The following is a 115343-nucleotide window of genomic DNA, read 5'->3' on the forward strand; positions in this document are numbered from 1 at the left end:
CTCCTACCTATCCTGTACATGTGGTACAAACACTCAATATCAAACTACAGTAAAGCTCCATGGGGTCTTTCCGTCCTGTCGCGGGTAACCTGCATCTTCACAGGTACTAAAATTTCACCGAGTCTCTCGTTGAGACAGTGCCCAAATCGTTACGCCTTTCGTGCGGGTCGGAACTTACCCGACAAGGAATTTCGCTACCTTAGGACCGTTATAGTTACGGCCGCCGTTTACTGGGGCTTCAATTCTGAGCTTCGCCGAAGCTAACCCATCCTCTTAACCTTCCAGCACCGGGCAGGCGTCAGCCCCTATACTTCATCTTACGATTTTGCAGAGACCTGTGTTTTTGATAAACAGTCGCTTGGGCCTATTCACTGCGGCTGACCGAAGTCAGCACCCCTTCTCCCGAAGTTACGGGGTCATTTTGCCGAGTTCCTTAACGAGAGTTCGCTCGCTCACCTTAGGATACTCTCCTCGACTACCTGTGTCGGTTTACGGTACGGGCAGTTGTTTTCTCACTAGAAGCTTTTCTTGGCAGTGTGACATCAGGAACTTCGCTACTATTATTTCGCTCCCCGTCACAACTTGTCCTTAAAGAGTAAAGCATTTAACTCTACTCAAGACTCATTGCTTGGACATGCACTTCCAATCGCATGCATTCCTTAGCCTACTGCGTCCCTCCATTGCTCAAACAAAAACAACTGGTACAGGAATATCAACCTGTTGTCCATCGCCTACGCCTATCGGCCTCGGCTTAGGTCCCGACTAACCCTGGGCGGACGAGCCTTCCCCAGGAAACCTTAGTCATACGGTGGACAGGATTCTCACCTGTCTTTCGCTACTCATACCGGCATTCTCACTTCTAAGCGCTCCAGCCGTCCTCACGATCGACCTTCAACGCCCTTAGAACGCTCTCCTACCACTACACCTAATGGTGTAGTCCACAGCTTCGGTAATATGTTTAGCCCCGGTACATTTTCGGCGCAGGGTCACTCGACTAGTGAGCTATTACGCACTCTTTAAATGGTGGCTGCTTCTAAGCCAACATCCTAGTTGTCTGTGCAACCCCACATCCTTTTCCACTTAACATATATTTTGGGACCTTAGCTGGTGGTCTGGGCTGTTTCCCTTTCGACTACGGATCTTATCACTCGCAGTCTGACTCCCGGATATAAATGAATGGCATTCGGAGTTTATCTGAATTCGGTAACCCGAGATGGGCCCCTAGTCCAAACAGTGCTCTACCTCCATCATTCTCAATTCCGAGGCTAGCCCTAAAGCTATTTCGGAGAGAACCAGCTATCTCCAAGTTCGTTTGGAATTTCTCCGCTACCCACACCTCATCCCCGCACTTTTCAACGTACGTGGGTTCGGTCCTCCAGTGCGTTTTACCGCACCTTCAACCTGGACATGGGTAGATCACATGGTTTCGGGTCTACGACTACATACTCATTCGCCCTATTCAGACTCGCTTTCGCTGCGGCTCCGTCTCTTCGACTTAACCTCGCATGCAATCGTAACTCGCCGGTTCATTCTACAAAAGGCACGCCATCACTCATTAACGAGCTTTGACTTGTTGTAGGCACACGGTTTCAGGATCTATTTCACTCCCCTTCCGGGGTGCTTTTCACCTTTCCCTCACGGTACTGGTTCACTATCGGTCACTAGGGAGTATTTAGCCTTGCGGGATGGTCCCCGCGGATTCCGACGGAATTTCTCGTGTTCCGCCGTACTCAGGATCCTCCTAGGTGTTGTCAGCATTTCGTCTACGGGGCTTTCACCCTCTTTAGCGGAATTTTCCAAATCCTTCAACTATACTAACAGACTACCATATTGGAGTCCTACAACCCCAACAAGCAAGCTTGTTGGTTTGGGCTCTTCCCGTTTCGCTCGCCGCTACTCAGGGAATCGAATTTTCTTTCTCTTCCTGCAGGTACTAAGATGTTTCAGTTCTCTGCGTCTACCTCTAATCAGCTATGTATTCACTGAAAAGTAATATCCTATAAAAGATATTGGGTTCCCCCATTCGGAAATCTCTGGATCATAGCTTACTTACAGCTCCCCAAAGCATATCGGTGTTAGTCCCGTCCTTCATCGGCTCCTAGTGCCAAGGCATCCACCGTGCGCCCTTATTCACTTAACCTTATCAACCTTACGGTTGGGTCTTGATCACTTCTTCTAGCGATAGAAGGTTAATCAATAAATAAGCAATTGAACTTATTAAAAAACTCATTCAACGCGGTGTTCTCGGTTTGTTTTGATTCTTTTTACTTCAATATCCAGTTTTCAATGAACGAATCTGATAGCAAAAGCTATCAATGGAGCCTAGCGGGATCGAACCGCTGACCTCCTGCGTGCAAAGCAGGCGCTCTCCCAGCTGAGCTAAGGCCCCGAACTTATTTGATTGAGAGTAGACCTCTCAAAACTGAACAAAGTAAAGACGAAATGTGTATTTCCGTAATATTCCTTAGAAAGGAGGTGATCCAGCCGCACCTTCCGATACGGCTACCTTGTTACGACTTCACCCCAATCATCTATCCCACCTTAGGCGGCTGGCTCCAAAAAGGTTACCTCACCGACTTCGGGTGTTACAAACTCTCGTGGTGTGACGGGCGGTGTGTACAAGGCCCGGGAACGTATTCACCGCGGCGTGCTGATCCGCGATTACTAGCGATTCCGGCTTCATGCAGGCGAGTTGCAGCCTGCAATCCGAACTGAGAGAAGCTTTAAGAGATTTGCATGACCTCGCGGTCTAGCGACTCGTTGTACTTCCCATTGTAGCACGTGTGTAGCCCAGGTCATAAGGGGCATGATGATTTGACGTCATCCCCACCTTCCTCCGGTTTGTCACCGGCAGTCTCGCTAGAGTGCCCAACTAAATGATGGCAACTAACAATAAGGGTTGCGCTCGTTGCGGGACTTAACCCAACATCTCACGACACGAGCTGACGACAACCATGCACCACCTGTCACTTTGTCCCCGAAGGGAAAGCTCTATCTCTAGAGTGGTCAAAGGATGTCAAGACCTGGTAAGGTTCTTCGCGTTGCTTCGAATTAAACCACATGCTCCACCGCTTGTGCGGGCCCCCGTCAATTCCTTTGAGTTTCAACCTTGCGGTCGTACTCCCCAGGCGGAGTGCTTAATGCGTTTGCTGCAGCACTGAAGGGCGGAAACCCTCCAACACTTAGCACTCATCGTTTACGGCGTGGACTACCAGGGTATCTAATCCTGTTTGCTCCCCACGCTTTCGAGCCTCAGCGTCAGTTACAGACCAGAGAGCCGCCTTCGCCACTGGTGTTCCTCCATATATCTACGCATTTCACCGCTACACATGGAATTCCACTCTCCTCTTCTGCACTCAAGTCTCCCAGTTTCCAATGACCCTCCCCGGTTGAGCCGGGGGCTTTCACATCAGACTTAAGAAACCGCCTGCGCTCGCTTTACGCCCAATAAATCCGGACAACGCTTGCCACCTACGTATTACCGCGGCTGCTGGCACGTAGTTAGCCGTGGCTTTCTGGTTAGATACCGTCAGGGGACGTTCAGTTACTAACGTCCTTGTTCTTCTCTAACAACAGAGTTTTACGATCCGAAAACCTTCTTCACTCACGCGGCGTTGCTCGGTCAGACTTTCGTCCATTGCCGAAGATTCCCTACTGCTGCCTCCCGTAGGAGTCTGGGCCGTGTCTCAGTCCCAGTGTGGCCGATCACCCTCTCAGGTCGGCTATGCATCGTGGCCTTGGTGAGCCGTTACCTCACCAACTAGCTAATGCACCGCGGGTCCATCCATCAGTGACACCCGAAAGCGCCTTTCACTCTTATGCCATGCGGCATAAACTGTTATGCGGTATTAGCACCTGTTTCCAAGTGTTATCCCCCTCTGATGGGTAGGTTACCCACGTGTTACTCACCCGTCCGCCACTCCTCTTTCCAAATGAGTGCAAGCACTCGGGAGGAAAGAAGCGTTCGACTTGCATGTATTAGGCACGCCGCCAGCGTTCGTCCTGAGCCAGGATCAAACTCTCATAATAAAAGTTAGAACAATCTTGCGATTGTTAAGCTCAATTTGTTTGCTAGCATATTGCTTGCTTGTTAAAAATGTTTGTTGTCTTGAATTGAATCAAGACGCCCTACACATTTGGTTCGTCTATTCTTTGTTCAGTTTTCAAAGGTCTACGTTACCTCGCAGCAACTTTTATATCATAACAAACTTTCGTTTGAATGTCAAGAACTTTTTTTAAAAAAGTTCTTTAAGTTGTTTTGCTCGGTTGTTGTTGTCTGTTGTGACAACTTCTATATCTTATCATCTCGCTTGTTATTTGTCAACAATTTTTTTGTTGTTTTTTCAAACTTTTTTCGAGAGATTTGAAATCAAGAATTGTTATTTAATTATTGATTTCTGAATCGCTCAGCTGTGTGACTCGCCTTGCGACATGTAATAATATATCAAGATTTTGATGTTTGGTCAACACTTTTTTTCAAAAAAATTAAAAGAAGTTTTCAATCTGTTTTCATTCTTTTCAATTATTTCGTTTTTAAACTTTTTAAATCCTAATTGTCTATCAAAACAGTTTAATTCCTTGCTAAAAATCGAACAATTTGAATCATATATTTGAAATAGTTCGATTAACTTTTTTACGTCCAACGTAAAAAAAGAAAGAATCTGTTCGATTATCGACAGATTCTTTCTTTTTTGTTTAAAACATTGGGACACCTTCAATATGATATTTTGACCAAATCGTTTTTAATTCTGCAGGTGCTACCCATGTATAGTCTTTATCCATTTCATTTTTAAGTGCTTGTTCATCCATCTCGAAGACAAACAGCGGAACATTTTCTTTATTGATATGCGCGTTAGTTAATTCTACTAAGCTAATTGAAGTAACGTCCAATTGAACCTCTTCTTTGAACCATTGTAGCATACTAGCTAAACCCGTCATCTCATCAGAAACTTTTGCCATCGCAAACTCAATCGCTTCACCTATTGGATGCATCAAAAATTTTTTACTACCATCGTTTAAGTTCAGTATGATTGTTCCAGCGACTTTTTTGTTAGACACGACATCCACCTCAATTAATTTTTAGATTCACTAACAAAAGAAATTGTAACACACTTTCTGAAAAAATACAGAATTATTTTTCAAGCAACTTATCCATTGCTTCATCAATCCATTCTGGAAGTTCTTTGTCTAAGGTTGCAAAGCCAATTTTTTTATTCTTATCCGTAAAATATTTTTTGCGTCGATGGTTCACTGAATGAACTTTGTCTTCAAGGGTCCGTAAAGATAAGCTAATCTTTTGAGAATATTCATCAACATCAATAACTTGAACGGTTACTTTTTGTCCAACGGTTAAGAGTCCATGGATATTTTTAGTAAAGCCAGCTTGTACTTCCGAAACATGAATCAGTCCTTGTGTTTCTTCGTCTAAAGAAACAAATGCGCCATATGGTTGAAGTCCGGTAATTGTGCCAGAAAGTACCATACCAATTTTGTACTTCATCAAATTTCCTCTTTTCATACGATAAATTTCTTTTTCCGTTTCTACTCATTTAAAATAATAGCATTTTTTCAACGTTTGTGCATTATTTCTTCCCTAGTTGTTAAAACAATTGTTTCATCTTTTAAGCAAAATCTACTATACTATAGGAAGTAAGACTTTATATAGAAGAAAAGGAGTTATCTTATGTTTAATTTTAATGAAACCATTGATCGTCGCCACACGAATTGTGTTAAATGGGACACCGTTGAAACGAGTTACCACGAAAAAGATTTACTACCTTTATGGGTTGCTGATATGGATTTCAAAGTACATCAGCCTATTCTTGATGCCTTGTCACAAGTTATTGAACAAGGCATTCTAGGATATGCAGTTGCACCTAATGAACTGTATCAAGCAATTCAAGATTGGCAACGGCAACACCATCAATTGATTGTTGAAAAAGAAGAAATTTTGTTTAATAGTGGCGTGGTTCCCAGTTTGGCCACAGCCGTTCAAGCGTATACAGTACCTGCGGATTCTGTCATGATTTGTGATCCAGTCTACCCCCCTTTTGCAGATGTGGTAAAACAAAATGAGCGTAGACTTGTGCGACATTCTTTACTAGAAGTTAACGGACATTATGAAGTTGATTTGGTTAAAATGGAACAACAGATAATCGAAGAAAAGGTGAAACTGTTACTTTTTTGTAATCCCCATAATCCTGGTGGGCGTGTTTGGACAAAAGAAGAATTGCTAGCTATTGGCCGTTTATGCCAAAAACACCAAGTAACTGTGGTTAGCGATGAAATTCATCAGGATTTGATTTTCAAACCGCATACCTTCACTTCCTTCACTGTCGCTGATGAAGCATTTAAGGAATTCACTGTTACCTTAACAGCGGCAACCAAAACCTTTAATTTAGCGGGGATTAAAAATTCAATGCTGTTCATTCCTAATGAAAAACTACGGCAATCTTTCGTATCTTTACAAGACAAAAATCATCAAGGCGGTATCAATACTTTTGGCTACGTTGGAACGGCAGCTGCCTATCAAACAGGGGAGGAATGGCTAACGGCATTACTTGATTATTTAAAAGAAAATATTGCTTTTGCCCTTTCTTTTTTCCGTGAAGAGCTGCCTAGCGTTCGTGTAATGGAGCCTGAAGGAACCTATCTTTTATGGTTAGACTTTAGTTCTTATTCGCTAACGGATCGGGAACTTCGCGATACCTTAATTCATAAGGGGAAAGTGGTTCTAAATCCAGGAATTAGTTTTGGTCCCCAAGGTTCTCAACACATGCGTTTAAACTTAGCTTGTTCAAAAGAAACTCTCGAAGAAGGCCTTTTACGTATCAAAAAAGCCTTTAATTAAAAACAGCTGTCCTAGTTTTTAGGACAGCTGTTTTTAATTCTTTCTTTTGCGTTTAGCTAAATAAACTCTGACGAACCAGATACCTGAAAATAGAAGTAAAATTTCTCCAATTATGATTGTATAAAATCCTGGTTCATGAACGATTCCTTGCTGATCTACATACGTAAAAAACGTTCCTATAAATGGGAGTATTACTGCAAACAAAGCCAAGGCCATTGGATATCTGTATTTTTCTAACAAATTTGCTTCCTCTCCTTCTATTCTTTAACTCAGTATCCTATAAAGACTTCATTAAAAGAAGAGATTTGGATGCTTTTAAAAAAAAGTTAGTCGTTTTAAGAAAAAAATAAAGAGTACCAACGAATTTGTCCCTCGTTGGTACTCTCTTTTTCAATTGGTTAAACTTATTCACCAATGATTTCAACTGTGTCCATCACGACGTCAAATGTTGGACGGTCTTGGGCATCCCGTTGGACTCCACCAATTTCATCCACTACATCCATACCATCAACAACATGACCAAAAACAGTATGACGGAAGTCTAACCAAGGTGTTCCGCCTTGTTTGTAAGCTTCAATAATTTCTTCTGGAAAACCAGCGTCTTCTAACTGACTCATCATTTGAGCTGGAACATTTTGATTAGTAACAACAAAGAATTGGCTGCCATTTGTGTTAGGACCAGCATTTGCCATTGACAATGCGCCGCGCAAATTGAAAACATCCCGAGAAAATTCATCCTCAAATGCTTCTCCATAAATACTTTCGCCGCCCATTCCTGTTCCGGTTGGGTCACCGCCTTGAATCATAAAATCAGGAATCACACGATGGAAAATAACGCCATCATAGTAGCCCTTTTTCGCTAATTCAACAAAATTTTTAACCGTTTTAGGCGCTTGTTCTGGGAATAATTGAACAGTGATGTCGCCTCGGTTTGTTTTAATGACCGCTTTTGGGCCTTTAGCATTTTCTAAATCTAATTGTGGAAATTGTGACATGAGAATGTCCTCCTAGATAATTATTTTATAGTTCCATCATATCGAAAAATGCTGAAAATTGCTATGATCTTTTTCCAATGATTAAAGAATACTTTGATTCGTTAGCCAAACTTGCTTTTTTCGAAAAGCCGTGCTATTTTGTGAAGTGTTCGCAAAACGATCAATAGTTGTCTCAACCCTAAATGAATTAGGAGGAATTTTCAAATGTCTGATGAAAAAGATATTTATGATTTAACGATTATCGGCGGCGGTCCTGTTGGATTATTTGCCGCTTTTTATGCGGGAATTCGTAAAGCAAAAACGAAAATCATTGATAGCCTGCCGCAATTAGGTGGTCAGCTAACAATGCTGTATCCCGAAAAATATATTTATGATATTCCTGGATTCCCTGCTATTAAAGCCGGTGAGTTAATTGCCAATTTGGAAAAACAGATGCAGCCATTTCAGCACGATGTTTGTTTGGAAGAAGAGGTCACACACCTTGCACAGGAAGCAGATGGACTTCTGCGCTTAGACACAACTAAAGGCACACATTATTCTAAAACGGTTATCTTTGCGATTGGTAACGGCGCTTTCCAACCTCGACGTTTAGCTATCGAAAATATTGAAGCCTTTGAAGGTGAGTCAATCCATTATTATGTGACTGACATGAAAAAATTCGCTGGCAAAAAAGTTGCGATTGCTGGTGGCGGCGATTCCGCAATTGATTGGGCTTTAATGCTAGAAAACGTTGCAGAAGAAGTATCTATTATCCATCGTCGCCCACAATTTCGCGGCCATGAACATAGCGTGGAACAACTGGAAAAATCTAGTGTTTCTATCAGAACTCCGTATATCATTAGTGATATTTTAAAGGAAAATAAAACGTTCACAGGCATCCAATTAACGGAGACAAAAGGTGACCAAACATTGGATCTCCCTCTGGATGATTTAATTATCAATTATGGCTTCACTTCTTCTTTAACACACCTCAAAGAATGGGGATTAGACGTTTCTAGAAATGCTATTAATGTTCATTCCGATATGTCAACTAACATTCCTGGTGTATACGCTGTAGGGGATATCTGTTCCTATGAGGGAAAAGTGAAATTAATCGCTACAGGATTTGGTGAGGCACCTACTGCCGTAAATAATGCTTTACATTACTTACGGCCCGATGCTCGACGTCAACCAGTTCATAGTACAAGTTTATTTGAAAACGGCGTACCTAAATAAGGTTAGCACTGGACTTTAGCAGTTTTTAAGCCAAGGACAAAAATCTAAATCGGATTTTTGTCCTTGGCTTTCTGCTTTACTGAAAAGCCTTTCTTTTTCTCTTTTAAATTTATTTTTGATACAATAAAAAGTGCTAGGAGGAAGAAAGATGAACCAACCAATTATTTATTTAAATGAAGTATTCAACGAAGAACAACTGGAACAAGTGAAAGCTGTGGCGCCCAATTATCTAGTTAAAACATCTACCGATCATTTATCCTCTGCTGAAGAAGAGGCAATCGAAATTATGTTAGGCTGGCATAAAGAAATTGGTCCGCGTTTATTAGCCTCTGAGACTAGTCACCTAAAATGGATTCAGCTCATTTCTGCTGGTGCTGATTATATGGATTTTGATAAATTAAGAGAAAAAGGCATTCTGTTGTCTAATGGTAGCGGAATCCATAGTGTTTCTATCTCAGAACATGTTTTAGGCGTTTTATTAGCACATACCCGCGGACTGCAAGAAAGTATCCAACAACAAATGCAACACACATGGAATCAAACAGCCCCTTTCTATCAACAACTTTCTGGGCAAAAAATGTTAATCGTAGGCACCGGGCAAATCGGACAACAATTAGCTAAATTTGCTAAAGGTTTAAATCTTCAAGTTTATGGCGTGAATACCTCTGGACATGTGACGGAAGGCTTCATTGAATGCTATTCACAGAAGAATATGAGTAAAATTATCCATGAAATGTCCATTGTTGTGAACATTCTTCCTTTGACTGAAACAACAAAACATTTATACAATCAGGCACTTTTTGAAAAAATGGCTCCTGAAACAATTTTCGTAAATGTTGGTCGAGGCGCCTCAGTAGCAACGAACGATTTGATAACTGCCTTAAACAATAAAACCATTGCTTTTGCTGCCTTAGATGTCTTTGAAGAAGAACCTCTTCCCGAAGATAGCCCTTTATGGGAGATGCAGAATGTTTTATTAACACCTCATATTTCTGGCATGACACCGAAGTTCAAATCAAAATTACTGGCGATTTTTATTCCAAACTTAAATCAATTTGTGACGGATCAGACCCTCGTCAAAAACCAAGTTTCCTTAAAAAAAGGCTATTAACTCAAAAAAGGCCTTCAACCATCTTTCAAGTAATTGCATGGTTGAAGGCTTTTTTTTGCTATTTTTTACCAGATAACCTTGAAGTTATCATTTGTCGACGCTTGAATGATTGGATGTTTTTTTAAATATTCTGCAATCAGTTCCGTCATATCAATTTGAATTTCTCGAATAATTTTTTCAGGTTGGAACATTTGATAGTTTCCGCCACCGACTGCTCGGTATTGATTTGTCACGATTTCCAAAACATCTTCTGCTTGCACTGCTTTGCCATGATAATTAAGTTTCGTCACTCTTTCACCAAACGGTTGTCTTAAATCAAGCGTATACTCAATGCCTTCATACATATCATAATTATAGTATTGTGGTTTTGGATCGACATATTTCGGGTTGAAAATTGGTTGGCCTTTTTCTAACACAAAATAAGTAGCGCTTTGTTCTAACGCTTCACGGAGGTCTTGTCCAGTGACACGCAATACAGCCAAGGTATTTGGATAAATGTAGTTGGTAATGATATCGCGCATCGTAATTTGGTTATTAAACCCTTTGCCTTCATTGTTAAAAAGTGCAGTCCCTGAAATATCCGTTCCGCTTGAAGCCATTTGGACGTTATTAATAAATTCTATATATGGATGTTCTTTGAGGCGTACGGCATTCGGATTTTGAATCGTCATATCCCCTTCCACATTTCCCACTGGTTGGTCAAGCCACTCTTCTACCTCTTCATGTAACGCTGTTGTCAAAGCTAAAATTTCTGCATCTGGTTGTTCGTTTCCAACAGGATGAATAGCTGCGTCACTTCCAATAACGCGATAGCCTTTAGCCATAGGTTCAATTTCTAAAGTAATTTCTCCAACGAAAGCTCCTCGAAAACCTGGTTGAATCACAGGTATTCCATTCAGTTTTGTAGCAATTTCTCGATGTTGGTGACCAGTGACTAAGGCATCAATCCCAGGAACTTTTTCCAATAAATCGTAGCCTTCATTTTCTCCTGTTAGTAATTCCGTGGGTTCCCCTGTTTCTAAATCTTTTTCAAAACCGCCATGGTAAGCGACAACAACTAGGTCCGCTTCTTCCCGCAGTTTTGGCACGTATTCTGCCGCTGTTTCAACGACACTTTTAAACGTTAAATCTTTGACTGTTGCCGGCTGTTCCCAATGAGGAATATATTGAGTCGTCACGCCAAGGATGGCTACTTTAACCCCTTGTTTTTCTATGATGACATACGGCTGACCGAAATAAGGTTGTCCATCTTTACCAAGAATATTGGCAGCTAAAACTGGCTGTTGATAACTGGCAATCGTTTCCTTTAAATAATCTAATCCGTAATTAAATTCGTGGTTACCTAAAATGCTAACATCATAATCCATTTGATTAATGATCTTAGTGATGGCTTCCACTGAATGTGTTTCTGCTTTTCTTACGTAATAACTAAGCGGCGAACCTTGAATAAAATCCCCATTTTCAATTTGAAAAACTGGTCCTTTGGCAGACGCACGTAACTTTTTCAGCATGGTTGCTGCTTTTGCGGTTCCAAAAGGCAAATCCATCTTTTTTTCACTATAACTTGTTGGCATAATGTACCCATGCATATCACTTGTTGCTAAAATTTTTATTTGCATTTTGTTTCTCTCCTTCTTCCGCCCAAAAGAACAGGAAGGTTAGAACACGAGCCATAACGACTCAGATCCCAACCTCCCACGTCTGTTTATTTATTGATTATTGGTTCCATGCTTGTTCAAATTGTGATGTTGCATCTTTCAATAATTTTTTCGTGTCTTTATTTGATGAAGCAAAAATACTTTCCATAATTGTCCGCATTTCATTATAGGCTGAATCAGCATTCTCTTCTACTGGGATAGCGAATAAATCTTTTACTGCGTTTTCAAGTTGTGCAGGTACTTTGGTTGTCTTAGAGTTTTTGTACTCATCACTGTGTAAAACAGATTCTAAAATTGGCATATAACCTGTTTGTTGTGCCCAGTACAATTGTGAATCAGGAGTAGCTAAGAATTTCATGAATTCAAATGCCGCTGTCCGTTGTTCTGGCGTAGCACTATCGAACATATAAATATCTGTTCCTTGTTGTAAGTTGATTTTTTCAGGACGTGGTGCAACACCGTATTCATAGCCACCAGCTTCAGCATCTTTTTGAACAAAACCAGCACCAGCAATACTACCGACAAACATTGCTACCTTTTTGTTTGCAAATGGGCCAGATAAATATTTATCTGAACCAGCTGTGCGGAAGTAACCTGCTTCGATACCATCACGGTAATAGTCCACGACTTCTTGTGAATCTTTGCTTGTTAAATCTAAGTCTTTATTAAAATCAACGCCTTTGTTTTTCATTCCAATTGCGTAATAGTTATTTAACGAGTCAAAACCAGCACCAACGACTTCTTTGTTGGATTTTTCGTAAATTGTTTTAGAAGCTTCTTTTAATTCCTCTAATGTTTTCGGTACTTCAACACCATATTCTTTCAACAAATCAGCATTATAGAATAACATTTCTGTCGATTTATTAAATGGAATGCCGTATTGTTTGCCGTCGATTTTGGCGCCGTCTAATAATACTTCACGAATTGGCTCTGCATCTTTCCAGCCGATTGTGTCATCATCCATATATGGTTTTAAGTCCACTAACATTTCATCTTGTGCAGCATTCCATAACCAGCCTGGGTACGCTTGCGTAATTGTTGGTAAATCTTTTGGTGAAGTTAAAGTCGAATTGATTTTGGCTTGTAAATCAGGGTAAGCAGATTGATTTTGTAATTCCACTTTAATTTTTGGATTTTCTTTCATGAAGTCTTTCGTTAATTTTGTTAACGCTTCTTCTTGAACCCCATTCATTGCATGCCAGAAAGTGATTGTCGTATCTTCCTTCACTTCTTTCACAATATCGTTTGATTCTTTGGCCCCATTACCGTTACCACAAGCCCCCAATGCGAAAATAGCTGCGGTTGCTAACACTGTTGTTGCTAGAGTTTTGAACTTCATTTTTTTCTCTCCCTTAAAAAAATTTATAAAACAATTTGCTCGCCACGTTCTGGCAATATTCTTTCACCATACGGGTTTTCCAGTTTTTCTGGTTTTAACGTATGGATTGGAACCAATACTTGAGGTTCAATCAATGCAATAATTTTATCCAGATCTTCTGGAATTGCATGTCCTGAACAAGCTAAACGGACAAAAGTAATGTCTTTTTTAGCCAACAAATCTAAAAACACGCGATACTGTGGATCAAAGTCCCCTAACGGTTGCGCATCACTGTGAATGTATAAACTACCTTCTTGGAGGTTGTCAAACTGGTTCACAACTTGCCACAAATAGTCTGTTTTGTCCTTTAGTAACGTGTCATACGGGATTTCTAACGCTGGATTCAATTCTGGTATTTTACCAGATTCAGCATAATAATAACGAACTTCTATTCCAAATACTTCAAGTAACAACGCAGCCATATTTGCTTCTAAAACGACTGTACGTGGTGACTTTTCAATAATCTTAGCAAAACGTTCCACGTTTGCTGGATAACCATTAAAGGTAATTTGTCGATTCGGGTTTTCTAGTTCTAAACGAACCAAGTGCTGAACAAGATCTTCTTCACTGACAACCGCTATTTGGGCTGGATCTGGTTCACGTTCTGGGAAGCTAATGCTTACGCCTTCCATCATTAATAATTCAGTATGTTTAGCTTTTTCACAAAAAGCTAAAGTCTCTTCACGATTATGGCCATGTAAGCGCAAATCACCTGTGTATGTGATGAAATGGTCAGGCGTGCGAATCAGTAATGCCGAAGCACCGTACGCATCATGATCAACAGGCACGATTTCCACTGAAATTTCGCCAACTTTAATCACATCGTTTTTATTAAGACCAATCATTTCTCGGGTAAAATTCTTTTCTTCAAACGGTGATGGAATCAAAAAATCACCTTTGCGATTTAAACTATTTAGAATCATCTTCGTTTCTTTTAATGTGTACAACGGAACAGCTGGGTCTAAATAATTAATCATGCGCGAATGATCTAAATGGGCATGAGATAAGAAAACAGCTGTGTGTTGATACTCTTTGTCTTCTGTACCATGATATTCATAACCTAAACGTGGATCATATAAGTCTTTTAATTCTGGCACTAAACGATTATTAATTAAGGTTTCAATGTGATCATCAGGCAAATCTAATTCTGGTCGAAATTCTGTACCAAAATCAAAGAAGATGTGGGCATCTTTATACGCCACTTCAATCACGGTTCCTCCAATTGTTAAAATGCCACTGTGAAAAGTCACAGTTGTTTTAGCCTTTGATTCCATTTTTTGCAACTCCTCTGATAATTTCTTTTCTGAAAATCAAGTAAATAATTAAAATTGGAATAACGGTTAATGTTGCAGCAGCCATTTGTAAATGTACGTCACTACCGCTCTCTGTCGCAAAGGCCGATAGTCCATTATTCAATAGACGGTATTTTTTCTCGTTCGTCACCAACAATGGCCACAAGAAAGAATTCCAACTAGAAATAAATGTTAAAATCCCTACTGTTACCAACGCTGGTTTTGACATTGGTACTAAAATACGCCAAATGTATTCTAAATCACTAGCGCCATCAATCTTGGCAGCCTTGTAAAAAGTATCAGGAATACCTTTTAAATAACCGTTTAAATAGTAAATATAAAAAATACTAGTTAAAAATGGAATAATTAAGGCGCTGTAAGTATTTAACAAACCTAATTGCGCAATCGTTTGATAATTGGTAAAAATAATAGATTCATACGGAACCATTAACAACGAAATCATCAAAGCAATGACCACATTTTTAAAACGGAACTTCAAACTCGTTAACGCGAATGAAGCTAACACGGCGGTGACTACCGTAGCAATCGTTGTAACACCTGAAACAAAGACTGTGTTTAAGAAATACCGAAGAAAGGGTGCTTTTTGAAAGACCTCTGTGTAGTTTTGCCATTGTGGTTGTTTCGGAAACATGGTTGGCGGCATGCTGGTCGCTTCAGAGTAACTCATTAAACCAGCTAAAATCATATAGACAAATGGAAATAACGTAATAACGGCTAAAATGCCTAAGAAAACAAATGCGATAATCGTTAAAACTTTTTTCATTGGCTTATTGCCCCACTTTCTTTAAGAGTTTATTTTGTAAGAAAGTGACCACTAAAATAATCACAAATAAAATCACTGTGGCGGCCATCGCAATTCCGGGACGCCCTGCAATGTGGAATTTGTCATAAATATAGTACACTGCGGTTGTGGCACTATTGGCAATCCCCGCACGACCACCGAATAAAGCATAAACTTGTGTATAAACTTTAAAGGCGCCAATTAAATTGACCGTTAATAAAAAGGCAATGGTCGGGACTAGCTGCGGAAACGTAATACGTCGGAAAATTTCGCCGTCTGAGGCACCAAACATTTTTGCAATTTTAAAATGTTCTTCATCAATATTTCTCAACCCAGCCAACAAAATAATAATATTAAATGCTAAACTCGTCCAAACCCCAAAAATAATCAATGTCGGCATACTCATTTGAACATTATCTAGCCAGTTGACAGAAGGAATGCCGAAAAAGCCTAAGACGTAATTGACAATTCCATAATCGCCATTAAAGAAGTAACGGAAGACAATCCCAATGGCAATCGTACTCGTTACATAAGGCATAAAGAAAATCGTTTCAAAGAAACTCTTATGTTTAACTTTTTCAAAGATAATCCAAGCAATTGCTAGGGAAATTATCAAGGCAATCGGTACCACAGCAAATGCATAGAGCGCTGTATTTTTTAACGCTTTATAGAAGATTGGATCATTCAATACACGTTGATAATTTTCTAAACCAGCGTAGCGTTGGTTAATTAAGGAACCTTTTTGGAAACTCATCCACAAAGAACGAAACAGTGGATAAACGCTAAACAGTAAAATGATTCCTAATGATGGCAGAAGGAAGAGCCATGCTTTTGGTTGATTTTCTGGATTGTATTTTTTCATTAGTAAACCCGGTCTCCCGCTTCGTTAAAGATAAATACTTTTTTATATGAAAAATCAAAAGATAAAGTGTCTCCTTCTTCAATCGCTTCTTCTACACTTACAATTGATTTCACTTGTTCATTTCCTAATGTAAATCGTAAAATACGTTCTCGACCAATCAATTCCACTAAATCTGTCGTTGTGGTAAAGAGACCTGTTTCAGCTGGTACCACATCTTCCGGACGAGAAGCAAACGTATATTTCCCATCAGTCATTGGCATTTTAAAGCGTGCTTGCTCAAAACGCTCAAGCGGAATTTCAAAACTTTTGTGGTACATTTTGCCGTCTTTCACTTCAACAGACAATAAATTAATAATTGGGTTACCTATGAACTGAGCAACAAATAAGTTATTTGGTTCTAAGTAAAGGTTTTGAGGTTCATCATTTTGTTGAATAACCCCTTCGTTTAATAAAATAATTTTATCACTGATTGATAGCGCTTCCTCTTGGTCGTGCGTTACAAAGATTGTTGTAATCCCTACTTCTTTCACCAAGCGGCGGATTTCTTCACGAATTTTCAAACGCAAACGTGCATCCAAGTTACTTAAAGGCTCATCTAATAATAAAACATCTGGTTTTTGAACTAACGCCCGGGTAATCGCAACACGCTGTTGTTGACCACCAGAAAGTGTGCCTGGCTTTTTATGGCTTAACTCTTCAATATTCGTTAGTTTCATATATTCTTCGGCAATAGCTTGTGCCTCTGCCTTGGGAACTTTCTTACTTCCTACCGACAAAGGAAACATTACGTTTTCTAGAACAGTCATATGTGGATATAAGGCATAGTTTTGAAAAACGAACCCGATGTTCCGATCTTTTGGTGCTGTTTTGACAACCGATTGCTGTCGAAACTGAATATCTCCATCACTTGGATGTAATAAACCTGCAATTAAGTTTAAAATTGTGGATTTCCCACACCCACTTGGTCCTAACAAACAAACCAAGTCCCCTTGCTCAATCGTAAAATTGACCGATTTTAACGCTTCAAACCCATTATCGAATACTTTTTTCAAGTCGATAACTTCTATCATGACCCAACCTCCAAAAAAACATTTAATAGCATACCTTTTGATTTTAACATTTATTTCTTGCAACCGCGAGAGCAAAGCTGCTTCATTAAGATAAAAATAGGTAAAGTTAATGTATTTTTTATGTAAAAAATGTTGTTTTTCTGAAAAGTCTATTCACACTTTTTTTAATGCACAACAAAAAAACAGAGAATTTTTCTCTGCTTTTTTGGTTATTTTTTAGAATCTTTTTCTGATTCCTTTACAATATAAATTGGTCGTTTTTTCGTTTCTAAGAAAATTTTGCCGATATATTTGCCAATAATTCCTAAACATAATAGTTGCAAACCACCTACAAAAAGTACAATACAAACCATTGAAGGCCAGCCGCTTGTTGGATCACCATTAACTAATGTTCGAAAGATAATCACTAACATTGCTAGTGCAGAACCAATACACGAAAAGGCGCCAACGTATGAAGCAATATTCAATGGTGTTTCTGAAAAATTGACAATCCCGTCAATTGAATAACTTAATAGACTCCAGAAAGACCAAGAGGTTTCTCCAGCAATTCGTTCTCGATTTTTAAATTCAATATATTCTGTTTTAAAGCCGACCCAACTAAAAATCCCTTTTGAGAAACGATTATACTCAGATAACTCTAAAATCGCATCGACCATTTGTCGGGTCATGACACGAAAGTCACGGGCACCATCCACCATTTCCGTCTCAGCAATCCGATTAATGAGTTTATAGAACATCCGTGCAAAAAAGCTACGAATGGGCGGTTCGCCGTCTCTTGTTATGCGTCGTGTGCCAACACAATCTAAATCTGTACTGGTTTCAATCATCTCAATCATTTGAGGTAATAACTCAGGCGGGTCTTGTAAATCAACGTCCATGACTGTCACTAAGTCACCTGTTGCTTCTTTTAAACCAGCGTATAAGCCCGCTTCTTTCCCAAAATTTCGTGAAAAAGAAAGATAACGGACCTTCTCTGGATGTTCGCGATAAAGCTGTCTTAAAACAGCTAACGTATTGTCTTTTGAGCCATCATTCACAAATATATATTCTACTGAATGAGACAGTTGCTGGCTAATTTTTTCTACTTCTTCAAAAAACAGCGGAATCGCTGCTTCCTCATTATAACAAGGGACAACAATTGATAACATTTTATTTCCTCCACACTTCAGTTAATTATCATTATACCATATAATAGCCTTATTAAATAACGATATCCAACTAAAATAACTTAAATAGAAAGAACCTGAGAAAAAATCCAAAACGATTTTTTCTCAGGCTGACTAGCGGTTAAACGAAAGCAACAGAAATAGTCCTACGCACTACTTCAGCCTCTTTTGTTTAGCACTAAAATTATTTTGTTAAATCTTCTTGGTTTGCTTCAAATTGATAACGCGGTTCATCATTCTTTTCATCATAATCAACAATCAAATCATACCCTTTAAAGAACCAATCATCTGTTTCTTCAATAAAATAGGTAATCCCATCTAGGTTCTCTTTAATCATTGGCTCATCTGGCGCTTCTACAGACATCGCAATGGAAAAACCATCATGAACAGGTGTTTTTCCGTAAATTTTTCCGAAAAAACGAATGCCTGTCTCAGGCTGAACCCCGGTTTCTTCTTTAAACCATTGTTGGGCTTTCGGTGTCACTTCTAATTTCATTCTTTGTTCCTCCTTCACATCTCTGTCGCCATTTATTGTAGCACAGCGCAGTGCTTTTAGAGAATAAAGTGCTTAGCCATTCATTTTTTCATCTAATAAATCGACATCTGCGGTATCACCGATAACTAATAAATTGTCGTTTTCTCGAACAATTTCAGAAGCATCTGGCGAAGCAATTACTTCTGTTTTCGAGCGGCGAATCGCTACCACAGTTAAACCAAATCGCTGACGGAAATTTAATTCTGCTAAGGTTTTATTGTAAAATTTAGGATTGGTGACCCGAACCTCAGCTAATGAAAATTCGCTAGATAATTCAATATAATCTAAAATATTGCGTGAAACAAGTTTATGGGCAATTCGAATACCCATATCTCGCTCTGGGTGAACGACCATGTCTGCCCCAATTTTATCTAAGACACGGGCATGATATTCATTGACTGCTTTGGCTAAGACATTGGGAACCCCCATCTCTTTAACCATTAATGTTACTAAAATACTCGCTTGAATATCTTCACCAATTGCCACCACTACGTGATCAAAATTCCGAATCCCTAAAGAACGCAACGTCATTTCATCTTGGGCGTTAGCCACCACTGCATGCGTTGCAATATTCATATATTCATTGACACGGTCTTCACTGCTGTCAATGGCCAAAACTTCTTGACCAGCTTCCACCAAAGTTTGGCATATGCTGCCGCCAAAACGTCCTAAACCAATAATTGCAAAATTTTGTTTCATTTCTTCTGACCGCTCCTGTCTGTTCGTTAAAATTAGTATAACAAATCCATAAATAAATTCCTAGAAGGATTTCCTAGAATTTATTTATGGATTTATCTGATATTTATTTGGCTAAACCATGTTGAAAAGCATAAATCGCCGCTTGGGTCCGATCATCCACATCTAGTTTTGCTAAAATGTTTGAAACATGTGTTTTAACTGTTTTCAAAGTGATAAAGAGTTCATCAGCTATTTCCTGATTACTTTTACCTTGTGCAATCAACATTAAAATTTCGTGTTCTCGGTTTGTCAAATCTTCGTGCAACACCGGCTCTTGTTTTTTTGTTAACCGTTCCATCATCTTATGCGTCACTTCAGGTTCCAACACACGCTCTCCGCGATAAGTCGCCCGAATTGCATCAGCAATCTCATGAGCTGTTGATGTTTTTAATAGGTAGCCTGCTGCACCAGCTTCAATCGCCGGATACACTTTTTCATCATCAATAAAACTCGTCACAATAATAATCTTGGCTTCTGGCCAATCTTTCAAGATCGCTTTTGTTGAATCAATGCCGTCCATTTCTTCCATTACCAAATCCATCAAAATAACATCTGGACGTAGTTCCAATGCTTTTTCATAGCCAATCTTACCATTTTCTGCTTCGCCTACGACTTCTATATCCTCTTGAATAGATAAATATGATGAAACGCCTAAACGGACCATTTCATGGTCATCCACTAACATTACTTTGATCACTTGCAGTTTCCTCCTTTATGACAGGAACTTTAATTTCAACGCTGGTTCCCTGCCCTTTAAAACTAATAATTTTAACTGTACCGCCCATGCCGACAACACGTTCTCGAATATTATTTAAGCCATAACTACCGGCTTTATTACTTTGTTCCTTCATATCAAAGCCGACACCATCATCAACAATACGCAATAACACGTTTTTATCGACTTGGTGTAAGTATACCTCTAATTCCTTTGCTTTGGCATGTCTTAAGGTATTTGAAAGTAACTCCTGCACAATTCGGAAAAGATGATCCTCAATGCTGCTATTTAAATGAACATCTTCAACATCCCAAATCAATTCAATTTTAATTTTTGTTTGTAGTTCTTTCAGTAATTGTTCAATACCTTTACGCAAACTTTTTCCTTCTAGACTGATAGGACGCAAGTGCAATAGTAGCGCGCGCATTTCCGATTGGGAGGCATTAATGATTTCTGCCACCATGGCTAGTTGTTTACGATATGGTTCCGGGGTTTCTGTTCGTTGTGCTTGTTCATTTAATGCAGACAACATCATCATGGCTGCAAAAAGTTGTTGACTGACTGAATCATGCAACTCCCGCGCCAAACGATGCCGCTCGTTCTCTAAAATTTCTTCTTTTGTTTGCCCATCCATTAATTGCGGTCGACTGTTTAATAATTGCAATTCTTTAGACATCTCTAATAATTTATTTTTAATCGACCAAATATCTTGTTCGACTTCGGTTAGATAATGGTCTTGATTTTCACTGGTCGTTGGTTTGTTTAAGACTGGACTTTCATAATTACCGTTGGCCAATAACCGAAGTTTTTCTTCAATCCGTCCATATTGCCCTTTTTGAACCAATGAAATCAGTAAAAAGGTCAATAAGCCTATTAGTAAGGATATGAGAACAATGTGCACAATTAGTGGTAGATAAAAGACTTTTCTCTGAAGAAGCTCTAATAGCCACCGGTTTTGTTTAATCGAATGAAAATATGAAAACAATGTAATTAAGATAACAATAAAGGTGCTAAGGGACGCATATAATGAAATCATGCGTCTTGAAATCCGATCGGTCATACACGGATCACCTCAACATCTCCTACTAAAGTGTTCGTCATAATTTTCAAACGACGAAGATTGGTATCATAATCATTGCTGTAAATTTTTAATGATTCGTTTTTCAATTGATATTTTTCTTCTTCAAAACGTACCGTTCCGTAAAAAGTTGAATGTTCTAACAAAATAGCTACACCTAACGGCACTAGAATTCGCGTGCGGCCAAAACCTTTACGAATAATAATAATATTGTCTTCTTTCGGTAGTAGCGTATTACCTAAATCAATAATGGTGTCCCCAGAGATTAAATCAATATTGATATCGTCCCATTCATAGATATTGTTACCAATGCGTTCGTTGGCAAACCAGCGGCGTTTAAATCGTTTGCCATTTTTAGGTTCTTTTGCCGCCGTCTCCACCATAATCATTTGTTTTTTACGCCAAGGTGCTCGCTCAGCTATATCCACGCCTGAAATCTCAAAGCCTTTTAAGCCGATAAAGAGTACGCCAAAAATCAACATAAACCAAACAGCCGTGCTGTTCATTGCACCAATGACAATAAAAACAACGCCGAGGACGAATTGAAAGTTGTTAAAATGTGTTTTAGATGCTTTCCTGGAAACGTAGGCCACAAGTAAAACGCCAATTGTTAATAAAACAGCTAATCCAGGATTATGTACAATTTGCCATAACGCCAGAATAAAAAGTAATGCTTCTGCGACGATAAAAAAGCGCCAAGGGTTATTCATAGATTTGCCTCCTCCCTCTGTCATTTATTTTACTCGTTTATTTTATTTAATCATAGTGGTTTGCGCCTCAGGTTACCATAGGACTTTAGCCCTAAATGTCCTAGATTGCGAAAGGACAGGCCTTGGAAGCTGCCTGCCCTACTCAATTATTTAGTTTGCTTCAACTTTTGTAATTTTAACTGTCATGTCGCCACCAGGTGTTGCAATAATCACTTGGTCGCCTAATTGTTTACCAATTAAGGCTTGCGCAATCGGTGAATCATTAGAAATTTTACCAGAAAATGGATCGGCTTCGGCACTTCCTACGATTGTGTATTCCTCTTCTTCTCCGTCAGGTAACTCTTGGAAAGTAACTGTTTTACCGATGGAAACTTCGTCTTGGTCCACGCCATCATTATCGATGATTTCTGCAAAACGAATCATATTTTCTAACGTTGTAATACGTCCTTCAACGAAAGCTTGTTCATCTTTAGCTGATTCATACTCTGAGTTCTCTGAAAGATCCCCAAAGCTACGAGCGATTTTAATACGCTCTACGATTTCTTTACGTTTAATTGTTTTTAATTCTTCTAGCTCTTGTTCTAATTTTTCTTTTCCTTCAAGAGTCATTGGATATACTTTTTCTACCATGTTAATTCTCCTTTTTCGCTTAACGATACGTAGTTCTTGGTTGGTTATTGAAAAAAATTCCGCTTTCAATCCACAAAAGAGTACCACGCTTTTTCTAAATTGTAAATATAATTATTGAATTTTTGTGATTTTGCTAAATTTTATTTATATAAATTTCTAGTTGCTACTCTTTCCCTCTGTTAAACAGATTACTTTTTGAGTATCTAAAAGCTTGGTGAATCATACAAAATTGATTCACCAAGCTCTTTTATGTTTTCATTTTATTCACTACTTGAATTATTGACATACTGATTTACTAATACTTGATGTTCTTCATATGTTTTTGAGAAGTAGACTTTTCCTGTAGAAATATCTGCTACAAAGTATAAATAGTCACTTGGTGTCGGATTCAAGACTGCTTTAATTGACTCCTCACTTGGGCTATCTAATGGTCCTGGTCCATAACCAGTATTTTTATACAAGTTATAAGACGAGTCCACTTCCAAGTCAGCATACGTTACAGTTTCTTTGTGTTCTCCTAGAGCATACAAAATAGAAATATCTGATTGGATCGGCATATCGGCAGCCAAGCGGTTAAAGAATACTTGCGCAATTTGTTTGCGGTCTGCTTCTTTGACTCCTTCTTTTTCAACCAATGAAGCTAACGTTAAGACTTGCTGATTGGTTAAATTCTTTGCATGAATTGTCGGCGTATATTGTTCCATTACTGTGTTCATTTTAGCAATCATTTGTTCGACAAATTCAGGAAGTGTTGCTTTTTTGTAGTAATCATAAGTTGCCGGGAATAAATACCCTTCTAAGCGATAACGAACCCCTTCTGCGGTTGCAGCACTTTCAAGTAAATCAGGATACTTAGCCTTCATTTGATTGAAGAAGTCTTCGTTTTTCATTAATGCAATGAAATCTGCTTTCTTGAAATCTGTATTTTTTTCAATAGCTTCGCCAATTTTATCTATATCGTAGCCTTCAGGAATCGTTACTTTGCCATCTGCAATTTTAGTTGGTTCTGGCGTGCCTCCTTCTTTTAGCATTTCACCAATTTCATCGAGTGTCATGCTTGGAGACATTTGATAATAGCCCGCTTGAAAATCTGTTAAGTTTTTAAATTTTACGTAGTAGTTAAAAACCATTCCGCTTTTAATGACGTTGCTTTCTTCTAAAACCGCAGCAATTTGCTTATTAGAAGATCCTTCTGGGATATGCACTTGAACAAGCTTCTTATTGTTCTTGTCTAGTGGCTGTAGCCCAGCATCTACATATTTATAAAAAGTAAACCCAAAGATTGCCATCATTAAAACTAATACAGAAACTACAATTAACACGATACGACCGACTAAACGATCTTCTTTTTTACGTGTTTGTTTTTTTGTATTTGTTGGCTTTTCGTCTGTTTCAATCGGGGTTGGCTCTTCGACTGTCTGTGTTGTCTTGTCTTTCCCACGTCTTCGAGCAGCTCTAGAACCTGCACGTGTTTGTGTTGTGCGGCTCGCTGTTTCTTGTGATTCATCAGATGAAGGTTGGGGAGACCTATCATTTTTTTCAGAGGAATCAGGTTGATCGCCATCATTTCTACCTTTTAAAGACCCAGTTACTTGATCTCTAAGCGAAGATTTGGGATCTTGGTTATTTTGGTTATCATTAGCCAAAACTAACCCTCCTTACTATTCTATCGTTTATGACTGAAACTATTATACATGAAACCTCTTTAAAATTAAATGTTTTTAATAAAAAGACCGTCATTCCCCGATAAAAAATTCATCATTGACAACGTTTAAAGCCTATGATGGCGCTTTTCTATTGAAACGATAATAAATCTTAAAATCCTCCTAAATTTATCGAAAATCCATTTTCTATTAAGAATTTTGTAGCAAAATAGCACCTAAGCCTTTAGGTGATTGTACTAGGAATGTCGCTCCCGCCTCTTGTAATTCTGTTTCTTCACCAAATCCATACAAGACACCTATACTATCTAAGCCATTTTGTTGAGCACCAAGAATGTCATGGTTGCGATCACCAACCATGATAATCGCTTCTTTGGTTGGGTCTAATTGAGCTTCCGTTAATGCATACTGAATCACATCTGCTTTTTTAGAACGATAACCGTCCATACTCGCTCCATAGATGCCTGTAAAATAACGATCTAAATCAAAATGAGTAATAATCTTTTTAGCAAATTCTTCTGGCTTGGAAGTCGCAATGTATAACTTTGCTCCCGCTTCCTTTAACCTTGTTAACACTTCTGGAATCCCTGGATACACATGGTTTTCAAGCATACCTTTTCTCTGATAATACGCTCGATAATGACCCACGGCTTGTTGCGCTGCTTCAGCTGAAGGCGCCATGTGCAAAAATGATTCATATAAAGGCGGCCCTATGAAAGAACGTAACGTCTCCTCGCTAGGAGCTGGCCAGCCTAATTGTTCTGTTGCGTATAAAATAGAACGCATAATGCCGCTACCAGAATCCGTAATTGTGCCATCTAAATCAAATAAAATCGTTTGATACATCTTCACTTCACTACTTTCTAGCATTTTTTGTCTAATTGATTCTTCAAAATAAGATACGCAAAAGAAGCACATTTTTCAGCGCTTCTCTGCCTTTTTATTTATTTTGCTGTAAACGTATCTGGTTTTTTATCTGATTGCTGCATTTCATAGGCAATGGCTTCAACGATTCGGCGGCTAGCTTGACCATCCCCATACGGATTTTGTGCATGCGCCATCGCGTGGTAAGCATCAGAATCAGTCAATAATGTTTTCGCCTCTTGATAGACTACTTGTTCGTCTGTACCAACCAATTTCAATGTTCCTGCCGCTACGCCTTCTGGACGTTCCGTTGTATCTCGTAAAACTAAAACTGGCACACCTAAGGAAGGAGCTTCTTCTTGCACACCGCCAGAATCAGTTAAAATTAAAGAACTTTTCGCTGCAAAATTTTGAAAATCTTTGACATCCAATGGTTCAATTAAATGCACACGAGCTAATTCACCTAAGTGTTCCGCTACTATTTCACGGACTTTGGGATTTTTGTGCATAGGGAAAATGACTTCAATTTCTGGATGTTCCATTACAAGTCGACGAACAGCTTTAAACACATTTGCCATTGGCAGGCCTAAATTTTCACGACGATGCATTGTAATTAGCACGATGCGTTGGTCTGTAGGGATTTTTTCCAATAAATCATTTTGATAGTGGGCATCAACGGTGTACGCCATCGCGTCAATTGCTGTATTGCCAGTCACATAAATATGTTCTTCTGGATGATTTTCTTTGATTAAATTGTCCTTACTTTGAGTGGTTGGGGCAAAATAAATATCAGTTAACACATCTACCAGTTGACGATTCATTTCTTCCGGAAACGGAGAATATTTTTGCCAGGTCCGCAATCCTGCTTCCACATGTCCCACTGGAATCTGTTGATAAAAAGCAGCCAATGCAGCCGCAAATGACGTGGTTGTATCGCCATGAACCAAGACAATATCCGGCTGTTCTGTCACAAGAACCTCAGTTAATAAATTCAAAACACGACTTGTAATATCTGTTAAGGTTTGCCCATCTTTCATGATATTTAAATCATGATTCGGTGTAATTTGAAAATCTTCTAACACTTGATCCAACATTTGGCGATGTTGCGCTGTTACGACTACTACAGAGTCAAATCCTTGACTTTGCTCTTCTAAAACTTTGATTAAGGGAGCCATTTTGATTGCTTCTGGCCGTGTTCCAAAAACCGTCATTACTTTAATTTTCTTCATCATTTTCCTCCTAATTCTATGTTAGTTTCGGGTATTTTTGTTGGCGAAATTCTTCTGCTCGTTGAATATAATGTAAGGCGTTCGTATGATTACTGGCTATTTCTGCTGCCGTTAACGGACGGATAACCTTCGCGGGTCGACCAAATGCTAAAACATTTGGCGGGATAATTTTGCCTTCTGTCACTAAAGAGCCCGCACCAATCAGGCTGTTTTCTCCAATAATAGCGTTATTTAGAATGGTTGAACCCATGCCAATCAAAGCACCATCACCGATTTTACAACCGTGTAACATGCATTGATGGCCCACCGTTACATACTTGCCTACAATTGTCGGGGCATCTTCATCAACATGAATAATCGTGCCATCTTGAATATTACTACCTTCACCAATGGTAATTGTGTTACTGTCACCTCTTAAGACCGACTGAAACCAAATATTACTATCCTTCGCTAGTTGTACGTTTCCATAGACATCTGCACTAGCAGCAATAAAATACTCTTTTTTCAAACTCTGTCACCTCTTTTCATTAAGTATAGACAAGAATTCCTCACTTTCATAGTAAAAAAGACAAGAAAAGAGCGTGGGACAAAAATCACTTTGGATTTTTGCTCCACGCTCAAAAACTGATAAACGGCGGGAACAAAAGCAACTCCTTCGGAAATAAGCCGGAATTCTCCAAAAATTACAGAACAATTTTCGGAAATTCCTTCTTATTTCTCGGAGTTAAACGCTTCTGTCCCGACCTCTTTTTATTCCTCATAGTCGCCTTCTTCAGCAAATTGACTATTGTATAGTTTTTCATAGAAGCCACCTTGTTCCAGCAACTCATGATGCGTACCTTTTTCAATGATTTCTCCTTGTTTCATAACAAGAATTAAATCAGCTTCACGAATAGTTGATAGGCGGTGGGCAATAACGAAACTCGTTCGTCCTTCCATAACACGATCCATTGCTTTTTGAATTAAGGCTTCCAAGCGTGTATCGACTGAACTAGTCGCCTCATCTAAAATCAAAATTTTTGGATCAGAAATTACCGCTCGGGCAATGGTCAACAATTGTTTTTGACCAAGGGAAACGTTATCTCCCTCAGAATTGATTTCCATTTCATACCCATCTGGCATTGTCCGAATGAAGTGATCCACATTGGCCGTTTTCGCTGCATCCACAACTTCATAATCCGTGGCATCCAACTTCCCAAAACGAATATTATCTGCAATGGTACCTTTATACAACCAAGCATCTTGCAATACCATTCCAAATACAGAACGGACATCACTACGGTTCATTTTTTTCGTGTCAATACCATCAATTTTAATGGCGCCTTCTGTTACATCATAAAAACGCATCAGTAAGTTGATTAAGGTTGTTTTCCCAGCGCCAGTTGGTCCCACAATCGCAACCATTTGGCCCGCATCAACTTTAAAGTTCAAATTACGAATTAACGGTTTTTCTGGGTCATAACTAAAGCTGACATTTTCAAATTCAACAGAGCCTAAAATAGGTTCTGGCAAAGGAACATCTTGTTCGTTAAGTTCTTCTTCTGGTTCATCTAGGATTTCAAAAATCCGCATGGTCGAAGCTGAAGCGCTTTGTAAAGCTGCAGACAACTGCGTAATATTCCCCATTGGTTGGCTAATTTGCCAAATATATTGAATAAACGCTTGTAATTGCCCCACTACGATCACACCAGCAACCACATAGTAACTACCAAGGACAGCTACCCCGATATAGGTCCCATAAGCAGTCATTTGAACCAATGGCAACATTAATCCTGAGATAAAGGATGCTTTGAAGCCAAAACCATTTAAACGGTGATTGACTTGTTTAAAACCTTCAAGAGTTTCTTTTTCCCGACCATATAGTTTTAAAACACTGAACCCAGTCATATTTTCTTGGACATAACCATTTAAGTCTCCTAAAGAATTTTGCATTCCTTGGAAATATTTCTGGGAGATTTTAACAATTGTTCTGGAAATAATCAGAGACAACGGAATCATAATCACTGAAAAAATCGCCATCAGCGGATTGATTAAGAACATCATCACTACCGCCATCACAATCCCTAAGACTGCCGAAACAATATTAATAAAACTTTGTTGCATCGCATTGCTGACAGCATCCACATCGTTCGTCACCCGTGACAAAATATTTCCTTGTTGGTTCTTATCAAAATAAGAAACTGGCAAACGATTGATTTTTTCTTCAATATCGCGACGTAAATCGCGCATGGATTGTTGAACGACATTCGTCATTAAAAAGCCTGACAAAAATTGTGCCACACAATAACCTGTTCCCACAACTAAAATCCAAATTAAACATTGGATTACATAATCAAAATTAATGGATTCGCCAGCCGCAATATTACGGCTAATTTCTGTCGTTGGTAATCCAGTCAAATAAGGCAACGCTGCATTAAAGGCAACGGTTAATATTGTAAATAAAATAACTAAATAAAACGTCACTCGGTACGGTTTAATATAGCGACCGATTCGTTTCATAGAAGAAAAGGCGTGTTTCATGCTAATTCCTCCTCTGACAATTGAGAAGCCGCAATATCATAGTAAATTGGACAAGTCTCAAGTAATTCACGATGTGTGCCAATTCCGACCACGTCGCCTTCGTTTAAAACAACAATGCGGTCCGCATGCATAATTGTTCCAACACGTTGTGCCACAATTAAAACAGTGGATTCTGTTGTTTCTTTTTTCAGACGCGCTCGTAAATTTGCATCTGTTTGATAATCTAACGCAGAAAAACTATCATCAAATATATAAATTTCCGGATTGCGAATAATCGCCCGTGCGATAGCTAAACGTTGTTTTTGACCACCAGAAAAGTTCGTGCCACCTTCTGAAAGAGGTTCATCATAGCCTTGCGGTTTTTGTGAAACAAATTCTGTAGCTTGAGCAATGTCAATTGCTCGTTCCATTTCTTCTAACGTCGCATCTTCCTTACCGTAGCGAAGATTATCAGCAATTGTACCAGTAAAAAGTAACGCTTTTTGTGGAATATAGCCAATCTTATTGCGTAATGCACTAAGTTTGTACTCTTTTACGTTCACTCCATCGATTAAAATTTCACCTTCTGATACATCATAAAACCGTGGAATCAATTGAATTAATGTTGATTTCCCACTACCTGTGCTCCCAATAAAGGCCACTGTTTCACCAGGTGACGCCTTAAAACTTACATTGCGGATGACTGGGCTTTCCGCATGTCCAGGATAGGCAAAGGTTACATTTTTAAACTCTAGATAGCCTTTAGTAGCTGTTTCTGTTACGCCTTCTTCTTCACGAATAGCTGGTTCCATGTCTAAGGCTTCTTGAATCCGCGAAGCCGAAACCGCAGCCCGCGGATACATCATAAAGACACTGGCAAATAACATAAACGAGAACAGCGCATGGAAAATATATTCAATAAAAGCTATTAAATTCCCAACTTCTAAATCCCCATGGCTGATTTGAACAGTCCCGCTCCAAATGATTAAGACCATCACAATATTAAATAAGAAAAAGAACCCTGGTTGGGCTGCTGCCATTAAACGAAACAAACTTTTTGAACTTTTAGTGTAAGTTTCATTGACTTTATTAAAACGAGATTCTTCAAATTTTTCATTAACAAATGCGCGTATTACCCGCAATCCAGAAAGATTTTCTCTTAAAATCCCGTTGATTCCATCTAAGTTCTTTTGTTGCTTTTTAGATAACGGTTCTGACAAACGAGCAATTCCGACAACTGCTAGCAGCAGAAAAGGCAAGGCACCTAAAACGTACATTCCTAACGACGGACTCGTTCGCATCACCATGTAAAGACTGGCAATAAACATCACTGGCGTCATAAAGCCAAGACGTAAAATATTTCCCATGAAGAGCATAATTTGGTATGCATCATTGGTAGTTCGCGTAATTAAGGAAGAAACCCCAATACTTTCATATTCACTGTGTGAGAAAGTTTGAATCTTTTCAAATAAATCATCACGAATATCACGAACAATGTTTGTTGTAATTCTGGCACCAAAGTACCCTAGCAAAATATTCATTGCAACGCCAATAATCGTAATTACAACCATCCAAATCCCTTGCTGATAAATATAGTCCATATCTCTAGGAATAATTCCTTTGTCAATCATTCGTGCTAAAATGGTCGGCAAGCCTAATTCAATCAAAATAAAACCAAACACACAAATAAAATCAGCGAAAAGTAATTTCTTATAACGCATTGTGTAACGCCACATTAACTTCAATTAATCATCTCCTTCTTATCTTACTTTAAATTTTCTAGTACTCCCACTGTATCAAAAAGAAATCGGTAATACAAGCTGTCTGGCTAGAAAAAACAGCCTTTCTCTTTCTATCCTTTCTCTTTTAGATTTTCTAAAAAATAGATAATTTTAATGATTTACTTATACGATTAAAATTGCTACTTCCTTTTGATTGTGCCATAATTGGGAAAAACTGAAAGGACCCTTTGAATGAAAAAATTATTCTTCATTTTTCTCGGTTCCTGTACGTTTGCTTTAGGCACGTTAGGAATCTTTTTGCCGCTTTTACCCACCACTGGTTTTTATTTATTAACGGCCTTTTTTTGGATGCGTAGTTCAGATAAACTTTATAACAAATTTTTAGCTTCTTCTTATTATCAAAAATATATCCAAGAAGCCTTCTTTGAGAAAAAAATTACTCGTAAAGGTAAATGGAAACTATTTATTTCCATGTTTCTTTTATTTGCCATTCCGTGTTTAATTGTCCGAAATACGTTGATGACTACGACTTTAGCGATTGTTTATTTAGCCCACGTGATCGGCTTAAGTTGGTATTGGCGTCCTAAAAAAAAGGCACTCGAACTTGATCAAGAATAAGGTGAAACAAGAAGTTTGTTTTTTTTAAAAGTCCAGTGAGTGTTTCTATACTTCCTTATCATTCTATGATAAAATAAGCTTAATTGTTGTTATTCACAACACACGGGACGGTTGAAAAAAGAACACATAAAATCAAATACCCAGAATGAAGCAAAGTCGAGGCTTCATTTCATCATTAACAGATGTTTTTGATGAGCATTCTTTTTTAGGTGATCAGCACCTCGTTTTGTTGTGTTTAATTTTCTGTCTTAAAATGAAAAAAACTATAAATTGCTACTATTAGTAGCTGAAGGAGAAATGAATCGATGATTTACAAAGTATACTATCAAGAAACAAAAATCAGAAACCCAAAAAGAGAAGACACAAAATCTCTTTACATGGAAGCCGATAGCGATGTAATCGTGCGCCAATTAGTTGAAGAAAATACCCCATACAATATTGAATACGTTCAATTATTAGACGAAAAACATCTTGCTTACGAGCAAGAACATGCGGACTTCACTCTAACGGAGTTTTAACATGAAAGTAAACATAAAAAATAACGAAACTGGCGTTTTTGCAATCGGTGGTTTAGGCGAAATTGGAAAAAACACATATGGGGTACAATTCCAAGATGAAATTATCATTATTGATGCTGGGATCAAATTCCCAGAAGATGATTTACTTGGGATTGACTACGTGATTCCAGATTATAGCTACATCGTTCAAAATTTGCATAAAGTCAAAGCACTCGTTATTACCCACGGTCACGAAGACCATATTGGTGGCGTTCCTTATCTTTTACGTCAAGCGAATATCCCAATCTATGCGGGACCACTAGCCTTGGCTTTAATTACCAACAAACTTGATGAACATGGTTTATTGCGAGAAGCGGAATTACACGAAATTAATGAAGATACGGTGATTCGTTTTAGAAAAACAGCGATTAGCTTTTTCCGGACGACTCACAGTATTCCTGATGCCTTGGGCGTTGTGGTTAAAACGCCTTCTGGTAACATTGTCGCAACAGGTGACTTTAAGTTTGACTTTACACCCGTTGGTGAGCCAGCCAACTTACACAGAATGGCGAAATTAGGTGAAGAAGGCGTCCTTTGTCTTCTTTCAGACAGTACCAATGCTGAAATACCCACCTTTACAAAATCCGAAAAAACAATTGGGACCTCTATTTTAAAAATCTTTGAAAAAATTGATGGTCGGATTATCTTTGCCAGTTTTGCTTCAAACATTTTCCGTTTACAACAAGCTGCTGATGCAGCCGTGAAAACCGGTCGCAAAATTGCTGTTTTTGGTCGTAGCATGGAAAATGCCATTGTCAATGGCGAACGCTTAGGCTACATCAAAGTGCCAAAAGGAACGTTTGTCGATGCGGCGGAACTGAATCAATTGCCAGCAAATGAAACAATGATTTTATGTACTGGCTCTCAAGGAGAACCTATGGCCGCGCTTAGTCGGATTGCTAACGGTACACACCGCCAAATTAGTATTCAACCAGGCGATACGGTTGTTTTCTCAAGTTCACCAATTCCTGGGAATACGACAAGCGTTAACCGTTTAATCAACTTATTATCTGAAGCCGGTGCAGAAGTTATCCACGGAAAAATCAATAATATCCATACTTCTGGTCACGGTGGACAAGAAGAGCAAAAATTAATGCTTCGTTTGATGAAGCCTAAATATTTCATGCCTGTTCATGGTGAATTTAGAATGTTAAAAATCCATGCTTCGCTCGCTCAAGATACAGGGGTTCCTGAAGAAAATTGCTTTATCATGGGCAACGGCGATGTCTTAGCTTTAACGGCTGATAGCGCACGTCCTGCTGGTCACTTCAACGCTAACGACGTGTACGTTGATGGAAATGGTGTCGGTGATATCGGGAATGTTGTTTTACGGGATCGTCGTATCTTATCTGAAGAAGGTTTAGTTTTAGCGGTAGCAACAGTTGATATTAAAAATAAAGAAATTATGGCTGGTCCAGACATTCTTTCCCGTGGTTTTGTCTACATGCGTGAGTCTGGTGATATGATTCATGAAGGCCAACGTCTTTTATTCAATGCTCTACGTGAAGCAATGAAAGATAAAAACTGTACCGAAGCAAAATTAGGCGAAGCCATGACGACCGCTTTACAGCCTTTCTTGTTTGAACAAACAGAACGTCATCCAATGATTCTGCCAATGATTATGACTGCCACAGTTAGTGATCAATAAAGCTCTCATTTAATAGAGAAGAAAAATGCTTGTCCATTTTTCTTCTCTATTTTTTCTAACAAAAAAACACCTAACATGCGTTAGGTGTTTTTGGATTATTTTTTATTAGTTTTTTTCTACGTTAACTGCTTGAGGGCCACGGTCTGAATCTTCAACATCAAAAGTCACTGCTTGACCTTCTTCTAAAGTTTTGAAACCATCACCTTGGATAGCTGAGAAGTGTACGAATACGTCGCTTCCGTCTTCGCGTGAGATAAACCCAAAACCTTTTTCTGCGTTAAACCATTTTACTGTTCCTTGTTCCATTCTTTTGTTCCTCCTCGTGCATTTGCACATAAATAGTCGTAACTTTGCTCGCTTCCAATAGAATATTTAAAAAAATTTAAAAAGTCTACATAATTCCAAACAAGATTACCCTTTCATTTTACACGTGATAAAATATTTTTGCAAGAATTGTCCTCATTCTGAAGCAAAAAAATTCTCTTCTCTCAAACTAATGTATCCGCTATCACCAACAATAATATGATCCAACAATTGAATCCCCATCATTTCGCCACATTCTTCCATTCGTTTGGTAAATTGAATATCTTGTGGAGACGGTGTCGGATTGCCAGATGGATGATTATGAGCTAATAGTATGCGAGCAGATGAATATTTAACCGCTTCCCGAAAAATTTCGCGTGGATGAGCAATACTTTGATTCAGTGATCCTTTGAAAATCGTTTTCTGTTGGATAATGTCATTCTTGGTATTCAAGTAAATACAAATTAAATGTTCTTGTTGCAGCCCCTTCATCTCTTGGAGTAATCGTTGAGCGACTTGTTGACTGGACGTAACTTTGCCAAATTTGATTTGACTACTTTGATAAATTCGACACCCTAATTCAATGGCCGCACGTAATTCAATGGCTTTCACTTGGCCAATGCCTTTAATAGCCATTAACTCGTTCAACGTGGCTTGCTGCAAATAAGAAAGTTGCTTAAACTGTTTTAACAGCGTTGCGGCAACAGTCATCACGTCTGCTTCTTTTGAGCCAGTACGTAACAGAATCGCCAACAACTCTTGATTCGATAATGCTTTTTCTCCTATCGCCAAGAGCCGTTCTCGTGGTAAACAATCACTCGGCATCTCACGAATAAACAGATCCGATACTTGCATAAAAAAACCTCCTTTGCTAGTCATTAATAAACTACGCAAAGGAGTGTTGTTTTTATTATTTTAAATAATGTGGCGCTTGATGTAAACTCTCCAAGACATGTAATGTTTTCTCTTGGATAACTTCAGTTGGTTGCAATAAATCAGGTACCATGATCACTGGAATGCCCGCACTATGAGCCGCACTTACCCCATGAAATGAGTCTTCGAAAATCAAGGTTTTCGGGGCTTCTGTTCCTAAAAGTTGACGTGCTTTTTGAAAAATTTCTGGGTCCGGTTTTGCTCGTTTAACGTCCTCTGCTGAAACAATTCCTACAAAACGATCCTGAATCCCAGCATGGCTTAATAACATTTCAATTGCTGGACGGACGTTACTTGAAGCAACCAATCGAGGAATTTTTTGATCATCTAAAAAGTCGAGAAATTCCACCACCCCTGGTTTTAAAGGGACGTTACCAGATCGAAACTCTTGCAGGGTATCATCATAAGAACGGCGGATAAATTCTTCCACTGTGTCATGACCATAGGATGCATAAATACGTCGGTAATTCTCTTGTACTTCTTCATCGGAAATCCCAACATAGTCTAAATAGACTTCTTTACTATATGGTAACCCCATTGCATCTGCTACTTTTTGAGTAGATGTATAGTAAATCAACTCCGTATCAAAAAGCAACCCATCCATATCAAAAATTACGCCATCAAATTTCTTCATCATTTCCTCCTATAGTTAAAAGTAATTCTCTTACTTGAGAAACAAAATATAATGAACCTGTTACTAATAATAAATCATCTGTCGACATTTTTTCTAAAATTTCGCCTAAGCCAAATTGCCATAAAGACACAATTTCTGTTAAATCGTCTTCATATTTTTCCATTTCTGTAAGTGCAATAGCTTTAGGGTAATCAAAGCTAGTTAAGTAAAGATGCGCATTCGGTACTTGCTTTAAGTCCTGAATCATCTCATCCACATCTTTAGTTGCTAAAGCTGAAAATAAAATATGAATCGTGTGTTGTGGAAACTCTTTGCGCAAGTTTTCAACTAAGCGTTTTACTGCATGATCATTGTGGGCGCCATCTAAAACAATCAACGGTTCATCACTAAGACGTTCCATTCGAGCTGGCCATTGCGCTTTAGCTAACCCTTGAGTAATGTCTCGTTCTTTAAACGGCACATGTTGTAGTTGGCAATACTTGTCAAATAATTGAATAGCTACCGCCGCGTTTTCTACTTGGTGACGCCCCAACAAGGGAACTTTAATCTTTGTCAGTTTGCCCATTTCTCCATAGAAATTAAATACTTCCCCCCATTGTGTATCAGGATGTAGATATTCCACTTGATACTCTTTGCCAAAACGAAAAATTGGACTCTGTTTTTCTTGTGCGACTTTTTCAATGACTGCTAGCGCATCAGCACAAATGTTGCCTGTTACTACTGGGACTTTTTCTTTAATAATACCCGCTTTTTGATAGGCAATTTCAGCAATTGTTTCACCTAAAATTTCTGTGTGATCCTTCCCAATTGTCGTAATTCCCGTCAATAATGGCTTCACGACATTGGTGCTATCAAGTAATCCACCTAAGCCAACTTCAACAACTGCGATATCCACTTGTTCATTCACGAAATAGTCCAAGGCCATTCCTGTCAATGTTTCGAATTCTGTAATTCCAGCCACTTCAGTGATCTGGTCTAATTCTTTAATGATTGGTTGATACTTTTCCACATAAGTAATCAATTGTTCGTCTGAAATTGGTTGACCATTTATCGCAATTCTTTCATTAAATGATTCAATATAAGGAGAGGTAAAGGTTCCGACTTTCAAGCCCATTTCTTCTAATAGACAGCGTAAATATGTCACGGTTGAGCCTTTACCATTGGTTCCTGCGATATGAATCGTTGGCACTTTGTTTTCTGGATGATCAATTTTTTCTAATAACGCATTAATCCGATCCAAACCAGGTCTTGAACCAAAGGGTAACCGGCTATGAATCCATTCAATGGCTTCTTCTATTGTTAATTGCATCTTGTCCAACTCCTTGTCTTCTTCTACATTATAACTAAGTTAGGTGACTTTTTCACTAATAACCAATTGAAACTTTTTCTTGAAAACTTTTTGCATTTTTCATAATTTTGCGTTATTAGCGGATACATTAATGAACTTATGGTAAACTAACATTCTGGATGGTTCATTCCAGCCAGCCAATTAAAAACTATTTTTAGAGCGTTCAACACGCTTATTCATGATTTTTTTATAAAGGTGGACTTATTTTGATGAAAAACAAATCGAAGCTTTTATGGTTAGGAAGTTTTTTCTTGCCGTTTTTACTTCTGTTGCTTGTATGGATGACATTACAACTTGCGCCTTTTGGTGACAACAACTTATTAGTTAGTGATTTAGGCACACAATACATGCCTTTCTTGAGTTTTTTAAAACGCTCTTTTCACGAGGGAATAACTACATTCTACTCTTTTTCCAATGAGATTGGTGAGTCGATTGTTCCTTTGGCAGCCTATTACTTACTGAGCCCTTTTAATGTGTTGGCTTTCTTTTTTCCTTATGAACAATTACCTATAGCAATTTTATGGATTATTACCTTAAAACTTGCCTTGATGGGCACTACGATGTTTAGCTATTTAAAATACACCTATCAAAAAGTTGATGGCACCACGTTACTTTTTTCAACGTCCTATAGTTTCTGTGGCTTTGTCACCGTCTATAGCCAAAACTTTATGTGGTTGGATGCACTGATTCTATTCCCGCTTATCTTATTGGGACTCCAACGTTTATGGGATCAACGCAAATGGGGCTTATACAGTATAACCCTGTTTTTAGCGATTGTGACGAATTACTACATGGGTTATATGATTTGTCTCTTTGCTGTTTTGTACAGTATCTATTGGTTCTTTAAAAAGAATACCCAAGCCCATGCTATTCGGCAATTTTTTAAACAAAGTCCGTTATTCATCCTCGTTTCTTTTTTAACAGGAACCGCAACTAGCTTTTTATTATTACCTGCAGCAGAAGGGATGCTCTATACAAAAAAAGCAGATTTTGATGTCTCGACGTTCTTTTTAACGCCTAAGTTCAACACTTCGTTCTTCTCGCAATTAGGCTTAGGTTCTATTAATTATGAGTTGCGTTTAGACCATTTACCAACCGTTTTTGCTGGATTATTTGTGACACTTCTCTGTGTTGCCTATTTTCAAACGAAACAAATTGCGTTAAAAGAAAGAATAGCTTCAGCAATTCTTTTATTCATTCTTTTTTTAAGCTTTTGGTTAGAAGCCTTTAATACTGTCTGGCACATGTTTCAAAGCCCAGCTGGTTTCCCTTACCGAAATGTCTTTATTTTTAGCTTTTTATTGATTGTCTTTGCCTATGAAGTTTGGCTTAAAAAAGTGACCATTCCTTGGACCGCACCTATTATTTTTAGTCTGCTGTTAGTCATTGGCTACGGATCTTTGTATTATGGTCCACAAAAGAATCTCTTAATTTCGATCAATTATTTATGGCTAAGTTTACTTTTTATTTGGTTGATTTTCTTTTGCTTGCGTTTAGCACACAAAAAGGCCTTAAAAAACTATGTAGTCGTTGCTTTATTCTTACTGGTCAGCACAGAATTAACAACGAATTTCTGGATTTCTTTTAAACATATGCCCTTTGGTAGCCAAGCAACATTTGCCCAAGATTACCGAAAACACAGCCAATTAATCGATGAAAAAATGGCCTCAGCACCAGAACTTTATCGCATGAAACAAGTCATTCCTTCCAAAGAAACAGGGTTCCGTGAAATCAATAACGGCTACAATAATCCTTTACTTTATGGCTATGCTGGCGTTTCTAGCTATACTTCGACTTTAACTGCCACTACCCAAGACACATTAAGTGCGCTAGGTTTATATCGAAAAAATGATCGCCGGATTGCCTATGTGGATAATTCACAACTAACCAATTTACTTTTAAATGTGAAATATGACTTTTTACCAATTGAAAAACCTACGAGTGAAAAATTGCTAAAAACAGTTGGTTCCACGAAAATCATGGAAAATGATGAAGCGATTGGTATGGGCTTTTTGGCGCCAACCGCATTAACCAAGTTAAAATTAGCAAAAAATAATCCTTTAGATGCCCAAGAAGAACTCCTGCAAACGCTCGTGCCGACGGATAAACCTTACTTTAAAACAGCTTCGTTGATAAATGAACCTCATCATACCAATGAAACAATTGAAGCAACCTTTAAAGTGAATAGCACTGGCGACTTGCATCTTTATATTCCGAATTTAAAATGGAAAAAAGTTACAAAATTGAAGGTAAACCAACAAGTTATCTCGACGCCGATTTATATTGCAACCAATCAACTGTTCAATTTAGGGCATTTTGAAAAAGGAACTACCGTGACCCTGTCACTAACTGCTGAACAAGTGGTTGATTTAACTAATTGGCAACTTCAAACTTTAGACCAAACAGCCTTTAATCGTGCGGTTGACAAATTACGCCAACAAGCTCTTCACGTGAATGCAACTAAAAAAGGCCATTTAAATGGCGCACTGAATGTACCTGGAAATGATACTCAGTTACTGTATACGTCCATTCCTTATGACCAAGATTGGCAAGTCAAATCGTCGCTACAAAAAGAACCCTTAAAAACACAACGCATTCTAGGTGGCTTTTTAGCTGTTGAAGTCCCAGCTGGCAAACAGCAGTTAACCTTTGCCTATCATCCAAGAATGATTTATCTCGGCACTGCCGTCAGCGGAACGATTTTACTGGGAACGGCTGGTTATCTTGGCTTTAAAAAATACCGTCGAAAACGTCAGGAGGCCACTCATGACTAATCAGAAAAAATTTTTAAATGGACTCATTCGGTGGTTACCCCTAGTTGGACTGGTGCTTTTCTTCGGCTTAATTTTATGGGGATATTCCAGAGGAATTTTTCATTCTGTTGCTTCCTTGCAAGCTTTTATTAAACAGTTTGGTAACTATGCGGTTCTGTGTTTCATTCTTTTACAAATCGTCCAAGTGATTATCCCTATTCTACCTGGAGGAATCTCTTCTGTTGCAGGAATGTTGATGTTTGGCAATTTGCAAGGACTTTTGTATAGCTATCTTGGGTTGATCATTGGTGAGTTTATTGGCTTTTTACTGGTTCGTTACTATGGACGTAGCTTTGTAAAAATAATCCTTTCACCCAATAAATACAAAAAATTTGAAGAGATTTTAGACAAAAATGAACACAATGTCAAAAAGCTCTTAATCTTTACTATGTTAGTCCCCTTCGCTCCAGATGATATTGTTTGTTTAGTGGCGGGAATTACAGATATATCTTTAAAGGAATTCATGAAAATTGTTCTTTTATTAAAATTCTGGTCTGTGGCTACTTACAGCTATTTAATGTTGTATTTGTTTCAATTATTTGGCAAATTATAACAAAAAGACAACAAAACCAACGTTTGGTTTTGTTGTCTTTTCTTTTTTAGATTGAACGTAATTGGGCAATCCGTTCTTTGACAGCCTCTTGTTTTTCAAGGTAGTCTTTTTCTTTTGCACGTTCTGCTTCCACGACCTCATCTGGTGCATTTGACACAAAACGTTCATTTGAAAGTTTGCCTTGCACACGTTTGACTTCTTTTGTCCATTTGTCTAATTCTTTTTCTAAGCGAGCAATTTCTTCCTCGATATTAATCAACCCAGCTAATGGTAGGAATAGTTCTGCGCCTGTTAATACAGCGGACATGGCTAATTCTGGCGCTTCTATTTCACGACTGATGACTAATTCCTCTGGGTTACAGAAGCGTTCTAAATAGCTAGTATTAGCTGTTAAAAATTCTTCTACTTCTGTATCATTTGTTTTAATTAACAAAGTAATTGGTTTAGAAAGTGGTGTATTCACTTCTGCTCGAATATTCCGAACCGAACGAATAACTTCTTTCAGAACTTCCATTCCTCGAGCTGCTGCTTCATCGTTAAATTCTTCATGAACAACTGGGTACTCTGCCACAACCAATGACTCACCTTGATGCGGAATTTTTTCCCAAATTTCTTCTGTTACAAACGGCATAATTGGATGCAATAAGCGTAAGATTTGATCCAATGTGTACACCAAGATGCTCCGTGTTGTTTGTTTAGCTGCTTCATTTTCTCCGTAAAGAATTTCTTTACTCATTTCAATATACCAATCACAGAAATCATCCCAGATGAAGTTGTATAATTGGCGACCTGCTTCACCGAATTCAAAGCGATCAAATAATTCTGTCACACGGGCGACTGTTTCGTTTAAGCGCGTTAAAATCCAACGATCAGCGACAGTCTTTTCACCACTAAAGTCAATATCTGCAGCAGTCATACCTTCTACATTCATGATAACGAAACGACTTGCATTCCAGATCTTATTGATAAAGTTCCAAGAAGCATCCATTTTTTCATAACTAAAACGAACATCTTGACCAGGTGCTGAACCATTTGATAAGAACCAACGTAACGCATCTGCGCCATATTTTTCGATGACATCCATTGGATCAATCCCATTCCCCAATGATTTACTCATTTTGCGTCCTTGCTCATCACGAATTAAGCCGTGAATTAAGACATTTTGGAAGGGACGTTCGCCTGTAAACTCTAAGCTTTGGAAAATCATACGACTTACCCAGAAGAAGATGATGTCATAGCCAGTAACTAATGTGCTTGTTGGGAAGTAACGTTGATAATCTTCGCTTGCTTCATCTGGCCAACCCATCGTTGAAAATGGCCATAAAGCAGAACTAAACCATGTATCTAAGACGTCACTATCTTGAACCCAATTTTCACTGTCGGCTGGCGCTTCCATCCCAACATACATCTCGCCCGTTTCTTTGTGATACCAAGCAGGAATTTGGTGGCCCCACCATAATTGTCGCGAAATAACCCAGTCATGTACATTTTCCATCCAACGTAAAAATGTTTGATTGAAGCGTGGTGGATAAAATTCAACAGCGTCTTCTGTTTCTTGATTTTTCATTGCTTTTTCAGCTAATGGTCCCATTTTTACAAACCATTGGGTCGATAAACGTGGTTCCACGACAACGCCTGTTCGTTCTGAATGGCCCACGCTGTGATTCATTGTTTCGATCTTAATTAAGCGACCTAATTCTTTCAAGTCAGAGACAATCGCTTTACGTGCAGCAAAACGATCCATTCCTTCGTATTTTCCAGCCAGTTCATTCATCGTGCCGTCTTCGTTCATAACATTTACTCGAGGTAAGTCATGACGATTACCGACTTCAAAGTCATTTGGATCATGGGCAGGTGTGATTTTTACAACCCCTGTTCCAAATTCCATATCTACATAGTCATCTGCAATAATTGGAATTTCTTTATCTACTAATGGCAAGACAACTGTCTTACCAATAAGTTCTTGATACCGTTCATCTTCTGGATGGACCGCAATCGCCGTATCTCCCAACATTGTTTCAGGACGCGTTGTCGCAATTTCAACAACGCCAGAACCATCTGATAATGGGTAGCTCATGTGGTAAAAAGCTCCTTCAATATCTTTATGGATTACTTCGATATCAGACAATGCTGTTTTCGCTTTCGGATCCCAGTTAATGATATATTCACCACGGTAAATCAAATCTTTCTCGTAAAGAGAGACAAACACTTTACGAACGGCCTCAGATAGCCCTTCATCTAAAGTAAAACGTTCACGGCTGTAATCTAAAGAAAGGCCCATTTTTGCCCACTGTTCACGAATGTGAGAAGCATATTCTTCTTTCCATTCCCACACTTGATCAACAAATTTTTCACGACCTAAGTCGTAACGTGAAATTCCTTGTTGTGCTAGTTTCTCTTCTACTTTTGCTTGCGTGGCAATTCCAGCATGGTCCATTCCTGGCAGCCATAACGTATCAAAGCCTTGCATTCTTTTTTGGCGGATAATCATATCTTGTAATGTTGTATCCCAAGCATGCCCTAAGTGTAGCTTCCCTGTTACATTAGGTGGTGGAATAACAATTGAATAGGGCTTCGCTTTTTTGTCGCCACTTGGTTTAAATAAATCTTGATCTAGCCATTTTTGATAACGGCCAGCTTCGATTTCTGTCGGTTGATATTTCGTTGGTAAGTTTTTTTCTTCTGACATTTTTTCCCCTTCTTTCTTAAAATACGCGATTTGGAGCGGTAATTATTTTACAAATGAGTTTTTTTTGGCTAAACACTAAAATACGCCCTAAAATACTTTCGTATTTTAGGGCGTAGATTCATCTTATTTACGCGGTACCACCTAAATTGCATTTGAATTGAATTCATTCAAATGCCACTCATTCGTGAGATAACGTTCACGAAACGAATCGTTCTACTAACGTACTGTGTTCAAACCATTGACTCACAAGCTACCTTCTCACTGGTTGTGTAAAAGTCTTGCACCTGAACGACTTTTTCTCTAAAACGACGCCAATGATACTCCTCTTGTTCGCTGTCTTTGCTTCATTCTACAATGAAGCGCAAGCAAAGTCAATTTGTAATCTAGAGGGATTACACTTTTTTTGCAGCTTCTAACGCTTGTTGATAATCGGGTTCCGACGAAACTTCTGAGACGATTTCTTCATAAACTAACGTTCCTTCTGGGTCAATCACAAAAATAGCACGTGCTAAACGGCCCATTTCTGGAATATACAAACCATAAGCTGCACCAAATGAGTCTTCAGTATCATGAAGCATTTCCATTTCGACACCCTCAGCGGCACACCAATTTGCTTGTTCTTCAACTGTGTTATTGGAAATCGTGATAATCTGAACACCGTCTAATTTCGCCGCTTCTTGATTGAAACGTTTCGTTTGCAGTGAACAAACACGTGTGTCGATATCAGGAACCACACTAATTAAAACCGTTTTACCTTTATAATCTGCCAAGTTGATTTCTTGGTTGTTTAAATTTTTCAAAGAAAAGACGGGGGCTTTTATGCCAACTTCGGGCTGTTCACCTGTCAATTCTAATACGTGCCCTTTTCTTGTAACATTCATTCTGAAATCCTCCTTTTCCACTTTCAATAATAAGTATAGTAGAGGATTTTTATGAAGACAATTTTATTGCTTTGGGCTATTTGCTAGTGAAAAAGTTTCATTAAAATAAATCAGTGTTTGCAGTTCCGTTGTTAAATCAATATACTGCACACTAACGTTGGCTGGCACACTGACACGGTCTGGCGCAAAATTTAAAATCGCAGTCACACCCGCTTGTACAATTTTGTCGATGGCTTTTTGAGCATGGTGACTTGGTACTGTAGAAATGGCTACCGTGACCCCTTCTTGTCGAACGAATGCTTCTAACTCAGACATATCATGAACTAATAATCCATTAATCGTGGTGCCAACTAAAGCTGAATCATTATCAAAAGCACAGACAATATTCAAATTCTCATTGCGTCTAAAATTATTTTTTAATAATGCCTTGCCTAAATTGCCACAACCAATCAGAGCAATTCTTTTTTCTTCTTGCGTATTTAAAATATTACTAAATACCTCAATTAAATACGGCACATCGTAACCATAACCGCTTCGGCCCAGTTCACCAACGTGGGAAAAATCACGCCGAATCGTTGCAGAAGGAATCTGGATCATTTCACTAAACTCTCGTGATTTAATGCGTTTAACACCAGAATCCCCTAACATTTTTAAATAACGTAAATAAACCGGCAAACGTTTTGCCGTTGCTTTAGGCATTTTTTTCTCCATCCTCTGTCCTCCTTGTTACCTACTTCACATATTCAGTTTATCACGGTTCCCCTCTCCGAGCAACTTGTTTGTGAAATAAGTACAAAATAAATACAGTGACGTCTAAGCGACCGTCACTGTATTTATTTCTTATAGGAAATCTGCAAATTCGTCTTCTTGTTTATCTTTCGCTGTTTCTGCTGAAATCTCTGTAATTTTGAGTCCTTCTAAGGCCCGAGCCATTAAACCTTCTAAGTCTAAGCGCGCTTCATAATCTTGCGCTTTATCCAAGCGAGGTCGTGTTTTCGGTTGCGGTGGCGCAAAAATTGTACAACAATCTTCGAAGGGTTGGATGGCTAATTCAAACGTGTCAATTTTTTCGGCAATTTCGATAATTTCTGTCTTATCCATTGAAACAACGGGTCGAATTATCGGTGTTGAAGTAACCTCATTAATTGCTACCATACTTTGAAGTGTTTGCGAAGCCACTTGTCCTAACGATTCACCATTAATAATGACTAAACCTTTCCGCATTTCACGAATTGCATCTGTTAAGCGTAACATTAAACGTCGTGTAATGGTCATTAAGTAGCCTTGGGGAACAACTCGTTTTATTTCTTCTTGAATTTCTGTAAAGGGCACTTCAATAAATTGAATAGTTCCTACATAAGGGACTAATTTTTCAGCTAAATCTTTAGCCTTTTGTAACGCTTGTTCACTTGTATAAGGTGGACTAGCAAAATGGACAGCTTCCACTTCCACGCCACGTTTCATAGCTAAATAACCAGCAACTGGTGAATCAATGCCTCCTGACAACATCAACATACCACGACCACTGGTGCCCACTGGCAATCCACCCGCACCGCGAATCGTTTCATAAGATAAATACGCCGCATCTTTACGAATTTCAATTCTTAAGTTGATATCAGGCTTTTTCATTTGTACTTGAATTTCCGGAATGGCTTCAATAACGGCCCCACCTAATTCTTGATTCAAGCCATTTGAATCAAGTTCAAATGAATGGTCCGAGCGTTTAGCAGTAATTTTGAACGTCTTACCTGGCGTATAAACTTCCCGAACAACCTCTTGAACCATTGCACGAATCGCTGGCATTTCTTTTTCAATACGAATACTTGGCGAAAAATTTTGAATCCCAAACACTTTACTTAGTTTCGGAATCACTTCTTCACTATCTTCCCCATTTAATAAAATATGCATTCTGTCTCGATCTGCATGGATTTTCAATGCTGGAAAATCAGCTAACGCACGTTTCACATTTTGTGCTAACTGCATGATAAACGTTTTACGATTTTTTCCTTTAGTTGATAATTCGCCATAGCGAACCATAATTTCTGTATACTTCACTCAATTAATTCCTCTCTGTTCCTGTATCTTCACAGGTCAATGTCTTTGCAAATTATACATCAAATAAGGGGCGTTTTTCTAGTGCTTAGTCGAAAAAAAATAGTTGATTCATAAGTTCATTGTCTTATGAATCAACTATTTGATAACTTTCTCTCTTGCTTATTGCGCATTCAGGATCCACATGAATCCGACAAAAACAAAGAACAAGCCATACATAATTGGCGAAACTTCTTTCCCACGTTTTGCCGCAATCATTGTAATTGGATAGAAGATAAAGCCTAAGGCAATCCCATCTGAAATGCTGTATGTCAATGGCATTCCTAACAAGATTAAGAAGGAAGGAATCGCAATTTCCATCTCGTTCCATTTAATTTTGCTTAAGGATTGTGCCATCAAAACACCAACAATAATCAACGCTGGTGCTGTAACTTGCGAAGTGACAACTGCTAACAAAGGAGAAAATAGCAAGCTGAAAATAAATAAAATCCCGGTTGTAATAGCTGTGATTCCTGAACGACCACCCACAGCAATCCCCGCAGATGATTCAACATATGCACCAACTGGCGATGTCCCTAGTAGAGAACCAGCTAACATCGCTGTTGAATCAGCGGCTAAAGCTTTCCCCACACGCGGCATTTTATTGTCCTTCATAAAACCTGCTTGATTGGCTAAGCCCACCAACGTACCAGCCGTATCAAAGAATGTTACTAATAGGAACGTTAAAACCACGACCCACATTTGAATCGTATTGATATCTTTCACATGTCCTAACGCCACTAAAAATGTTGGTTCTAAACTTGGCGCGCTTGAAATAATCTTATCAGGCATTGGAATAACCCCTGTCGCTAAACCAACAATCGTTGAAATCGCCATTCCAATAAAAATACCACCTGGTACTCGACGAACTAACAAAATTGCAGTTACGACTAAGCCGACAATGGTGACCCACGTTGAACCAACATTCAAAGGTCCTAAGCCAACAAGTGTCGCATCATTAGCCACAATTAAGCCACCTTGGCTTAAACCAAGAAAAGCAATAAACAACCCGATTCCACCTGAAATAGCAAATTTCAAGTCTGCAGGAATTGCATCAATAATTAGCTCGCGTAATTTAAAAATTGTAATTAAAATAAATATCAATGAAGCCACAAAAACGCCTGCTAATGTCGTTTGCCAAGGAATCCCCATACCAACAGAGACTGAATAAGCAAAGAATGCATTAATTCCTAAAGCTGGTGCTGTCGCAATCGGATATTTCGCCAACACACCCATTAAAATACAACCTAAGGCACTCGCTAAAGCGGTGGCAGTAAAAACAGCGCCTTCGTCCATGCCAGAAGCACCAAGTACGGTTGGATTAACGAACAAAATATACGCCATTGAGATAAATGTGGTGAAACCAGCTAACATTTCTCGTTTCATATTCGTATTCAATTGTTCAAGTTCAAAATATGAACTTATTTTTTCTTTCATGTTCCGTCCTCCTAAAATCTAAATATTTTACAATGTTCGTAAAATATTCAATTTATTAATGAAACAACGTGTTTAATCATATAATAAACCAACAAATAAGTAAATATCAAATTCTAAATTCTGTAAAAAACGAACAATCACGATTAAAAAAAGTATTCCTTTCTAGGAATACTTTTTAAATTAAATCGTTTGTGTGGTCGGGCGAACAACCATTTCACTGATTGACATACGATCTGGCGTGTCTATGGCAAAGACCACTGCTTGCGCAATGTCTTCCGCCTTTAAGCCCCAACTTAACTGTTCTAGATGTAACGTTTCAGCTACTACTCGATTAGAAATTGTTTGATAAAGTTCTGTTTGTACAGCACCTGGTGAAATAATCGTTGATTTAATGTTATTCTCTCTTTGTTCTTGTCGCAATCCTTCCATAATTGCTCGAACAGCAAACTTTGTTCCACAGTAGACAGCCGAATCTGGATAAACGACATGTCCTGCCACAGAATCAGTAGCAATAATCTGCCCTGATTTTTGTTCAACCATAATTGGAAGAACTGCCGCAATGCCATTTAAAACACCCATAATATTAATATCTAGCATTTGACGCCATTCTCCTTTTGGTGCTTCAATAAGAGGCGCCGTTGGCATAACTCCTGCATTGTTAAAAAGAACATCAATTCGTCCATATTTTTCCATTGTAAGCTTGATTACACGCTGAACTTCCTCTTCTTTCGTTACATCTGCTTGTTGCACGAGAATCGTTGCTTCAGGAAGTTCTTTTTTTATAGCAATTAAACGTTCTTGTCGACGTGCTGCAATGACTAACTTCGCTCCTTTTCTGGCAAGTAAACGGGCTGTTGCCTCACCGATGCCACTGGAAGCGCCCATGATAACAATAACTTTTTCTGATAATGATTTCATTATATTTCCTCCTTATCTTCCTGAATCCAACGAATAATTTTAGCTGGTGTTCCTGCAACAATAGCGTTAGCTGGCACATCTTTAGTTACAGTCGCATTAGCTGCTACGATAGCATTTTCACCAATCGTAATACCTGGTAAAACAGTGACACCCGCGCCTAACCACGCAAATTTTTTAATGGTAATTGGTGCTAGCAATACGCCTCGCCGTTTCATTGGCATTTCCGGATGATTGACACTTAAGAGATTAACGCGCGGACCAATTAAAACATTGTCTTCAATTATAATGCCCCCTAAATCAACAAACATAGCTGCCCGATTAATAAAAATATTTTTACCAAAATGTATATTGCGTCCAAAATCTGTATAAAAAGGCAATAAAATCGTAACGGTTTCGTCAATTTTGTCTTGGATAATCGTGGCAAGAAGATTCCTTACTTCATTATGTGTATAGGCTTGTTGATTTAATTCTATTAAATAGCGACTATTTTCCTCTTGAATCTGATGAATAAGTTGAAATAGTGGTTCATCTTTATCAATGCTACCTGTTGCAATTAGTTCTTGGAGATTTTTTGTAAGCATTCCTAATCGCCTCCTTTTGCTAAATTTATCGTAATACGTGACAACTCCTCTGTCTAATACTTATAATAAATAGATAAGTATGCGTTTTAGTTATAGGAGGGAAAGTAATGGAATTACGAGTGATTCACTATTTCTTAGCAGTGGTCCAAGAAAAAACGATTAGTGGCGCAGCCAAACAATTGCATGTATCACAACCAACATTATCTAAGCAATTAAAAGAATTAGAGGAAGAATTAGGCGTGACATTATTTATACGAGGAAATCGACAAATACAACTAACACCTGAAGGAGAATATTTAGCTAAACAAGGGCAAGATATTTTAAGCTTAGCGAATAAAACAGTCACCAACTTGTCGCAAAATGAATTCATTAATGGCGAAATCACGATTGGTGGCGGCGAAACAAAAGCTATGTCTTTTTTAGCGAATGCACTACAACAAATAACAAGCCAGCACTCAGCTGATATTCACCTTCATTTATACAGTGGGAATGCAGATGATGTAATAGAACGGCTAGACAAAGGATTATTAGATTTTGGTTTAATTATTGAGCCTGCACCTAAACAAAAATATAGCTATTTAACATTACCAGTTGTAGATACATGGGGCTTAATTACTGTAAAGGACCATCCCTTAGCCACTAAAAATGTTATTACTGCAGCCGATTTAAAAGAAGAACCTTTATTTATTTCTCGACAAGCACAAGTTCCGAGCCAACTCTCTGATTGGCTCGAAGCAAGTCTAGATCAGTTCCGAATCGTTGGGACCTACAACTTACTTTACAACGCTTCACTGATGGTAGAAGCTGGTCTAGGTAGCGCCCTAAGCATTGATGGTATTCTAGAAACAAAGCAAACAAATTTACGTTTTATCCCGCTATATCCTGCTTTAACAGCCAAAATTAGTTTAATTTGGCGCAAAAATACGGTTCTTTCCACAGCTGCTGCATTATTTTTAGAACAAATAAAAAAAAGTATTCAACGCCCTGAATAATAGGTCGTTGAATACTTTTTTAAATCATCACTGTGATCGTAGCTGCTGCCAAAATCAAAACTAAGCCGATAATCGTTACGGTCATTTCCTTGGCTGTTTTCTTTTGACCTAAGAACCAAATACCTGTCAACGTTGCAAGCACAACTGATGTTTGGGATAGAATAAAGCCAGTTGCCAAGCCGTTCATATCTGGCTGCGCTGAAATTAAATAAGTTAACGCTGCAAAGGCGAAGAAAAAGCCTGAAAAAATTTGTTTGTAAGAAACAGCTTCTATAAATGGGGATGTTTCCCCACCCTTAATAGTGACAACTGCTGAGTAAATAACTGCCACAATTACCATGCCTATTGCTTGTGGTAAAAAGGCATGCATGCCATCAATTGCCGTCGCTTGGGGTGCTGCAGAGTACGCCCAATAGCCGATTTCACCAACGGCTAATAGAAGAACTGCTTTTTTCATAATCCCAGCACTCTCAGCGGACTCCGTTTCCGACCAGACCGTCATTTTGGCACCAATCATGATTAACACTAAGGCAAATGCGCCTAACAATTTGGCTGTCGCACCTGGCCAGTTTCCTAAGAAAAAGACACCCCAGAGAGAAGCACCTAAAAGTTGAAACGCGGTCGTTACTGGCATGGCACGTGATGAACCAATCATCGTGAAGCATTTAAATGTAATGATTTGCGCACAGGCCCAACCGACACCAGATAAAATTGAAAAGAATAAATCCATGCCCGTTGGAAAAGTTAAACCATTAATCATTGAAAAAATAGCGGCAAAAATCAATGTTCCTAAACTGGTACCGAGAATTTGATTCACCGGACGTCCACCAATTTTTGAAGCAATTGTTGGAAAAAGCCCCCAACCTAGAAGCGGTCCTAAACCGATTAACAATGCAGTCGCATTCATCTCTATTTCCCCTCTCTCGTTTAAAAGACAACGTTACTTTCTAATAAAATATTTGCGTAAGGGGTCATTTCCCCTGTCCGAATAAATGCATGGCAGTTGTTTAATTCTTGTTTCATTTCTGTATGAGGAATAAAACTGATGGGAGTTTCTGGTAAACGAGTTTTAATTGCTGTCAACATATCAGGATTTTCTGTTTTAATTTCTTCTGCTAAATAAATTCGTTGAACTGCCAATTCCTCAAGAACATTGTTTAAAACTTCCATAAAACTAGGGACACCATTAGTAACTGCTAAATCAATTTTTTCTGTAGTTCGAGGCACTGGCATGCCCGCATCACCAATACTTAATTTATCAAAATGACCCATTTGTGCGATAACGCGGGAAATATCTGAATTAATAACTTTTGTTTTTTTCATGTCGCTCGCTCCTTTTTATTTGTCTGCCAATTCGTGTTGATAAGGAATCGAAGGTTGGGCTCCAAAACGTTGAACAGTCAGTGAGGATGCCTTGTTTCCATAACGAATAGCTTCTTCCAAATTGCTAAAGTCTTTCTCTAATATACTACTTAATGCGCCAATAAAAGTATCGCCAGCAGCCGTTGTATCAACCGCTTTCACTTTAAAAGCAGGCACAATACCACTTCGTCCATTGACGTCATAAAAGGCTCCTTTACTACCTACTGTAATAATTACTGCTTCAATCCCTAATTGATGAAGTGCTTCTGCGGCTTTACGCATACTCGCTTCATCTGTGATTTTAATGCCTGTTAAAATTTCGGTCTCTGTTTCATTTGGTACAATCATATCTGTCACGTTTAGTAATTCTTCAGGAACTTGTTCTAACGCAGGTGCGGGATTTAAAATCGTTTTGACGCCTGCTTTTTTAGCAATTTTAAACGCTGCAATCGTACTATCAATCGCACTTTCAAATTGGGCAATCACAAAATCACTTTTTTCAATAATTTCTTGATGTTCCTGTACTTGTTTTGGCGTAAAGGCGTTATTGGCTCCTGCGTAAATCATAATGCTATTTTCACCAGCGTTATCTACCATAATAAAGGCTTGGCCAGTAGCTGTTTTTTCTAAAGTGGTGACCCCAGTTAAATTAATTTCATCTTGACTCATTAAATCAGTCATCATAGCTCCAGCGCCATCATTTCCCACAGCACCAATAAAATATGTTTCTGCGCCTGAACGTTTCGCTGCAACTGCTTGGTTTGCTCCTTTACCACCACCTGCTGTAAAATGTTCAATGGCGTGAATTGTTTCGCCTGGTTTTGGCATTTCTTTGACTCTTAATGTTGTGTCTAAATTGATACTTCCGATAATTGTAACCGCGTTCATTTTCATCCACCTCAATAAAATTTATTTTTTCATTCTAATTAAAACGTTTTAGTAAAACGTTTTAATTCCACAACAAAAATATAGCACACCTTGAAAGCTATTTCAAGGGTGCTGTCGAAAATCGTTCAATCAGTTGGACAGGCAAGGTTTGCTCCTCCCAATCTTTTGCAGGCTGATGGATTCTTTCCAATAATAAAGTCGCCGTAGTTTTCCCCAATTGAAAAACAGGTTGAGCAATTGTTGTTAGCGGCGGCGAAACATACTCGCACATATCAACATTGTCATAACCAATAATGCTATAATCCTCAGGAATTTTTTTGCCTGCTTCTGCTAATCCTCGATATAAACCAAAAGCAATTTCATCATTGATAGCAAAAATTCCGGTGCTCTCTGTTTTTAAAATTTCGGGGACAGCTTGGTAGCCGCCAGTTTTTGATAATTCTGTTTCGATTAACTGGACCTTTTCCGTATAAACAGAACAAAAACCTTTTAAACGTTGCTGAATATTGACTGGCGCATGTGGCGGCATTACCACGATGACTTGTTCATGTCGTTGCTCTTGTAAATGCTTTGCTGCTAGTTGCCCACCTCTATAATCGTCTGTCAAAACAGCGTCGCTAAAGCCTTCTGCTTTTTTTTGGTCAAGTACAATAAACGGAATCTTTTTCGCACGTAGCGTTTCATTAATCGTTTGATTGGAAATTTCAGAACTTGCAATCACAAAGCCATCGACACTGCGACGAATCAACTCTGTTAAATATTCATGTTCTCTTGTAACATCTTGGTCCGCATTGCATAACATCAGTATAAAATTTTCTTTGTATAAAACACTTTCAATTCCTCGAATCAATTGCGCGAAAAATGGATTAGTAATATCAGGTACGATTACGCCAATCGTCTTACTTTTTTTCATCACCATACGTTGCGCAAAATAGTCGGGCTGATAGTTTAATCGCTCTTTTGCAGCCAATACTTTTTCGACCGTTTTCCCACTAAACCGTGCCCCATTCCCGTTTAAAATTTGTGAAACGGTAGTAATGGAGACACCTGAGTCATTGGCAACATCTTTAATTGTAACCTTTTTATTTGTCATCCTACTTCTCTCCTTGCCGTGAACGCGCCCATTCACCGGACCTCTTAATCTCATTTAATTTACTACAATCATTTACTTTACGCAACCACAAATAAATACGTACATTCGTTTAAACCGTCCTTTCATCCCTTCAACAAATTTCGTTGTTCTACTTTTAAAATGTTATACTGTAGAAAAAATGATTTACTTTTTGCTGAATGGAGGGCCTTAATTGAAAAAGAAATCGATTGGTTTGTTGTTAGCTAGCGCATATTTGTTTCACACACGTTCTCGTCAAAAATCCTTAAAAGCCTGTCTTTTTGAAGATTCTTTACGTCTTTCCCAAATTGCTCGCCTTGAACGAAATCCGAAAGTCACCAAGGCTTTTTATCATTGGCAACGATCATTAAATGAACAAGTAACTTTGCCAAAACATTTACGTCATCTTTTTCCTCTTCAAGAAATGACTCAATTTCCTACGATGTATCGCATGTCAAACTCCGTTATTGCACCTACCAAGAAAGCTGTACTGTACCTGCATGGTGGGGGCTTTACATTGAATCTCGCCTATAGCCAATTAGACTTTAGTTATAAACTAATTGAAGATCTCTCTTTTGCAACAGATTATTTTATCCCTGTATATCCATTAGCACCAAATAAGTCTTTTGCTGATATTTATAATCATTGCTATGCTGCTTATCAAGAAATTTTACAGCATTATGATCCCGAAGATGTTATTTTATTAGGTGATTCTGCTGGTGGCACATTGGTTTTAAACGTATTGCAGAATTTAGCCACCGATTTCCCTGAACGCTTACCCAAAGCTGCTGTTTTAATTTCTCCTTGGTTAGATGGACATTTAGACATTCCTGTTGCCAAAAGTTATCAAAAAAAGGACAAAATGATTGGCATGAACTATTTACAATTAATTGCCCAAGAGATTGACGACACGGCCAATCACGCCACACTTTCTTTAAATTGCTTGTCCTTTGATTATCAAAAATTTCCGCCACTTTTTTTCGTGGGCGGCACACATGAAGTTTTTTGCCCTTCCTATCACCAATTTTTAAAACAATTAGGGCCACGACCACAAGATACTTGCCGATTGGTGCCTGGCATGCAACACGTTTTCGCAATGAAACAGTACTTGCCAGAAGGACGACAAGCGCGGAAACAAATTGCACAATTTATCCAAGAACAACGGTAAAAGGCAAATGGGACAGAAGTCAAAACGACTTCTGTCCCACTTGCCTTTTTAGAACTAAACACTTAGTTTTCTTCGGCGACTTTTTTCTCCCGCATAGTCAAAACAGCGCTAGCCAAAAGAACAACCACTACAAAAGCAATGATTCCTCCTACTAAAAGACTCGGACCTGCCTCACCTAATTTGCCTAAAAATAGGCCTGGGATTAAATAATCCGTATCCGCAAACGTTGAGGATGCTAACTGTAGATCACCCAAGACTGGTAAAATGAATAACGGTAACCAACTAATTAATAAGCCATTAAACGCAGCCCCTAAAATCGCTCCCCGACGTCCCCCTGTGGAATTTCCAAAAACGCCTGCCGCGGCACCACAGAAAAAGTGCCCGACAACGCCTGGTATAATCACGGTGGTATTCAGACCAACCATCGCTAACATTGAAATAGTTCCCACAATAAAGCTCACAAAGAACCCAATCAAGACAGCATTTGGCGCATAAGGAAAGATAATGGGAACATCAAGTGCTGGTTTAGAATTAGGCACTAATTTTTTAGCAATTCCTTGGAAAGCTGGCACAATTTCTCCTAAAACCATCCGCACACCCTGTAAAACCACTACGAAACCAGCCGTAAAGGTTCCTGCTTGAATTAATGAAAAGATGATCGCATTTTCGCCATTGCTTAACTCATGCTCGACATAGCCTGTCCCAGCCAGCAAAGCCAAAATCACATAGACAATCGACATCAAAATCATAATTGAGATGGTTGAGTCTCTTAAAAAACCAAAACTTTTAGGAATTTTAATATCTTCCGTTGACTTTTCTTTATTCCCAAAGACTTTTCCAATAAAGCCACTTGCCGCATAACCAATATTCCCTGTATGCCCCATTGCTACTTTATCATTTCCAGTAATTTGTTTCATAAAGGGCTGACAAAGAGCAGGTGTCACTGTTAATAAAGTTCCTTCAAATAAACCACCTAAAAGAATCATTGGCAAACTAACGCTAAAACCGGCCCCCACTAAAATAACGGCTGTCAAACACGAAACGTACATCATCGCTTGACCTGTCAAAAAGATATATTTAAAACGTGTAAAACGCGCCAACAGAATATTAACAACCATGCCCACCAACATAATCAGAGCAGTTGGTGTCCCATATTGTTGCAAGGCAATCGCTACAACTGCTTCATTACTAGGCACCACGCCTTGTGTATTTAACGCGGTTTGGAACATCTCCGCAAAGGGCGTTAACGAGTTCGCTAATAGCCCTGCGCCACCAATTAAAACTAAAAAGCCGACGAATGTTTTCAACGTTCCTTGAACAACATCAGAAAATTTCTTTTTCTGTAAAACTAATCCCAACAAAGCAATTAATGAAACCAGAATCGCTGGCTGGCTAACAATTGAAACAAATAAATTCAATAAAGTTTCCATGTTTTTCCTCCTTCTTATTGATGTGCAATGCCATTGTCATCTAAAACTTTCAAGACTTTCTCCTTCGTTTCATCGTAATCAATAATCGCATTTAAAGGAATGATTTTTTCATCAGGAATTGACCCTAAAGCATCTTGCAATGTTTTTTCGACAAAGAAGTAATCAGCCATATCGCCACTGGCACTCCCGACATCTGTGTGATCAATTTGAAAATTATCTGTATCAACACCGACTTCCTCTAAAATTTGTTGGATATTCATTTGCACCATAAAACTTGTTCCTAAACCACTTTGACAAACTGTAAAAATCTTCATCTTATTTCTCTCCTTCTTGGATAATTGATAGTATTTCTGGGACGGTTTCAGCCGCCACTAAGCGATGTAATGATTCTTTTTTTGATAGAATTTTTGTCAGACTAGATAAGGCCCGTAAATGTGTTTCGTTATCTGAAGCAGCTAAACAAATAAAAAGGTGAATTTCATGCTTAGGATCTTCTAATAAATCGACACTTTTTTGGATTTTTAGTAATGACATGCCTAACTGATTAACGCCATCTTCTGGTCGCGCATGAGGCAATGCTACGTCTGGACAGATATGGATAAATGGCCCAAACGATTCGACTTTTTGAATCATCGCATCAATGTACTTTTCCGTAATACTGCCATTTTTTAATAACGGCTTGGCAGCTTCTGTAATTCCCGCTCGCCAGTCTGCAACTTCAGGCAGGACTTGGACTGTTTCTGTTGTTAATAATTCTGATAACATTGGACGCAGATCCTCCTCTTTTTCTAAAATTTTGTTCATTTTACGATGCAAGACACGATATAACTGCGCTTCTGTGACTCCTTTTTTTAAGGAAATGTAAGGTTTTAAGGCATCTAAAATATCTTTAACATCTGGCATGGAAATACCTGGCAATAGCCAATCTGATTGAACTTGGTGCATCAATTGATTTTTCTCCAAAGAGCTCATAATGGGCTTGGTAAGATAAACCTTTTTGGCTGTTTCAATAGGGACCGTTGAGAAAATGATGTCATAGCTTTTTTCAGATACATTCTCTATTTCCCTCACCGCATTCGTTTCTTTAAATTCAATCATTGGAAATAGCCGACGCAATTCCGATTGCAAAATCAACGAAGAACTGATGCCACTGGGACAAACAATTAGCGCTTTTAGCTTTTCTTGCCGTTGCTCATTTTTTTGGCCGAAAATTTCTCCACCAAATAATATGGTAAAAAAACCGATTTCCTCTGACGGGATTGACCGTTTCGTTAATTTTTCTAAAGGAGCTAACGCTTGTTCACAAAGATGATAAAGCGACCGATACGATTGTCGAATATCCTTGATTAAAACATTCGGCAAGTAAAAGCCATAGTTAATCCGAAAATAGGCAGGAACCAGATGATAATACACATTCATGAGCAATTCACGAGGCTGCTCAAATTGAACGACGGCCAATAATTCCATTTTCCGAATAATTTCACCAGAAATATCTAATAAAAACTCTAACTTCGTATCTCGCAATTCTCCTTGCAAAGCTGTCATTAAACAAATCGTGAAAAAAAGACTCTCAGTTTCTATATTCGCCACTGGCCCAACTAAATCACTTAAAATACGACGACTGACGGGATAAGCGCGTAAGGACTGAATTAACTGGTTCTCAGGCCAGACGACTGTTTTATATTTGCCTAATCTTTTTTGAGAGAAAGCAAGAAAGTAACTAATTTCATCCAATCTGCTGGGTACCAGTTGAAGCTGCGCTTCCTGGACGGCTAATTGAATGCCGTCACGTATTTTTGCGTATTGGCTCATTTGATGCTGACTGAGCCAGCAAAATAAAGCGAAGGTGCCCGACTTTTGTTGTAAGAGGCGGGCAAGCCAATTTTTCCCGAAACGACGAATCCGAAATTCATCTCCTTCTAGGTAAAACCCTCGTTTTCGTTCGTAGGATAAAGCAATGTTTTCAGTTGCTAGTTGGTGTCGTACTTTTTTGATGTCCGCTAAAATAGTGCCTTTCGAAACGTCTAAAAAATTTTGGTAATGATACACCGATAGTTCTTCGATTTCTGAATAAGTGAGCAAAAAAATAAGTGCTTGTCTTTCTGTTTCGCTATAAATCACTTGACGTTGTTGAAAAAGTTGTTTTCCCCATTCATTTGCGGAAAGGTTTGGAATGCTGACGGTATTCTGTTGAACTTCTCCGCCTATTGTCGAAAGTTGTGTCACTAATTCTCGTTGCGAAAGATCGGTTATTTGTTGAGCCAAAGAGAGCGCAATTTTTTGCCCTGCATACTCGTCAAGGAGATAACTTATTTTATAATTCACAGCTGTGTCCTCCTCCTGTAATCATCATATAATGATAGCGCTTTATTTTCTATCTAAGTTGGGTACAAATGTCTACTGTACTTTTTTGATAAATTGTACCGTTCTTTATTTTAAAGTTAACAAAAACCCGTTGCAAGTTTCTTAAAAACTTACAACGGGTTTTCTTTATGTTAATTGTGTTTGTAATGCGATATTCAGCAAAATAGCCACCGCCACCCAGCCGCCACACATCACCAGAAGCAGCCAACTAAACATTGATTGTTTTACTAAAGACTGCTTAGGCTTTGCCAGATGTACAAAATTCATGCTATTTACTAAGAACAGTAAAAATAAAGCAAAACAAAGGACGGCCAAGCCAGCACAAATCCAAATCCACATCGTAATCTCCATCTATATTCCTCCTTCTACAATTGACTCTGTTTATAAAAACAGCACATTATTTTTCCTTTTTCCTTTTTTTATTCAAATAATAGAAACTTGTTAGTACTACGAGTAAACATGCAATACCAAGGCTGTAAAGCCACGTGCTATTTCGTTCACCTGTCCTTGGTAATGACGTCTGTGCATTAGTCGGATTCGTTTTAGCAGTGGTTTTTCTGCTCACTTTGTCTTGTTGTTGTGACATTTTTTTATCTTTATCAGTGACTGGTTGCTCTGTTGGCTTAATGACACCTTCCGTTTTTAGTGGCTCTTTCCCTCCATAGAACGTTACACCGATATTCGTTTGCCCTACTTCTTCTGCAAAACTTTCAGAAGAAACAATTAGACTCGCAATGCCAACGGTTAAAAGTATTCCCAACGTCACCAGAAGTGACCCTTTACTTTTCATTGTCATCATAGCGTGCTCCTTGTCTATTTTTCAAGGCTGCCTGTTTTTCTTGTTGTAAATAGGCTTGTTGTTTCAGTGTTGCTTTCTGTTGCGTAAAACGCCAAATAGCTAGAATTAGACTCACAATTGTTGCAGCTAACAAGCCATAAAAAGCTTGATTCCACCAAGTCGGTAGGACCAATTTCACTACTGCTTCTTTATTTAATTTTTTGGCTTCTTGACTACTGATGGTAAATTCTTGCTTAAACGGCCACACTTGTTGTTCATCTTCTTTCAAGACCGCTTTTCCTTCAAAAATATAGGTTCCTGGACGAACATCTTCTTTCCCGAAATCTAAATGGAAGTTCATCGTCGAATTTGGCGCAAAACGAACACTTGGTAAAATCCGTTTGGCATATTCTTTCGTTTCGCCTTTTTTCGTTACTTTTCCTTCTAAACGTACTTCAGGAAAAATAGCGGATGTCGGATTCTGAATAACCGCTTGGACCGATTTATTTCCTAAAGCAATGGTCGGAACTAATTTAACTAATTGAAGAGTCTCTGCTAGATACATCGGTGTATCTTCTGACATTCGTAAAGCAATTGCTACATTAAATCCATATCGACTGGTTAAACCCGTTGATTTTCCTTTTTCTTCCTTTTCATCTTCTGCAAGCGAAGCATAAACACCACCCAAAACTAATCCTTGGAAACCATTCGCTGGAATTTCGACAGTCATTTTGGCTGTTACGGTTTTCTTAGCGGGAACTTTTACATGTTCCTCAGGTAATTTAATTAATGTTGTCAAGGGTACTTTTAAACTTGAATCTGGTTTTTTCTCGAAATCATTGTACACAATTAAACCATTGTCATTCGTCACAGCATTCGCCAAATTTAAATCAATCGTCAATTCTTCATCTGTTTTATTAATTAATGATAATTCGACTTCTTGTTTCTGTCCTGGTTTTACAATGAGATCGTAGTAGGATTGCGTATTTTTCGCTTGATTCTCAGGAATATTGGGTTTAACTGTAAATTTTGTATTCATGTTGTCATCCGCTTCTTCTGCTTGTACAGCAGAAGGGATGCTTAATGCCATCACACAAATAAAAACTGTGACGATTAGCCAGCGCATTGTCTTCATTATTTGTTCCTCCTATGTATCGAAAAGGAGCCGTGCACCACTGCGCAGCTCCTTTTCTAGTAATGCAGTATTCTCGTTAGTAACTTTTTATGGCGCAGCCACTAATGTCCAAGTTACGTTACCTGTATACGCACCATTTGTAATTTGTGAACTAGGTGTTGTAATGTTTAATTTTACATTTGATAATTCAGAATCCCATGTACCTTGACCTTTACCAACTGCTGCTGTAGCAATTGATACAGCTGCTCCACCTACTGGAATAGTTGTTCCAGCAAATTCAGGACTTCCTGGATCTGCTGCAAAGGCAGCTACATCACGTGAGTATGTTTTTGCTGTTTCATCGTATTTCGCTACTGCTCCTGTTTGTGCAAAGGTAATTGAGCCTTCTAAAGTAGCAGTGCCATTTTTCATTTCAGCAACGCCGGCAGTAACTGACCAACCCGCTTGTGTTCCACGAACATCCCCAACAGCATAACGTTTTGTTTGGGTACCTGTCGCATCTAACGAAATCGCTGATAAATCAGAACTAACTTCTGTCGAAGCAAATTTGAATTCTGTTGGAACATATAACAAATCAAAATTTGTATTCGAGCCTGGTTCTGGTTCTTGGGTGCTTCCATCATCTCCATCACCCGTACCGCCTGGTAATGAACCACTTGTCATCTCTACGTTTGCTGGTGTTGTACCAGTTGTTGTTGCATGTGCTGCTGCAGGAGCAATGCTTGCCCCTAAAATTGCCGTTCCTGCAAATAAAGTTACCAATGTTTTTTTCTTCATTTTACTCTCTCCTTTATATCTTGGTTAATTAATGAATAAAAAAGTGAAAAACTTTTCTATCTCAGTAGAACGTAAACTAAGTATAGCGAAAAAAAGACTGCTTGTGATTTCAAATTTTAAACACCTCATGCAAAAAAAATGAATTTACTATAACAGCAAGGTTCCAACGACTTTTTGTGTCTTTGAAAACGTAATTTTCAAAAAATATATTGTTTTTTTTCATATATAAAGTAGTAATTTTATAAAAAAACAGCGAGAAAACGTCAAAACATTAGTAACAAACACTAACATTTTGACGTTTTCTCGCATTTATTAAATCAAAATTTCCTCAATATTTTTAAAAAAAATAGTGAAAACTAAAATTATATCGTTTTCATAGACAAAACGTACATTTTTTCTTACGAAAATTGATAATCACTCGCTGACTATTCTCTAATCAACGCTTGCGTTGTACAACGGAAAGAACCACCTAACATTCTAGAAACATGGTAATCAATTGCCTCAACTTTGATACCTTTTGCTTCTATTTGAGGAATTAAGGTTGTAAACGATTGGTCCGTTATATACGTTTCTTCGTTAAGCGGTAGACCATTTGTCACTAAATACGCTGCTTCTTGCAAAGTAACGTGAATTTTTTCCCAGTTTGCTAATTGCGCAGGAAGTCCATCCAAAAAGGCCTCTTCACAAACAATCATCAAGCCTTCTCTCAACAAGCTTAACGCACAATCTAAGTGGAGAATATGCGGATGTAACCGAACCGGTACCACTTCATAACCAAAATGACCAATCATATTGGCTAACCACTGAATTCCTGCTAGGTTACTTGCCAAGCCGGAGTAGCCCACAAAAATTGTTTTTCCTAGAACTAAAACATCGCCGCCTTCAATAAAGGGACCTGCTTCACTTAAAGCCCCTTCAGAAATGTCAGGTTGTGGCGCAGCAAAATAATAGCCTTCTGCTTCTTGTGTCCACTGCTGAATAATCGGACGAATTGGTAAAATTTCTTGTCGACGGTGTTGGAATCTTAAGTTTCCTTCTATTAAGAGGTTGCCAATTGTAAAAAAGGGGTCTCGTGAAAAGAAGTTACTATATCCTACGCCCAATTCCTTGCCATGTTCTTTTTCATAGGTTGTCAATAAACGTGGACGAAATACTTCTACGCCATAAGATTCTAATACTCCTTGCATGACTTCTTTTTCTTTTTCCCAACGTACTTGTTGTTCTGGTGCAAAGTCTGCTAAATCGCGCCCTTCATTATTCTGTGTTAAACGGGCATTTTCCTCTGTTAAAAAAGTCGTATCCGCTTCATCAAATTTATCTGGTAAACAAAATTGCGATTGTGCTAAAACAACTGAACGTAACGGTGCAAATTCACTTTCAACATGCATTTTTTTCATTATTTGACCTCACTTTTATCTGGTTACCTTCATTATAACAGAGATAAAATTTTTATGCCTTTAATGAAGAAAAAGCAGAACGTATAGAAGTTCTGCTTTTTCTTTATTTTGTTATTTGCCAATACCTTTATCTTTAATCTCAGCTTTTTGCCCGGTGCCATCTACTAAGCCAAAAATAATCTTCGCTTGGTCTGTATTATCAATTTGTCCTGAAAAAGCTTCTGCTTGTGGGCCATAAGCATAGACATTTACATCTTCTCCTGTGTGTCCGCCAGTAGTCCAACCAGTATTCGAACGTTCATCAAAAATCTTTCTTAATGCCTGAGCGATTTTTTCAACATCTTTTGACTCCGCCACTGTTTTCACTGCTTTCAATTCAGCCTCACTTAATTGAAAATCAATATACTCAGTCACTGTTTTTTCCACATTACCATTTTTAATAATTTCTTCTGCCATGAAATCAGGCGTGCGTTTTGCCGCATGTAAAGGCTCCGTCAACCAGTTGTATTGATCGCCTTTACCTAAAGACAAACCACCAGTAGAATGATCTGCAGTTGTAACCACCAATGTTTCACCATCTTTTTTGGCAAAATCGATGGCCTTTTCAAACGCCGCTTCGAAGTCTTGCATTTCGCTCATCGCGCCAACAATATCATTGCTATGCCCGGCCCAATCAATTTGGCTACCTTCAACCATTAAAAAGAAGCCTTTTTCATTTTTATCTAACCGTTGAAGAGCCGCTTCTGTCATATCAGCTAATGAAGGGACTTCTTCCGTTCGGTCAATCATTTTAGGTAGCCCGCCTGGTGCAAACAAGCCTAAAATTTTGTCGTCTTGGTTCTCATTTAACGACTTTTTGTCTGTGACATGACCATAACCCGCTTGGGAAAATTCTTTGACTAAATCACGATCTTTCCGGGCAAATAATTCGGAGCCGCCGCCAAGTAACACATCGACTTTGTGTTGTCCGTCGATTTGATCATCAAAATAGTCATCGGCTATTTCTGCCATATTTTTGCGTGAAACATTATGTGCGCCATATGCAGCAGGGGTTGCATGTGTTATTTCAGATGTTGCTACAAGCCCCGTTGATTTCCCCACTTTTTTCGCACGTTCCAGCACTGTTTCTGTTTTGGACTTGTCATTATCGAGTGCAATAGCATTATTATAGGTTTTTACTCCGGCAGCCATCGCTGTCGCTGCGGAAGCTGAATCGGTGACATTCTCTTCTTCATCTTCTGGATAAGTGGCTTGCTGTCCGACCAAATAGGTATCAAAAGCTGTTTGGGGAACACGCTTGTCTGAGTGATTGGCTTTGAAATAGCGATAGCCCGTTGTATACGGATTCCCCATGCCATCTCCAATCATAAAAATAACATTTTTTACTGGTGCTTTTTCAGATTCAGTTGCCTTCGCTTCAGCAACCTCTGTTTGTTTTTCGCCGCTTTTTTGTTCAGATAAATTTGTACAACCCGCTAATGTTGTAAATGTTAATAAGGTAACCCCTAGCAAAGCTCTTTTCTTCATTTCCTTGTTTCCTCCTTCATATCTACCCATACATTGACTATAACAAGTCTTAGTTGATTTCTGATAAATAACAAGTAAACAAAGTGTTAAGTTGTTGTGTTGCTTCTGTTAAGTACCTTATTTGTCGCGTCTTGCTGCTCTTTTTTCGGCCTCTTTGCGTAATTGTTTCTGCGCTTTTTTTGAGCCGCGTTCAATATCTTTGAGTTTCTTTCGTTCATGGAAATCTGTAAATAAACTTTCTAAATCATAGTCTTGCGGATATAGATCTTGTGCTTTCGCTTGTAATTTCAACCGTCTTCGTGGTACATTTTCAATTTTATCATTCACAAATACTTGGATTTCTTGTTCACCCTCATCTGTAAAAACCAACCCAATTTGTTGTGTTTCTGTCAATAGGACACGATCACCTTTTTGATAACGGTGTGTTTCTTCTACAAACGTGGCAAAGGTCGTTTCTTTTGCTTTCAGGGGTTTAAATAGACTTCGATTAGTAGGGTATTCTTTCCGCTGAATATAATGAGCCGCCTTTTCAATGAGCTGTGGCTCCATCTTCATTTTACGTGCAATCCAAAGCGCCTGACTATCGCCAACTTCACCAATTTTCAATTGATATTTGGGCGTTAATGTTTCACGATCGAAGGCCATTGCGGCGGGCACAAAATCGTCATGCTCTTGGGCAAAACGTTTAATTTCACCATAATGGGTCGTTGCAACTACCAAGGCTCCTTTTTGATACATCGTTTCCATGATCGCAATCGCTAAGCCAGCTCCTTCGTTCGGCTCGGTGCCACTGCCAATTTCATCTAATAAAACAAGCGTGTGTCGCTTAACGTTACGCAACATTTCCGCAATATTTTTCATGTGCCCAGAAAAAGTGCTTAACGCATTTTCCAGATTTTGCTGATCACCAATATCGACAAAAATTTCATCTAATACTGGAATCTCTGTGCCCGCTTGTGCTGGAATTTGCAACCCAAATTGTGTCATGACAGTCAATAAGCCAACTGTTTTCAAGACAACCGTTTTACCACCAGCATTGGCACCTGTAATGACAAGTCCTCGATACTCTGCTCCTAAAGAAAACGTCAATGGTACTGCGTGTTCTAATAAAAGAGGGTGTTTTCCTTGAACAATGCGCAAGCGTTCTTCTTTGTTTACTTTTGGCGTAATCCCACCAATTTCGCGACTATACTTTCCTCGTGCAAAAATAATATCTAAGGTGGTCATTGTATCGACGGCTTGATCGACAAGTCGTTCTTGCTCATTAATTAACCCAGTTAGTTCCGCCAAAATTTGATATTCTTCCGCTGTTTCTTCCGCTTTTAAGAGTGTCAATTGTTCATTTAATTTACTAATTGCTACAGGTTCAATAAAGACCGTTTGTCCTTTATTGGATTGCTCAATGATTGTGCCTGAAACCTTATTTTTATAGCTAGCTTTGATTGGTACCGTGTAATGTTCCCCTTTTTTCACCATCATATTTTCTTGAATATACAGTTGATTATTTTTATTACGTAAAAATTTGGTGACTTTTGTTTCAATTTCTTGTTGGCATTCATTGATTTGACGCCGGATTTTCCGAAGTTGTCGAGAAGCATCGGTGGCAACTTTTTGATTATGGATTTTCGTGTAAATTTGTTCTTCAATTGCTCTGAAATCAGCTAAGTGCTGACTGTAACTAAATAGGCGTGGTGTTTGGTATTGATTTTTTTCAAAAAACTTCTGGATTCGCTGACTACTTCTTAAAAAGTCAGCGACCTCAATCAATTCGTTTGGTGTAAGGATTAAGCCTTTTTTCACTTGCTGAAGCAAGCGGGTAATTTGGCTCAAGCCCATGAAAGGGACGTGTTGTCCGCTATCAATAATCAAGCGGGCCTCGGTTGTTTCCGTTAAGCGGGACTGCACTGTTTCTAAACGTGTTGCAGGGACCATTTTCGCCAATCGTTCTTTACTATACTCGCCAATCGCACGTGTTTGAACTTCTTTAAGAATTGTTGTAAATTGTAATTTTTGAATGGTTTCATGATTCATTTGTTTTTTCTTCCTTTCTATCACGAAAAGAATACCTGGCGCCTTTAAATAAAAACCAGTTTCTATAGAAAAAAGAGGACAGCGTTCTACCGCTGTCCTCTTTATCATTGGATAAAGGTTACTAAAGAAACCTCTTCTAAAGGAGGTATTTAGTAAATGAGATGACTGACAGGTATCACTTTCTAAGCACACCAAATAAACCTTGCTTGGTTCACTGGTTATTCAACTTATCAATTAGATACCTACGACACTCACCAAAATACCCCACATTCATTTGTTGGTTTTTATTTATTCTCCACTTGAGAGTAGCAAATCTGGCGAAGAAAGTCAACTAAAGATTGGCCCTTTACTTATTCAATGTGTTTTTCATCATGGTTAGTAACGTTTTCACGTCTTCTGTTCTAGTGTCCCCTGTTTCTTGATCGATAATTGAGCTGTAAACATGAGGAATGATTTTTTTAACGCCGGCATCCACCGCAATTTGAACAATTTCTTCAAAGTTTTCTAAATCAATGCCCCCTGTTGGCTCTAAGTAAAAGTCATACTTGGCACAAGCTGCTGCTACTGCTTGGTATTCTTCTTTGTGAGCCAAGCCTTTCATCGGGAAATATTTAATGGAACTGCCTCCCATGTCTTTCAACAATTTGATGGCGGTTTCGATAGGTACTTCCGCCGCTGGCGCACCAGAGCTTAACGGACCTGTCGCAATGTTGACATAGCCAACTTTGCCTGTGGGTGAAACCAAGCCATTTATCACTGTTTCGTCTTGACGAAGTAAGGCCCGCGAAGCGCCGACACCTGTGAAGACTTGGTTCACGTGTTGCGGTTGTAGAACTTCTGATAAGCGAGCCACCATTTGACTTTGATTTGGATCACCAGCTCCTAAGCCGACAGATAAAGCGTTGTTGGTTGCTGCTTGGTATTTTTTCATGTCGTCAATAGCTGCTTCATCGGTTTCATAGTTTTTTGAAAGGACGCCTAACACAACATGCCCTTCTGCTGCTTCATAACAGGCTTGGGCATTTTCTACTGAATTGGCTAAGACGTTTAAACAAATGCGTTCTTCTAAATAATTAGGTTTTAATGACATGGCTTATTTCTCCTTTGTGTCCATAATTTCTTGTAATCGTTGCACGATTTTGTTCATTTCTTCTTGATTGACAGAACGAATGTCAAATTCAATGATGCCATTGTTGGCTTGATATTCTCGCGTATAAATGGCTGGACTTTCTGCTTTTAACGCTTGGATGACTTCCTTGGCGGTTTTTCTGCCGTCCACTTTGACACTGGCGCGATAAATGTCTCGTCCGGCGCCATCCTGGACGATTTTAGCGGTTAAATCTGACAGGTTGTTGATGGCTTCAACAAACGGTTTTAAGCGTTCTTGCATCGAAGCCCCTGATTCACTGCCATGTGCCAAGTATTCTTCCACTGCTTGCGTAAAGCCTAGGATATTGTCTTTGCCAATTTTCATTGCTCGACCAATGCCTTTGCCTTGTAGGCGCACCCAGTCAATGTATTCTTTTTTCCCGACCACTAAACCGGCACTTGGCCCTTCAATTGCTTTGGCGCCGCTGTAAATCACCAAATCAGCGCCTGCTTCAGTGTATTTGAAAAGATCTTCTTCTGCTGCCGCGTCAACAATTAGCGGCACCTTGTGGCGTTGCGCCACTTTGGCCGCTTCGGCCACCGTCAGCATACTTTTTTGCACAGTATGGTGGCTTTTGATGTATAGAATGGCCGCTGTTTTTTCAGAAATCATCATTTCCACGTGTTCTGGACTGCACATGTTGGCGTAGCCAGCTTCCACCACTTGGCCGCCACCTTGCGCTACCATAACTTCTACAGGCGTGCCGTAGTCCACGTTGTGCCCTTTAGGTAAAACAATCTCTCGCTGTTCAATTTTTTCTGTATAAGGATGATACGCGTGGTACAAGCTGCCTTTTCCAATCAAGGCAGCCACCGATTGGGCAATCCCCGCCGAAGCCGAGGAAACGATTTGGGCATCTTCTACCTTCAACAAGTTGGCTAAAAAGGCCCCTGTTTGCACACTAAGTTCACTCATTTCAAAGAAATGTTCGCCGCCGAATCGTTGAGCCGCGAGGACTGCCTCCGAAACTTTGGAGACACCTAGAATGGTCATTTTGCCAGAAGCATTAATGACTTCTTTTAAGTGGAATTTTTCGTAACTATTCATTATTTTCTCCTTTATAACAAACCAAAGAATGAAGTGACCAAACTAACTAAGACAATCGTGCCGATAATGATACCGTAACGTGGGCCTTTTTTTACCATGAAGAAATAAATAGCCATGACTGCTGCTAAAGGAAGTAACCCTTTCATAATTTGATCTAGGATATCTTGTAAAACAATCGTGGCACCGCCAGTAACTTTAAACGTCATCGGGCTAGCAATTTTAACATAACTCGCACTTAAAGCGCCCATCATCATCATTCCTAAAACATTTGCTGAATAAATGACTTGCTTAATTTTGCCGTCTTTTAACAAACTTAAGATTGAATTACGCCCTAATGTATAGGACTTATTTACTAACGTCCAACTGATGTATAACGTAATGACTGTGTACAGAACCAACGGACCGATACTTCCAATCACGTTACCTCCTTTAGCCATTGGAATAAAAATGGAAATGATTAACGGCATTAATGCTGCCCAAATAATCGAATCGCCAATCCCAGCCAGCGGACCCATCAGCCCAGTTTTAATCGATGTGATCGCCGTATCAGAGATCGCTGCGCCATTGGATTTTTCTTCCTCCATAGCAATTGCAATCCCTTGAATGGAAGCTCCTACTGTTCCTTCAGTATTAAAAAAATTCAAATGACGTTTCAGAGCTTCTCTTTGTTGTTCTTCATCGTCTGCGTAAAGTTTTTTAATTGCAGGAATCATCGATGCACAAAAAACTAAACTTTGAAGACGTTCATAAGAATTTGATAATTCACAGCCTAGTTGATAAATCCAAAAGGCTTTGGATAATTCTTTTTTAGTAATTTTTTTCTGTTCCAATTGTTGTTCATTTGCTTGTGTCATTTGTTCCATTATGCTGCCTCCTCACTCAATGCCTTGTTTCTAACTAAAAAGGCAATACAGATTCCTAAAATAGCGACGGCCATAACTTCTGCGCCAAAATATACTACTGCAACAAAACCAATTAAAAAATAAGGAATCAAATTTTTCTTGCCAATTACCATAATTGTTAAGGCGAAGCCTAACGCTGGTAAAATACCACCCATTACTTCAAAGCCGTGCATCAACCATGCTGGGATAACTTCTAAGACTTTATTCACCACGGATTGACCAAAAAAATTCGCCGCAAAAACCAAAGGAAAGCGAATTAAAAATCCCGCTAAAGCTGGATAAACAAACGCAGCTCGGTAAATCCCTCCATAATTTAACTCTTCTGCATATTTATCAGCCATATGCACCCACGTCGCATTGATGGTCCGCCGTAATTGATCCATAAAGACGCCTAACACACCAAAAGGAACAGCTAGTGCAACAGCCGCCTCGGCATTCATTCCCACACCTAAAGCAATTGGAATCGCAATTGCTGAAGCTAAAGCCGGATCACTAGGCACATTGCCGCCCGGTGTGGAGGTGACTCCTAGATAAACAAGTTGAATCCCCGCACCTACAACCATTGCTTCACTAAGTTTTCCTGTTGCTAAACCAGCCACCAACGCTGCACCTAATGGCTGAGACAGCATGCCTGAAAATGTGTACCCAAAACGCAAACGTGCAAACCAATAATAAAGTCCCATAATAATTGAAACACCTAAAACGCCCATATGATTCTCTCCTTTTTCTCTGATTATAGTGATTGATATTTTTCAATTAATTTTTGAATTGGTAGGGGATTTTCTTCGGGAATCGCTTGGAAGAAAACATGGATGCCCTTCGTTAAAAGTTCAGTCAAAATTGCAACATCTTCTTCAGATAAATTGATATTTTTTAAAACATTTTTCCGATTTGGTCCGCCACCTAAGCCACCAACTTGAATCTCCTCTTTAATAATTTCTTGGTCCACCATCGCTTTTAAGGTCGTTAAATCTGGCACTAAAAATAACACCTTTTTCTCTTCCTTTTCTTGCGATTTCCAATATTCTTTGGCACTTTCAATCCCTTTAATTACTACAGAAACCCCTGGAGGCGCCGCCATTAAATAAATACTTTGTAAAAATTCATCTTGCTCTAGTTCATCACTCACTACCAAAATTTCATTTGCACCTGATTGTTGTAACCATTTAGTCACTACTTGTCCATGGATTAAACGGCTATCGACTCTTGTTAATACGATTTTTGACATTCTGTTCACCTGTACTTTCTTATTTTGGAATTTCTAAAATTTGACAACTGTCTACTGCTGCTTGTTGAATCATCTCTGCATCTTGTAAACGAAATCCAGGACCACTTTGTTTCATGACGGATTCTAATAATAACGATGTGCATAATCCTGACACAATCAGGAGGTCATAATCTTTTGATAAACGTAATGCAACGTTACTAGGTGTGCCGCCTTTAACATCTGTTAAAATTAGCAACTGGTTGTGCCACGTTAATTGGTCAATTTTTTCTGTGACTCGTTCTAAATAATCCCCCAGTGAATCCTCTGCTTGTAATGCAACTTCATGTACATTTGTGACTTCTCCAACAATCATCTGGACGCTTTTGACTAATTCCAAGCCCCAACCATTGTGTGTTAAAAGTAAAATTGGTTCATTTTCCATAAACAAACTCCTTTGCTAATTAATCATTTTATTAAAAGCAATAAGTGTGCCAACTTTCATTTCCGTTTGAATTAAGCCTTTTCAAAGAGCAATTCATAAATATAGCGCACTTCCAAAGGTGGAATCAACAGATTATAGGACACTTCAAGCGGTCGAAACGCCATTTTTATGACAGATACTGCTTCTGGCAACTCTCGGTATGACACTTCATAAGCTGTCGGGTCATATTCTGGATTTAGCAATTGCCGTTCTAACATACAAGCACAATGAATGATAAAACGAAGTAAAATCTTTTCGTCACTTTTTATTTTAGTTTGTAAGCAAATATCTGAATAAATCTTAGCTAATTCGATCGAAATGGTTGTAGGATTCAAAACCGTTAGTAAGTCTGTAATAGCTTCGATTGATAATCCTTGAATATATTTAGCTGAAACTTTTTTTAGTAACTCTTGGTTTTGTTTTTCTTCTAAATGATGGCCTAATAATTCGAAAACTAGCTGAATGCCCCGCTTCGATAGTAAATCTTGTAAAGAAATAAACGGAATATCTGGCACTTCTGTCTTTACGGTGCCAATGATGCCAACGATTTTCTCTTCTTTCCGAACAAAAGAATGCAAGCGATCAATGTCTTCCACTTCTCTTTTCTCTAAAGTAATGATGCGTACATTCGTTAGTAATTCATTGGGAAAAGTTTTTAGTAACAACTGTTCAATTTTAATAGCAGTCCCCATGCCAGTTAGACAGGAAATAATGAGAACTTTTGCCTCGTTGAAGCGACCTTTACTGCAAATCAAGGCGCGATGATTTTTTTCTTTTAAGACTGGTAATAGATACTCAAACGCCGTCGATTCATAAATGACTTCTCGGGCCACTTCTAGCAATGTTAAGAGATTGATATTGCTAATTAGCAGCACTTCCATTTGAAACGTTTGACTGATAGCATTACCAAAGTAAACCAGGGAACCGATGTCCACCATTAAAATAATTTTTTTATACTGATTTTGCTTTACAATTGTACGGACTTTTTCTAATGTTTCTTCCACTGATTGATTAATCGGCATATCAACTGCACGCATGACCGTTGTTGAGAACAGAAGGTTGGTGTACTCAACCATGCTGCTGGCCGTTGCGGCACCATGTGCAACGACGATAACGCCACAGTTTTCTTCAACTGAGTGCGCTCTTTTTTTAGCTGTGACTTTACGAATAAATAGATCGAAAAAGAGGATTTCCGTATCAGCAAAAGAAATCCCAAACAACGTTTGTAAAAAGTCCACCATGGTCTTAGCAGCTTGATATTGGGTGACTTTGCCAGAATAGATATTTTTGGTATCTGAATAAAATGTTTCATTCATTTGTGCAGAATAAAAAACAGCAGAATAAAGGTGGACAATTAAAATATTCTGGAAATCCTCTGTCAATTTTTCTTGGATTAATTGTTCAAAAAAGACAATGGCTTCTTGAATTTTTGGCTGCAATGTTTCGTCAATGGCCTCTATGGCTAGCGGTTCTTGAGCAAAAATATCCATATCATAAAGTTGCTCGACTTTGTTTTGCATGATTGCTAGCGCATCCTCTGTCGAAAGAGTTAATTTTTTCAAATCCGCATATTCTTTCAATAGAAAATTATAAAAACGATCATTTTTCAGACTTTCTGATTTAAGTAACTCTTGACTGCTTAAATAAAAATGGTTGTATTGAATCGTGAGGCCATCGTTAGGTATCCACTCATTAAAAGCCAGCAGACTTTCTACATCAGGTTGCTCTTTGACTGTCCCCTCGTTTGCTTCAATGCAAATAGTTTCCGTTAATTGGTCGAACACTTCTAAATAGGCTTGTGCGCTCATAAATTGAATCGCCGCTTTCAATTCACCAACGTTGGCTTCAAAATGAGTAAACGTTAATTGTTTCAACGCCTCATAACGAATGTGGATATTCTTTTGAATCCGTTGACTTTCTTCTAAGAAAAAGGACAAAATCAATTGAATTTTTTCTTTCAAAGAGCGCTCGGCTAAAGCTGGAATGGCTAATGTCACAGGGATCCTTCTTAAAAACGTTTTCAAAAAATGTTGATTGACTGCTTCGGTTGTTGCAAAAATAAATTTTATCGATACATTTCTTTGTTTTTCGGCTTCGCCCATCCGTGTAAAATACCCTTTATCCAAAACTGTAAACAATTTTTCTTGGCCTTCGCTCGTTAATCGATGGACTTCATCTAAAAATAAAAAACCGCCATCTGCCAACTCCACTAAGCCTTTTTGGTCATTGACGGCACCAGTAAAACTGCCTTTTTTATAGCCAAACAGATGCGAAGTTAATAATTCTGGATTGTTGAAATATTCTGCACAATTAAAATAAATAAACGGGACTTCTTGGTTCATTTTAACTTGATAAAATTGGTGTAATTGTTCTGCAATTAAGGTTTTCCCCACCCCAGATTCTCCAGTAAGTAAAATATTCAAGCCGTTAGGCGGATATAAAATAGCGGCTTTCAACTTCTTGATGGCGTCTGCTAAGCTCCCATCAAAACCAATTACGTTCGCAAATGGATTCATTTTCAGTAGCTGCTTTTTCTTATGTATCTGTTCTGTCTGTTGATAAATGTCCTCTTGCAGCGAAGCGAGGGAATCGTAGCACGTGCTACTTTTAAAAAAAGGAAACTGTTCCTCTAAGTAGTCTTTATCAAAAAATAACACCGGTCTTGATTTAACTTTAACGACTTGGTCTTTTCTCACTAATTCTGAAAGCTCTTCACTAACAGCGGTTCGGGTATAGCCAGAGGTCTGACTTAATTGCGAAGCCGTTGCGGGCAACAAGGTTTCTTTGCTACTTGGATTTTGTACGTGAAACTGTTTTAACGCTTGATGAATATTATCAATTCTCATAGTCTTTTCCCCATTTCTTTTTTGATCCAAAAGTTAATTTATTATACATTAAAACGGAAGCGGTTTCTTATTTACCATAAAAAAAATCAAGTCTTTAACCAAAAGATTAAAGACTTGATTTTTATTCTCCGTATTGTACAAGTTGTGTATTTTCACAATGAAAGTCCAAGAAATCTTGGATTTTTTTACCATTGAAGTAGTTATCAATGACTCGCATAACCGCATTGTGGCAAACAAATAGGTAAGTTTCCTCTGAAGCCAAGGCTTCCTCAATCAGGGGATAAATTCGACCCGCGACATCTAGGACTGATTCCCCTTCTGGAAACGGCAAGGAAATCTCAGAACGATTTTCTTGGAAAGCCGTTGTTTCAATCGGTTCACCATCATAAATGCCAAAATTCATCTCAATTAAACGAGGTTCTGTTTCAGTCGTCAATTGATTTCGTTCCGCAATTTTACGTGCTGTTTCTTGCGCCCGTTTTAAAGGGGACGCCAGTAAACGGTCGATTTGAATTCCTTGTTTGGCAATTTTTTCAGCTACCAATTCCGCTTGTTGATAGCCTTTTTCGGTCAATTGCGCTTCCGCATGACCACAAATTCTACGGGCCACATTATAATCTGTTTCACCATGTCTCACTACGTACAGCATTTTTCCACCTCAGTTTTTTGTCTTGTGTCTATTTTATCTGAAATTTGGTCACAATAACACCCTATTTAGCGGTAACTTTCTGGTAATTTAAATTTACCTTCTTGCTCAAACTGTTCGCCTACTTGGAATAAGAGATCTTCACGTCCACGAGCAGCCAGCAATTGAATGCCTAAGGGTAACCCCGTTGCCGTAACATGTGTGGGCAAGCTGATGGCTGGTTGTCCTGTCAAGTTCGCTAGTTGAGTATACGGTGTTAGCTGTAAACTTTTATCAAAATAATCATAGATTAATTCAGCTAACTCTGCTTCTGTTAATTCTGCTGCTTGCTCCATTCGTTGACGAATGTGCTCACTTTGCAAATCTTCGTTAATTTTTGGTGCTGAAAAAGCCGTTGTTGGTGATAAAAACAGATCAAATTTTTGAAAAAGTTCTTCCATCGTTACTGCTGCTTGATCCCACAACTGTAATGAATGAACATAGGTGGCTGCTGGAATCTTTTGGCCAAATTGATGCATGGTCCATGAAAAAGGTTCGATTTCTTCTTTACGAATTGGGCGCCCGAGCCCCTGTTGAATGCTGTTCATCATTGCTGTAGTTTCTGCGCCGTTCATTTGATAATAGGAGCGAATCAGCGCTGCACCATCGACTGGATAAGGAATCTCAATGATTTCATGACCAGCGGCTGCCAGAAAATCAGCCGCTTGTTTCGCCGCTAGTGTTGCTTCTGGCGAAATCATTGAGCCGATAGGCGAAGCGGTACACAGAGCAATTTTTAGCCGTTGTTTTTTAGGGTGTGTTTGCCATTCTGCCAAGGGCGCTTGGTATGGGGCGCCACTGTGGCTACCACGTAGGCCATAAAATAACGCTTTGGTGTCTCTCATAGAAATAGTCAACGCAAAGTCAATCGAGGCACCTTGCCAGCCTCGCCAGCCTTCTGGGCCGACAGGCATGGAGCCACGGCTAGGTTTTAAGCCAATTAAGCCACTAAAAGAGGCGGGAATTCGGATGGAGCCACCGCCATCGCTAGCGCCGGCGATAGGAACAATCCCGCTAGCGACAACTGCGGCAGCGCCGCCACTGGAACCGCCTGGCGAATGTTCCAGGTTCCAAGGATTGCGGGCTGGCCCGTAAAGCGCAGGGTCCGTAATATTTTTAAAGCCAAACTCTGGAGCGTTGGTTTGTCCTAAAGGCATCAAGCCAATCGTTTCTGCTTGTTTGACAAAGTTAGAGGTCGTTGTTGCAGTACTATTTTTAAAAAGTTGCGAGCCGGCCGTTGCTGACCACCCCGCTTTTTCTTGGCCTAACATTTTCAAAGGAAATGGCAAACCAGCAAATAGTGTGTCCTGCTGTTTATTTTTTTGATAAGTTGCTTCTGCTTTTTGGCTGTCAAAGGTTACAAAGCCATTGATCTTTGGATTTAACTTTTGGACTTTTTTCTCAATATCCTTTAAGAGTTCTGTGTGACTTACTTTCTGTTCTTTTAATTGTTGTACCCAATATAGTCCGTCTTTCATACAGACCCACCTCCTATACTATTCAGTATTAGTATAGCATGGTTTTTAAGGGGCATCCTGTGATGGTGATTCTCATTCGTCAAGTGCTTCTCTAATTTAAGTAAATAATTCGCCAATGTAAGGAAGCAACTGCGGATGCAGTTTGTAGCCTTTATAACGTGTATTTTGGATACCTTGTTTTTTAAAGCCCCCTACTTGAATTTTTTTATTTAATTTTGTCAGCTGTTTGGTCATTTTTTTTCGATTATTGGCTGTTTCTTCTGTGTCATATATTAATTTACACAGGCGCTCCATTGGTAAGTGTTCTTTTGGCGTACTATACAAGACAGCCAGTAGTGCACGTTCTGCGGCTGTTAGCTTTATCCCCTCTACATCTAACTTTTCATCTTCTCGTTGGATGGGTTTATTTAATTCTGCCAAAAGGAGATTTTCTCTTAATGTATCCAAAGTCGCATCCAATCGTAACCAATTGAGAATGCCATATTGATAGCTAATGCTCAATTCTTCCGAGGTAGGAATGTCTTCCGAGCGAAGAAACAACGGCGTTTTAACTCTGGCTAATTCCTTTAGATATAAATATTGTTCTTTGCGAGGAATCGTTTCGCTGAGAATGATGGCATCAAATTTTCGATAAAACAAATGACTTTCCTTAATTTCACCAATCAGACACGTCGTACAAAAAACTTGGTGATCTAAATGCTGTAAGCGGTTTTGAAAAGCAGTTTCTGATAAAATATTTTTTGTGATGACCATTATTTTCATTCTTGATTCCTCCTTAATTCTTTTTTGGTTCAAAATTTTCTCAATTTTCGTGTTTTGTTTTGATATATTTAGTATACTGGAAATTTTTCGAATTAAAATTTAGAAATTTACAAGCAAATCAGTCATTAACAGTCATTCCTGTAATCCCCGATTTATAAAGGATTTCCAATAGTCTTATTTAAAAAATGTTTGTTATTTAATCCTCAACGTGCTATTTTTTTAATTTTTTTCTTTTTTATTTAGCTGACAAACGTCAAAAGGTTGGTATTAGCTACCAACCTTTTGACGTTTGTTAGCTACTTTCTCTTGAAATCTTTGGATTTTTTTCTACTTTCACTAAAAAAAACAGCCAAAAATGGCTGTTTCTTTGCTATTTATATTTATTTCATAATATCGATTAAGTCTTTTTTTGAAGCTGCCGAGGCAGGGAAATAGCTAAATACAACCCCGATAAAGACAGAAATCCCAATGGCTAATGAAACGGTCATTAAATCTGGTCGAACAGAAAACGGTAGTGCCATTGAGGCTAAGTAGGCAATAATCATTCCTAAAAGATAACCAGTAATTCCGCCGATTAAGGTCAAGGCAATCCCTTCTGTTAAGAATTGCTTTTTAATATCACTGGCTGTCCCGCCCAATGCACGTCGGATACCAATTTCCTTAATCCGTTCTGAGACCGAAATGTACATCATATTCATAACGCCGACCCCAGCAATTACCAGTGAAATAGCCGCAATTGCGGAAATAAACAAGGTTAAATTATTTAATAAAGAGCCCATTTCTTTGATGGTATCTTTAACATTATATTCTTGATACGTCCCGCTGTTTTTCATGGTTCCTTGTTGAGAGAGAGTTTTTATTGTTTCTTTCAATACTTGATCTGGTTGATAGCCAGGTGCTACTGTTAGCTTCAATGTAGATGTATCTTTTAGCTTGCCGAAATAATGTTCATAGGTCTTTTTGGGAAAATAAAGCAATGAGTCATCATTACCTGGACCAATGGCACCGCTGGTATTGGTTGTCACGCCAACAATGGTAAAAAGTTGCTCTTTATATGGGAAAGTTCGATTAACTGCTGCAGTTGGGTCTTGGTAGAGCTCTTTGGCAACCAGTTCATCCACCACCACTGTTTTATCCAGTTTTGCATTGTCTCCATCATTCAGTTGGCGTCCCGCCAACAATTCTTTGGTGGTTTTGTCGGCAAGTTCATAGGTTACAGAAAGATTTTTCGGTCCTGCTTGAAAATTCAGTGTACCTTTTTGGGCTCCATCAACTTCTCTTTGATCAAAATCAATTTTTTCTACGCCAGGAACCATGCGCACGACCCCTAAATCATTGTCGGTAAACATCGCTTGGTCACTAAACATATCCGAAGTGTTGTAAGCTGAAAAAGAAATCTTTTTCACGTTTTCTTTTTGTTTTTCAGCGGATAATTTATCGACCATGTCTTCTTTAAAGCCGTTACCGATAGCCACGATGGTAATCACCGAAGCGATCCCGATGACAATCCCTAGCATCGTTAACAAGCTGCGTCGCTTATTTTTCAAAATGGAACGGAAGGCGGTTTTCCAAATAATTGAACGTTTCATGTCAGCACCTCCTCTAAAATCTTTCCATCACGAACTTTAATCAAACGATTGCAGTATTCAATTGTTTCTTCATCATGTGTCACTAAAATAATGGTGACTCCTTCATTGTTTAATTGCTGAAAGAGCGTTAAAATTCCTTCCGATGTTTTACTATCTAAAGCCCCAGTTGGTTCATCTGCAATAATAAAACTTGGCCGATTGACAATCGCACGTGCAATGGCCACACGTTGTTGTTGTCCGCCCGAAAGTTGTTTTGGATGCTTCTTGCCTTTATCTGGCAAGCCGACTTTTGTCAGAACTTCGTGGACACGATCTTTGGCTTCTTTTGGGGTTAACCCACTATATAAAAGAGGCAATTCAATGTTTTCTTCAACTGTTAGTGTTTCAATTAAACTAAAATTCTGAAAGACAAAGCCGACTGCTTCATTTCTAATTCGGGATAGTTCCTTATCAGAGAAGTCGCCAATTTCACGGTCTTCAAATAAATACGTTCCTTCAAACTTTTTATCAATAAAGCCTAGCAAATTAATCAAAGTCGATTTCCCAGAACCAGAAGGACCCATAATCGCTAAAAATTCTCCAGCGTCTACTTGGAGGTTAATATCATCTAACACATGCAGTGTTTCTTCTTCGGAATAATAATATTTATGAATATGGGCTAGCTTAATCATTGGCAGCTACCTGAACATCTTGATTATCTTTTAATTCTTTATTGGGATTGGCAATCACTTGGTCTTTCCAGTTCAAGCCACTTTTGACAACTTTACGACCTAAATTTGTTTCTGTTTCAATCGGTGTTTTTTTCGCTTTGCCCGCTTTGTAAACATAGACAAATTCTTTTTCGCCTTCTTTTTGGATTGCTGCTGTCGGTATAATCATTTGCTTTTGCGGCACAGCGATGCTAGTAGACAAGCCTTCTGCCCAAGGAAAATCACCTTCTACTGTAAATTGATAACTCACTACTGGATTGCCTTCATTTTTAGCTATTGGGGTTTGCGCAATGGAAACAATTTTGCCTGGCGCTGATTTGCCTGAACCAACGGTCGTCACTGTTACTTCTTCCCCTGTCTGTAATTTATCGTAATCATACTCGGTTACTTTTCCTTGAATATTTTTCTTTTGTGTTGCAATTTTAATGACTGGTTTATCGGTACTACTCATGGCACTAGCATCAACAGTGACTTGGCCATCAATTGGTGCTGTAACGACTGTGTTGACTTTGCCACGTGTTTGTTCAAGCGTGTTTGCTGCTCCGACGGCATCACTGTTGGCTAATTGAAGGGCTTGGTTAGCTTGGGCGACTTCACTATTCGCAGCACTAACAGCTTCATTCAATTGCTGAATTTCCGCATTTAGTGTTTCTTTCTCTTCAGCCTCTTTTGCGGTGTTTAATTTTTGCTTGGCTGCAGCAACTTTGTTTAAGGCTTCATTGTATTTTTGAGTGGCTAAGTTAACGTTCTCTTGTGCTTGTTGGACTTGAAGATTGTTCCGATTAACGGCATTCGCTTGTTCTGTTTCTGTGGCTTGGATGTCTGAGTTATTGTACGTTAACAATGGACTATCTTTCTTGACTTCTTTACCATTTTCAACATTTATTTCGGCAATTTTTCCTAAAGAAGGATCAAAGAAAATATCCCGAGTATCTAGAAAACTCACTTGACCATCTAATTTTAATGAGGCCATTTCTGTAATGGTATACGTTGTGTATTCAGGTTCAACTTCTTTTGAAGAAAAAACTGTTTTTGCTCCGATAAATCCGACGACGACCACTGCGGCACCAATACCGAACCACACTTTTTTATTTCGCTTCTTCTGGCCTGACTTTTTCATTTATTTGTTCCTCCTTGATTTCTGTTGACGAGTTTGTCATTTTATTTAGTATATAATGAATAAAAAAACTGGTCCCTTCATCTTCCTATCATTCCTCTTACAGTTTTGACACATCTTTATTTAACAAAAAAACGTTTATCCTGTGTAAAAGGATAAACGTTTTTTGTTATTTTATTGTTCTAATTGACCCAACCAGCCAGATGTACCGCCTAGAACATTGGTTACTTGATACCCTTGTTGACTGAGAAACGCACACGCTTGTGCGGAGCGCGATCCCATTTGACAAATCAGATAATAGGGTTGGTTTTTATCTAATTGCTGATAATTTTCGGTTAAAGTACTTAAAGGTAAGTTGATGGCCTGAGGGACATGCCCCAGTTGATATTCCATTTCTTCTCGTACATCAATAATCGGTATTTTTTTTCGTTTTGCTTCCTGATAAAATTCAGGCATGCCAATCGTGTTATACATTTTCTAGTTCCTCCGGTTTTACCATTCTATATAGCGCAAAAGCACCATCTAAATTTTTGGCTGAGATGCCTGCTTGTTTTAGCATCCGTTCTGCAATATAACTACGCAAACCGCTGTGACAACTAACAATGTACTTCGTTGACTTGTCTAATTCCTCCAAACGTTCTCTTAACTCATTTAAAGGAATAGACACAGCATTTTTAAATTGACCATTGGCTCGTTCGGCGGGATTACGGACATCTAATAAAACAGCTCCATTAGCTAATTCGTTGGATAACTCATACCATTGAACGTTTTCACTCAATCCTTCTACAAGGTTCATCGCTGCATAGCCTAACATGTTCACAGGATCTTTCGCTGAACCAAACGGCGGCGCATAGGTAAACTCTAATTCAGGCAAATCAAAAATAGTTAACTGTCCTTTAATAGCGGTCGCAAGAATATCAATCCGCTTATCTACGCCCTTTGCCCCAATTCCTTGTGCGCCATAAATTTCCCCTGTCGTAGGATGGAAAACTAATTTTAACTGAAGATCTGTTGCGCCAGGATAATACCCCGCATGGTCTTTTCCACTGATATGCACAACAGCTGTTGTTAGTCCAGCAGCTTTAGCAGCCCGTTCGCTTAAACCAGTTGAAGCAGCGGTTAAATCAAAGACTCGCACAATGGCGGTCCCAATGCTTCCTTGATTTTTTCTCTCTAACCCAGCAATCACATCCGCTACTTGACGTCCTTGGCGATTGGCGGGAGAAGCTAAAGAAATCAGCGCATCTTCTTGAGTGATTTGTTGTTTCACTACAATAGCATCCCCAACCGCATAAATATCGGGTTGATTCGTTTGATAGTGTTCATCAACAACAATACCGCCACGTAAACCAGTTGCTACACCTGCTTCAACTGCTAAGGTATTTTCTGGTTGGACCCCCACCGACAAAATGGTTAAATCAGAAGCTAATGTTTGACCGTCTTCTAAGCGAATCACTTGCCCTTCTTCTTCAAAAGCAACCGCAGATTGTCCCGTAATTACTTGAACATTGTTTTTGCTTAATTCAGCTTTGACAAAAGCGGCCATTTCTTCGTCTAATGGCGGTAAAACATGGGGTGCTTTTTCCACGAGAGTGACTTCTAATCCGCGTTTTTGCAAGTTTTCTGCCATTTCCAAGCCAATGAAGCCTGCGCCAATCACGACGGCTCGTTTTGTTTCTGGTGTCAAGGCTGTCATAATTTGATCTAAATCAGGAACATTTCTTAATGAAAAAACATTTTTGGCTTCTGCCAATCCTGTAATTGGTGGCACAAAAGGTTTCGCCCCTGGTGATAAAATTAATTTGTCATAGTGTTCTGTTAAAATTTCTGTTTCATGTTTCACTGTGATCACTTTTTCTATTGGATCAATCGCCACGACTTCATGGTGAGGACGAACATCTAAATTAAACCGTGCCTTTAACGCTTCGGGTGTTTGAACAAGCAGTTGCTCTCTTTCTGCGATTTCGCCAGAAACGTAGTAAGGCAAACCACAGTTTGCAAATGAAACAAAAGGGCCTTTTTCCATGACAACAATTTCAGCATCTTCCATTAAGCGACGTAAACGTGTCGCTGCTGACATACCACCAGCCACGCCTCCGATAATTACAATTTTCATTTATTTTCCTCCTTTAATTTGACCAGACCATTGGGACATCCCGCCACGAACGTTAATCACGTGATAGTTTTTTCTCGCTAAAATTTTGGCCGCATTTTTGCTGCGCATGCCGGACTGGCAAATCACATAGACTTCGTTAGCGGATTTGTTGTAGGCGGGAATTTTGTTAAGTGGGACATTAATCGCTTGTGGAATATGCCCTGCGCGGTATTCGCTAGGTGTCCGGACATCTAATAACGTTATCTCTTTAGATAAACGTGACTGCAATTCCTTTGTTGAAATACTTGGCGTTTTTTTAAACAATTGAAATAACATCTTTTTCTCCTTCTCTTATATACCTTATGGGGTATATTTAACATGAAAAAGTTAGACTTGTCAACTGAAGAGATTTCTGCCATTTTTAGATTCAAAGAAAAGATAGTTGACAAAAATACCTCGTGTAGGTATATTTTAAACCAATCACTACTCTTAAGGAGGGGTAAAATGACTGAAGAAAAAAAGAAAGTGCTGAATCGTTTACGCCGCACAGAAGGACAAATTCGCGGGATTCAAAAAATGATTGATGAAGAAAAAGAATGTATCGATGTTATCACTCAGTTGAGTGCGGTCCGTTCTAGTATTGATCGCGTAATGGGGATGATTGTTGCGGAAAATTTAAAGCATTGCTTTGAAAATCCTGAAAAAGATCCTAAAGAACAAGAAGAGCGATTAGCACAAGCGATTAATATGATTGTCAAAAAGTAAAACAACGCAAACTTATTCAGCGAAAGATAAGTTTGCGTTGTTTTTTTATTTATTAGACGAATCTGCCCTGCGTTTTTTTAAATTGACAAGCATAAAAAGAATCGTGCCAATTAGTAAAATCACGACGGCGATATAAAAGCCCATGACTTTCGAACCCGTTGTGTCAGAAATTTTCCCAGTTAAAGCTGGGGCAATCACAGATGACATCATGCCGAAAAAGTTAAACACGCCCAAAGTAGTGCCAATTCCAATTTTTGGTGCATTTTCACCTAGCCAAGAAATAATAATCGGTTCTACAGCTAATTTTCCTAAGAACCCATACATAATTAAAGCAATTAATAACAACGTCGCATTACTTACTTGTACAGTTAACAAGAGCATAGCTGTTGCTAAAAATTCTAAAACAACGATGAATTGAACTTTTTTATGCATGTACTTATCCGCCAACCGACTAAAAAATAACGCTCCTGGAATAGAGGCAAATGCGACCAGCGAAGAGGACAATCCAATTGCCGCTCCTTGGAAACCACGTTCGGTACTTAAAAAATTAGGTAACCAAGTCACAATCATATAATATGCATAACAAGTGCCAAAATATAAAATATACGCAAATAGCATATGTGGCGCAAACAGTTTTTTAAAGGGCACTTTTTCTTTTACCGCTCCGTTATCTTTTTCATCAACAACGGTTGGCTGAATCAAGGCCATGTCTTCTTTATGATTACGAATAATCACTTGAAAAGCCACTAACATACAAATAATCATAAAGGCGGAAATGTACATCATCACTTGCCAAGGTAATCCTTTTTGGGCAACTAAATAACTAGATAAAATCATCCCTAAACCTGAACCAACTGCTGAACCACTGTTGACAATAGCTGTTGCAAAACTTTTTTTGGCTTGAGGAATGTTTTGCGACGTCAACGAGTAAGCTGAGCCATAGAAAGAACCACATCCTAAGCCTGCCAATAAGCTACCTAAGTAAATTGTTCCAATCGTTTGGGCTTGGGCAATCAGTAATGCTGCCAGCGCAAACAAGATAAAGCCTGGAATTAATACACGTTTTTTCCCAATTTTGTCTACCAAGAAGCCTGCAGGAATCTGCATGACTACGTAACCGAGAAAATAAAAGCTAGAAATGGACCCTAGGGCCGTATCGGAAGCGTTACCATTTAGAGACGCGCGAATTTGTGGATAAACGGGAGAAAGCGCGGAACGATAAATCCAGATTGTTACCCAGCCCATACATAGTAAAATAACGATTTTTTTCCAATAAGCCAACGAACTTTTTGTCTTGTCTGTCATTTTCTTTTCCTCCACCAATCATTTTTTTGGTTAACGTTTCACAAGGAACAAAAGCACTACGCTTTTTTACGTAGTGACCTTTGTCCTACCTTCTTTTTTAGTTTAAATACTCAGCCAATGCATGAGTACTACCGCTACCGCCTTCAAATTGATAACCTTGGTGTTTCAATACAGTCTCAAAGGCACTTAAGAAATGCAACACATTGTCTTCCCGACTGCTGTAACCCATATTACCGACCCGCCAAATTTTTCCTTTTAAATCACCGAAGGAAGAGGCAATTTCAACTTTAAAATGATCCAGTAATAAGCTTCGCACTTTTTCACCATCAATTCCTTCTGGAATGACCACAGGAATGACTGTTGGTGTTTTTGTGTCTAACTTCCCGAAAATTTCTAAGCCCATTTTTTGCAGACTTTCAACTAAAATACGATCGTTTTTCCGATGGCGTGCGTAGACATTTTCCATGCCTTCTTGAAGTAACAAGCGCAGCCCTTCATGTAGCCCATAAATCATTGTAGTCGCTTCTGTATGATGATTTAAGCGCTCTGGTCCCCAATATTTTTCTAATTGCGATAAATCCAAGTAGTTACTTTGAATGAACCGTTCATTCCGCGCATCCGCGCCAAGCCCTAACTCTTTTTGGTAACGGCCCGCCAGATAATCGGCTACACGTTGGTTGTAGGTAATTAAAGAAAGGCCTGAAGGTACGCTGACACATTTTTGAGTGCCTGCTACCGCAATATCAATCTTCCAATCATCGACCTTTGTTTCAACACCGCCGTAAGTCGCCACCATATCTACTACGAAGAAAATTTCATTTTCCCGACAAAAGGCGCCAATTTGATCCAGTGGTTGCATTTGTGCATTCGCCGTTTCGCCATGGACCATCGCAACAATTTTTGGTTGATGTTCTTTAATCGCTTCAATCACCGTTGTTTGTTCAAACGGTGCGAGCCAGTCCTTTTCTAAATAAATGACTTCGGCCCGGGCGCGTTCGCAAATTTCACCTAATAAATAAGCAAACCGGCCATACGCAGGCACAAGCACTTTGTCGCCTGGCTCAATCAACGCAAATAACCCCGCTTCCAAGCCTGAACGTGACGTGCCATCAATGGCAAAGGCTTGTTGATTCTTTGTGGCAAAAGGTACTTTAATCATTTCCCGAACTTCATCCATAATTTGTAGAAATTCTGGATCAAATTGCCCTAAAATTGGTTGACCCATTTGACGAAGTACCGATGGATGGGCTTCGACTGGTCCCGGCGTCATGATTGTTCGCCGTACAAAATTTGGTTGTTGATACATAGTAATCCCTCACTTCATTTTTAATTCTTCTCTTTTATTATCTTTGGAAAAACCCAGAAATTCATTGTTCAATTTGCACTATTTTGACTTTGTTTTTTAGACATATTCAATAACTATCTTTTGTACTCCTTTTTATTCTTCGATATACTATAAAAAAGGAGGTTGTTGTGATGAAAATATTAGCTGAGGTCTTGGCTTTACCAAGATTTTCTGACTTACAATTATTATCGTCTCACTCAAACTTAACACAGCCCTTGGAAAGTGTAGAAATCACGGAAACACCTGATGTGGCTGATTTTATCCCTAAAAATGTCATGATTTTAACAACGGCAATGATTTATAAAGATGATCAAGAAAAATTGAAACCTTTTATTGACTCGCTAAAACAAGCAGAGTGTACGGCTTTAGGAATCAAAGTTGGGCGGTTCCTTGACGAAATTTCACCAGAAATTGTTGCCTATGCCAGTGCCGTTGATTTGCCCCTGATTAAAATTCCTAGCACACAGCCACTAGGCGGGTTGTTGCATGAAATTGTAGGCTATCTTCGTGATAGCAAAACCGAACAGATGTCTGTAGCATTTGACATACAAAAGCGTTTTTCAACATTATTAATGCAAGATGTTGATGCTACGCGCTTCATCGCTGAATTTGCGAAAATTTTAAATGCGCCAATTATTTTATTAAGTCCTTGGCAACAGGTGATTGCCCACTCGAATTATTTTTATGGCAATCAAAAATCGGCGGAGTTTTTCATCGAACAATTATCAAAAGACCACTTTCAACAATTGGCACAAGAAAAGAAAATCTTTCGTTTACAGGATGAGCGACAAGAAAACATTCAAGTAGCTGGCTTTCCAATTCGTGTGAACGATTATTTTCCCTATTATCTATTGGTCTTATCTCCTGAACAGATTCCTTATCCTATTTCTGAATTTGCCATTGATCAGGCCATTTTAGTTTTGACTTTTATGTTATTTAAAAACCAGAAAATTGCTGAATCTTTTGAGCATCTCAAAACAGACTTTTTGGACCGCTTGCTTGATACACATCAAGAAGCGCTGAGTAAACATCAAAATTGGTTGGAACTTTGGAAAAATTATCGTTTAATCAACAGTGATTATTATCAATTAGCGATTGTCTACGGCGTGACTAAACCAGAAAATGAAACCCATATTCGTTATCAGCAAGCGGAAGGGCAACTAATTTTCCAATGGCTCAAAGAACAATTGCCGGAAATCCTGCCAGATGTCGCCTTGTTTAAATTAAAAAATCAAAATAAAAGTATCTTGATTTTTCAATCTAAAAAAAATGACCATTTGATGATTTTGCAAAACCTCGCTGAACGTTTGCAACAGGCTTTGCCTATTACCATTCGCTTTGCTTTAGGCAATGCTTATGAAAACCTAGAAGATTTGCCTAATTCTTATATTGAAGCTTCCTCGACATTAGAGGCTTCTTTACACGCTCAAAAACCAGCGACTGTGCAATTGTTCCATCCCAAAGGCCTAGCTGGACTTTTTGAAAAGATTGGCACTGAAGATGTTGAATACTTTTGCCAGCAACAATTGAAAGAGTTGGCCTATCCGACGGAACCGACGTTACAAGAATTACGAAAAACCTTGAAAGTTTTTTTAGATTTCAATTGCGAAATTACTAAAACGGCCAACGCTCTTTACCTACACAGAAACACCATTAAATATCGCATGAATCAATGTGAAAAATTATTAGGCACCTCTATCCAAGAGCCTGAGACGAGTTTACTCTTACGGGTAGCGCTAGAACTTTCAGGAAAATAATTAACAGGAAAATAGCCGAATAAAAGTAACGTCTACCAAGAAGAAGGACTCTACCGTTCACCACTGCGTGTTCAAATCCTATTGTTCCGAGGTCATTACTTTACATTCGGCTTTTCTTTATAATTCTGGTTCACGATTGGCATCTTTGGAATAAACGTACATTAGCGGTTCTTCACGGCCAACCGCATAGGCTGCTTGTGGCACATAGGCACTCATGAAAATATAGTCCCCTTTTTCCACTGGATACCATTCGTTGTCCAAATTGTACATCCCTTGGCCACTAATTAAATACGCGCCATGCTCTTGGACATGCGTTTCAATATAGGCATGACTAGCACCTGGTTCAAAAGATAAGATATGCATATTCATATCAAAGTCAAACTCTTTCGGCAATAAACTCCATAGTAAAACGTCTGTCATTCCTTCATATTCTTCTGGTTGTTGGTCATGAATTGACCCAACCACTTTATAAGGTTGATGGCCTGCCAACGGCTGATAGCGTTTTTTATATAAGAAAACTTCCGTGTCCGCTTCCTGTGCATTCGCTAAATACATTTTCATTTCAGGCGTAAAGTAGGCGTAGCCCCCTGCTTCAAGTTCATGAGTTTCTTGACCATCTGAAACACGCAAACGACCGTCAATGACATAAACCAACGTTTGAATCCCGTCGCCACCAAAACCAGTTGTTTGTTGACCATTTTTATGAAACGTAGCAATGTAATCCACAAATGTCGCACCTAATTTAGGCGATCCCAAAATGGAAATATCGACATTTTCAAAACCAGGTACTGCATTTTGCACCAAACCATCATGGGGAATAATGGCGTAATTGTCTTTTTTTATCACAGCTCTTGATGTTAACAATTCTTTTTGGTAACCAACTCGATTATTTTTATAACCCATCACAATTCTTCCTTTTCTATCTTATTTATACGCTAATTCATATAAGGTATCTGCTAAAAGCTTGACACCTTCAACCAAATCTGGAAATGCCGTTGCTTCTGCAGGATTATGACTAATCCCACCAATACTTGGCACAAATATCATCGCTGTCGGGTAATGAGGCGCAATAATTTGCGAATCATGCCCAGCGCCACTATGCATCATACGATACTGATACTTGCCTTCTTTGGCTTTTTGTTCAATAACTTCTACAATTGCTTGATTCATCGGTACAGGGGCTTCATCCATCCAGCGGTCAATCGCAATCGTTAAGCCTAATTCTTGAGCAATTGTCTTCATCCGTTCTTCTAATTCACCTGTAAAATGTCGTAAAAAAGCAGCGTCGGTATGACGGCAGTCAATTGTAAATTCCACTTCTCCAGGCACCACGTTGACTGTATTGGGTTTCGGAATGACTTTGCCGAATGTTAAAACTAACGGATCCCCAATTTCGTTCGCACGATCAATGGCTTCTGCACAAATTTTAGCAAAGCCGTACACCGCATCATGACGGTAACTCATTGGCGTAGTGCCTGCATGATTGGCTTGCCCTTTTAAGTTAACCGTATAGCGACGTTGCCCTACAATACTATGAACAACACCGACTTGGAGCTTTTCGTTCTCTAAAATATTGCCTTGTTCAATATGAATTTCGACAAATGCTTCAATGTCCTCACGTCTTGTTTGCTCCTGCCGAAAATCAAAGCCTTGGCGATGCATCTCATCAACAAACTTTTTGCCTTCGTTGTCAGAGATATCGACTACTTCTTCACGTTTGGCTTCACCAACGACATTTTTGCTTCCCCAGAAAACCGTTGGAAAACGACTCCCTTCTTCTTCAGCCATGGAAAGCACTTCTAAAGAACGCCGTGGTTTCCCATATTTGTCTAATAAATATTGAACAGCTGTCATGGAAGCAATAACACCATATTGACCATCTAAGGTCCCACCATTAACTACTGTGTCGATATGTGACCCAGTTAAAATCGTTTCCTGAGGAAATTCCGTTCCTGCCACTCGACAAAACAGATTCCCGACTTCGTCAAATTGCGTTTCCAGTCCAAACGCCTCAGTTTGACTTTGCACATACTTTTGTGCTGCCAACCACGAATCTGTATAAAGTAAGCGTGTCATCCCTCCTGCAGGATCACTCCCAATTGCTGACAACTCTTCGATTCTTTGTTTTAAAACTTTTTCCAAGTCCATCACAAAACCTCCTGACTGATTACACTCTGATTGTAAACGTTTCCCTAGTCATCTTCATTGTACTTATCAAACAAAATTAAGCCTTTTTTTGTGCAAAACAACCAACGAACATCCTCTAACTCGTGGACAGAGGCGCTAATTCAATCACGCTTCTGTCCTTTTTCATTTCTAAAATAGGTGTTTAATTTTTGATAAATACGCCGTTAAACGCCTCGGTTACCCCAGTTTCTTGTGCGTAAATTGTTTCGCCTCTTAAAATTGTTTGAATCACTTGGGCCCCAATTTCACGACCAATGTAAGGACTAATTTTATTTCGATATTCTAAATCTTCTGCTTTTAAGATATACGGCGCATTAGGTTTAATTAGTACAAAATCGGCATCCTTACCAATGCTGATGCGGCCCTTTTGTGCTAAGTGATAACGGTCAGCTGGGTTTGCTGCAATCATATCCGCGAATTGTTTCAAGGATAAACCACGTTTTTGGACGGCTTCATCGAATAACACATCGACGTTATTTTGAACACCAGAAATGCCGCCCCAAGCTTCAAAAGCATTGGTTGTATCTTTTAAGTCTGGCGTACAAGGTGAATGGTCAGAGGTTACAAACGCGATGCCGCCTGTTTGCACGTGGTTCCATAAGGCGGCTTGTTGGTCCGCGTCACGAATCGGCGGCGAACATTTGACAACTGGACCAATGGCATCAAGTTCATCCGTGGTAAAATATAAATAATGCGTACATGTTTCACAAGTCACATCTATCCCTTCTGCTTGGGCTTTTAAAACTTCTTCCACGCCTTCTTGACAAGCCACATGGCAAATATGAATCCGACAACCTGTTTCTTTGGCAAATAAAATGGCTTTTTGAATCGCTTCAACTTCGGTAAACACAGGACGTGTAGCTACATATGCCGCTAAAGTCGTTTCGCCATTTTGATAAGCTAACGCGCCTAATTTATCCGTAATTGGCGCATTTTCTGCATGGATTGCTAGCACTTTGCCAGTTTTGGCGACTTGTTTCATTCCTTCATATAGCGAATAATCGTCGACATTTTGAAAATCTCCTTCAATTGAACGATCGCCGCACGTTCCTAAAAAGCATTTATAGCCGGAAACGCCTCCTTCATCAAGTTCCTGAATCCCACCAGCCAAGTTGGTCGGGACCACGCCGCCAAATGACCCTACATCTACTTTTAGTTTATTTTCTCCTGCCTTGTATTTGATCTCAAGAGAGGTCTTATCCACGGTTGCTGGAATCTGATTTAAAGGCATTTCCATAAAGGTCGTCACGCCCCCTTTGGCACAAGCGGCCGTTCCTGTGACATACCCTTCCCATTCATCGCGGTAACCACCACCAGGATCGGTAATATGAACATGAGCATCCACCATCCCAGGACTAACGACCAAACCCGTCGCATCAATCACACGTTCTCCCGACAAGTCTTGCCCGATCGCTACGATTTTTCCTCCTTGAACGGCGACATCCGTAATGACTTCTCCAGTTTCTAAAATAACTAACCCGTTTTTAATCACTAACTCTGCTTGCATTTATTTTCCCTCCTGATAAGCTGTTTCTTTCACTTTTTTTGAATCCCAAGTCCATTTTTTTAACACTAAGTACAGCACAAAACCTGTGGCAAAGCCCACAAACCACGAAATATCAGCAATGATTTTAACCTGTGGAATAAATTGACCACTTAAGGAAAGAACCAACGCCAGAATAGTAGCGACATACGCCGGCTTGTTTAATCCGTAAAAAGGATTGGCTTCCTCTTTTTTGCGTTTATCTACATATAAAGCATTTAAATCTATTTGTTGCTTTTGAACAAAATAATAATTCGCAATCATCACGCCAGCGACTGGTCCTAAAACAGCCCCAATTGCGTTCAGAAAAATAAAAATACTATCGGCGTTTTCCATCAGTTTCCAAGGCATAATGAGAAAGCTGATAACACTGGCAATCATGACGCCTTTTTTATACGTCATTTTTTTAGGAAATAGCGCCGCCAATTGATAACCTGCCGGAATGATGTTCCCTGTTGCATTCGTTGAAATAGTCGTTAATAAGAAAACCGACATGGCTAAGACCACCACTGCCACATTATCTAAACGATCAATAATGTTTAAAATATTCCATTCTTGAATCCCAAAATACAGCGAACCACCTAACAGAATAACCACACTGGAAAAAGCGAAAATCCCATAACCAACAACTAAACCTGCTGTTTGCCCCACAACCTGAGCACGTGTCGAGCGCGCATTCTTAGTAAAATCCGCTACACTCGCGCCAGGCGCTGACCAAACGGCCACAACCGAGTTAAAAATAATCAGATACGCCACCAGTGGATTGACTGAACGAATCGCACCAGAAACTTGATAGGACAAAATTGGTGTTAAACCGCCCCCAGCTCGAATGGCCCAAATCGTTAATCCAATAATAACGACATAAATCAATGGACTTAAAATGGCGGTAAACCGGTTCAAAATTTTGCTACCACCGAAACCTATTGCCACATTTAAGAGCCAGAAAAGAGTAAACGCCATTAATTCAGGTAGCCTGAGACCAAAAAACTGGAATGACCCACCAATTTGTAAAAAGTTCGGCCAAAATTTCCCGAGAATAATTAATAAAGCGAGCGATCCTGTAAATGTTTGCAGACCAAACCAAGCAATCGCGGCCACACAACCTCTTAAGAACCCTGGCAGTTTTGCTCCGAGACTTCCGTAAGTAGACTGTAAGTGCATCGCAAAAGGAATCCCATATTTAGAGCCAGCCACGCCATTCAAATTCATGAAGGCTGCTACAATGAATGAGCTTAACACAACTGCCAACATAACTTGCAGCGGCGATAAACCTAAGAAAATAAAGCCGCCCACTGCTGCATAATTCGGGATATTATGAATCGAACCCATCCATAATGTAAAAAAATTGCGCGCGCCCATTGTCCGTTGTTTCGGGCTACTTGGCAACAAATCCTCATTGTAGCCACGTGCTTTCAGCGCTGTTTCTTCTTGAGCTGTTACTTGAGACACATTTTTCTCCACGACAAACTCTCCTTTTTATTAAAAATTTTTTCTATTAAAACACCCTGCCTTCTCTTTTTTGTCACTTTTGCACAAACATGCGTACTGCTCTCATCACACGAATTGTAAGCGCTTTTTATAACAAGAATCATTAGTTACCCCAACTAAATAACAAACGATTCTTTGTTCACTTTGAACGAAAAAATAGCAACCTTTTTTATATCGCCCTCTCACTCTAGAAAATAAGAAACAAATCTTTTTATTCACATATTATGTACAACTTCTCTTTTCAAATGCTAAAATACGCTTATTATTAAAAATGACATAAATAAATTATACAGTTAAATGAAATCCAACACAACATTTTTTAATCAAAAACACACGAAACAGATAAACTGAAGTGGATTTTCAGGAAGAGAGCCATCCTGAAAAAAGACACTGACAAAAGAGTTTTCTCACAAGATCGACAACTTTTCACAGATTCAAAATCTTCTTTTTCAATTTTTACGTTTTTAAAAATAACATTTTGAAAATAAAAAAATGCTTAATTTTAATCAAAAAAATAAACAAAGATTTCTGATAAAATCAGAAATCTTTGTTTCTAGGTTTCCTTGCTATAATTCCTTTAACAAAATAAAATCCGTCTGTTCATCGTCTCCCATAAAAAACGAATGTTGACTGTAATAGCGGTAGCCAATCGTTTTATAAAATGCCCGCGCCGCATCATTGTGTTCCCAGACACCTAGCCACAGTGCTTTTTTACCAAATTCACGAGCTTTTTCTTCTGCCAGTTCTAACAATTGTGTCCCCAGCTTCTTTCCTTTAAACGCAGGCAAAATATACAATCGCTCAACCTCGAGCTTTTCTGGCCCCATCGGTTCCGTTTGTGCCGTCTCACGATTTAATTTCATGTAGCCAGCTAATTGATTATCGACAAAGATAAAATAAAAGTCAGAGTGGGGATTAGCCAATTCCTTTTGTAATTTTTCTAAATTGTAGGCTTCTACTAAATAGGCTTGCATATTTTCTGGGGTATTATATGGTCCGAAAGTATCTGTATAAGTTTCAATGCTGATTTCTTGTAACGCTGGTGCATCTTCTATTGTTAATTGTTTTATTTCTCCCATCAATCAGTCGTCCTTTCCTTAATAATTTCGAGTGTTCCCTTTTTTGACAAATTCCCAATCTTCGCTGACATTTTTACGCATCCGGACTAAGTAATCTGCCAATTGTGAAATTTCCACTTCTGACATACCTTGCAAAGCAACTTGATTCGAGTGTTGATTTTCGCGCACAATGATTGGATAAACGTTTTTCCCTTTTTCTGTGGCATAAATCCGCTTAATTTTTTTGTTGCTTGCATCTTCTTGACGATAAATAAAGCCTTGTTCTTCCAAACGCTTAATCGCCCGCGCCGCTGTGGTTCGATCAACTTTAATCAGTTCGGCGATCTTTTCTTGGATAATCCCAGGATTTTCACAGACCCTGACCAAATAAAGATATTGTCCTCGTGTTAAAGATAATTCCTTAAATTCGATATTACTGATTGAATCTAAGGCCCGCGCAATCATGCCAATTTCTCTTAAAATATCTGTCACTAGGACACTTCCTTTCGCTAATATTTTATGATTGTCATTACTTTAACTTATTTTTGTTGCAAATGCAACAAAAATAAGTATAAAAACTACAGATTTAAACAATTTGAGCATTCGTAAAAATAAAATAATTATTTCTTTTGTTATATTAACAAGTAAGATAAAATTAGTTATAGCGTCTATAGGAGGAATAGTATGAAAAAATTAGTTTGTGTTATTTTAGTTATTTTTTTAACAGGTTGTAGTTCTCAAAAAGCGAATGAACCTAAAGAACAAGAAAATTCTACCAATCATACAACATCAATGAAAAGCAGTACTAATCATTACAGTTCTAGCACAGAAACAAGCTCTAATAATAAACTAAAAGAAACTTCAGAAAGTGCCAGTACCACTCAGGCTTCGGCAAAGTCTAAAAATGAAGTATCTACAAATGTCGAAGAAACAAATTCTTTAGAAGCAACACCTTATGCTGTCGATCTTAGTAGTTTAAACAATCCACTCGTATTTAATTTTAAAGGAATGAATGTGCCAACTTCAATTACGTTAGAGAACTTAAATTCAACACCAACTGCTACCTTCCGAACTAAATTGTTTGGGGCTGAAAATGGTCAAGTGAAAGAAGCCATTAATAAATATGAGCTATCTATAAATACAATTCCTACAAAAGAGATTAGAATATTTTCAGCGGCCGATAACAGTATTCGCACCGTTAAAGTAAATACAGAATTAATTTTAGGAACTAATATTTCTTCAAACGATGAACAAAATAGATCGGGCACTTTATACTTATTCAACAATAAAAATGGTTCGATATCTTTAATCACTCCTAACTACGCAGGCAATGTTACGGATGATCAAAAAGACGTTATGTTAGAAGTAATTCAATAAATAACCAAAAAAAAATAATAAAGAGAAAACTTCATACTGAGAAGTTTTCTCTTTATTATTTTTTAGGAACTCCTCTAGAAACTCGTTTTAGTCCCCACTTATTTTTCTTATTTCTTCACCCATTAAGCCCGCGATAGAAAATAGAACATTTCATTTGAAAATGAATTATGGTTCTGCAACATGCACCGTTTGTAAAAATTCTGCGACTGAGAAATGGTATTCTTTCTCTTGATTTCCTTGAATGGTTCGAATCATTTTTTCAACTTCTGGTTGCAGAGCGGCAAATTGAACTTGTTGTCCACGACCTTCTGCTGCAAGACAAAATTCTTCTAAAATATCTAACGCCGTACTATCAATGCTAGGAACTCCTCGCATTGAAAATACTACACCACTTTTTGTTTCCAATTGCAGTAACGTTTGTTTCAATCGTTCAGAAGACATGAAAAATAACGGGCCACTCAAATAAATCACCACCCAATTTTCCGTACAATCGGTCGGTACTAGCCCCATTCTTGACCAATCAACTTCCTCGACATTAATCGTAATCACGGCACTTTTCGCAATGAAAAACAGGCAACCCGCTAAGACCCCTAAAACAATCGCTAAACTCAAGTCAAAAATAACGGTCGCTACCATCGTTAAGAAGAATAAACATAAGGCTGTGTGGAAACGTTTCTGGAAGAATTCTTTAATCACCGACCATTCATTCATTCGCCACGCTGTCACCACTAAAACACCAGCTAACGCAGGCATGGGAATTTTAGACATGACTGGCGATAAAAGCAACATCGATAACAATAAAAAGACTGCATGAAAAATACCCGCTAAACGTGTTTGCGCACCAGATTTAATCACTACGCTCGTGCGGGCAATCGCTGCCGTTGCAGGTACGCCACCGAAAAATGGCAAAATTAAGTTGCCAATTCCTTGTGCCACTAGTTCCTGATTACTGTCTAATGGTTTCCCTGTCATGCGACCAGCCGAAGCGCCACAAAGCAAACTTTCAATCATACCTAACATAGCAATGCTAATCGAAGGCACCAAAATATCCTGAAACGCACTTAATTGAAGCGAACCAAGTTCCAAACGTGTATCACTAAAAATACTTGTCGGAATTTTCCCTACAGTGGCCACTGGCAGTTGAAAAACCACTGTTGCTAACGTAGCTAAAATAATCATCACCAATGAAGCTGGTATCATCGCATTCCACTTTTTCGGAAAGAATACTAATCCAAGCACCACTAAAATCGACATAACCGTCGTTGGTATACTTAAATCAAAGCCCAATGAACGATAACTGCTGATTTTCTCAATTAAATTGTGGCCTTCTGAACGAACCCCAAAGAAATTATCAAGCTGCCCCAACGCAATAATAATAGCAATTCCTGAAGTAAACCCGGTAATGACCGGTGACGGAATAAAAGAAGTCAAGCTCCCTAAACGCAAAATCCCTGCCAAAAGCAAGAAAATTCCCGCCAAAAAGGTGGCCAACAAAATCCCTTGCATGCCATGCACTGCCGCAATTGACATTAAAATAGCTGCCATCGCACCTGTTGGTCCTGAAATTTGATAAAACCCACCCGAAAGGCTCCCAATCACAATTCCAGCGATAATCGCCGTGATCATGCCAGCTGCTGCAGTCGCGCCGCTAGAGACCCCAAACGCTAACGCTAACGGCAACGCGACGGCTGCGACAGTCAAACCTGCCAAGAAATCTTTTTTCAATTTTTTTTGATCATACCCTTTAAATTCATCCCTTATCATTTGTGTGTACTTTTTAAACATTCGCATCCTCTTTTCATGAAATTTCCATTCTAAAGATATCATATTTTCGGAAAGATAATAAGGTGTTTTGTGAAGGAAATCGCTAAAAAATTTTTTTCACCTCATTTAGACAAAATTGTCTAATATTTTAGGAATTTAGCCACCACTGTTTCCTAGAGTATGATATGCTTAACTAGTAAACAGGCTTCACAAACTTACATTAATTGGGGGAAACTATTATGTGTACAGGCATCAAGATTATTTCCAAAACAAATGATATTTTTTATGGACGTACGATGGATTTTACGTTTGACTTTTTTGGCAACGAAGATCCAATTGCACCAAAAATCCCTACTCTAATTGCTCAATTTCCAAAAGGTACAATTCTAAACAGCCAACTAAATCCTTGGACGGCAAAATATGCCTTTATGGGACTAGCAATGTCAGGCACAGATCAACCAGCAAACGATGGTAAAACCGTCAGTCTTGCTATCACAGATGGTATCAACGAAGCCGGCTTATCTGGTGATATTCAATATTTAATGGAATCTTCAACAGCACCTGCTGAAAGTTTAGCAGATCGTGGTTTAACACCTCATATTGCAGAAGAAGTTCTCGCTTATATTTTGAGTAATTTTGAAAGCGTTGACGAAGTAAAAGTAGCTTTTGAAAAAATCGGCCTGTTAGATCAAAAATTCCAACTTGATTCATTGGGGGAAGTTCATTTCACCTTACACTGGACCATTAATGATAAAAATAATAATAGTATCGTTTTGCAACCAACAGATAACGGAGCGTTCGTCATTTATGATTCGATTGGCGTAGTCACAAACAGCCCAGAATACAATTATCATTTAACCAATGCACGAAACTATATCGGAATGCGCAACTACGCTATTAAAGAACCTTACACTTTAAAATCAGGCGCAACACTTGACCCAATTGAAGGTGGGACTTCTTACGGACTATTAGGAATCCCAGGAGACTTCACTTCGCCGTCACGCTTCATTCGTGCGTTATACTATTCTGACAATCTCCAAGAATTTGATAGCTCTGAAGGGATTATGCAACTCTATCGCGCCTTCCAAACAGTGATGATTCCTCGGGGAATTGGCCATTTAGGTCAAAGTAATTCTCTGTCTGATTTCACACATTATTGGTCAGGATATGATGTGACTAATCTAACCATGTATGTCCAACCAGAAAGTACTACCTCATTTACAAAATACACTTTGGATCCAGCTTTAATAGAAGTTACTACTTTTGCTGTTTCTAACGAGCTACTATTAACAGATTTAAATCAATAAAAACACAAACAACGTCTCTGACCAGGTCCTTGGTCAGAGACGTTGTTTCGTTCATTTTTCAGATAATGCGTTATACAACGGCGCTAATTCTTGAAGCGCCTGACAACTTTTTTCTTCAATCGTTTCAAGCTTTTCCGTCGCAAACCACAACTTACCGATCTGAAATGAGCGATTGCCTATCCGCTCTTCTAGAATTTTCCGTTGTTTTTCATCTGCTAAATAATCTTTTAAAGGCAAATGGTCCACTAGTTCATGCTCCTCCTGCGGCCAAATATAATAGCCTTCGCAGTCGATGGTTTGACTCCAAGCTTCTAAACGATTAAGCAATTGATTGTAAGCGACGACTGAGCCTGCCCGCTCCTCACTTTTGTAATGTTGAAACATCAAATATACTTGAAATTGCTTTTTATTTAATAACAACGCCAAACAAGCATTTTCCGCTTGACGTTGCTCACTGCGATACGCAGCCCAGAAATGACTGCGTAAATTCCAGCCGTTGGTCCAGCTTTCGACTTTCGGCTTAGTGATGCCGAGTTCAGTTGGTAAACCTTGGGCGATTGCGAGGTTTAAGGCTTTCCACTTTTCCCAATGTTGCTTGTAGTTTTGCTTTAAAGCATCGATTTCTGCTGGTGTTTGTTGCTCTTTGAGTTGTTTAAATGTGAAGATTTCTCGGTTGAACAGATTGAAGTCTTGATGGGTTAGGTTCATTTTATTCCCTCTTTTTAGTATCTTCTAGTTACTCTTAATAATTTTATTTTTCAATAGCCATTGTAAAAATAACACAAGGACTACAATTGGCCAAAGCGTGATTGGGAAAAAGAGCCCCACAAAAATGCCTGGTACAAGAATCGTCCCTAAAATCTGGGTTGTTAAAATCGTAGCAAAAATTGCGACAACAAAAAGCGAGTCAATTGTTGGGAAAAATTGTGCGACCGCAAACCCGATTAAAATAGCTGAAAAAACGACGGGAAAAATATCGCCACCTATCCAACCTGTCTGTAAACAAACTTGTAAAAATACTAGTTTCATTATCGCAGCGATCACCAAGATATACCAGGCTTGTTGACTACCAAAACTAGGAACTAAATGCATAAAAGATTGTCCTGAAAATAGTAATCTTGGCATTAAAATAACAAAAAGAAAAATACAGGTTGCACCAAAGCTTACCAGTATGCTTTGCTTTTCTTCAAAAGGTTGGCATAGTTTAGCCAGAGCAGCTTGCAACCATTGATAGGCGTTACCAATCACAAAAGCAGTTAATAAAGCGGGTAAAATCAGCCATAACGAAACCATTTCAATTTTTCCAGTTCCTAACTTCGTAATAAACGATGGGTGTCCCACCAATTTCATTAAAAAGGTAAACACCACCAACCCGTTCACAATAAATAACCCGTTCATCACTTGTTTCAGTTTCTTTTTATCCGCAGGAGCGAGCATCGTATCGTAGCGCTGAACAAACTGTTGCGGATGCAGCAAGCGCTGAATTTTTGTCCTAAATGCTTGCTGTTCTTGCTCGTCATAATGAAAATAAAGGTACCGTAACTTATCAGATTGCCAGACTGACAACGAAATAATTGCTCCCAACAATGCGGCTTCAGGACCGACACCAGCCCCGAAAATTAAAATTACCAAGGCGGCCAATAAATTTCTAAACACACCTGAATAATCGACCGATTGTTTCGCCTTCAATTCTGTCAGAGCCTCATGCGCCGTTTGTGGTACTTGCCCGAAGCGTTTCTTCAGATAACTCAATACCAACGCTCCTAGCACACACAAGACAAAATAATAGAGGATTGGCCACTTCATTTGCGCTGGCAATACCTCCCAGAGCAGAGTCGTTAGCTCTCCTTCAATGATTAAAAACGCTCCTGAAATTCCCGCGATGATACTACTTAAAAATAACCCACTGACGATAATTGTCCACATTTTTCTGTTACGCATACTTCCTCCAAATGATAGTTGTTTCTTTTATAGTAGCAGATAGTTAGTGGTTTGTGTTTGAAGATTTTGGGAAGGATTTATTTTTTTGAAAAAATTGAGGTTATGAAAAGATTCCATTTTTTATTAATTAAATTATCCTTCTTGTATAATTGTTTCTTTTATATATTCTATTAAATTAAAAACCACCACTTATATTGCTTCTTAAGTTCCCACAAACAACGCCACTTCCAGCGCCAACAAGTCCACTTCCTTATCAAAATCCAACAGCACTAGCTGTTCAATTTTCTCCAATCGTTGTAACAAAGTATTACGATGAATAAAGAGCTTTTTGGCTGTTTGAGACAAGTTTCGTTTTGATTGAAAATAGACATTCAGTGTATGGACAAAGTCTGTATGTTGCTGTTGATCACTTTTCAGCAATGGTTGAAGATATTTTTTTCTGAGGGTTGCTTGTCCTTCTGCTAAAAAATAACGTTGCAATGTCTGTCTAAAATGAAAATTCGCGTAGGAAGCAATCCTCATTTCAGGTTTTTCTGCAACGAATTGGCGTTGAAAGGCTAAAACGTCAATCGCTTGTTGATAAGATTCATGAATCTGGGTCAGACCTTGAATCTTAGGTCCTATTGTTAGGAAAAGTTCCACATCTTCTTGTACTTTCATTAACTGATTTATACTACTTTGTGCTAGGCGTTGCATCATTTTCAGATAATCGCCTTCTTTTTCAGGTGGATTTTCAACTAATAAGACAAAGGAACTGTCAATTTCAATACAAACAATTTTTTGTTTGTCCCCTAAAATAACTTGGTTTAGCTGGTTACCTAAAATAGACATTCTTTCTTGCCTTTGGCGTTCATTTAAGGTTAATGAAATTAGCAAAATCGCATAGGGCTTATCTATTGCCAAGCGATAATATTGTTGAAATTGTTGGAAAACAGCTTGGTCCCTTTTTTCATGCGCAATCAGCTTAAAAAATAATTCGTTTCGTTGTTGGTATTCTTCAAATTTCCGTGAGTATTCCAATTGCAATTGTAAAAGTAAGTAATGAGCTGTGATTTTAAAATGAGCCACGTCGACTGGTCGTAATGGGGCCAAGGTGTTCCAGACGAGTAAATAATATAAAATAACATTTTTCTTTTTAATTGGATAAATTTCAATTGGCACCACTTGGTTCTGGAGTTTCAACTGTAAATGAATCGGTTCTTGATAAAAGCGTAATAATGGATGACTTTGTTCCAGCAATTGTTTTTGGAACTCTGAGGTTTCATGTCTATCTTCTAAAATGCTAGAAATACGAATTGGATTTTTAGGCAAGTCAAAAAAATTAACTCCTTCAAAGTGGTCATTCAATAACAAGACAGGATTTTGAATGGTTTCTGCTAGATCCTGCAGCAAATGAAAACTGCTACTTCCCGTTTCTAAGATTTGGTAAATTTTATTATGCAATGCGGTTTCTTGCGCATTCATGTCAAATTGTTCTAACGTGACACGACTTTTCAACACATCAGCAATTTGTGAAAAGGTGTAATTGTAAGGAATTGCTAAAATAGGAACGTTCATTTCATCTGCTAATTTGATTAGGTCTGGTGGAACTTCTTCAAAATAACGTTGGGTTTTAAATCCTAAGGCAGCACAATGGTGTTTGGCTAGTTCTTTCAAAAAATTTTTCTGTAATTTCCGATCATCTTTAAATATGTACCCTGTCGTTAACAGCAGCTCACCTGCTGTTAGCCAATCTAAAATATCAGGATTTTCTAAAATATTGACTTTTAAAATCGGTTGGTCCTGATTTTTATGTCCTGCCACTAAGGTAATGCCAGGTAATTCTTCTAACGTTAATAAATCACTCACTTTTAACATCATTTATCCTCCCAATGTACAAATTGTCCATTCAAACTTGTAAATCAATGTCATTTTTAGCAATTGTTTAGCGTGCTGGATTCTTTTATTACGAAGTTGTGAAAGCGCTATTAAAAAGGAGGTCGTTGGAATGACAAAAATTTTAGCTTATGACCAAACGATTTTATCGAAACTCCCTCATCAAACATTGACTAGTTTGCAATGTTTTACGCACGCTATTAATTATGGTCATGTAGACACCCAAGAAATTCTCTTGACCATTTCAACGCATTCCGAACATATAGCACCTAACACGATTATACTCGATGAAAAAAAACTTAGCCATTTCGCTGATTTACCTGTCCAAATTGAGCCCCTGTTTATCCGGTTAGGCCGACGACAATTAACACTAGCCGATGCCCAAATTTGGCAACCAACGCCACTTTATTTAACACCCAGTAAAACAAAAATAGCTATTTTTTTAACGTATATTCAGCAAACTCGTTTCAATCCTTGGCAAGCGCTTTTTCCTGCTTCGTCGTCAACCTTTCTTTTTGATTCTTATAGTCGGACCCAGATTCAAAAAGAAATGATTCATTTTCAACAGGCTTGGGAGCAAAAATCTTTTAAAATAGCTCTTGATTGTTTAACGAAGATTTTGGGATTGGGGATTGGTTTAACCCCCACTGGCGATGATTTTATCACAGGATTACTTGCTAGTTTTTCTGCATTACAGCAACTTCCCTCGAATTTCCAACAGCTGGCTGTGCTAGCCAAGGAACGAACGAATGCGGTCAGTTATGCGGAAATCCATGAAGCAGTGAACGAGCGGTTTTCTCAACTAGTTCAGCGTGTTTTTTTATCAATTGAAAGTGGAAATACAAACGAAATGGCTCAAGCGGTTTCAGCTTTAGAGGAGGTGGGCTCAACTTCAGGAAGCGACATACTTTGCGGCATTATTTTTGGTTTAAAACTATTTTGTGAGGAGAATAATCATGACAATTCAAACAGTAATTAAAGAGAACGCCTATTTTGATTCAGTTACTTTAATGACCATTTCAACACGAGCCAATGAACTGGCTGGAGTTAAAACTGCAATGATTGGGATGGGAACCGACATGAATCTTGAAGTGATTCGGAATGTTGGTTTATATACACCCGCCTTGGATCATGTTACAACGGGCGATTTATTAATTGTTTTAGATCTTGATGACCAAGCGGACTCAGAAGAAATTTTACAGCAAGTCGACGAGTTATTTACGAAGAAAAAGAAAACCGCTTCTTCTGAAGTAACCTATAAGACGTTAGATTCAGCCCTTCATGAAGAGCCTGATGCCAACTTAGTTGTAATTTCTGTCAATGGAAAATTTGCTGCACGAGAAGCGCATAAAGCTTTAGATCAGCAAAAACACGTCATGCTCTTTAGTGATAACGTGACGGTTGACGAGGAATTAGCGTTAAAACAAAAAGCACACGAAAAAGAACTGTTTGTGATGGGCCCTGATTGTGGAACAGCGATTATTAATGGCGTCGGGTTATGTTTTGCTAACGAGGTACGTTCAGGAGATATTGGAATTGTCGGCGCTTCTGGTACAGGCAGCCAAGAAGTTAGTGTCCAAATCCATAAATATGGTTATGGGATTTCACAATTAATTGGTACTGGCGGCCGTGATTTGTCTGCTGAAATTGGTGGGCTGATGATGCTTGACGGACTGGATGCTTTAATGGCTGACGAACAAACTAAGGCAATTTTGCTTATTTCTAAACCGCCTGCTCCAGAAGTAACAGAGAAAATTTTAAAAAAATTAGCTGTTTCAACTAAACCAGTTGTTATTTATTTTATCGGCAGTGAACAAACGGAACGAAAAATAGACAACGTCACTTTTGCTACTTCTTCTCTGGATGCAGTTCAAAAAGTGATTCAATTTAGTCAAACACAGGAAGCGGAAAACAGCCTCTATCAAAATCCGACAGGCGCAACGTTAACAGCCATCCAACAGCAACAAGCCCCTTCTCAAAAATTTGTTCGTGGGTTGTTCTGTGGTGGCACTCTTTGTGATGAACTTTTATATGCTTTAACAGAAGTCTCTGATGATGTTTATAGTAATATTCATAAAATTCCTGAACGACAATTAGCAAATCCTGACCACAGCCAAGCACATACATTGATTGATTTCGGTGATGATCGTTTCACAGAAGGCCGCCCACATCCAATGATCGATCCGACTTCTCGGATTACTCGCATTCTTCAAGAAGCCAAAGATCCTGAAGTGACAGTTTTAGCGTTAGATTTTGAATTAGGTTATGGTTCTCACGAAAATCCTGTTGGCGTGTTAGCGGAGGCGTTAAAGGAAGCCAAAGCAATAGCAAAAGCAGATGGGCGTGAGTTAGCCATTATTGGCTATGTTTTAGGGACCGAAGAAGATCCACAAGATATTCATGAACAGCGGAAAATTTTAAAAGATTTAGAGGTTCTCGTTGTCGACAGCAGTCATCAACTTTGCGAAGCCACCAAAACTTTTGTAAAAGGAGCGAACGAACATGAGCAGAAATGATCTTTTTAAACAGCCTTTAGATACGATCAATGTAGGCATTGACTTTATTCATGAAGATATGAAAAAACAAGGGATTCCTTCACATCAAGTAAATTGGGCACCGCCAGCCAATGGTGACCCAGAGCTATTGAAATTATTGGATCAATTAAAAAATCCAACACTTTATGAAAAAATCCAACAAGCCAACGAAGAAGCGGTTACCCGCATTATTCAATCAAAACCTATTTTAGTAGGATTTGATAAAGCAATTAATGTCATGCCCAATATGACTGAAACGACCATTTTACATGCTGGGCCACCCATTACTTATGAAAATATGTGCGGACCGATGAAAGGTGCCGTTCAAGGAGCGCTTGTTTTTGAAGGATTAGCAAAAGATCTAGCTGATGCCGATCGGGTTGCTCGTTCTGGCGCGATTACGTTTTCTCCTTGTCATGAACATGATGCCGTTGGTTCCATGGCTGGCGTGACTTCTCCAAATATGTACGTTCATATTATCAAAAATGAAACGTACGGCAACACGGCTTTTACTAATTTAAGTGAACAATTGGCGAAAGTTTTACGATTTGGTGCAAATGATCAATCCGTCGTGGATCGCCTGATTTGGATGCGCGATGTTTTAGGTCCATTACTTCATGATGCCATGACTTTTTGTCCAGAAGGCATTGATTTACGCTTAATGCTTTCGCAAGCCTTGCATATGGGCGATGAGTGCCATAATCGCAATGTAGCCGGAAGTACGTTGTTAGTCCAAGCATTAACACCTTACATGGTTCAAACTGATTTTTCTCGTGAACAATTAAAAGAAGTATTTGAATTTCTTGGCAGTTCTGACTATTTTTCTGGTCCGACTTGGATGGGCGCCGCTAAATGTGCGTTAGATGCTGGGCATAATGTGGAGGATAGTACAATTGTCACCACCATGTGTCGCAACGGGGTCGAATTTGGGATTCGTGTCAGTGGGATTGGCGGAAATCACTGGTTTACGGGGCCTGCCCAACGGGTGATTGGTCCGATGTTTGCTGGTTACACACAAGAAGATGCTGGTTTGGATATGGGCGATAGTGCTATTACAGAAACGTATGGTGTTGGCGGATTTGCCATGGCAGCTGCACCAGCAATTGTCCCATTAGTTGGTGGAACAGTGGCAGAAGCATTGAATTATTCAAAAGAAATGCTGGAAATTACTACGAAAGAAAATCCCAATGTCACGATTCCTGTTTTAGATTTTATGGGGATCCCTTCAGGCATCGATGTCTTAAAAGTCTTAGAAACAGGGATGCTGCCTGTCATTAATACTGCTATTGCTCATAAAGAACCGGGGATTGGTATGATTGGCGCTGGATTGACTAATCCGCCAGCAAATGTCTTTAACGAGGCACTAAAAGCTTTAGTAGCTAAAATAAACTAATTTCAAAAACTTAGTAAAATGTCATTTTTTTTGGAGCGATCATATGAAAAATAAATCGATCAATTACGAAGCCGTTTTAGCTCTTGTTGTAAAAATTTTTTTGGGAATGTTCCTGTATTGGATCATGAATGGCTTTCGACATGTGTCTAACTTTTTTCCTTACAATGACGTAGTTACCAAAGTGAATCAGCAGGGATTTTACAAATTTATCTATTTTGTTATGAACTTCACGGAAGGGGAATTTTACGGTGGACTTTTTACAACGCTTTTCTTACTAATCGGCGGTCTGATTGCTTGGCAACTTTATCGAAAAAATTCAAAATGGCAGGGATTTGCAATTGCTGGTGGTTCTGGTGCTTGGCCTTGGGTACTTGCTTCTCAGCTACTTTCCCTCTTTTTAACTATTTATGTTTTTGATTTTACACGCTTTTTTACAAAAGAAGTGTTGTGGTTACCAACGTTTATTGTGGTGGTCGGCACGCCGCCAGCTTTAACGCTCGTTTATGGTCCTGGCTGGAAAAAATTAGGAACGATTTCTCTGTTGAGTGCGCTTTTCACCTTTCCGTTTGCCAATTGGCTGAATGCGCAATTGATGCCCCTTTTAAATGTACCTGGGACAGTTTCCAACGTTACCACAATGGCTTTTGTTGGCTGGATTGTTTCAGCCATCTGTCATCAACTTCCTTGGATGGTTCCTTCTGTTGCACCAATCGCTCAGAAGCGGCAAAAACAACCTAAAATTGAAAATACGCAAACCTTTCAATGGTCAATACGACGCACTTTTGCTGACTTCTCCGAAGCTTGGTTTTATGGAAATGAGTTAGTTGGAGGTTTGGTAATTCTAGGCGTTTTAACAGATTGGTTTGTCAATATTAATCATATTACAAATGGTTCTGGCTTGGTTCCTGACATTTTAATGGGACAAATGATTGCTTCGGCTGTTGGTGTTTTTCTTTATCGAAAACATTTCGCTGAAGAAGGTTGGTATCCAACGTTTATGCCACTGGTCAGCATTGTTCCTGGTGTGATTTTAATGATGGGTGGTGGCTTTTGGCTTTCCCTGACCATCGCCGTTTTAGCAGGAATCAGTGCGGCCCCTGTCGGTAGCTATATTGCTAAACGATTACCTCCGTTTGTTCCTGGTGCTGTCGGCTTTGTATCAGGAATGGCTGTTGTAACCATTTTATTGTCAGCCGTTTTGCATACATTTGATATTTTTGTATAGTGAATAAAAAGAAGCGAATGACGATTCGCTTCTTTTTTAATTGACCAATCCCCTTTTTATCCGTATTCTTAAGCAAAAGGAGGTTTTGCAATGTACTCCATGTTAAAACGTGTGATAACGGAAAAAGATTTGCTTCGGCAAATTCGTTTGTTGGAACAGTTGTTAAATGTTCCTCAGCTGACAGCCAAGCGTTTAGCCACGCAAATCCAGACGACAGAGCGAACCGTTTTTTCGGATTTACAGTATATTCGCAGTCAATTACCCGCCGACTGGTCCATTGAAACCGATAGCAGTGGTATTCGGTTACGTAATCAGGGGAATGCGCAAACCAATGAGCTTTGGTCATTATTTTTACCTCAATCCATTAGTATTCAGCTATTAAAAGAGCTACTATTTACGAAAGAGTTAGTGACAACTTCTTTTTTGAGCACTAGTGGTGTTTCTTATGAAACTTTGAAGCGACATATCAAAAAAATGAATCAGGCCTTACGTGATTTTCATTTAACGATTCAATTAACCACAACGACCATTCAGCTAATCGGGGCAGAAAGCAATATTCGGATTTTTTATCACCGTTTGTTGGTGCCTTTTACTCATAATAATTATTTTTTTGACGATTATTCTATTCATGAGGAGCATTATTTTCAATTTTTGAAACAAGTTTACAGTAGTGAGTTGACGGTGGAAACGGAAGAAATTTTTGGTGCTTGTTGGTTTTTCATTAACACGATTCGCAACAAAGCCAATTGCCGAGTGAGTCAATTTTCTTTTGATTCAAAAGATGTCTTGTTTCAACTTTATCAACCGTCCTTGGCAAAGCTTTATGCTTCTGAAGGCATCTATTTGCAAGGAGAAGAAAGTTTTTTCGCCTTCTTTTGTTTCTTAGAAAGTTGGAATTACGATAATGTCTATGGCGAAACGTTGGCTTCTGCGCTCCACACTCATTACAGTCAGCTGCGAAAGTCGTTACAACAGTTTGTCACTAATTTGTCCACTGAAGAAGCCCGGCCTGATTTAATCCAAACAAATTTATTGGATAATCTGTTATTGTTATTCATTAAATATACCGAGTCCCCAACACTTTCTGAGCAATTTCAATTGGAATATCAAGAATTAATGACTGAACAAGCCGCGGAGGACCTTGCGTTATCAAAGAGCAACCAAGAACTTTTGGAGATTTTATCTCGCTACACCACGATTGAAGAACCAACTTATTTTCTTAGTTTGGCTTCTTTGTTAGAAAAACAAGCCAGTTATTCTATTCAGGCGCAAACGATGACTGCCTATTTCCTCTTTCAAGGGGAACCTGCTTGGAAAGCTTTTTTACAACAAGAATTAGCTGCTTATTTAGGTACTCGTGTGAAATTACAAGCCATTGAATATGTGGAACTAAGCCAGTTGACGTTAAATGAAGTCGACATAATTATTTCCAATTTTCCCTTGGATCATCTTGATCTTCCTGTCTTTTATCTCTCTTTAATTCCAACAAAAAATGAACTCCGCCGACTAGCAGAGCTCACTCTTCATTCTTATTTTTAAAGGAACTAGCGAGGACATTCGCTAGTTTTTTGGCTTTCTTTCGTCATGAATCGTTTGGTTATATATTTTTCCCCTTCAACAAGGAAAAACAGACTCACAACATGGACGAAAATCATTGCTAATTGAAGGCCATTTAAAGAAGTTGTGCCAATTAATTGCTGCGCTACTGGCCAGTAAACTACTAGCGCTTGTAGTAAAAAGAGGATTCCTAATGAAGCAAACAACACTTTATTTTGGAAAAATCCTGTGCTTAACGACGGATCAACCAACTTACGACAGTTGATCATATACGCTGCTTGCGCTAAGACGATACTTTGTAAGAGGAACGTTTGCTGTAAGGCTTGGCCCTCAAATTGTAATGCCATGAGGTAACCTGGTACCATAATGAGTACCGACACATAGACGATTCTAAAAATACTGTACTTTGTTAAAATGCCTTCGTTGACATCTCTTGGTGGTCGTTTCATGGTATCAGCACTCGCTTTTTCAAAACCTAATGCATAAGACAAAGTAATCGTAGTTACCATGTTTACCCATAATATCTGGACAGGTGTCAACGGTAGAGGATGATTCATTAAAAGCGCCCAGACAACAATTAAACCTTGTGCTAAAGAGGTTGGCAAGAAGAAGGTAATCGTCTTTTTCAAGTTATCAAAAATGCGGCGTCCTTCTTTCACGGCTTTAGCAATCGTATGGAAATTATCATCTGCCAAAACCATATCTGCGGCTTGTTTGGTTACTTCACTTCCTTTAATTCCCATGGCAATTCCGACATCGGCTTTCTTTAGTGCTGGCGCATCGTTCACGCCATCGCCGGTCATCCCGACAATTTCACCATTGTTTTGTAAAGCCGTGACAATTCGTAATTTATGTTCTGGCGTCGTTCGTGCAAATACATCGACTTTTTGAACGTGCTGAGCTAATTCTTCATCTGACATAGCATCAATTTCTAATCCTTCAAGGACTTTTTTCGTATGCTTTAAACCAACTTGCTCGCCAATGGCTTGCGCTGTATCTTTATGGTCTCCGGTAATCATTTTGACGGAAATACCTGCTTCTTGAGATTCTTTGACGGCTTGAATGGCACTTTCTTTTGGCGGATCGATGATGCCTGCCAGTCCAGCAAACGTCAATCCTGACAATGTTTCATGTGTCAGTTCCTGTTGTGACGTAACTGTCTTATAAGCGAAACCTAATACCCGTTGTCCTTTTTGCGCTAATTGCGCAGCTTGTGCTTGCCAAGCACCTTTTTGATTATCAGATAACGTAGAAAGTTGTAACAATACTTCTGGCGCACCTTTGACATAAATAATTGAACCTTCTGCTTGCGGATGGCGAGTGGCCATGTATTTGTAACTTGAACTAAACGGAATTTTCTTTTCTACAGGGCGTAAAGACAGTTGATCCTGATCAACATATTGTAATAAAGCTAACTCGGTAGGATTCCCTTGTAAGTCGGCGATTTTTTGTTGGTCTTGTAATTTCAATTCTTGACAGTTGGCCATAATCTCTTTGACAATGGTCATTTCTTCAGTCACTACATCCATTACCGTCATTTCATTTTTAGTTAGCGTTCCTGTTTTATCTGAACAGATAACTGTCATTGAGCCTAATGTTTCAACGGAAGGCATGCCTTTAATAATCGCATTTTCTCTAGCCATCTCATGAACACCCATCGATAAAATCATCGTTAACACAGCAGGTAAGCCTTCTGGAATCATTGCTACAATTAATGCAATCATCGCAGAAAATAAGAGGCTCCATTCCATGCCATGACGAAAAGTGGTAAAGAAAATCAGAAACACGATCAAGACCATAATCCCTTGGAAAATTTGCTTGTTTAATTGGTGCATTTTCCGTACGAGCGGCGTTGCTTTTTGATCTACTGACTGCAACGCGTGATTAATTTTTCCAACTTCAGTGGAATCTCCTGTTTCTACTACAACGCCCAAGGCTGAGCCCGCTTGGACAAGAGTTCCTGAAAAAGCCAAATTCTTTTGATCGCCTGTTGGCAATTCCTCATTCAAGGAACCGGTAATTTTCTCCACGGCTTCTGATTCGCCTGTCAAAATTGATTCTTCAATCATCAGATTATGAACATCAAATAAGCGCAAATCTGCTGGGACTACATCGCCAGCTTGTAACGTGACTACATCTCCCAGAACCAATGTTTCAGAAGAAACGGTTGTTTTTTGTCCATCAATTAGAACGACTGCCTCTTGGCCCATCATCTGTTTCAGGCCGTCTAATGATTCTTCTGCTTTACGCTCTTGCCAATAACCGACAAAGCCATTGACAAGTACCACTAGAAAAATGATACTTCCTTCGACCACTTCGCCTGTGGCAAATTTTAGAATTGCGGCAGCGAGTAAGACCACCATTAGTAAATCTGTAAAATGTTTGGCTAGCTTTTGCCACGTTTTCAGTTGTTGTTTTTCTTCAATTTTATTTGGACCATTCGTTTGTAAACGTTGCTGACGTTCTTCGCTAGAAAGACCCGTTTGCTTCGTCTTAGTCTGCTCGATTACTTTTGTTGAGGAAAGTTGATACCATTTCATTTCGTGTACCTCCTATTTACTTGATACCTTTATTATAGAGAGGATTTTCTTCACAAAATGGTCGATAATTTCAGTGGCCCCTGAAAAAAATGGGGCCGAGATTATTAAAGAAAGGAACAACCCGCATTTTAGCGGGTTGTTCCTTTCTTTTAAATATTTTCTTGTTCGACCACCAATTGACTTTTGCCAATTAACGCTTTGACATCAATACTTTCACCATTTTTACGTCGGTCTGCTAACTCAACTGAGGTGGTAAACAACAAGTCACTAGAAGAGTTCAACGCTGTTTCAATGGAATCTTGGACTACGCCGACGATAAAGCCAACGCCGACGACTTGCATGGCAATGTCATTGGAAATGCCAAACAAACTACATGCAAGCGGAATTAACAACAAGGAACCACCAGCAATTCCTGAAGCCCCACAAGCAGAAACAGCGGCGATGATACTCAACAATAATGCTAAATAGATTGGCACGGACATGCCTAATGTGTGGACTGCCGCCAATGTCATAATGGTAATCGTAATGGCTGCGCCGCCCATATTAATCGTTGCGCCCAGCGGAATAGAGACCGCATAAGATTCTTCATTTAAATCCATTGCTTTCGCCAATTCCATATTAATGGGAATATTGGCCGCAGAACTGCGTGTAAAGAATGCGGGAATCGCACTTTCCTTTAATACAAAAAAGACTAACGGATACGGATTTTGCCGAATATTCCAAAAAACAATCGCTGGATAAACGACTAAAGCAACCACGGCCATCGTACCAATTAACAATAATAGTAACTGACCGTACTTGGCTAACCCTGCAATGCCTGTTGTTGCCACCGAATGAAACACCAAACCTAGAATTCCAATTGGCGCAATGCCGATAATCATTTGAACGACCGTGGTAATCCCTGTTGAAAGATTGGCAATCACATCCTTGGTAGCGACCGAACTTTGACGTAACCCAATACCGATTAATGAGGACCAAAATAAAACAGATAAATAATTGCCTTCAATCATCGCTTGAATCGGATTTTGGACAACGCTTGTTAACACATTACTTAAAACATCACTAAGTTGCGTTGGGGCTGCTTGCGCTTCCTGCGCCGCCTCCAAGACAATCTTAACGGGAAACAGATAGCTTGCCGTCACGGCAACAACAGCTGCCAAAAATGTCGCTAACAGATACACAACTAAAATTGATCCAACATATGTTTTCGCCCCAGCCTTTTGTTGGGCTAGCGACGCAATAATTAAGACAAAAACTAAAATCGGCGCAATTGCTTTTAAGGCGCCCACAAACAATTCACCAAGAACGCTGATGAAGGTCCATTCTGGCACCAAGAAACCCAAGGTGGTTCCAATCACAATCCCTATCATGATTTTTTGAATTAACGATAATTTCCGAATCGCTTTGACCATTCACTTCACGCTCCTTTAAAATAAAATACAGTTTGGGACATACTACCATAATTATTAAGATAAAAAAAGAGTGTTTCTCAAAAAACTTTCATTTTTCGAGAAACACTTGGTCAACTCATCAATTTCGTCTATTTTTCTGAAGACTTTTCCGCTGAATGTTCTTTGTTTTTATGGTGATGGTGGTGATGACTTTGTTTAGAATACAAGTAGGATTTTGCTACGACCGAAATAAACATAGCCATAATCCCCAAGCCTACTGTAGCATAAACCATAGTGAAAATTTTTCCCAAGTCAGTAACTGGATGAACATCTCCATAACCAATCGTGGTTAACGTCATGAAACTTAAATATAACGAATCTAATGGCGACAATTTTTCCACTGTTGAATAAAAAATAGTCCCACTCAACAACGTGGTTGCCAGTAAAAAGAACAAGGCACGAGTGTCTTCTTTTTTTAAGATACCTAAAAAAGATGAAAATAGTTTTTTGACAGAAATAAGTAAAGATAGCAAAAAAATGACCTCTTTCTATTGTTAATCTCTTCTTAACGTTAGCACTTTTTAGATAAAGTTCAACTTTTTAATTGGTGTGGTTAAAGAAAATTTATTTTTTTGTTATTTATAATAAGCTAAAGCTCATCTTCAAAGTAATCATTATCAATTCTAAATAGCTTGTACGTCTTGGCTATTTCTACACCAACACCAAACTCTAACATGAGCTCTGTTAATTTAATACCATCTATTAAAACTATCCCTTGATTTTTGGCAAATTCGTGCGCATTAGCACTAAAACTAGAAGTTGTTATAAAAACTCCTCTATCTGCATTTACAGCAGCTAAAGCGCCATAAAATCCTTGTATAGCAGGGCGACCAATGGTATTAGTTTCGTGATATCGCTTTGCTTGAACATAAACAGTACTAGTTCCTAATGGATCCTGATTGATGATACCATCTATTCCACCATCATTTGATTTGGATGTAACAACTGCCGTTCCGTGTTTTCCACTATATCCCATTGTCTCCAATAAATGTATAACTAACTTTTCAAAAAATACTGGCTCCACTTGTCGAACTTTATTTAATAGTTCAATCGCAATTTGATTATTTTGATTGTTGATCATATCCTCAATATCTATTTTAGCACTTTCAATTGGTGCGCTTGCTTCGATAGTAGTCGTTCCAACACGATTATTTCGTTCGACTAATTCTTGCATATATTTTTGATATGCAGGTTGTTGTTCCAAAAGTTTTCTATTGATTTTTTCACCATAATTATTTAATAAATCCAAACCTAGTTCTGTTATTTGATACATACCTCGTTTAATCCGTTCAACAGCTCTAGCTTTATACAAATCGCTGATAGCAAAGCTGAAACGATTTGCTAAAATCCCATCTCCTTGAGGGTAGTTTGGATACATCATTGAGGCAATTTCATCCGGAATATCTATGAACTGAATAATACGCTTTAAAATGATCTTTCTGTTCAGTACATCTCCATCTTTCAAAACTTCTAAAGTATATGGCATTAATGATTCAAATGTTGGAATACCTTCATTAGACGCTTTTAGTTTTCTCCAATCTTTATTCACTTTTCCCCCACCTCTAAAGTTGTTTATTTATAATACACTTCATCTAAAAACAATCCTTGTGCAGGAGCCGTTTCACCTGCGCCTTCTCGGACTTTTGTTGCGAACAATTCATCAATTATCGCTAATTCTTTGGTGCCTGCACCAATTTCTAAAAGTGTCCCAACGAGGATGCGGACCATTTTATGCAAGAAACCATTGCCCACAAAAGTGAACTGTAACATTTCGCCGTTTCTTTCAATCGTAATCTTTTCAATCGTTCGAGTAGTCGATTTTTTGTTTTTTTTCAATGCTGAAAAGCCAATAAAATCATGGGTCCCTATTAATTTTTGGCAAGCTTGTTCCATTTTTTCTTGATCCAACGCTTTGGGAAAGTGAAAACTATGATACCGTTCAAAGGCATTAGGAATTGGGCTATTCCAAACATAGTAGCTGTATTGTTTGCCTGTGGCGTTATACCGTGCATGAAAACGTTCAGGCATTTCTGTAACTTCTTTAACAACAATATCGCCAGGTAAATATCGATTTAAAAAGGATAACATTTCGGTTGTTGTTAGTGAACTAGTCGTTTTAAAATTCGCTACTTGACCACGTGCATGTGTGCCGGCATCCGTTCTGCCTGAGCCAATAATTTCAATCGGTTCACCCGTCATTTGTGTTAAAATACTTTCAATTTTCCCTTGAATCGTTTTCTCTGAATTGCCTAGTCGTTGCCAACCTGAGTATCTTTTACCATCATATTCAATGGTTAATTTTATGTTGCGCATGGGCGAAGCTCCTTCGTATTCTTTTTCTCTCTTATCATAGCAGAAATAAGTGGATTTTTCTTCTTTTCCAAGAATAAAACACCTCTTTTCTATAGAAAAGAGGTGTTTTATTTAGTTTAGTCCTGCAATTTTCAATTCTTCAACATTCGCTGCTTTAGCATTTTCAGTCACTACGGCTTTAAATGTCACTTGGTCGCCCTCTTTTAAGAATAGCGCCAGCGGACTGTTATTAGTCGTTACGCTAAAAATGGTTTTTTCATCTTCTAGTAAAAATGAAACTACCGTTTGCGCTTCCCCAGCTACTACTGAGACACGAGCTACTTTACCTTGCATCGTTTTCAAGTTGGCTTTGTCTGTATTTTCATTGTTGCTTCCTTTTGTTACTAACTCAATTCGATAAGCGTCTAATGCGCCTTGTGCCGTGTCTGCATCAATTACAATATCATTATCTACGGCGTTTATATAGACATATTTTTTGAAAATCCCTTTACTGTCCATTAACGAAACAATCCACGTTGGCACGCCATCAATGTTATAAAGGACTGGCATACTAGCTTTCCATTTCTTTTCTGGATAAATTTTTGAAGCGATAGAAATGGCGCCATCACTATCCATAATGCCGACTTTAGTATCACGATAATACGTAACTTGGCCTGTTCGGGCATTGATTAAGGAATAACCTAAAGCGGAATCTTGGTCTTTTTCACTACTTGTAAAGTCCGTAAAATAAAGCAACTGGTTCCCTTCCTTGTTCATCATCGGCGTAATTTGTCCTGATGCATAAA

General features: G+C 38.8%; 102 protein-coding genes, 1 tRNA gene, 2 rRNA genes and 1 other annotated feature (2 of these 106 running past the window's edge). Of the genes, 19 read left to right on the plus strand and 86 right to left on the minus strand.

The annotated features are described in order from the left end of the window. From IGL42_RS11170 to IGL42_RS11195, 6 genes are all read right to left on the minus strand, one after another. Positions 1 to 2140 (minus strand): 23S ribosomal RNA (locus IGL42_RS11170); it reaches 773 nt to the left of the window's first position. A 176-nt stretch (positions 2141 to 2316) separates the two neighbouring features. Then, positions 2317 to 2389, minus strand: a tRNA-Ala gene (locus IGL42_RS11175). Between the two features lie 79 nt (positions 2390 to 2468). Continuing rightward, positions 2469 to 4029 (minus strand): 16S ribosomal RNA (locus IGL42_RS11180). The 16S and 23S rRNA genes sit together here with 1 tRNA gene alongside, the layout of an rRNA operon. Before the next feature lie 434 nt (positions 4030 to 4463). After that, positions 4464 to 4712, minus strand: a complete 249-nt coding sequence (locus IGL42_RS11185; protein ID WP_002386332.1) for a hypothetical protein — start codon at positions 4710 to 4712, stop codon at positions 4464 to 4466. Then, positions 4696 to 5067, minus strand: coding sequence for a hypothetical protein (locus tag IGL42_RS11190; RefSeq protein WP_002385270.1), 372 nt, complete (start codon positions 5065 to 5067; stop codon positions 4696 to 4698). The genes IGL42_RS11185 and IGL42_RS11190 overlap by 17 nt, the downstream gene beginning before the upstream one ends. A 64-nt stretch (positions 5068 to 5131) precedes the next feature. After that, complete coding sequence (locus IGL42_RS11195; RefSeq protein WP_002365178.1) at positions 5132 to 5500, minus strand: CvfD/Ygs/GSP13 family RNA-binding post-transcriptional regulator; 369 nt, start codon at positions 5498 to 5500, stop codon at positions 5132 to 5134. A 183-nt stretch (positions 5501 to 5683) separates the two neighbouring features. On the opposite strand from IGL42_RS11195, the gene IGL42_RS11200 reads away from it, so the two are divergent. Next, positions 5684 to 6850 carry a MalY/PatB family protein gene (locus IGL42_RS11200; protein WP_010710937.1) on the plus strand — a complete coding sequence of 389 codons (1167 nt, stop codon included), beginning with the start codon at positions 5684 to 5686 and terminating at the stop codon, positions 6848 to 6850. Between the two features lie 33 nt (positions 6851 to 6883). Here the strand turns inward: IGL42_RS11200 and IGL42_RS11205 are convergent, their stop codons facing one another. Both IGL42_RS11205 and IGL42_RS11210 read right to left on the minus strand, forming a co-directional pair. Continuing rightward, positions 6884 to 7090, minus strand: a complete 207-nt coding sequence (locus tag IGL42_RS11205; protein WP_002355151.1) for a DUF3955 domain-containing protein — start codon at positions 7088 to 7090, stop codon at positions 6884 to 6886. 164 nt (positions 7091 to 7254) lie between these two features. Continuing rightward, entirely contained in the window at positions 7255 to 7845 is a 591-nt protein-coding gene (locus IGL42_RS11210) for a peptidylprolyl isomerase (protein ID WP_002355150.1), read from the minus strand. Positions 7846 to 8049: 204 nt separating this feature from the next. Here IGL42_RS11210 and IGL42_RS11215 point away from each other — a divergent pair, with 204 nt between their 5' ends. Together IGL42_RS11215 and IGL42_RS11220 are read left to right on the plus strand one after the other, a co-directional pair. Continuing rightward, positions 8050 to 9060 (plus strand): NAD(P)/FAD-dependent oxidoreductase, encoded by a 1011-nt coding sequence (locus IGL42_RS11215; protein ID WP_010710935.1) that lies wholly within the window; start codon positions 8050 to 8052, stop codon positions 9058 to 9060. 148 nt (positions 9061 to 9208) lie between these two features. Further along, a complete protein-coding gene (locus IGL42_RS11220) occupies positions 9209 to 10171 on the plus strand; it encodes a phosphoglycerate dehydrogenase (RefSeq protein ID WP_010710934.1) in 963 nt (320 codons plus the stop codon). Between the two features lie 65 nt (positions 10172 to 10236). On the opposite strand, the gene IGL42_RS11225 is transcribed toward IGL42_RS11220, so the two are convergent. The 19 genes from IGL42_RS11225 to efrA all read right to left on the minus strand — a co-directional run bounded on the left by IGL42_RS11225 (position 10237) and on the right by efrA (position 30803). Next, complete coding sequence (locus IGL42_RS11225; RefSeq protein ID WP_010710933.1) at positions 10237 to 11790, minus strand: bifunctional metallophosphatase/5'-nucleotidase; 1554 nt, start codon at positions 11788 to 11790, stop codon at positions 10237 to 10239. 97 nt (positions 11791 to 11887) lie between these two features. Further along, positions 11888 to 13168, minus strand: a complete 1281-nt coding sequence (locus IGL42_RS11230) for an extracellular solute-binding protein (protein WP_002359172.1) — start codon at positions 13166 to 13168, stop codon at positions 11888 to 11890. Between the two features lie 23 nt (positions 13169 to 13191). After that, positions 13192 to 14481 (minus strand): MBL fold metallo-hydrolase, encoded by a 1290-nt coding sequence (locus IGL42_RS11235; protein ID WP_002355145.1) that lies wholly within the window; start codon positions 14479 to 14481, stop codon positions 13192 to 13194. Next, a complete protein-coding gene (locus tag IGL42_RS11240) occupies positions 14465 to 15283 on the minus strand; it encodes a carbohydrate ABC transporter permease (RefSeq protein WP_002355144.1) in 819 nt (272 codons plus the stop codon). The genes IGL42_RS11235 and IGL42_RS11240 overlap by 17 nt, the downstream gene beginning before the upstream one ends. 4 nt (positions 15284 to 15287) lie before the next feature. Next, positions 15288 to 16163 (minus strand): carbohydrate ABC transporter permease, encoded by an 876-nt coding sequence (locus IGL42_RS11245; RefSeq protein ID WP_002355143.1) that lies wholly within the window; start codon positions 16161 to 16163, stop codon positions 15288 to 15290. Further along, entirely contained in the window at positions 16163 to 17296 is a 1134-nt protein-coding gene (locus IGL42_RS11250) for an ABC transporter ATP-binding protein (protein WP_002406272.1), read from the minus strand. The genes IGL42_RS11245 and IGL42_RS11250 overlap by 1 nt, the downstream gene beginning before the upstream one ends. A 146-nt stretch (positions 17297 to 17442) precedes the next feature. Beyond that, the gene (locus IGL42_RS11255; RefSeq protein ID WP_002373102.1) at positions 17443 to 18381 is read right to left on the minus strand and encodes a glycosyltransferase family 2 protein; all 939 of its coding nucleotides are present in this window, start codon (positions 18379 to 18381) and stop codon (positions 17443 to 17445) included. A 202-nt stretch (positions 18382 to 18583) separates the two neighbouring features. Next, positions 18584 to 18913 carry a HesB/YadR/YfhF family protein gene (locus IGL42_RS11260; protein WP_002355140.1) on the minus strand — a complete coding sequence of 110 codons (330 nt, stop codon included), beginning with the start codon at positions 18911 to 18913 and terminating at the stop codon, positions 18584 to 18586. Positions 18914 to 18967: 54 nt separating this feature from the next. Further along, positions 18968 to 19633, minus strand: coding sequence for a potassium channel family protein (locus IGL42_RS11265; protein WP_002355139.1), 666 nt, complete (start codon positions 19631 to 19633; stop codon positions 18968 to 18970). A gap of 103 nt (positions 19634 to 19736) precedes the next feature. After that, the gene (locus IGL42_RS11270; protein ID WP_002355137.1) at positions 19737 to 20369 is read right to left on the minus strand and encodes a response regulator; all 633 of its coding nucleotides are present in this window, start codon (positions 20367 to 20369) and stop codon (positions 19737 to 19739) included. Further along, positions 20344 to 21447 carry a sensor histidine kinase gene (locus IGL42_RS11275; protein WP_002365182.1) on the minus strand — a complete coding sequence of 368 codons (1104 nt, stop codon included), beginning with the start codon at positions 21445 to 21447 and terminating at the stop codon, positions 20344 to 20346. The genes IGL42_RS11270 and IGL42_RS11275 overlap by 26 nt, the downstream gene beginning before the upstream one ends. Then, the gene (gene liaF, locus IGL42_RS11280; RefSeq protein WP_002381168.1) at positions 21444 to 22175 is read right to left on the minus strand and encodes a cell wall-active antibiotics response protein LiaF; all 732 of its coding nucleotides are present in this window, start codon (positions 22173 to 22175) and stop codon (positions 21444 to 21446) included. The genes IGL42_RS11275 and liaF overlap by 4 nt, the downstream gene beginning before the upstream one ends. A 150-nt stretch (positions 22176 to 22325) precedes the next feature. Further along, the gene (gene greA / locus IGL42_RS11285) at positions 22326 to 22805 is read right to left on the minus strand and encodes a transcription elongation factor GreA (protein ID WP_002355133.1); all 480 of its coding nucleotides are present in this window, start codon (positions 22803 to 22805) and stop codon (positions 22326 to 22328) included. Between the two features lie 260 nt (positions 22806 to 23065). Continuing rightward, complete coding sequence (gene mltG, locus IGL42_RS11290; protein WP_010710930.1) at positions 23066 to 24451, minus strand: endolytic transglycosylase MltG; 1386 nt, start codon at positions 24449 to 24451, stop codon at positions 23066 to 23068. Positions 24452 to 24658: 207 nt separating this feature from the next. Then, positions 24659 to 25336 (minus strand): HAD family hydrolase, encoded by a 678-nt coding sequence (locus IGL42_RS11295; RefSeq protein ID WP_025191907.1) that lies wholly within the window; start codon positions 25334 to 25336, stop codon positions 24659 to 24661. 74 nt (positions 25337 to 25410) lie between these two features. Then, positions 25411 to 26562 (minus strand): non-hydrolyzing UDP-N-acetylglucosamine 2-epimerase, encoded by a 1152-nt coding sequence (gene wecB, locus IGL42_RS11300; RefSeq protein ID WP_002385282.1) that lies wholly within the window; start codon positions 26560 to 26562, stop codon positions 25411 to 25413. A 13-nt stretch (positions 26563 to 26575) separates the two neighbouring features. Continuing rightward, positions 26576 to 27067: a gamma carbonic anhydrase family protein gene (locus IGL42_RS11305; protein ID WP_002355129.1), complete on the minus strand. Its 492-nt coding sequence runs from the start codon at positions 27065 to 27067 to the stop codon at positions 26576 to 26578. A gap of 242 nt (positions 27068 to 27309) precedes the next feature. Then, entirely contained in the window at positions 27310 to 29079 is a 1770-nt protein-coding gene (gene efrB, locus IGL42_RS11310) for a multidrug efflux ABC transporter subunit EfrB (protein WP_002365186.1), read from the minus strand. Beyond that, a complete protein-coding gene (gene efrA / locus IGL42_RS11315) occupies positions 29076 to 30803 on the minus strand; it encodes a multidrug efflux ABC transporter subunit EfrA (RefSeq protein WP_002414139.1) in 1728 nt (575 codons plus the stop codon). The genes efrB and efrA overlap by 4 nt, the downstream gene beginning before the upstream one ends. 228 nt (positions 30804 to 31031) lie before the next feature. Between efrA and IGL42_RS11320 the strand changes: the two genes are divergently transcribed. The 3 genes from IGL42_RS11320 to rnjA all read left to right on the plus strand — a co-directional run bounded on the left by IGL42_RS11320 (position 31032) and on the right by rnjA (position 33623). Then, the gene (locus IGL42_RS11320) at positions 31032 to 31418 is read left to right on the plus strand and encodes a YbaN family protein (protein ID WP_002355126.1); all 387 of its coding nucleotides are present in this window, start codon (positions 31032 to 31034) and stop codon (positions 31416 to 31418) included. Positions 31419 to 31723: 305 nt separating this feature from the next. After that, positions 31724 to 31936, plus strand: a complete 213-nt coding sequence (locus tag IGL42_RS11325; protein ID WP_002355123.1) for a DNA-directed RNA polymerase subunit epsilon — start codon at positions 31724 to 31726, stop codon at positions 31934 to 31936. A 1-nt stretch (position 31937) separates the two neighbouring features. Continuing rightward, entirely contained in the window at positions 31938 to 33623 is a 1686-nt protein-coding gene (gene rnjA / locus IGL42_RS11330; RefSeq protein ID WP_002355122.1) for a ribonuclease J1, read from the plus strand. Positions 33624 to 33728: 105 nt separating this feature from the next. Here rnjA and IGL42_RS11335 read toward each other — a convergent pair whose 3' ends face one another. From IGL42_RS11335 to IGL42_RS11350, 4 genes are all read right to left on the minus strand, one after another. Then, on the minus strand, positions 33729 to 33929 hold the full coding sequence (locus IGL42_RS11335; protein WP_002355121.1) for a cold-shock protein: 201 nt from the start codon (positions 33927 to 33929) through the stop codon (positions 33729 to 33731). A 153-nt stretch (positions 33930 to 34082) separates the two neighbouring features. After that, entirely contained in the window at positions 34083 to 34781 is a 699-nt protein-coding gene (gene radC / locus IGL42_RS11340) for a RadC family protein (RefSeq protein ID WP_002365188.1), read from the minus strand. A gap of 55 nt (positions 34782 to 34836) precedes the next feature. Then, positions 34837 to 35496 (minus strand): HAD family hydrolase, encoded by a 660-nt coding sequence (locus tag IGL42_RS11345; RefSeq protein ID WP_002385286.1) that lies wholly within the window; start codon positions 35494 to 35496, stop codon positions 34837 to 34839. Next, on the minus strand, positions 35480 to 36802 hold the full coding sequence (locus IGL42_RS11350) for a bifunctional folylpolyglutamate synthase/dihydrofolate synthase (RefSeq protein ID WP_010710927.1): 1323 nt from the start codon (positions 36800 to 36802) through the stop codon (positions 35480 to 35482). Before IGL42_RS11350 ends, IGL42_RS11345 begins: the two co-directional genes overlap by 17 nt. Before the next feature lie 248 nt (positions 36803 to 37050). Between IGL42_RS11350 and IGL42_RS11355 the strand changes: the two genes are divergently transcribed. Next, the gene (locus IGL42_RS11355) at positions 37051 to 39615 is read left to right on the plus strand and encodes a YfhO family protein (RefSeq protein ID WP_010710926.1); all 2565 of its coding nucleotides are present in this window, start codon (positions 37051 to 37053) and stop codon (positions 39613 to 39615) included. Further along, complete coding sequence (locus IGL42_RS11360; RefSeq protein ID WP_002355114.1) at positions 39608 to 40207, plus strand: TVP38/TMEM64 family protein; 600 nt, start codon at positions 39608 to 39610, stop codon at positions 40205 to 40207. Before IGL42_RS11355 ends, IGL42_RS11360 begins: the two co-directional genes overlap by 8 nt. 46 nt (positions 40208 to 40253) lie before the next feature. Here the strand turns inward: IGL42_RS11360 and IGL42_RS11365 are convergent, their stop codons facing one another. The 7 genes from IGL42_RS11365 to IGL42_RS11395 all read right to left on the minus strand — a co-directional run bounded on the left by IGL42_RS11365 (position 40254) and on the right by IGL42_RS11395 (position 48804). After that, positions 40254 to 42896: a valine--tRNA ligase gene (locus IGL42_RS11365; protein ID WP_010709906.1), complete on the minus strand. Its 2643-nt coding sequence runs from the start codon at positions 42894 to 42896 to the stop codon at positions 40254 to 40256. A 103-nt stretch (positions 42897 to 42999) separates the two neighbouring features. Then, positions 43000 to 43239 (minus strand) — a binding site (T-box leader). Positions 43240 to 43288: 49 nt separating this feature from the next. Continuing rightward, positions 43289 to 43777, minus strand: coding sequence for a thiol peroxidase (tpx, locus tag IGL42_RS11370; protein WP_010710925.1), 489 nt, complete (start codon positions 43775 to 43777; stop codon positions 43289 to 43291). 63 nt (positions 43778 to 43840) lie between these two features. After that, positions 43841 to 44488, minus strand: a complete 648-nt coding sequence (locus tag IGL42_RS11375; RefSeq protein WP_002365189.1) for a redox-sensing transcriptional repressor Rex — start codon at positions 44486 to 44488, stop codon at positions 43841 to 43843. Between the two features lie 129 nt (positions 44489 to 44617). Further along, positions 44618 to 45832, minus strand: a complete 1215-nt coding sequence (thiI, locus tag IGL42_RS11380) for a tRNA uracil 4-sulfurtransferase ThiI (protein ID WP_002359156.1) — start codon at positions 45830 to 45832, stop codon at positions 44618 to 44620. Positions 45833 to 45991: 159 nt separating this feature from the next. Beyond that, a complete protein-coding gene (locus tag IGL42_RS11385; protein ID WP_002355107.1) occupies positions 45992 to 47305 on the minus strand; it encodes an NCS2 family permease in 1314 nt (437 codons plus the stop codon). Between the two features lie 180 nt (positions 47306 to 47485). Next, positions 47486 to 48223 carry an SDR family oxidoreductase gene (locus IGL42_RS11390; protein WP_002359155.1) on the minus strand — a complete coding sequence of 246 codons (738 nt, stop codon included), beginning with the start codon at positions 48221 to 48223 and terminating at the stop codon, positions 47486 to 47488. Beyond that, the gene (locus IGL42_RS11395) at positions 48223 to 48804 is read right to left on the minus strand and encodes a DapH/DapD/GlmU-related protein (protein ID WP_002375707.1); all 582 of its coding nucleotides are present in this window, start codon (positions 48802 to 48804) and stop codon (positions 48223 to 48225) included. The genes IGL42_RS11390 and IGL42_RS11395 overlap by 1 nt, the downstream gene beginning before the upstream one ends. Before the next feature lie 107 nt (positions 48805 to 48911). On the opposite strand from IGL42_RS11395, the gene IGL42_RS11400 reads away from it, so the two are divergent. Further along, positions 48912 to 49796, plus strand: a complete 885-nt coding sequence (locus tag IGL42_RS11400) for a LysR family transcriptional regulator (RefSeq protein ID WP_002370030.1) — start codon at positions 48912 to 48914, stop codon at positions 49794 to 49796. 19 nt (positions 49797 to 49815) lie between these two features. On the opposite strand, the gene rbsU is transcribed toward IGL42_RS11400, so the two are convergent. The 4 genes from rbsU to rbsR all read right to left on the minus strand — a co-directional run bounded on the left by rbsU (position 49816) and on the right by rbsR (position 53139). Further along, on the minus strand, positions 49816 to 50703 hold the full coding sequence (gene rbsU, locus IGL42_RS11405; protein WP_010710924.1) for a ribose/proton symporter RbsU: 888 nt from the start codon (positions 50701 to 50703) through the stop codon (positions 49816 to 49818). A gap of 20 nt (positions 50704 to 50723) precedes the next feature. After that, positions 50724 to 51119 (minus strand): D-ribose pyranase, encoded by a 396-nt coding sequence (gene rbsD / locus IGL42_RS11410; RefSeq protein ID WP_002355102.1) that lies wholly within the window; start codon positions 51117 to 51119, stop codon positions 50724 to 50726. A 15-nt stretch (positions 51120 to 51134) separates the two neighbouring features. Continuing rightward, positions 51135 to 52052: a ribokinase gene (rbsK, locus tag IGL42_RS11415; RefSeq protein ID WP_002381157.1), complete on the minus strand. Its 918-nt coding sequence runs from the start codon at positions 52050 to 52052 to the stop codon at positions 51135 to 51137. A 91-nt stretch (positions 52053 to 52143) separates the two neighbouring features. Beyond that, complete coding sequence (gene rbsR / locus IGL42_RS11420) at positions 52144 to 53139, minus strand: ribose utilization transcriptional repressor RbsR (protein ID WP_010710923.1); 996 nt, start codon at positions 53137 to 53139, stop codon at positions 52144 to 52146. Between the two features lie 211 nt (positions 53140 to 53350). Between rbsR and IGL42_RS11425 the strand changes: the two genes are divergently transcribed. Next, the gene (locus IGL42_RS11425) at positions 53351 to 54325 is read left to right on the plus strand and encodes an alpha/beta hydrolase (protein WP_010710922.1); all 975 of its coding nucleotides are present in this window, start codon (positions 53351 to 53353) and stop codon (positions 54323 to 54325) included. 62 nt (positions 54326 to 54387) lie between these two features. Here the strand turns inward: IGL42_RS11425 and IGL42_RS11430 are convergent, their stop codons facing one another. The 26 genes from IGL42_RS11430 to IGL42_RS11555 all read right to left on the minus strand — a co-directional run bounded on the left by IGL42_RS11430 (position 54388) and on the right by IGL42_RS11555 (position 82169). Continuing rightward, positions 54388 to 55755: a PTS ascorbate transporter subunit IIC gene (locus tag IGL42_RS11430; RefSeq protein ID WP_002355097.1), complete on the minus strand. Its 1368-nt coding sequence runs from the start codon at positions 55753 to 55755 to the stop codon at positions 54388 to 54390. Positions 55756 to 55769: 14 nt separating this feature from the next. Next, entirely contained in the window at positions 55770 to 56069 is a 300-nt protein-coding gene (locus IGL42_RS11435; RefSeq protein ID WP_002355095.1) for a PTS sugar transporter subunit IIB, read from the minus strand. Between the two features lies 1 nt (position 56070). Further along, positions 56071 to 58080 carry a BglG family transcription antiterminator gene (locus tag IGL42_RS11440; protein ID WP_002390727.1) on the minus strand — a complete coding sequence of 670 codons (2010 nt, stop codon included), beginning with the start codon at positions 58078 to 58080 and terminating at the stop codon, positions 56071 to 56073. Between the two features lie 165 nt (positions 58081 to 58245). Then, a complete protein-coding gene (locus IGL42_RS11445; protein WP_002355093.1) occupies positions 58246 to 58470 on the minus strand; it encodes a hypothetical protein in 225 nt (74 codons plus the stop codon). A gap of 46 nt (positions 58471 to 58516) precedes the next feature. Continuing rightward, a complete protein-coding gene (locus IGL42_RS11450; RefSeq protein WP_010710921.1) occupies positions 58517 to 58918 on the minus strand; it encodes an LPXTG cell wall anchor domain-containing protein in 402 nt (133 codons plus the stop codon). Then, positions 58899 to 60032, minus strand: coding sequence for a DUF916 and DUF3324 domain-containing protein (locus tag IGL42_RS11455; RefSeq protein WP_002385299.1), 1134 nt, complete (start codon positions 60030 to 60032; stop codon positions 58899 to 58901). The genes IGL42_RS11450 and IGL42_RS11455 overlap by 20 nt, the downstream gene beginning before the upstream one ends. An 87-nt stretch (positions 60033 to 60119) precedes the next feature. Next, positions 60120 to 60809 carry a WxL domain-containing protein gene (locus IGL42_RS11460; RefSeq protein ID WP_002365278.1) on the minus strand — a complete coding sequence of 230 codons (690 nt, stop codon included), beginning with the start codon at positions 60807 to 60809 and terminating at the stop codon, positions 60120 to 60122. 425 nt (positions 60810 to 61234) lie between these two features. Further along, complete coding sequence (locus IGL42_RS11465; RefSeq protein ID WP_002359145.1) at positions 61235 to 62206, minus strand: dimethylarginine dimethylaminohydrolase family protein; 972 nt, start codon at positions 62204 to 62206, stop codon at positions 61235 to 61237. A gap of 111 nt (positions 62207 to 62317) precedes the next feature. Beyond that, positions 62318 to 63763, minus strand: coding sequence for an alkaline phosphatase (locus tag IGL42_RS11470; RefSeq protein WP_025191905.1), 1446 nt, complete (start codon positions 63761 to 63763; stop codon positions 62318 to 62320). An 87-nt stretch (positions 63764 to 63850) separates the two neighbouring features. Then, positions 63851 to 65764, minus strand: coding sequence for an endonuclease MutS2 (locus IGL42_RS11475; protein WP_002355085.1), 1914 nt, complete (start codon positions 65762 to 65764; stop codon positions 63851 to 63853). 346 nt (positions 65765 to 66110) lie between these two features. Then, positions 66111 to 66854, minus strand: a complete 744-nt coding sequence (gene dagF / locus IGL42_RS11480; protein ID WP_002361094.1) for a 2-dehydro-3-deoxy-phosphogluconate aldolase — start codon at positions 66852 to 66854, stop codon at positions 66111 to 66113. 3 nt (positions 66855 to 66857) lie between these two features. Then, a complete protein-coding gene (locus IGL42_RS11485; protein ID WP_002389182.1) occupies positions 66858 to 67961 on the minus strand; it encodes a DgaE family pyridoxal phosphate-dependent ammonia lyase in 1104 nt (367 codons plus the stop codon). Between the two features lie 11 nt (positions 67962 to 67972). Continuing rightward, positions 67973 to 68824 carry a PTS system mannose/fructose/sorbose family transporter subunit IID gene (locus IGL42_RS11490; protein ID WP_010710919.1) on the minus strand — a complete coding sequence of 284 codons (852 nt, stop codon included), beginning with the start codon at positions 68822 to 68824 and terminating at the stop codon, positions 67973 to 67975. Next, complete coding sequence (locus tag IGL42_RS11495; protein ID WP_002355079.1) at positions 68824 to 69573, minus strand: PTS mannose/fructose/sorbose/N-acetylgalactosamine transporter subunit IIC; 750 nt, start codon at positions 69571 to 69573, stop codon at positions 68824 to 68826. The genes IGL42_RS11490 and IGL42_RS11495 overlap by 1 nt, the downstream gene beginning before the upstream one ends. A 23-nt stretch (positions 69574 to 69596) precedes the next feature. After that, positions 69597 to 70091: a PTS system mannose/fructose/N-acetylgalactosamine-transporter subunit IIB gene (locus tag IGL42_RS11500; RefSeq protein WP_002384789.1), complete on the minus strand. Its 495-nt coding sequence runs from the start codon at positions 70089 to 70091 to the stop codon at positions 69597 to 69599. Between the two features lie 19 nt (positions 70092 to 70110). After that, entirely contained in the window at positions 70111 to 70512 is a 402-nt protein-coding gene (locus IGL42_RS11505; protein WP_002365282.1) for a PTS sugar transporter subunit IIA, read from the minus strand. 71 nt (positions 70513 to 70583) lie between these two features. Further along, complete coding sequence (locus IGL42_RS11510) at positions 70584 to 73397, minus strand: sigma 54-interacting transcriptional regulator (protein ID WP_010710918.1); 2814 nt, start codon at positions 73395 to 73397, stop codon at positions 70584 to 70586. A gap of 121 nt (positions 73398 to 73518) precedes the next feature. Further along, positions 73519 to 74046, minus strand: coding sequence for a histidine phosphatase family protein (locus IGL42_RS11515; protein ID WP_002393993.1), 528 nt, complete (start codon positions 74044 to 74046; stop codon positions 73519 to 73521). A 65-nt stretch (positions 74047 to 74111) separates the two neighbouring features. After that, positions 74112 to 75560 (minus strand): amidase, encoded by a 1449-nt coding sequence (locus IGL42_RS11520; RefSeq protein ID WP_010710917.1) that lies wholly within the window; start codon positions 75558 to 75560, stop codon positions 74112 to 74114. Between the two features lie 96 nt (positions 75561 to 75656). Beyond that, positions 75657 to 76322, minus strand: coding sequence for a helix-turn-helix domain-containing protein (locus IGL42_RS11525; protein ID WP_002359135.1), 666 nt, complete (start codon positions 76320 to 76322; stop codon positions 75657 to 75659). A gap of 380 nt (positions 76323 to 76702) precedes the next feature. Continuing rightward, positions 76703 to 77911 (minus strand): ABC transporter permease, encoded by a 1209-nt coding sequence (locus IGL42_RS11530; protein ID WP_002359134.1) that lies wholly within the window; start codon positions 77909 to 77911, stop codon positions 76703 to 76705. Further along, on the minus strand, positions 77908 to 78582 hold the full coding sequence (locus tag IGL42_RS11535) for an ABC transporter ATP-binding protein (protein ID WP_002393995.1): 675 nt from the start codon (positions 78580 to 78582) through the stop codon (positions 77908 to 77910). The genes IGL42_RS11530 and IGL42_RS11535 overlap by 4 nt, the downstream gene beginning before the upstream one ends. Next, complete coding sequence (locus IGL42_RS11540; protein WP_002361088.1) at positions 78575 to 79741, minus strand: efflux RND transporter periplasmic adaptor subunit; 1167 nt, start codon at positions 79739 to 79741, stop codon at positions 78575 to 78577. The genes IGL42_RS11535 and IGL42_RS11540 overlap by 8 nt, the downstream gene beginning before the upstream one ends. 171 nt (positions 79742 to 79912) lie before the next feature. Further along, the gene (locus IGL42_RS11545; RefSeq protein WP_002361086.1) at positions 79913 to 80212 is read right to left on the minus strand and encodes a rhodanese-like domain-containing protein; all 300 of its coding nucleotides are present in this window, start codon (positions 80210 to 80212) and stop codon (positions 79913 to 79915) included. After that, the gene (locus tag IGL42_RS11550; RefSeq protein ID WP_002393996.1) at positions 80205 to 81854 is read right to left on the minus strand and encodes an FAD-dependent oxidoreductase; all 1650 of its coding nucleotides are present in this window, start codon (positions 81852 to 81854) and stop codon (positions 80205 to 80207) included. The genes IGL42_RS11545 and IGL42_RS11550 overlap by 8 nt, the downstream gene beginning before the upstream one ends. Then, positions 81855 to 82169 (minus strand): rhodanese-like domain-containing protein, encoded by a 315-nt coding sequence (locus IGL42_RS11555; protein WP_002365287.1) that lies wholly within the window; start codon positions 82167 to 82169, stop codon positions 81855 to 81857. Positions 82170 to 82337: 168 nt separating this feature from the next. Here IGL42_RS11555 and IGL42_RS11560 point away from each other — a divergent pair, with 168 nt between their 5' ends. Further along, complete coding sequence (locus IGL42_RS11560; protein ID WP_002355063.1) at positions 82338 to 82598, plus strand: metal-sensitive transcriptional regulator; 261 nt, start codon at positions 82338 to 82340, stop codon at positions 82596 to 82598. Positions 82599 to 82643: 45 nt separating this feature from the next. Here the strand turns inward: IGL42_RS11560 and IGL42_RS11565 are convergent, their stop codons facing one another. Both IGL42_RS11565 and IGL42_RS11570 read right to left on the minus strand, forming a co-directional pair. Continuing rightward, complete coding sequence (locus tag IGL42_RS11565; protein WP_002378762.1) at positions 82644 to 83903, minus strand: MFS transporter; 1260 nt, start codon at positions 83901 to 83903, stop codon at positions 82644 to 82646. A 97-nt stretch (positions 83904 to 84000) separates the two neighbouring features. Then, the gene (locus tag IGL42_RS11570; protein WP_002355061.1) at positions 84001 to 85209 is read right to left on the minus strand and encodes a pyridoxal-phosphate-dependent aminotransferase family protein; all 1209 of its coding nucleotides are present in this window, start codon (positions 85207 to 85209) and stop codon (positions 84001 to 84003) included. A 170-nt stretch (positions 85210 to 85379) separates the two neighbouring features. On the opposite strand from IGL42_RS11570, the gene IGL42_RS11575 reads away from it, so the two are divergent. Then, positions 85380 to 87005: a PucR family transcriptional regulator gene (locus tag IGL42_RS11575; protein WP_010710916.1), complete on the plus strand. Its 1626-nt coding sequence runs from the start codon at positions 85380 to 85382 to the stop codon at positions 87003 to 87005. Positions 87006 to 87122: 117 nt separating this feature from the next. Here the strand turns inward: IGL42_RS11575 and allE are convergent, their stop codons facing one another. From allE to sylA, 6 genes are all read right to left on the minus strand, one after another. After that, entirely contained in the window at positions 87123 to 87908 is a 786-nt protein-coding gene (gene allE / locus IGL42_RS11580; protein WP_002384779.1) for a (S)-ureidoglycine aminohydrolase, read from the minus strand. Between the two features lie 21 nt (positions 87909 to 87929). Next, positions 87930 to 89153: an allantoate deiminase gene (gene allC / locus IGL42_RS11585; protein ID WP_002383320.1), complete on the minus strand. Its 1224-nt coding sequence runs from the start codon at positions 89151 to 89153 to the stop codon at positions 87930 to 87932. A 181-nt stretch (positions 89154 to 89334) separates the two neighbouring features. After that, positions 89335 to 90699 (minus strand): allantoinase AllB, encoded by a 1365-nt coding sequence (allB, locus tag IGL42_RS11590; protein ID WP_002371696.1) that lies wholly within the window; start codon positions 90697 to 90699, stop codon positions 89335 to 89337. After that, positions 90700 to 92196 carry an allantoin permease gene (gene allW, locus IGL42_RS11595; RefSeq protein ID WP_010710914.1) on the minus strand — a complete coding sequence of 499 codons (1497 nt, stop codon included), beginning with the start codon at positions 92194 to 92196 and terminating at the stop codon, positions 90700 to 90702. Between the two features lie 593 nt (positions 92197 to 92789). Continuing rightward, positions 92790 to 93302 (minus strand): GNAT family N-acetyltransferase, encoded by a 513-nt coding sequence (locus tag IGL42_RS11600; RefSeq protein ID WP_002384774.1) that lies wholly within the window; start codon positions 93300 to 93302, stop codon positions 92790 to 92792. An 18-nt stretch (positions 93303 to 93320) separates the two neighbouring features. Next, entirely contained in the window at positions 93321 to 93773 is a 453-nt protein-coding gene (gene sylA, locus IGL42_RS11605) for a transcriptional regulator SylA (RefSeq protein ID WP_002381132.1), read from the minus strand. A gap of 192 nt (positions 93774 to 93965) precedes the next feature. On the opposite strand from sylA, the gene IGL42_RS11610 reads away from it, so the two are divergent. Then, positions 93966 to 94658: a hypothetical protein gene (locus IGL42_RS11610; RefSeq protein ID WP_010710913.1), complete on the plus strand. Its 693-nt coding sequence runs from the start codon at positions 93966 to 93968 to the stop codon at positions 94656 to 94658. Positions 94659 to 94823: 165 nt separating this feature from the next. On the opposite strand, the gene IGL42_RS11615 is transcribed toward IGL42_RS11610, so the two are convergent. Continuing rightward, on the minus strand, positions 94824 to 96485 hold the full coding sequence (locus IGL42_RS11615; RefSeq protein WP_162499930.1) for a SulP family inorganic anion transporter: 1662 nt from the start codon (positions 96483 to 96485) through the stop codon (positions 94824 to 94826). A gap of 176 nt (positions 96486 to 96661) precedes the next feature. On the opposite strand from IGL42_RS11615, the gene IGL42_RS11620 reads away from it, so the two are divergent. After that, on the plus strand, positions 96662 to 97729 hold the full coding sequence (locus IGL42_RS11620) for a choloylglycine hydrolase family protein (protein ID WP_010710911.1): 1068 nt from the start codon (positions 96662 to 96664) through the stop codon (positions 97727 to 97729). A 51-nt stretch (positions 97730 to 97780) separates the two neighbouring features. Here the strand turns inward: IGL42_RS11620 and IGL42_RS11625 are convergent, their stop codons facing one another. The 3 genes from IGL42_RS11625 to IGL42_RS11635 all read right to left on the minus strand — a co-directional run bounded on the left by IGL42_RS11625 (position 97781) and on the right by IGL42_RS11635 (position 101530). Then, the gene (locus tag IGL42_RS11625; RefSeq protein ID WP_002407877.1) at positions 97781 to 98437 is read right to left on the minus strand and encodes a glucose-6-phosphate 1-dehydrogenase family protein; all 657 of its coding nucleotides are present in this window, start codon (positions 98435 to 98437) and stop codon (positions 97781 to 97783) included. A gap of 24 nt (positions 98438 to 98461) precedes the next feature. Then, positions 98462 to 99670, minus strand: coding sequence for a chloride channel protein (locus IGL42_RS11630; protein ID WP_010710910.1), 1209 nt, complete (start codon positions 99668 to 99670; stop codon positions 98462 to 98464). A gap of 201 nt (positions 99671 to 99871) precedes the next feature. Next, positions 99872 to 101530 carry a PucR family transcriptional regulator gene (locus tag IGL42_RS11635; RefSeq protein WP_025191903.1) on the minus strand — a complete coding sequence of 553 codons (1659 nt, stop codon included), beginning with the start codon at positions 101528 to 101530 and terminating at the stop codon, positions 99872 to 99874. Between the two features lie 127 nt (positions 101531 to 101657). On the opposite strand from IGL42_RS11635, the gene IGL42_RS11640 reads away from it, so the two are divergent. From IGL42_RS11640 to IGL42_RS11660, 5 genes are all read left to right on the plus strand, one after another. Beyond that, positions 101658 to 102524, plus strand: a complete 867-nt coding sequence (locus IGL42_RS11640; protein ID WP_010710908.1) for a DUF2877 domain-containing protein — start codon at positions 101658 to 101660, stop codon at positions 102522 to 102524. Beyond that, the gene (gene fdrA, locus IGL42_RS11645; protein WP_010710907.1) at positions 102502 to 104061 is read left to right on the plus strand and encodes an acyl-CoA synthetase FdrA; all 1560 of its coding nucleotides are present in this window, start codon (positions 102502 to 102504) and stop codon (positions 104059 to 104061) included. Before IGL42_RS11640 ends, fdrA begins: the two co-directional genes overlap by 23 nt. Then, positions 104048 to 105472: a DUF1116 domain-containing protein gene (locus IGL42_RS11650; RefSeq protein ID WP_010710906.1), complete on the plus strand. Its 1425-nt coding sequence runs from the start codon at positions 104048 to 104050 to the stop codon at positions 105470 to 105472. Before fdrA ends, IGL42_RS11650 begins: the two co-directional genes overlap by 14 nt. A 43-nt stretch (positions 105473 to 105515) precedes the next feature. After that, complete coding sequence (locus IGL42_RS11655; RefSeq protein WP_002359110.1) at positions 105516 to 106697, plus strand: hypothetical protein; 1182 nt, start codon at positions 105516 to 105518, stop codon at positions 106695 to 106697. 99 nt (positions 106698 to 106796) lie between these two features. Next, the gene (locus tag IGL42_RS11660; protein WP_025191902.1) at positions 106797 to 108236 is read left to right on the plus strand and encodes a helix-turn-helix domain-containing protein; all 1440 of its coding nucleotides are present in this window, start codon (positions 106797 to 106799) and stop codon (positions 108234 to 108236) included. Between the two features lie 5 nt (positions 108237 to 108241). Here IGL42_RS11660 and IGL42_RS11665 read toward each other — a convergent pair whose 3' ends face one another. The 6 genes from IGL42_RS11665 to IGL42_RS11690 form a co-directional block, all read right to left on the minus strand. Next, positions 108242 to 110794, minus strand: coding sequence for a cation-transporting P-type ATPase (locus IGL42_RS11665; RefSeq protein ID WP_010710903.1), 2553 nt, complete (start codon positions 110792 to 110794; stop codon positions 108242 to 108244). A 149-nt stretch (positions 110795 to 110943) separates the two neighbouring features. Beyond that, on the minus strand, positions 110944 to 112206 hold the full coding sequence (gene sstT, locus IGL42_RS11670) for a serine/threonine transporter SstT (protein WP_002359106.1): 1263 nt from the start codon (positions 112204 to 112206) through the stop codon (positions 110944 to 110946). Positions 112207 to 112334: 128 nt separating this feature from the next. Further along, positions 112335 to 112718, minus strand: coding sequence for a potassium channel family protein (locus IGL42_RS11675; protein WP_002355036.1), 384 nt, complete (start codon positions 112716 to 112718; stop codon positions 112335 to 112337). A gap of 116 nt (positions 112719 to 112834) precedes the next feature. Then, positions 112835 to 113794: a restriction endonuclease gene (locus IGL42_RS11680; RefSeq protein WP_002406040.1), complete on the minus strand. Its 960-nt coding sequence runs from the start codon at positions 113792 to 113794 to the stop codon at positions 112835 to 112837. Positions 113795 to 113817: 23 nt separating this feature from the next. Beyond that, entirely contained in the window at positions 113818 to 114558 is a 741-nt protein-coding gene (gene truA / locus IGL42_RS11685; protein ID WP_002359105.1) for a tRNA pseudouridine(38-40) synthase TruA, read from the minus strand. A gap of 111 nt (positions 114559 to 114669) precedes the next feature. After that, positions 114670 to 115343, minus strand: the end of a protein-coding gene (locus IGL42_RS11690) for a hypothetical protein (protein WP_010710902.1). The gene runs 1108 nt beyond the window's last position; 674 of the gene's 1782 nt are visible here — the last part of the coding sequence; its start codon lies beyond the right edge, outside the window; its stop codon occupies positions 114670 to 114672.

It is taken from the genome of Enterococcus sp. DIV0712 (assembly GCF_050554855.1).
GTDB classification, from domain to species: Bacteria; Bacillota; Bacilli; order Lactobacillales; family Enterococcaceae; genus Enterococcus; species Enterococcus faecalis.

Coding starts and splice junctions, on each gene's coding strand:
- IGL42_RS11195 (WP_002365178.1), bottom strand. CDS start 5,500: ATGAAGTACAAAATTGGTATGGTACTTTCTGGCACAATTACCGGACTT.
- IGL42_RS11200 (WP_010710937.1), top strand. CDS start 5,684: ATGTTTAATTTTAATGAAACCATTGATCGTCGCCACACGAATTGTGTT.
- IGL42_RS11210 (WP_002355150.1), bottom strand. CDS start 7,845: ATGTCACAATTTCCACAATTAGATTTAGAAAATGCTAAAGGCCCAAAA.
- IGL42_RS11215 (WP_010710935.1), top strand. CDS start 8,050: ATGTCTGATGAAAAAGATATTTATGATTTAACGATTATCGGCGGCGGT.
- IGL42_RS11220 (WP_010710934.1), top strand. CDS start 9,209: ATGAACCAACCAATTATTTATTTAAATGAAGTATTCAACGAAGAACAA.
- IGL42_RS11225 (WP_010710933.1), bottom strand. CDS start 11,790: ATGCAAATAAAAATTTTAGCAACAAGTGATATGCATGGGTACATTATG.
- IGL42_RS11230 (WP_002359172.1), bottom strand. CDS start 13,168: ATGAAGTTCAAAACTCTAGCAACAACAGTGTTAGCAACCGCAGCTATT.
- IGL42_RS11235 (WP_002355145.1), bottom strand. CDS start 14,481: ATGGAATCAAAGGCTAAAACAACTGTGACTTTTCACAGTGGCATTTTA.
- IGL42_RS11240 (WP_002355144.1), bottom strand. CDS start 15,283: ATGAAAAAAGTTTTAACGATTATCGCATTTGTTTTCTTAGGCATTTTA.
- IGL42_RS11245 (WP_002355143.1), bottom strand. CDS start 16,163: ATGAAAAAATACAATCCAGAAAATCAACCAAAAGCATGGCTCTTCCTT.
- IGL42_RS11255 (WP_002373102.1), bottom strand. CDS start 18,381: ATGTTATCAATTGTTGTCCCTTGTTATAATGAGGAAGCAGCGATTCCG.
- IGL42_RS11265 (WP_002355139.1), bottom strand. CDS start 19,633: ATGAAACAAAATTTTGCAATTATTGGTTTAGGACGTTTTGGCGGCAGC.
- IGL42_RS11275 (WP_002365182.1), bottom strand. CDS start 21,447: ATGACCGATCGGATTTCAAGACGCATGATTTCATTATATGCGTCCCTT.
- liaF (WP_002381168.1), bottom strand. CDS start 22,175: ATGAATAACCCTTGGCGCTTTTTTATCGTCGCAGAAGCATTACTTTTT.
- greA (WP_002355133.1), bottom strand. CDS start 22,805: ATGGTAGAAAAAGTATATCCAATGACTCTTGAAGGAAAAGAAAAATTA.
- IGL42_RS11295 (WP_025191907.1), bottom strand. CDS start 25,336: ATGCTAGAAAGTAGTGAAGTGAAGATGTATCAAACGATTTTATTTGAT.
- wecB (WP_002385282.1), bottom strand. CDS start 26,562: ATGATGAAGAAAATTAAAGTAATGACGGTTTTTGGAACACGGCCAGAA.
- efrB (WP_002365186.1), bottom strand. CDS start 29,079: ATGAAACACGCCTTTTCTTCTATGAAACGAATCGGTCGCTATATTAAA.
- IGL42_RS11320 (WP_002355126.1), top strand. CDS start 31,032: ATGAAAAAATTATTCTTCATTTTTCTCGGTTCCTGTACGTTTGCTTTA.
- IGL42_RS11325 (WP_002355123.1), top strand. CDS start 31,724: ATGATTTACAAAGTATACTATCAAGAAACAAAAATCAGAAACCCAAAA.
- rnjA (WP_002355122.1), top strand. CDS start 31,938: ATGAAAGTAAACATAAAAAATAACGAAACTGGCGTTTTTGCAATCGGT.
- IGL42_RS11335 (WP_002355121.1), bottom strand. CDS start 33,929: ATGGAACAAGGAACAGTAAAATGGTTTAACGCAGAAAAAGGTTTTGGG.
- radC (WP_002365188.1), bottom strand. CDS start 34,781: ATGCAAGTATCGGATCTGTTTATTCGTGAGATGCCGAGTGATTGTTTA.
- IGL42_RS11345 (WP_002385286.1), bottom strand. CDS start 35,496: ATGATGAAGAAATTTGATGGCGTAATTTTTGATATGGATGGGTTGCTT.
- IGL42_RS11350 (WP_010710927.1), bottom strand. CDS start 36,802: ATGCAATTAACAATAGAAGAAGCCATTGAATGGATTCATAGCCGGTTA.
- IGL42_RS11355 (WP_010710926.1), top strand. CDS start 37,051: ATGAAAAACAAATCGAAGCTTTTATGGTTAGGAAGTTTTTTCTTGCCG.
- IGL42_RS11360 (WP_002355114.1), top strand. CDS start 39,608: ATGACTAATCAGAAAAAATTTTTAAATGGACTCATTCGGTGGTTACCC.
- IGL42_RS11365 (WP_010709906.1), bottom strand. CDS start 42,896: ATGTCAGAAGAAAAAAACTTACCAACGAAATATCAACCGACAGAAATC.
- tpx (WP_010710925.1), bottom strand. CDS start 43,777: ATGAATGTTACAAGAAAAGGGCACGTATTAGAATTGACAGGTGAACAG.
- IGL42_RS11375 (WP_002365189.1), bottom strand. CDS start 44,488: ATGGAGAAAAAAATGCCTAAAGCAACGGCAAAACGTTTGCCGGTTTAT.
- IGL42_RS11385 (WP_002355107.1), bottom strand. CDS start 47,305: ATGAAAGAAAAAATAAGTTCATATTTTGAACTTGAACAATTGAATACG.
- IGL42_RS11390 (WP_002359155.1), bottom strand. CDS start 48,223: ATGAAATCATTATCAGAAAAAGTTATTGTTATCATGGGCGCTTCCAGT.
- IGL42_RS11395 (WP_002375707.1), bottom strand. CDS start 48,804: ATGCTTACAAAAAATCTCCAAGAACTAATTGCAACAGGTAGCATTGAT.
- IGL42_RS11400 (WP_002370030.1), top strand. CDS start 48,912: ATGGAATTACGAGTGATTCACTATTTCTTAGCAGTGGTCCAAGAAAAA.
- rbsU (WP_010710924.1), bottom strand. CDS start 50,703: ATGAATGCGACTGCATTGTTAATCGGTTTAGGACCGCTTCTAGGTTGG.
- rbsD (WP_002355102.1), bottom strand. CDS start 51,119: ATGAAAAAAACAAAAGTTATTAATTCAGATATTTCCCGCGTTATCGCA.
- rbsK (WP_002381157.1), bottom strand. CDS start 52,052: ATGAAAATGAACGCGGTTACAATTATCGGAAGTATCAATTTAGACACA.
- rbsR (WP_010710923.1), bottom strand. CDS start 53,139: ATGACAAATAAAAAGGTTACAATTAAAGATGTTGCCAATGACTCAGGT.
- IGL42_RS11430 (WP_002355097.1), bottom strand. CDS start 55,755: ATGGAAACTTTATTGAATTTATTTGTTTCAATTGTTAGCCAGCCAGCG.
- IGL42_RS11435 (WP_002355095.1), bottom strand. CDS start 56,069: ATGAAGATTTTTACAGTTTGTCAAAGTGGTTTAGGAACAAGTTTTATG.
- IGL42_RS11445 (WP_002355093.1), bottom strand. CDS start 58,470: ATGGAGATTACGATGTGGATTTGGATTTGTGCTGGCTTGGCCGTCCTT.
- IGL42_RS11450 (WP_010710921.1), bottom strand. CDS start 58,918: ATGATGACAATGAAAAGTAAAGGGTCACTTCTGGTGACGTTGGGAATA.
- IGL42_RS11455 (WP_002385299.1), bottom strand. CDS start 60,032: ATGAAGACAATGCGCTGGCTAATCGTCACAGTTTTTATTTGTGTGATG.
- IGL42_RS11460 (WP_002365278.1), bottom strand. CDS start 60,809: ATGAAGAAAAAAACATTGGTAACTTTATTTGCAGGAACGGCAATTTTA.
- IGL42_RS11465 (WP_002359145.1), bottom strand. CDS start 62,206: ATGAAAAAAATGCATGTTGAAAGTGAATTTGCACCGTTACGTTCAGTT.
- IGL42_RS11470 (WP_025191905.1), bottom strand. CDS start 63,763: ATGGGTAGATATGAAGGAGGAAACAAGGAAATGAAGAAAAGAGCTTTG.
- IGL42_RS11475 (WP_002355085.1), bottom strand. CDS start 65,764: ATGAATCATGAAACCATTCAAAAATTACAATTTACAACAATTCTTAAA.
- dagF (WP_002361094.1), bottom strand. CDS start 66,854: ATGTCATTAAAACCTAATTATTTAGAAGAACGCATTTGTTTAAACGTC.
- IGL42_RS11485 (WP_002389182.1), bottom strand. CDS start 67,961: ATGAATAGTTACGAAAAATTCCACTTAAAAGAAGTCATTAATGCTTCT.
- IGL42_RS11490 (WP_010710919.1), bottom strand. CDS start 68,824: ATGGAACAAATGACACAAGCAAATGAACAACAATTGGAACAGAAAAAA.
- IGL42_RS11495 (WP_002355079.1), bottom strand. CDS start 69,573: ATGGGCGTTTTAGGTGTTTCAATTATTATGGGACTTTATTATTGGTTT.
- IGL42_RS11500 (WP_002384789.1), bottom strand. CDS start 70,091: ATGTCAAAAATCGTATTAACAAGAGTCGATAGCCGTTTAATCCATGGA.
- IGL42_RS11505 (WP_002365282.1), bottom strand. CDS start 70,512: ATGGAAAATGAACCAATTTTACTTTTAACACACAATGGTTGGGGCTTG.
- IGL42_RS11510 (WP_010710918.1), bottom strand. CDS start 73,397: ATGAGAATTGATAATATTCATCAAGCGTTAAAACAGTTTCACGTACAA.
- IGL42_RS11515 (WP_002393993.1), bottom strand. CDS start 74,046: ATGCTGTACGTAGTGAGACATGGTGAAACAGATTATAATGTGGCCCGT.
- IGL42_RS11520 (WP_010710917.1), bottom strand. CDS start 75,560: ATGAAAGACGGACTATATTGGGTACAACAATTAAAAGAACAGAAAGTA.
- IGL42_RS11525 (WP_002359135.1), bottom strand. CDS start 76,322: ATGAAAATAATGGTCATCACAAAAAATATTTTATCAGAAACTGCTTTT.
- IGL42_RS11530 (WP_002359134.1), bottom strand. CDS start 77,911: ATGAAACGTTCAATTATTTGGAAAACCGCCTTCCGTTCCATTTTGAAA.
- IGL42_RS11535 (WP_002393995.1), bottom strand. CDS start 78,582: ATGATTAAGCTAGCCCATATTCATAAATATTATTATTCCGAAGAAGAA.
- IGL42_RS11540 (WP_002361088.1), bottom strand. CDS start 79,741: ATGAAAAAGTCAGGCCAGAAGAAGCGAAATAAAAAAGTGTGGTTCGGT.
- IGL42_RS11545 (WP_002361086.1), bottom strand. CDS start 80,212: ATGTATAACACGATTGGCATGCCTGAATTTTATCAGGAAGCAAAACGA.
- IGL42_RS11550 (WP_002393996.1), bottom strand. CDS start 81,854: ATGAAAATTGTAATTATCGGAGGCGTGGCTGGTGGTATGTCAGCAGCG.
- IGL42_RS11555 (WP_002365287.1), bottom strand. CDS start 82,169: ATGTTATTTCAATTGTTTAAAAAAACGCCAAGTATTTCAACAAAGGAA.
- IGL42_RS11560 (WP_002355063.1), top strand. CDS start 82,338: ATGACTGAAGAAAAAAAGAAAGTGCTGAATCGTTTACGCCGCACAGAA.
- IGL42_RS11565 (WP_002378762.1), bottom strand. CDS start 83,903: ATGACAGACAAGACAAAAAGTTCGTTGGCTTATTGGAAAAAAATCGTT.
- IGL42_RS11570 (WP_002355061.1), bottom strand. CDS start 85,209: ATGTATCAACAACCAAATTTTGTACGGCGAACAATCATGACGCCGGGA.
- IGL42_RS11575 (WP_010710916.1), top strand. CDS start 85,380: ATGAAAATATTAGCTGAGGTCTTGGCTTTACCAAGATTTTCTGACTTA.
- allE (WP_002384779.1), bottom strand. CDS start 87,908: ATGGGTTATAAAAATAATCGAGTTGGTTACCAAAAAGAATTGTTAACA.
- allC (WP_002383320.1), bottom strand. CDS start 89,153: ATGGACTTGGAAAAAGTTTTAAAACAAAGAATCGAAGAGTTGTCAGCA.
- allB (WP_002371696.1), bottom strand. CDS start 90,699: ATGCAAGCAGAGTTAGTGATTAAAAACGGGTTAGTTATTTTAGAAACT.
- IGL42_RS11600 (WP_002384774.1), bottom strand. CDS start 93,302: ATGGGAGAAATAAAACAATTAACAATAGAAGATGCACCAGCGTTACAA.
- IGL42_RS11610 (WP_010710913.1), top strand. CDS start 93,966: ATGAAAAAATTAGTTTGTGTTATTTTAGTTATTTTTTTAACAGGTTGT.
- IGL42_RS11615 (WP_162499930.1), bottom strand. CDS start 96,485: ATGATATCTTTAGAATGGAAATTTCATGAAAAGAGGATGCGAATGTTT.
- IGL42_RS11620 (WP_010710911.1), top strand. CDS start 96,662: ATGTGTACAGGCATCAAGATTATTTCCAAAACAAATGATATTTTTTAT.
- IGL42_RS11625 (WP_002407877.1), bottom strand. CDS start 98,437: ATGAACCTAACCCATCAAGACTTCAATCTGTTCAACCGAGAAATCTTC.
- IGL42_RS11630 (WP_010710910.1), bottom strand. CDS start 99,670: ATGCGTAACAGAAAAATGTGGACAATTATCGTCAGTGGGTTATTTTTA.
- IGL42_RS11635 (WP_025191903.1), bottom strand. CDS start 101,530: ATGATGTTAAAAGTGAGTGATTTATTAACGTTAGAAGAATTACCTGGC.
- IGL42_RS11640 (WP_010710908.1), top strand. CDS start 101,658: ATGACAAAAATTTTAGCTTATGACCAAACGATTTTATCGAAACTCCCT.
- fdrA (WP_010710907.1), top strand. CDS start 102,502: ATGACAATTCAAACAGTAATTAAAGAGAACGCCTATTTTGATTCAGTT.
- IGL42_RS11650 (WP_010710906.1), top strand. CDS start 104,048: ATGAGCAGAAATGATCTTTTTAAACAGCCTTTAGATACGATCAATGTA.
- IGL42_RS11655 (WP_002359110.1), top strand. CDS start 105,516: ATGAAAAATAAATCGATCAATTACGAAGCCGTTTTAGCTCTTGTTGTA.
- IGL42_RS11660 (WP_025191902.1), top strand. CDS start 106,797: ATGTTAAAACGTGTGATAACGGAAAAAGATTTGCTTCGGCAAATTCGT.
- IGL42_RS11665 (WP_010710903.1), bottom strand. CDS start 110,794: ATGAAATGGTATCAACTTTCCTCAACAAAAGTAATCGAGCAGACTAAG.
- sstT (WP_002359106.1), bottom strand. CDS start 112,206: ATGGTCAAAGCGATTCGGAAATTATCGTTAATTCAAAAAATCATGATA.
- truA (WP_002359105.1), bottom strand. CDS start 114,558: ATGCGCAACATAAAATTAACCATTGAATATGATGGTAAAAGATACTCA.